At 60.7% G+C, this 113,021-nt stretch carries 114 protein-coding genes (2 of these 114 running past the window's edge); 84 read left to right on the forward strand and 30 right to left on the reverse strand.

Annotation, left to right across the window (positions count from 1 at the left end):
• From ACM6I6_RS11215 to ACM6I6_RS11240, 6 genes are all read right to left on the reverse strand, one after another.
• On the reverse strand, positions 1-1,082 hold the 5' portion of the coding sequence (locus ACM6I6_RS11215) for a HAMP domain-containing sensor histidine kinase (protein ID WP_323608660.1). 256 nt of this gene lie to the left of the window's left edge; 1,082 of the gene's 1,338 nt are visible here — the first part of the coding sequence; it begins with the start codon at positions 1,080-1,082; the stop codon falls past the left edge of the window.
• Between the two features lie 178 nt (positions 1,083-1,260).
• Positions 1,261-1,710 carry an LTXXQ domain protein gene (locus ACM6I6_RS11220; RefSeq protein ID WP_274074821.1) on the reverse strand — a complete coding sequence of 150 codons (450 nt, stop codon included), beginning with the start codon at positions 1,708-1,710 and terminating at the stop codon, positions 1,261-1,263.
• Between the two features lie 229 nt (positions 1,711-1,939).
• A complete protein-coding gene (locus ACM6I6_RS11225; RefSeq protein ID WP_274074822.1) occupies positions 1,940-2,617 on the reverse strand; it encodes a response regulator transcription factor in 678 nt (225 codons plus the stop codon).
• A gap of 7 nt (positions 2,618-2,624) precedes the next feature.
• Entirely contained in the window at positions 2,625-3,038 is a 414-nt protein-coding gene (locus ACM6I6_RS11230; protein ID WP_274074823.1) for a translation initiation factor 2, read from the reverse strand.
• Positions 3,039-3,148: 110 nt separating this feature from the next.
• A complete protein-coding gene (locus ACM6I6_RS11235; RefSeq protein ID WP_007984134.1) occupies positions 3,149-3,448 on the reverse strand; it encodes a YciI family protein in 300 nt (99 codons plus the stop codon).
• A gap of 1 nt (position 3,449) precedes the next feature.
• Positions 3,450-4,046, reverse strand: coding sequence for a septation protein A (locus tag ACM6I6_RS11240; protein ID WP_008055521.1), 597 nt, complete (start codon positions 4,044-4,046; stop codon positions 3,450-3,452).
• Positions 4,047-4,133: 87 nt separating this feature from the next.
• Here ACM6I6_RS11240 and ACM6I6_RS11245 point away from each other — a divergent pair, with 87 nt between their 5' ends.
• The 7 genes from ACM6I6_RS11245 to arfB all read left to right on the forward strand — a co-directional run bounded on the left by ACM6I6_RS11245 (position 4,134) and on the right by arfB (position 11,712).
• Complete coding sequence (locus tag ACM6I6_RS11245) at positions 4,134-4,997, forward strand: PHP domain-containing protein (RefSeq protein WP_274074824.1); 864 nt, start codon at positions 4,134-4,136, stop codon at positions 4,995-4,997.
• A gap of 13 nt (positions 4,998-5,010) precedes the next feature.
• Positions 5,011-5,640: an L-threonylcarbamoyladenylate synthase gene (locus ACM6I6_RS11250; protein ID WP_046816873.1), complete on the forward strand. Its 630-nt coding sequence runs from the start codon at positions 5,011-5,013 to the stop codon at positions 5,638-5,640.
• A gap of 120 nt (positions 5,641-5,760) precedes the next feature.
• Positions 5,761-6,459 carry a segregation and condensation protein A gene (locus tag ACM6I6_RS11255; RefSeq protein WP_178134427.1) on the forward strand — a complete coding sequence of 233 codons (699 nt, stop codon included), beginning with the start codon at positions 5,761-5,763 and terminating at the stop codon, positions 6,457-6,459.
• An 11-nt stretch (positions 6,460-6,470) separates the two neighbouring features.
• Positions 6,471-7,424 (forward strand): SMC-Scp complex subunit ScpB, encoded by a 954-nt coding sequence (scpB, locus tag ACM6I6_RS11260; RefSeq protein ID WP_274074825.1) that lies wholly within the window; start codon positions 6,471-6,473, stop codon positions 7,422-7,424.
• A 182-nt stretch (positions 7,425-7,606) separates the two neighbouring features.
• Positions 7,607-8,818, forward strand: a complete 1,212-nt coding sequence (gene rluB, locus ACM6I6_RS11265; RefSeq protein WP_274074826.1) for a 23S rRNA pseudouridine(2605) synthase RluB — start codon at positions 7,607-7,609, stop codon at positions 8,816-8,818.
• A gap of 853 nt (positions 8,819-9,671) precedes the next feature.
• Positions 9,672-11,084: an amino acid permease gene (locus ACM6I6_RS11270; protein ID WP_274074827.1), complete on the forward strand. Its 1,413-nt coding sequence runs from the start codon at positions 9,672-9,674 to the stop codon at positions 11,082-11,084.
• 214 nt (positions 11,085-11,298) lie between these two features.
• Positions 11,299-11,712: an alternative ribosome rescue aminoacyl-tRNA hydrolase ArfB gene (gene arfB / locus ACM6I6_RS11275; RefSeq protein ID WP_008055510.1), complete on the forward strand. Its 414-nt coding sequence runs from the start codon at positions 11,299-11,301 to the stop codon at positions 11,710-11,712.
• Here the strand turns inward: arfB and ACM6I6_RS11280 are convergent.
• The 6 genes from ACM6I6_RS11280 to phhA form a co-directional block, all read right to left on the reverse strand.
• Entirely contained in the window at positions 11,709-12,908 is a 1,200-nt protein-coding gene (locus tag ACM6I6_RS11280) for an MFS transporter (RefSeq protein ID WP_274074828.1), read from the reverse strand. The two genes, arfB and ACM6I6_RS11280, sit on opposite strands and share 4 nt — an antisense overlap.
• A 100-nt stretch (positions 12,909-13,008) precedes the next feature.
• A complete protein-coding gene (locus ACM6I6_RS11285) occupies positions 13,009-13,194 on the reverse strand; it encodes a hypothetical protein (RefSeq protein WP_274074829.1) in 186 nt (61 codons plus the stop codon).
• Between the two features lie 73 nt (positions 13,195-13,267).
• Positions 13,268-13,399: a hypothetical protein gene (locus ACM6I6_RS11290; RefSeq protein WP_015096286.1), complete on the reverse strand. Its 132-nt coding sequence runs from the start codon at positions 13,397-13,399 to the stop codon at positions 13,268-13,270.
• A gap of 260 nt (positions 13,400-13,659) precedes the next feature.
• Positions 13,660-14,853 (reverse strand): amino acid aminotransferase, encoded by a 1,194-nt coding sequence (locus ACM6I6_RS11295; protein ID WP_414919894.1) that lies wholly within the window; start codon positions 14,851-14,853, stop codon positions 13,660-13,662.
• On the reverse strand, positions 14,853-15,209 hold the full coding sequence (locus tag ACM6I6_RS11300) for a 4a-hydroxytetrahydrobiopterin dehydratase (RefSeq protein WP_414919895.1): 357 nt from the start codon (positions 15,207-15,209) through the stop codon (positions 14,853-14,855). The genes ACM6I6_RS11295 and ACM6I6_RS11300 overlap by 1 nt, the downstream gene beginning before the upstream one ends.
• A gap of 105 nt (positions 15,210-15,314) precedes the next feature.
• Positions 15,315-16,106 carry a phenylalanine 4-monooxygenase gene (gene phhA / locus ACM6I6_RS11305; protein ID WP_274074831.1) on the reverse strand — a complete coding sequence of 264 codons (792 nt, stop codon included), beginning with the start codon at positions 16,104-16,106 and terminating at the stop codon, positions 15,315-15,317.
• A 370-nt stretch (positions 16,107-16,476) separates the two neighbouring features.
• Between phhA and ACM6I6_RS11310 the strand changes: the two genes are divergently transcribed.
• From ACM6I6_RS11310 to flhB, 35 genes are all read left to right on the forward strand, one after another.
• A complete protein-coding gene (locus tag ACM6I6_RS11310) occupies positions 16,477-18,036 on the forward strand; it encodes a sigma-54-dependent phenylalanine hydroxylase transcriptional regulator PhhR (RefSeq protein WP_020796934.1) in 1,560 nt (519 codons plus the stop codon).
• 318 nt (positions 18,037-18,354) lie between these two features.
• Complete coding sequence (locus ACM6I6_RS11315) at positions 18,355-19,095, forward strand: flagellar basal body rod protein FlgF (protein ID WP_274074833.1); 741 nt, start codon at positions 18,355-18,357, stop codon at positions 19,093-19,095.
• A 45-nt stretch (positions 19,096-19,140) separates the two neighbouring features.
• Positions 19,141-19,926, forward strand: coding sequence for a flagellar basal-body rod protein FlgG (gene flgG / locus ACM6I6_RS11320; protein WP_008055493.1), 786 nt, complete (start codon positions 19,141-19,143; stop codon positions 19,924-19,926).
• A gap of 52 nt (positions 19,927-19,978) precedes the next feature.
• Positions 19,979-20,674 carry a flagellar basal body L-ring protein FlgH gene (gene flgH, locus ACM6I6_RS11325; protein WP_274074834.1) on the forward strand — a complete coding sequence of 232 codons (696 nt, stop codon included), beginning with the start codon at positions 19,979-19,981 and terminating at the stop codon, positions 20,672-20,674.
• Between the two features lie 27 nt (positions 20,675-20,701).
• Positions 20,702-21,790: a flagellar basal body P-ring protein FlgI gene (locus ACM6I6_RS11330; RefSeq protein WP_274074987.1), complete on the forward strand. Its 1,089-nt coding sequence runs from the start codon at positions 20,702-20,704 to the stop codon at positions 21,788-21,790.
• 11 nt (positions 21,791-21,801) lie between these two features.
• On the forward strand, positions 21,802-23,085 hold the full coding sequence (flgJ, locus tag ACM6I6_RS11335; RefSeq protein ID WP_323608652.1) for a flagellar assembly peptidoglycan hydrolase FlgJ: 1,284 nt from the start codon (positions 21,802-21,804) through the stop codon (positions 23,083-23,085).
• 17 nt (positions 23,086-23,102) lie between these two features.
• The gene (flgK, locus tag ACM6I6_RS11340; protein ID WP_274074836.1) at positions 23,103-25,112 is read left to right on the forward strand and encodes a flagellar hook-associated protein FlgK; all 2,010 of its coding nucleotides are present in this window, start codon (positions 23,103-23,105) and stop codon (positions 25,110-25,112) included.
• A 13-nt stretch (positions 25,113-25,125) separates the two neighbouring features.
• Complete coding sequence (locus tag ACM6I6_RS11345) at positions 25,126-26,718, forward strand: flagellar hook-associated protein 3 (RefSeq protein ID WP_414919896.1); 1,593 nt, start codon at positions 25,126-25,128, stop codon at positions 26,716-26,718.
• Between the two features lie 313 nt (positions 26,719-27,031).
• Positions 27,032-27,961, forward strand: a complete 930-nt coding sequence (locus tag ACM6I6_RS11350; protein WP_323608650.1) for a ketoacyl-ACP synthase III — start codon at positions 27,032-27,034, stop codon at positions 27,959-27,961.
• 251 nt (positions 27,962-28,212) lie between these two features.
• Positions 28,213-29,652 (forward strand): flagellin, encoded by a 1,440-nt coding sequence (locus ACM6I6_RS11355; RefSeq protein ID WP_274074839.1) that lies wholly within the window; start codon positions 28,213-28,215, stop codon positions 29,650-29,652.
• A 74-nt stretch (positions 29,653-29,726) separates the two neighbouring features.
• Positions 29,727-30,077, forward strand: coding sequence for a flagellar protein FlaG (locus ACM6I6_RS11360; protein WP_274074840.1), 351 nt, complete (start codon positions 29,727-29,729; stop codon positions 30,075-30,077).
• 84 nt (positions 30,078-30,161) lie between these two features.
• The gene (fliD, locus tag ACM6I6_RS11365) at positions 30,162-31,547 is read left to right on the forward strand and encodes a flagellar filament capping protein FliD (RefSeq protein WP_274074841.1); all 1,386 of its coding nucleotides are present in this window, start codon (positions 30,162-30,164) and stop codon (positions 31,545-31,547) included.
• A gap of 155 nt (positions 31,548-31,702) precedes the next feature.
• Complete coding sequence (gene fliS, locus ACM6I6_RS11370; protein WP_274074842.1) at positions 31,703-32,098, forward strand: flagellar export chaperone FliS; 396 nt, start codon at positions 31,703-31,705, stop codon at positions 32,096-32,098.
• 17 nt (positions 32,099-32,115) lie between these two features.
• Entirely contained in the window at positions 32,116-32,412 is a 297-nt protein-coding gene (gene fliT, locus ACM6I6_RS11375; protein ID WP_274074843.1) for a flagellar protein FliT, read from the forward strand.
• A gap of 173 nt (positions 32,413-32,585) precedes the next feature.
• The gene (locus ACM6I6_RS11380; protein WP_077184077.1) at positions 32,586-34,061 is read left to right on the forward strand and encodes a sigma-54 dependent transcriptional regulator; all 1,476 of its coding nucleotides are present in this window, start codon (positions 32,586-32,588) and stop codon (positions 34,059-34,061) included.
• A gap of 110 nt (positions 34,062-34,171) precedes the next feature.
• On the forward strand, positions 34,172-35,395 hold the full coding sequence (locus ACM6I6_RS11385) for a sensor histidine kinase (protein WP_414919897.1): 1,224 nt from the start codon (positions 34,172-34,174) through the stop codon (positions 35,393-35,395).
• Positions 35,396-35,400: 5 nt separating this feature from the next.
• The gene (locus ACM6I6_RS11390; RefSeq protein ID WP_414919898.1) at positions 35,401-36,780 is read left to right on the forward strand and encodes a sigma-54-dependent transcriptional regulator; all 1,380 of its coding nucleotides are present in this window, start codon (positions 35,401-35,403) and stop codon (positions 36,778-36,780) included.
• 230 nt (positions 36,781-37,010) lie between these two features.
• Complete coding sequence (fliE, locus tag ACM6I6_RS11395) at positions 37,011-37,340, forward strand: flagellar hook-basal body complex protein FliE (RefSeq protein ID WP_077184074.1); 330 nt, start codon at positions 37,011-37,013, stop codon at positions 37,338-37,340.
• 15 nt (positions 37,341-37,355) lie between these two features.
• A complete protein-coding gene (gene fliF / locus ACM6I6_RS11400; protein ID WP_323608641.1) occupies positions 37,356-39,143 on the forward strand; it encodes a flagellar basal-body MS-ring/collar protein FliF in 1,788 nt (595 codons plus the stop codon).
• Positions 39,136-40,155 (forward strand): flagellar motor switch protein FliG, encoded by a 1,020-nt coding sequence (gene fliG / locus ACM6I6_RS11405; RefSeq protein ID WP_274074847.1) that lies wholly within the window; start codon positions 39,136-39,138, stop codon positions 40,153-40,155. Before fliF ends, fliG begins: the two co-directional genes overlap by 8 nt.
• A 4-nt stretch (positions 40,156-40,159) precedes the next feature.
• Positions 40,160-40,942: a flagellar assembly protein FliH gene (gene fliH / locus ACM6I6_RS11410; protein ID WP_274074848.1), complete on the forward strand. Its 783-nt coding sequence runs from the start codon at positions 40,160-40,162 to the stop codon at positions 40,940-40,942.
• Entirely contained in the window at positions 40,932-42,290 is a 1,359-nt protein-coding gene (gene fliI / locus ACM6I6_RS11415; RefSeq protein ID WP_046816899.1) for a flagellar protein export ATPase FliI, read from the forward strand. The genes fliH and fliI overlap by 11 nt, the downstream gene beginning before the upstream one ends.
• 6 nt (positions 42,291-42,296) lie before the next feature.
• Complete coding sequence (fliJ, locus tag ACM6I6_RS11420; protein ID WP_274074849.1) at positions 42,297-42,746, forward strand: flagellar export protein FliJ; 450 nt, start codon at positions 42,297-42,299, stop codon at positions 42,744-42,746.
• Positions 42,747-44,293: 1,547 nt separating this feature from the next.
• Complete coding sequence (locus tag ACM6I6_RS11425) at positions 44,294-44,593, forward strand: STAS domain-containing protein (RefSeq protein ID WP_323609420.1); 300 nt, start codon at positions 44,294-44,296, stop codon at positions 44,591-44,593.
• Between the two features lie 5 nt (positions 44,594-44,598).
• Positions 44,599-46,305, forward strand: a complete 1,707-nt coding sequence (locus ACM6I6_RS11430) for an ATP-binding SpoIIE family protein phosphatase (RefSeq protein ID WP_414919928.1) — start codon at positions 44,599-44,601, stop codon at positions 46,303-46,305.
• 30 nt (positions 46,306-46,335) lie between these two features.
• A complete protein-coding gene (locus ACM6I6_RS11435) occupies positions 46,336-46,686 on the forward strand; it encodes an Hpt domain-containing protein (RefSeq protein WP_323629369.1) in 351 nt (116 codons plus the stop codon).
• 100 nt (positions 46,687-46,786) lie between these two features.
• Positions 46,787-48,061, forward strand: coding sequence for a flagellar hook-length control protein FliK (locus ACM6I6_RS11440; RefSeq protein WP_414919899.1), 1,275 nt, complete (start codon positions 46,787-46,789; stop codon positions 48,059-48,061).
• A gap of 164 nt (positions 48,062-48,225) precedes the next feature.
• Entirely contained in the window at positions 48,226-48,726 is a 501-nt protein-coding gene (gene fliL, locus ACM6I6_RS11445) for a flagellar basal body-associated protein FliL (protein ID WP_414919900.1), read from the forward strand.
• Between the two features lie 9 nt (positions 48,727-48,735).
• On the forward strand, positions 48,736-49,704 hold the full coding sequence (gene fliM / locus ACM6I6_RS11450) for a flagellar motor switch protein FliM (protein ID WP_020796965.1): 969 nt from the start codon (positions 48,736-48,738) through the stop codon (positions 49,702-49,704).
• Between the two features lie 64 nt (positions 49,705-49,768).
• A complete protein-coding gene (fliN, locus tag ACM6I6_RS11455; protein WP_274074854.1) occupies positions 49,769-50,227 on the forward strand; it encodes a flagellar motor switch protein FliN in 459 nt (152 codons plus the stop codon).
• Positions 50,228-50,680, forward strand: coding sequence for a flagellar biosynthetic protein FliO (gene fliO, locus ACM6I6_RS11460; protein ID WP_414919901.1), 453 nt, complete (start codon positions 50,228-50,230; stop codon positions 50,678-50,680). It begins immediately after the preceding gene.
• Positions 50,680-51,438, forward strand: a complete 759-nt coding sequence (gene fliP / locus ACM6I6_RS11465; protein WP_274074856.1) for a flagellar type III secretion system pore protein FliP — start codon at positions 50,680-50,682, stop codon at positions 51,436-51,438. The genes fliO and fliP overlap by 1 nt, the downstream gene beginning before the upstream one ends.
• Positions 51,435-51,704 carry a flagellar biosynthesis protein FliQ gene (fliQ, locus tag ACM6I6_RS11470; protein ID WP_414919902.1) on the forward strand — a complete coding sequence of 90 codons (270 nt, stop codon included), beginning with the start codon at positions 51,435-51,437 and terminating at the stop codon, positions 51,702-51,704. Before fliP ends, fliQ begins: the two co-directional genes overlap by 4 nt.
• A gap of 3 nt (positions 51,705-51,707) precedes the next feature.
• Positions 51,708-52,493: a flagellar biosynthetic protein FliR gene (fliR, locus tag ACM6I6_RS11475; protein WP_046816912.1), complete on the forward strand. Its 786-nt coding sequence runs from the start codon at positions 51,708-51,710 to the stop codon at positions 52,491-52,493.
• Between the two features lie 3 nt (positions 52,494-52,496).
• Positions 52,497-53,636 carry a flagellar biosynthesis protein FlhB gene (gene flhB, locus ACM6I6_RS11480; protein WP_274074857.1) on the forward strand — a complete coding sequence of 380 codons (1,140 nt, stop codon included), beginning with the start codon at positions 52,497-52,499 and terminating at the stop codon, positions 53,634-53,636.
• Positions 53,637-53,778: 142 nt separating this feature from the next.
• Here flhB and ACM6I6_RS11485 read toward each other — a convergent pair whose 3' ends face one another.
• Together ACM6I6_RS11485 and ACM6I6_RS11490 are read right to left on the reverse strand one after the other, a co-directional pair.
• Positions 53,779-53,934: a hypothetical protein gene (locus ACM6I6_RS11485; RefSeq protein ID WP_274074994.1), complete on the reverse strand. Its 156-nt coding sequence runs from the start codon at positions 53,932-53,934 to the stop codon at positions 53,779-53,781.
• A gap of 13 nt (positions 53,935-53,947) precedes the next feature.
• Entirely contained in the window at positions 53,948-54,973 is a 1,026-nt protein-coding gene (locus tag ACM6I6_RS11490; protein ID WP_414919903.1) for an RHS repeat-associated core domain-containing protein, read from the reverse strand.
• A gap of 315 nt (positions 54,974-55,288) precedes the next feature.
• Between ACM6I6_RS11490 and flhA the strand changes: the two genes are divergently transcribed.
• From flhA to ACM6I6_RS11565, 15 genes are all read left to right on the forward strand, one after another.
• Complete coding sequence (flhA, locus tag ACM6I6_RS11495; RefSeq protein ID WP_046819334.1) at positions 55,289-57,418, forward strand: flagellar biosynthesis protein FlhA; 2,130 nt, start codon at positions 55,289-55,291, stop codon at positions 57,416-57,418.
• 11 nt (positions 57,419-57,429) lie between these two features.
• A complete protein-coding gene (flhF, locus tag ACM6I6_RS11500) occupies positions 57,430-58,755 on the forward strand; it encodes a flagellar biosynthesis protein FlhF (protein WP_274074860.1) in 1,326 nt (441 codons plus the stop codon).
• Positions 58,756-58,870: 115 nt separating this feature from the next.
• Positions 58,871-59,701 carry a flagellar synthesis regulator FleN gene (gene fleN, locus ACM6I6_RS11505; RefSeq protein WP_007975361.1) on the forward strand — a complete coding sequence of 277 codons (831 nt, stop codon included), beginning with the start codon at positions 58,871-58,873 and terminating at the stop codon, positions 59,699-59,701.
• Positions 59,698-60,438 carry an RNA polymerase sigma factor FliA gene (gene fliA / locus ACM6I6_RS11510; RefSeq protein ID WP_008055347.1) on the forward strand — a complete coding sequence of 247 codons (741 nt, stop codon included), beginning with the start codon at positions 59,698-59,700 and terminating at the stop codon, positions 60,436-60,438. The genes fleN and fliA overlap by 4 nt, the downstream gene beginning before the upstream one ends.
• A gap of 166 nt (positions 60,439-60,604) precedes the next feature.
• On the forward strand, positions 60,605-60,976 hold the full coding sequence (locus ACM6I6_RS11515) for a chemotaxis response regulator CheY (RefSeq protein ID WP_162488921.1): 372 nt from the start codon (positions 60,605-60,607) through the stop codon (positions 60,974-60,976).
• A gap of 19 nt (positions 60,977-60,995) precedes the next feature.
• Entirely contained in the window at positions 60,996-61,784 is a 789-nt protein-coding gene (locus ACM6I6_RS11520) for a protein phosphatase CheZ (RefSeq protein ID WP_414919904.1), read from the forward strand.
• 52 nt (positions 61,785-61,836) lie between these two features.
• The gene (locus ACM6I6_RS11525; protein WP_414919905.1) at positions 61,837-64,095 is read left to right on the forward strand and encodes a chemotaxis protein CheA; all 2,259 of its coding nucleotides are present in this window, start codon (positions 61,837-61,839) and stop codon (positions 64,093-64,095) included.
• A gap of 50 nt (positions 64,096-64,145) precedes the next feature.
• Entirely contained in the window at positions 64,146-65,276 is a 1,131-nt protein-coding gene (locus ACM6I6_RS11530) for a protein-glutamate methylesterase/protein-glutamine glutaminase (protein WP_274074863.1), read from the forward strand.
• Positions 65,276-66,016, forward strand: a complete 741-nt coding sequence (locus ACM6I6_RS11535; protein ID WP_248677034.1) for a flagellar motor protein — start codon at positions 65,276-65,278, stop codon at positions 66,014-66,016. Before ACM6I6_RS11530 ends, ACM6I6_RS11535 begins: the two co-directional genes overlap by 1 nt.
• Positions 66,017-66,031: 15 nt before the next feature.
• Entirely contained in the window at positions 66,032-66,922 is an 891-nt protein-coding gene (gene motD, locus ACM6I6_RS11540) for a flagellar motor protein MotD (protein WP_323609078.1), read from the forward strand.
• A 42-nt stretch (positions 66,923-66,964) separates the two neighbouring features.
• Positions 66,965-67,753 (forward strand): ParA family protein, encoded by a 789-nt coding sequence (locus tag ACM6I6_RS11545; RefSeq protein ID WP_274074865.1) that lies wholly within the window; start codon positions 66,965-66,967, stop codon positions 67,751-67,753.
• Between the two features lie 205 nt (positions 67,754-67,958).
• A complete protein-coding gene (locus tag ACM6I6_RS11550; RefSeq protein WP_414919906.1) occupies positions 67,959-68,858 on the forward strand; it encodes a CheW domain-containing protein in 900 nt (299 codons plus the stop codon).
• Positions 68,859-68,900: 42 nt separating this feature from the next.
• Entirely contained in the window at positions 68,901-69,386 is a 486-nt protein-coding gene (locus tag ACM6I6_RS11555) for a chemotaxis protein CheW (protein WP_007946765.1), read from the forward strand.
• Positions 69,387-69,782, forward strand: a complete 396-nt coding sequence (locus ACM6I6_RS11560; RefSeq protein WP_274074867.1) for a DUF2802 domain-containing protein — start codon at positions 69,387-69,389, stop codon at positions 69,780-69,782. It begins immediately after the preceding gene.
• Between the two features lie 381 nt (positions 69,783-70,163).
• Complete coding sequence (locus ACM6I6_RS11565) at positions 70,164-70,433, forward strand: hypothetical protein (protein ID WP_414919907.1); 270 nt, start codon at positions 70,164-70,166, stop codon at positions 70,431-70,433.
• 60 nt (positions 70,434-70,493) lie between these two features.
• Here ACM6I6_RS11565 and ACM6I6_RS11570 read toward each other — a convergent pair whose 3' ends face one another.
• Together ACM6I6_RS11570 and ACM6I6_RS11575 are read right to left on the reverse strand one after the other, a co-directional pair.
• A complete protein-coding gene (locus tag ACM6I6_RS11570) occupies positions 70,494-70,823 on the reverse strand; it encodes an EscU/YscU/HrcU family type III secretion system export apparatus switch protein (RefSeq protein ID WP_414919908.1) in 330 nt (109 codons plus the stop codon).
• Positions 70,820-72,388: a flagellar hook-length control protein FliK gene (locus ACM6I6_RS11575; RefSeq protein WP_414919909.1), complete on the reverse strand. Its 1,569-nt coding sequence runs from the start codon at positions 72,386-72,388 to the stop codon at positions 70,820-70,822. The genes ACM6I6_RS11570 and ACM6I6_RS11575 overlap by 4 nt, the downstream gene beginning before the upstream one ends.
• A 198-nt stretch (positions 72,389-72,586) precedes the next feature.
• Between ACM6I6_RS11575 and ccmA the strand changes: the two genes are divergently transcribed.
• From ccmA to ACM6I6_RS11640, 13 genes are all read left to right on the forward strand, one after another.
• Positions 72,587-73,222, forward strand: coding sequence for a cytochrome c biogenesis heme-transporting ATPase CcmA (gene ccmA / locus ACM6I6_RS11580; RefSeq protein WP_414919910.1), 636 nt, complete (start codon positions 72,587-72,589; stop codon positions 73,220-73,222).
• Positions 73,219-73,887 (forward strand): heme exporter protein CcmB, encoded by a 669-nt coding sequence (gene ccmB / locus ACM6I6_RS11585; RefSeq protein WP_007980754.1) that lies wholly within the window; start codon positions 73,219-73,221, stop codon positions 73,885-73,887. The genes ccmA and ccmB overlap by 4 nt, the downstream gene beginning before the upstream one ends.
• A gap of 92 nt (positions 73,888-73,979) precedes the next feature.
• Positions 73,980-74,735 carry a heme ABC transporter permease gene (locus tag ACM6I6_RS11590; RefSeq protein WP_274074872.1) on the forward strand — a complete coding sequence of 252 codons (756 nt, stop codon included), beginning with the start codon at positions 73,980-73,982 and terminating at the stop codon, positions 74,733-74,735.
• Positions 74,732-74,908 (forward strand): heme exporter protein CcmD, encoded by a 177-nt coding sequence (gene ccmD / locus ACM6I6_RS11595; RefSeq protein WP_008055370.1) that lies wholly within the window; start codon positions 74,732-74,734, stop codon positions 74,906-74,908. The genes ACM6I6_RS11590 and ccmD overlap by 4 nt, the downstream gene beginning before the upstream one ends.
• A complete protein-coding gene (ccmE, locus tag ACM6I6_RS11600) occupies positions 74,905-75,360 on the forward strand; it encodes a cytochrome c maturation protein CcmE (protein ID WP_056852992.1) in 456 nt (151 codons plus the stop codon). Before ccmD ends, ccmE begins: the two co-directional genes overlap by 4 nt.
• Before the next feature lie 3 nt (positions 75,361-75,363).
• The gene (locus ACM6I6_RS11605; RefSeq protein WP_274074874.1) at positions 75,364-77,352 is read left to right on the forward strand and encodes a heme lyase CcmF/NrfE family subunit; all 1,989 of its coding nucleotides are present in this window, start codon (positions 75,364-75,366) and stop codon (positions 77,350-77,352) included.
• Positions 77,349-77,885: a DsbE family thiol:disulfide interchange protein gene (locus ACM6I6_RS11610; protein WP_274074875.1), complete on the forward strand. Its 537-nt coding sequence runs from the start codon at positions 77,349-77,351 to the stop codon at positions 77,883-77,885. Before ACM6I6_RS11605 ends, ACM6I6_RS11610 begins: the two co-directional genes overlap by 4 nt.
• Positions 77,882-78,352 carry a cytochrome c-type biogenesis protein gene (locus ACM6I6_RS11615; RefSeq protein ID WP_274074876.1) on the forward strand — a complete coding sequence of 157 codons (471 nt, stop codon included), beginning with the start codon at positions 77,882-77,884 and terminating at the stop codon, positions 78,350-78,352. The genes ACM6I6_RS11610 and ACM6I6_RS11615 overlap by 4 nt, the downstream gene beginning before the upstream one ends.
• Positions 78,349-79,551 carry a c-type cytochrome biogenesis protein CcmI gene (ccmI, locus tag ACM6I6_RS11620; RefSeq protein ID WP_414919911.1) on the forward strand — a complete coding sequence of 401 codons (1,203 nt, stop codon included), beginning with the start codon at positions 78,349-78,351 and terminating at the stop codon, positions 79,549-79,551. The genes ACM6I6_RS11615 and ccmI overlap by 4 nt, the downstream gene beginning before the upstream one ends.
• A 28-nt stretch (positions 79,552-79,579) precedes the next feature.
• The gene (locus tag ACM6I6_RS11625; RefSeq protein ID WP_323609085.1) at positions 79,580-79,987 is read left to right on the forward strand and encodes a hypothetical protein; all 408 of its coding nucleotides are present in this window, start codon (positions 79,580-79,582) and stop codon (positions 79,985-79,987) included.
• Between the two features lie 279 nt (positions 79,988-80,266).
• Complete coding sequence (gene phnN / locus ACM6I6_RS11630) at positions 80,267-80,833, forward strand: phosphonate metabolism protein/1,5-bisphosphokinase (PRPP-forming) PhnN (protein ID WP_414919912.1); 567 nt, start codon at positions 80,267-80,269, stop codon at positions 80,831-80,833.
• A 253-nt stretch (positions 80,834-81,086) separates the two neighbouring features.
• Positions 81,087-81,299, forward strand: coding sequence for a type II toxin-antitoxin system HicA family toxin (locus tag ACM6I6_RS11635; RefSeq protein WP_414919913.1), 213 nt, complete (start codon positions 81,087-81,089; stop codon positions 81,297-81,299).
• A complete protein-coding gene (locus ACM6I6_RS11640) occupies positions 81,299-81,703 on the forward strand; it encodes a type II toxin-antitoxin system HicB family antitoxin (RefSeq protein WP_414919914.1) in 405 nt (134 codons plus the stop codon). Before ACM6I6_RS11635 ends, ACM6I6_RS11640 begins: the two co-directional genes overlap by 1 nt.
• A gap of 53 nt (positions 81,704-81,756) precedes the next feature.
• Here the strand turns inward: ACM6I6_RS11640 and ACM6I6_RS11645 are convergent, their stop codons facing one another.
• Positions 81,757-82,962: an MFS transporter gene (locus tag ACM6I6_RS11645; RefSeq protein ID WP_274074880.1), complete on the reverse strand. Its 1,206-nt coding sequence runs from the start codon at positions 82,960-82,962 to the stop codon at positions 81,757-81,759.
• A gap of 208 nt (positions 82,963-83,170) precedes the next feature.
• On the opposite strand from ACM6I6_RS11645, the gene ACM6I6_RS11650 reads away from it, so the two are divergent.
• Positions 83,171-83,614: a hypothetical protein gene (locus ACM6I6_RS11650; RefSeq protein ID WP_274074881.1), complete on the forward strand. Its 444-nt coding sequence runs from the start codon at positions 83,171-83,173 to the stop codon at positions 83,612-83,614.
• A 102-nt stretch (positions 83,615-83,716) separates the two neighbouring features.
• Here ACM6I6_RS11650 and ACM6I6_RS11655 read toward each other — a convergent pair whose 3' ends face one another.
• The 8 genes from ACM6I6_RS11655 to gcl all read right to left on the reverse strand — a co-directional run bounded on the left by ACM6I6_RS11655 (position 83,717) and on the right by gcl (position 93,254).
• The gene (locus tag ACM6I6_RS11655) at positions 83,717-84,712 is read right to left on the reverse strand and encodes a sulfate ABC transporter substrate-binding protein (protein WP_323627678.1); all 996 of its coding nucleotides are present in this window, start codon (positions 84,710-84,712) and stop codon (positions 83,717-83,719) included.
• Positions 84,713-84,815: 103 nt separating this feature from the next.
• Entirely contained in the window at positions 84,816-85,640 is an 825-nt protein-coding gene (locus ACM6I6_RS11660; protein WP_323609091.1) for an ion transporter, read from the reverse strand.
• A gap of 21 nt (positions 85,641-85,661) precedes the next feature.
• Entirely contained in the window at positions 85,662-86,576 is a 915-nt protein-coding gene (locus tag ACM6I6_RS11665; protein WP_414919915.1) for an urea transporter, read from the reverse strand.
• Positions 86,577-86,683: 107 nt separating this feature from the next.
• Positions 86,684-88,099, reverse strand: a complete 1,416-nt coding sequence (gene pyk / locus ACM6I6_RS11670) for a pyruvate kinase (protein ID WP_274074885.1) — start codon at positions 88,097-88,099, stop codon at positions 86,684-86,686.
• The gene (locus tag ACM6I6_RS11675; protein ID WP_406592967.1) at positions 88,089-89,369 is read right to left on the reverse strand and encodes a glycerate kinase; all 1,281 of its coding nucleotides are present in this window, start codon (positions 89,367-89,369) and stop codon (positions 88,089-88,091) included. Before ACM6I6_RS11675 ends, pyk begins: the two co-directional genes overlap by 11 nt.
• Before the next feature lie 145 nt (positions 89,370-89,514).
• On the reverse strand, positions 89,515-90,408 hold the full coding sequence (locus ACM6I6_RS11680; RefSeq protein ID WP_274074887.1) for a 2-hydroxy-3-oxopropionate reductase: 894 nt from the start codon (positions 90,406-90,408) through the stop codon (positions 89,515-89,517).
• Between the two features lie 152 nt (positions 90,409-90,560).
• Entirely contained in the window at positions 90,561-91,343 is a 783-nt protein-coding gene (gene hyi / locus ACM6I6_RS11685; RefSeq protein ID WP_323609095.1) for a hydroxypyruvate isomerase, read from the reverse strand.
• A 135-nt stretch (positions 91,344-91,478) separates the two neighbouring features.
• The gene (gcl, locus tag ACM6I6_RS11690) at positions 91,479-93,254 is read right to left on the reverse strand and encodes a glyoxylate carboligase (protein ID WP_046819365.1); all 1,776 of its coding nucleotides are present in this window, start codon (positions 93,252-93,254) and stop codon (positions 91,479-91,481) included.
• 267 nt (positions 93,255-93,521) lie between these two features.
• Between gcl and ACM6I6_RS11695 the strand changes: the two genes are divergently transcribed.
• Together ACM6I6_RS11695 and ACM6I6_RS11700 are read left to right on the forward strand one after the other, a co-directional pair.
• Positions 93,522-93,962, forward strand: coding sequence for a GlcG/HbpS family heme-binding protein (locus ACM6I6_RS11695; protein WP_077184045.1), 441 nt, complete (start codon positions 93,522-93,524; stop codon positions 93,960-93,962).
• Between the two features lie 198 nt (positions 93,963-94,160).
• Positions 94,161-94,619, forward strand: a complete 459-nt coding sequence (locus ACM6I6_RS11700; RefSeq protein WP_414919916.1) for an REP-associated tyrosine transposase — start codon at positions 94,161-94,163, stop codon at positions 94,617-94,619.
• A 197-nt stretch (positions 94,620-94,816) separates the two neighbouring features.
• Here the strand turns inward: ACM6I6_RS11700 and ACM6I6_RS11705 are convergent, their stop codons facing one another.
• Positions 94,817-95,422: a TetR/AcrR family transcriptional regulator gene (locus ACM6I6_RS11705; RefSeq protein WP_274074890.1), complete on the reverse strand. Its 606-nt coding sequence runs from the start codon at positions 95,420-95,422 to the stop codon at positions 94,817-94,819.
• Between the two features lie 134 nt (positions 95,423-95,556).
• On the opposite strand from ACM6I6_RS11705, the gene ACM6I6_RS11710 reads away from it, so the two are divergent.
• Positions 95,557-96,471: a DUF808 domain-containing protein gene (locus tag ACM6I6_RS11710; protein ID WP_414919917.1), complete on the forward strand. Its 915-nt coding sequence runs from the start codon at positions 95,557-95,559 to the stop codon at positions 96,469-96,471.
• 127 nt (positions 96,472-96,598) lie between these two features.
• Here the strand turns inward: ACM6I6_RS11710 and ACM6I6_RS11715 are convergent, their stop codons facing one another.
• Entirely contained in the window at positions 96,599-97,387 is a 789-nt protein-coding gene (locus tag ACM6I6_RS11715) for a VacJ family lipoprotein (protein WP_414919918.1), read from the reverse strand.
• Positions 97,380-98,678: a serine/threonine protein kinase gene (locus tag ACM6I6_RS11720; protein WP_408600096.1), complete on the reverse strand. Its 1,299-nt coding sequence runs from the start codon at positions 98,676-98,678 to the stop codon at positions 97,380-97,382. Before ACM6I6_RS11720 ends, ACM6I6_RS11715 begins: the two co-directional genes overlap by 8 nt.
• A gap of 224 nt (positions 98,679-98,902) precedes the next feature.
• On the opposite strand from ACM6I6_RS11720, the gene ACM6I6_RS11725 reads away from it, so the two are divergent.
• Positions 98,903-99,271, forward strand: a complete 369-nt coding sequence (locus ACM6I6_RS11725; RefSeq protein WP_323627671.1) for a hypothetical protein — start codon at positions 98,903-98,905, stop codon at positions 99,269-99,271.
• Between the two features lie 107 nt (positions 99,272-99,378).
• Here ACM6I6_RS11725 and ACM6I6_RS11730 read toward each other — a convergent pair whose 3' ends face one another.
• Complete coding sequence (locus ACM6I6_RS11730) at positions 99,379-100,974, reverse strand: beta (1-6) glucans synthase (protein WP_414919929.1); 1,596 nt, start codon at positions 100,972-100,974, stop codon at positions 99,379-99,381.
• Positions 100,975-101,262: 288 nt separating this feature from the next.
• Here ACM6I6_RS11730 and ACM6I6_RS11735 point away from each other — a divergent pair, with 288 nt between their 5' ends.
• The 3 genes from ACM6I6_RS11735 to ACM6I6_RS11745 all read left to right on the forward strand — a co-directional run bounded on the left by ACM6I6_RS11735 (position 101,263) and on the right by ACM6I6_RS11745 (position 104,320).
• Positions 101,263-102,114, forward strand: coding sequence for a glycine betaine ABC transporter substrate-binding protein (locus ACM6I6_RS11735; protein ID WP_323608815.1), 852 nt, complete (start codon positions 101,263-101,265; stop codon positions 102,112-102,114).
• Between the two features lie 239 nt (positions 102,115-102,353).
• Positions 102,354-102,665 carry a DUF485 domain-containing protein gene (locus ACM6I6_RS11740; protein WP_008061165.1) on the forward strand — a complete coding sequence of 104 codons (312 nt, stop codon included), beginning with the start codon at positions 102,354-102,356 and terminating at the stop codon, positions 102,663-102,665.
• A complete protein-coding gene (locus ACM6I6_RS11745; protein ID WP_274074896.1) occupies positions 102,662-104,320 on the forward strand; it encodes a cation acetate symporter in 1,659 nt (552 codons plus the stop codon). Before ACM6I6_RS11740 ends, ACM6I6_RS11745 begins: the two co-directional genes overlap by 4 nt.
• A gap of 305 nt (positions 104,321-104,625) precedes the next feature.
• Here the strand turns inward: ACM6I6_RS11745 and gltA are convergent, their stop codons facing one another.
• Positions 104,626-105,915, reverse strand: a complete 1,290-nt coding sequence (gene gltA / locus ACM6I6_RS11750; RefSeq protein WP_007977501.1) for a citrate synthase — start codon at positions 105,913-105,915, stop codon at positions 104,626-104,628.
• A gap of 363 nt (positions 105,916-106,278) precedes the next feature.
• Here gltA and sdhC point away from each other — a divergent pair, with 363 nt between their 5' ends.
• The 6 genes from sdhC to odhB form a co-directional block, all read left to right on the forward strand.
• Entirely contained in the window at positions 106,279-106,653 is a 375-nt protein-coding gene (gene sdhC / locus ACM6I6_RS11755; protein ID WP_274074897.1) for a succinate dehydrogenase, cytochrome b556 subunit, read from the forward strand.
• Positions 106,647-107,015, forward strand: a complete 369-nt coding sequence (sdhD, locus tag ACM6I6_RS11760) for a succinate dehydrogenase, hydrophobic membrane anchor protein (protein WP_008063295.1) — start codon at positions 106,647-106,649, stop codon at positions 107,013-107,015. The genes sdhC and sdhD overlap by 7 nt, the downstream gene beginning before the upstream one ends.
• Before the next feature lie 3 nt (positions 107,016-107,018).
• Positions 107,019-108,791: a succinate dehydrogenase flavoprotein subunit gene (sdhA, locus tag ACM6I6_RS11765; protein ID WP_274074898.1), complete on the forward strand. Its 1,773-nt coding sequence runs from the start codon at positions 107,019-107,021 to the stop codon at positions 108,789-108,791.
• Positions 108,792-108,802: 11 nt separating this feature from the next.
• Positions 108,803-109,507 (forward strand): succinate dehydrogenase iron-sulfur subunit, encoded by a 705-nt coding sequence (locus ACM6I6_RS11770; RefSeq protein ID WP_008063297.1) that lies wholly within the window; start codon positions 108,803-108,805, stop codon positions 109,505-109,507.
• A gap of 261 nt (positions 109,508-109,768) precedes the next feature.
• On the forward strand, positions 109,769-112,600 hold the full coding sequence (locus ACM6I6_RS11775) for a 2-oxoglutarate dehydrogenase E1 component (protein ID WP_274074899.1): 2,832 nt from the start codon (positions 109,769-109,771) through the stop codon (positions 112,598-112,600).
• Positions 112,601-112,642: 42 nt separating this feature from the next.
• Positions 112,643-113,021 carry the 5' end (the start) of a 2-oxoglutarate dehydrogenase complex dihydrolipoyllysine-residue succinyltransferase gene (gene odhB / locus ACM6I6_RS11780; RefSeq protein ID WP_046819378.1) on the forward strand. It continues 842 nt past the right edge of the window, so 379 of the gene's 1,221 nt are visible here — the first part of the coding sequence; it begins with the start codon at positions 112,643-112,645; its stop codon lies beyond the right edge, outside the window.

Below are 113,021 nucleotides of genomic sequence, written 5' to 3' on the forward strand. Positions count from 1 at the left end.
TGCATTTCAATCGGCAGGCCGCCCGCCGGGTTGAAGCGCTGGGCGTTGCGCAGCAGGTTGTCCACGGCGCGCTCGATCATGGTCGGCCAACCCTTGAGGGTCAGCTGCGACTCGGCTTCCAGGTGCACGAGCTGATCGGGTGAACCCAGCTGTGCATCTTTTTGCAGGGTCGTGAGCAGGGCGTTGAGATCCACTTCTTCGGCACTGGCGTTATCGGCATCGACCCGCGCCAGCACGAGGATTTCGCTGATCAAGGCTTCGAGGCGGTCGCATTCGCGGGTGAGCCGCGGCCAGAGTTTTTCCCGCTCTTCAGGGCTGGCCCGTTCGGCCAATGCCAGGGCAATGCGCAGCCGGGCGAGCGGGGACCGCAGTTCGTGAGACACATCGCGCAGCAGTTGCCGTTGACTGCCGATCAGGCTTTGCAGGCGCGCGCCCATGCGGTTGAAGTCGTTGGCCAGCACGCCGAATTCGTCGCGGCGGTTGGCCAGCTTGACCAGGCTGTTCTGTTGGTAGGTGGTTTGTCCCAGGTCATGCACCGCGCCGCGTAAACGGCTGAGCGGGCGGGTGATGGAGAAGGTCACCAGCAGGCTGAACAGGGTCAGTACCACCAGGGCGATCCCCAGCGCACTCAACGGCCAGAGCAGGCTTTCGCGGTGCCAGGCGTCGAGTTCCGGGTGAGGGATGCGGTAGATGAACAGGTAGGTGTCACCACTTTTGTCGCTGGTGAACTCATCGGTCAGGCGCCGCCATGGCAGGCGGCGGTCGTCGTTGTTCTGCCGCGCCTCAAAGGCAGCCGCACGCCGTGGGAAGGTGCCGCGCACCACCGGGTCACCGCTCTCGTTGAGTACCTGGACGTCGATGTGATATTGGCGCTTGCGCTGTTGCAGAATGTCCTGGGCTGCGTCTTCGCCCTGGGTTTCGTAGGTTTGCGTCCATTGTTCGGCCAGGGTATTGAGGCCCGGATGGCGACTGAGAATCCACGCGTCCTGATTGAGCATGTGCCCGAGCAGAATGGAGAGCCCTGCAACCAGGGCGATGGCCAGCCAGAAGCTGGCCAGGACCCGCCAGAACAATGAGCGCACAGAAAATCCTCGAACAGACCTGTAGGAGCGAGCTTGTTCGCGATGGACGACTAGACAACACGGGCTACCTGATGCCGCGCGTTATCGTTGACGTCCATCGCGAGCAAGCTCGCTCCTACAGTAGATCAAAAGCAATGAGGCCCAACGGTGGTTAACCGTTGGGCCGGGGGTTAGCGCATTATTGCGCTTTTTGCGCCTGCTGCGCTTTCCAGGCCTTGAACTCTGCCCATTCCGCGCGACGTTCAGCCTGTTTTTTCTGGATCTCGTCGAATTTCTTCTGTTGATCCGGCTTCAACAAGGCACGCACATCGGCTTCGGCTTTCTTGTGGTTGGCGGCCATTTCATCTTTCATGGCTTTCTGGTCGGCTGGCGAGAGTTTTTCCAGGTACTTGTCGACCACTTGCTTACGCTCGTGCATCTGCTCGCCCATGATCTTGCGGATCTGCTCGCGCTGCTCGCGGCTCAGGTCCAGTTGGCTGTACGGGCCTTTACCGTGCATGCCGTGCATCTGACCGCCGTGGCGCGAACCGTCCATCGGGCCATCCATCGGGCCTGCGCCTTCAGGCATGGCCATGGCAACGGTCGGCAGGGCGGTGGCGAACATCAGAGCGATAAGAGTCTTGCGCATGGTGAATCTCCTTGTCTCATTCCCGGTACGTTCCGGATGAGTTCAGATTACGCAGATCAAGGTCAGCGGCGGTCAGCGGTACGTAAAGCTTGGGTAAAGATGGTTTTGCGCCGACCTGACAAAAACAACCCTTGTAGGAGCCGGCTTGCCAGCGAAGGCGTCCGAAAGAACGACGCATTATTCAAGGACGCCTTCGCCGGCAAGCCGGCTCCTGCAAGGGAGCGTAGGTTTAGAGGCTGTAGTAGTAGCCGCGGCTGCGCAGGGCCACGATGCGCGGGCGGCCATCGGGATGCGGGCCGATTTTTTTGCGCAGGTTGCTCACGTGCATGTCGAGGCTGCGGTCGTACAGGGTCAGCTTGCGGCCGAGGGCGATTTGCGCCAGTTCCTGTTTATCCAGCGGCTCGCCGGGCTGCTTGAGCAGGGCTTCGAGCAGGCGGCTTTCGGAAACTGTAAGCGTGAACTCCTGTTCATCGATGCTGACCACGCCGCGCACCGGGCTGAAACACAGGTCGCCCAGCTCCATCTGGCTGGACGCCGGCGCCGGATGGCTGCGGCGCAACACGGCGCGCAGGCGGGCTGTCAGTTCCCGTGGGTCGCAAGGTTTGGCCAGGTAGTCGTCGGCACCGAGCTCCAGGCCGAGGATACGGTCCAGGGGTTCGCCGCGGGCGGACAGCATCAGCACCGGCAAGTCCGGGTGATCGCTGCGCAGTTGCTTGAGCAGTTCCAGGCCACTGCCGTCCGGCAACATCACGTCCAGCACCACGGCCGCCGGGGAGGTTTCGGCCAGTGCGCGACGGGCGCTCTGGCCATCGTGACAGGCGCGCACCTGAAACCCTTCCTGGCTCAGCCAGCTGCTCAGGAGCTCGCACAGCTCCTGGTCATCATCAATTAGTAACAGCTCGCTCATGAATCACTCAATTTAGCCATTGTCGACGTTTTCGACTCGCTCCACTGGCGAAGATACCGCAGAGCAGGGCCAATAGCGCCACCCCGGCGCCAACGACGAACCACTGTTGCTGATCGGTCAGCAAGCGCGGGATCGTACTGCCGGCCTGGACTTCCCGAAGTTGCAGCTTGAGTCGCTGATTCTCCTGGCGCAACCGGACCAGCTGGACGCTTTCGCGTTCGCCATCGGCATTGTTCAATTGTTTGCCCAGTTCTTCTCGTTGCCGCTCGCTTTCCTTCAAGCGTTGCTGCAGTTCGTTGATCTGGCTGCCGGCGCTCAAGGACAGCGGCGTGGAGTTCGCGCCCTCGGCGGCTTCTTCACCGTGGGCGGGCGCCACGATCGACAACGTGACCAACATCAGACACAACGGACCTTTGCGCATCGCGACTCCTGATTCCAATACGGATATTGGGGAGTTTGTCGGCAGGCAAACGAGAATAATGAGCGATTGAGAACGCGATGAACCGATAAGGTTCACCGCGCCAAGAGACGTTACGGCAGGACTTGCTTGAAAGGCTTGACCAGGACGTTGGCGTAGACGCCGGCGGCGATGTACGGATCGGCGTCGGCCCAGGCCTGTGCGGCGCTCAGGGAGTCGAATTCGGCGACGATCAGGCTGCCGGTGAAACCCGCTGCCCCTGGATCATTGCTGTCGACCGCCGGATGTGGGCCGGCCAATACGATGCGACCTTCGCCTTTGAGCACCTGCAGGCGCTCAAGGTGTGCAGGCCGGGCGGCCAGGCGGGCTTCCAGGGAGTTGGCGACGTCTGTGGCAATGATTGCGTAAAGCATGTCAGTCCTCGGTTTTCGGCGTTGTGGTATCGGCGTCGTGCAGGTGGCGGGACAGGTAGATGCCCTGGCCGACCAGGAACAGCAAAGTCATGCCCAGGCTGCCGAAGACCTTGAAGTCGACCCAGTAGCTCTGGAACGTGAACGCGACGAACAGGTTGGCGGCACCGCAAAACAGGAAAAACGCGATCCAGGCGATGTTCAGGCGCGTCCAGACCGGCTCCGGCAGGCTCAGCGCGTGGCCCATGATGCGCTTGATCAGCAGTTGGTCACCGATGAAGTGGCTGCCGATGAACGCCAGGGCGAACAGCCAGTTGACCACCGGAGCTTTCCATTTCAGGAAGGTCTCGCTGTGGAAGGCCAGGGTCAGGCTGCCGAAGACCAGGCAGGCGATCAGGGTCAGCCACTGGCTCTTCTCCAGCTTGCGCTGCTTGATGAACAGCGTGCCGTAGACCACCAGGGAGCTGATGATCAGCATCGCGGTGGCGCTGTAGATGCCGCCTACAGTGACCTCGTGGCCGGCTATGTCGACGACCCGTGGATCGATCTTGAAGACGATGAAAAACAGCAGGAGCGGGATGAAATCGATGAATTGTTTCACAGTGGCAGCCAGAAGCAGGATGTGGCGGCATAATAACAAACATATGGGCGCGCGATAGCGCCAGCTGATTTGAGGTTACAAAGCCCTGTGAATGTTGATTTGCACTGCCATAGCACGGCCTCCGATGGCGCCCTGGCGCCTGCGATCCTGGTTGCGCGAGCGTTCGAGAAAGGCGTGCGAGTCCTGGCCTTGACCGATCACGACACCCTCGAAGGCCTCGACGAGGCCCGCTGTGCAGCGAATGCGCTGGGGATGCAACTGGTCAATGGCGTCGAATTGTCCTGCACCTGGGGCGGCGCGACCATTCACGTGCTGGGCTACGGTTTCGATGTCAATGCCGCGCCGTTGGTCGAGGCGATTGCCAAGTTGCGCGACGGCCGCTGGCTACGTTCCGAGGAAATCAGCCGCAAACTGGCGTTGAAAGGCATGCCGGGAGCGCTCGAAGGCGCCCGGGAAGTCCAGCAGGCCCTGGGCGACAGCGGTAACGCGCCGGCCCGCCCGCACTTCGCCGACTGGATGGTGCGCGAAGGTTTCGTCAAGGATCGCGCCGAAGCGTTCCGCAAATGGCTGGGTGCCGGCAAGCTGGGCGACGTCAAGCAACACTGGCCAACCCTGGAAGAAACCGTCGAAACCCTGCGCGCGGCCAAGGCGTGGGTCAGTCTGGCTCACCCCTGGCACTACGAATTCACTCGCAGCAAGCGTCGCCGCCTGATTGCCGACTATATTCAAGCAGGGGGCCACGCGATCGAAGTGGTCAATGGCCATCAGCCTGCCGAGCAAGTAGGCAGCCTGGCTATTCTGGCCCGCGAGTTCGGTCTGCTGGTCAGCGCCGGCAGTGATTTTCATGGCCCTGGAGGCTGGTCCGAGATCGGTGAATATCGCCCGCTTCCGGAGGATCTGCCACCACTGTGGTGTCGATTCAAACATGACCCAAATATTGCCGTCGTCTGAACAGGTAGAGAATGTGAGTCAATTTTTCCAGATTCATCCGGAAAACCCGCAAGCGCGCCTGATCAAGCAGGCTGTCGAGATCATTCGCAAGGGCGGGGTGGTGATCTATCCCACGGACTCCTCCTACGCCATCGGTTGCCAGATCGGCGACAAGGTCGCCGTGGAGCGCGTACGCCGACTGCGCCAGCTCGACGAAAAGCACAACTTTGCGCTGATCTGCAGCGATCTGTCACAACTGGGGCTGTTCGCCAAGATCGACACGGGCACCTTCCGCATTCTCAAGGCTCATCTTCCAGGGCCCTACACCTTCATCCTCAACGCCACCCGTGAAGTCCCGCGCCTGCTGTTGCATCCGAAAAAGCGCACCATCGGCCTGCGGGTGCCGAGCCACCCGATTGCCCTGGCGTTGCTCGAAGAGCTTGGCGAACCGTTGATGAGCGTGACGCTGATCATGCCGGGCGACGAGGATCCTTTGACCGATCCTTACGAAATGCGCCAGTTGCTCGAGCATCAGGTCGACCTGATCATCGATGGCGGTTTCGGCGGGATCAAGGCTTCTACGGTGATCAACCTCGCCGATGGCGAGCCGGAAGTGATCCGCGTCGGTTGTGGCGACCCTGCGCCGTTCATGGTCGAGGCCTAGATGTCCGCAGTTGAACCCGTCGACAGTCAGGCTGGGGCCCAACAAGAGCTGCCTTTCGCCATGGTCTATGGCCAGGCGGTCATGGAAATGCCGCTGGACCTGTACATCCCGCCGGATGCGCTGGAGGTCTTTCTCGAAGCCTTCGAAGGCCCCCTCGACCTGCTCCTGTACCTGATCCGCAAACAGAACATCAACATCCTCGACATCCCGGTGGCGGAAATCACCCGTCAGTACATGGGGTATGTCGAGTTGATGCAGTCGGTGCGCCTGGAACTGGCCGCCGAATACCTGGTGATGGCCGCGATGCTGGCCGAGATCAAGTCGCGGATGCTGCTGCCGCGGGCTGAAACCGTCGAGGACGAGGAAGAAGACCCGCGAGCCGAACTGATCCGTCGCTTGCAGGAGTACGAGCGTTTCAAGGCCGCCGCCGAAGGCATCGATGGCCTGAGCCGGGTCGGTCGCGACGTGGTGGTGCCCAAGCTCGATGCCCCGGAAGCCAGGGCGCGCAAACTGTTGCCGGATGTGCGCTTGTCCGAGATTTTGCTGTCCATGGCCGAGGTGCTTCGCCGTGGCGACATGTTCGAAAGCCACCAGGTCAGCCGCGAAGCACTGTCCACCCGCGAACGCATGAGCGATGTGCTGGAACGGCTCAAGGGCGGCGGTTTCGTACCGTTCGTCGAGCTGTTCACCGCCGAGGAAGGGCGCCTGGGGGTTGTCGTGACCTTCATGGCAATTCTCGAGCTGGTCAAGGAATCCTTGGTCGAGCTGGTGCAGAATGAGCCGTTCGCCGCGATCCACGTCCGAGCACGAGCCGAATAACGAGTCCAATCATGAACCTGAGTGAACCCCGCGAGCTGGCGCCACTGCTCGAAGCCTTTCTGTTGGCCTCTGGAAAACCGCAATCGCTGGAGCGCCTGTTCGAGCTCTTCGAAGAGGGCGAGCGCCCGGAACCCGCGGTCTTCAAGAAAGCCCTGACCATTCTGGGCAAGTCCTGTGATGGCCGCGCCTACGAGTTGAAGGAGGTTGCTTCCGGCTATCGCCTGCAAATCCGTGAAAAGTTTTCGCCGTGGGTCGGGCGCTTATGGGAAGAGCGGCCGCAGCGCTACTCGCGGGCCATGCTCGAAACCATTGCCTTGATCGCCTATCGCCAGCCGATCACCCGAGGCGAGATCGAGGATGTGCGGGGCGTGGCGGTCAACAGCCAGATCGTCAAGACGCTGATGGAGCGCGAGTGGATCCGCATCGTCGGCTACCGCGATGTGCCGGGCAAGCCGGCGATGTTCGCCACCACCAAGGCGTTTCTCGATCATTTCAACCTGAAGAACCTCGATGACCTGCCGCCGCTGGCCGAGGTGCGCGAACTGGAGCCGGACCCGGTGCTCGATTTCGACGACGCGCCAGTACCTGCAGGGCTGCAAGAACTGGCCGACGCCAGCGCCGAGCCGGAAGAGCCTAAGGAAGAGACCAGTTTCCATACGCTGTTGCTGGAGCTGGACAGCATGGAGGAGGGGATCAAGACCGACTTCGACGATTTGTTGCGTGATGGTGAGTTGCCGGGGATTGATCCGGAGCAGCCTGACATCGAACCGGAACAGGTTGAACCCGAAGCTGAGCCCGAGCAGGAAGACGACATCCTCGGCGTTGCCGAGGCTCGCGAAAAGCTCCTGGCCGCCGTCGCTGCCCTGGAGCAGCCAAAGCCCGAGCCGGAGCTATCCGACGAAGAAGCCGAAGCCTTGGCCCTCGCCGAAGCCATCGAAGCCGAACGCCGCGAGTTCGAAGACTGACACAGTTCCAATGAGGGGGAATGTGTTCAAAGTGGATCACCGGCCGGCGGAAAAGCCAATAACCTTGCATTCATCAGCTAGTCTCTGATGCGCAAACGCCCGCATGCGCGTATGATTCGCGACCCTTCGGCGATCCCTTCGCCCAAGTACCCAGTTTTCAGAACACACCGGGAGGTGCCCAGATGAGTATCAAAGACCAGAAAGACGACCAGGAAATCGGCCCAGCAGGCGAAAAGCTGCAGAAGGTCCTCGCCCGTATCGGCGTCGGCTCGCGCCGTGACGTGGAAGCCTGGATCAGCCACGGCCGGATCAAGGTCAACGGCAAAGACGCCACCCTTGGCCAGCGCGTCGACATGCACGACGCCATCACCATCGACGGCAAGGTCATCAAGCGTGAAGAGGCCGCCGAGTCGGTCCGCCGCGTGATCATGTACAACAAGCCCGATGGCGAAATCTGCACCCGTGTCGACCCGGAAGGCCGTCCGACCGTGTTCGACAAGATGCCAAAGCCGAAAGAAGGTCGCTGGATCAATATCGGGCGCCTCGACATCAACACCACCGGCCTGCTGATGTTCACCACCGACGGTGAGCTGGCCAACCGCCTGATGCACCCTTCCTACGAAATGGACCGTGAATACGCGGTGCGTGTGCGTGGCGAAGTCGATGACGAGATGATCGAGCGCCTGAAAGCCGGCGTGGTCCTCGAAGACGGCCCGGCCAAATTCACCGACATCAAGCAGGCGCCGGGCGGCGAAGGTTTCAACCACTGGTACCACTGCGTGGTGATGGAAGGTCGTAACCGCGAAGTACGTCGCCTGTGGGAATCCCAGGGCCTGGTGGTCAGCCGTCTGAAGCGCGTGCGTTTCGGTCCGGTGTTCCTCAACTCGGACCTGCCGATGGGTCGCTGGCGCGAAATGAGCCAGTACGAAGTCGACATCCTCAGTGCCGAGGTCGGCCTGACGCCGGTCGCGATGCCGCAGATGAACGCCAAGAGCAAAGACAAGCTTGACCGGATGCAGCGTAAATCGTCGCGTCCAATGGCCAAGACCGAGCGCGTACGGACCCTGCGTCCAGCCACCGCCGCACCTGCAGCGCCACGTGCCAGCCGCGAGCCGCAGATCGAAGGCGAGCGCCCGGCGCGCAAGCCGGCTGCTCGTCAGGACGGTGAACGCGGTCCACGCACGCCGCGTCCGGCCAATGGCCGCACCGAGCGTGGCGAAGGCCGTGGTACGCCGGTAGCTGATCGTCCGGCCGACACCAAGCGTCCGGCCAAGCCGGCGCCGAAGCGTCCGGGGATCAAGCTGGTCGACGGTGATGCGCCGTCGGGCAAGCGCCGTGGCGCACCGGCCGGTTCCGGTCAGCGTCCGGGGTTTGGTCGTCGCAAGCCTGAGTAATCGAAAAGCGCTTCATGAAAAACGCCAGCCTTCGGGTTGGCGTTTTTTTTGTGCCTGGTTTTAGCCCTGTAGCGTTTTTGAGGACGCTTTCGCGAGCAAGCCCGCTCCCACAGGTGACCGAGTCGGCACAGATAAATGCGATCCGCTGTGGGAGCGGGCTTGCTCGCGAAAGCGCCAGTCGCTGCACCAGTGATTCCGAAGTGGAAAGTCAAAATGACAGGCTGTAAAGATTTCATGACGAAATCCCCGTATTAACCCCATGAAATCGCCTCTCACGTAATGCCGTAAAAAAATTCTTACGCTCAATTCGCTCAAGTCCTTCCCCCAGCGCTCTAGCCCGCTTGTTTCCCGCCCCCATGCAAGGTGTTATGCGCGCCATGCCTGTCGTGCAGGTGCATAACAAAAAGGAGGCGCAATGAACGCCGCAATCCATTTCCAGCTCCCATCGCGGGTCGGTTTTTCCACCGTCCCGGTCCATGACCCGCAAAGGTCTGACCTCCTTTTTGCAGTCGCCCGATCCCATCGAGGCGGACACATGCAATCCCGGCTACCGACACGCTGATCCAGCGGGGTCTGGCAACAGGGGGTTACCGGTGTACAATGCGCCGCGTTTTACCTGTGACCTCCTGCGCAAATGCGCAAACCTCAAGGCTATCCGCCTTGTTCACTCCGCCGCGCCACAAGCGCGTCGGGTTCGATTTCGTCACAGATAAAAACAAACAGGTGACGCATGACCGTTGTAAATACGCTGAACTCCTGGTGCCTGCGCTGGGGTTTGATCGGCGCTGCTTAACGTCTGTCTTGAGCAGCAACGCCTTCTGAACATCATCAAACCTTGCGTGAGACCCTTTTCATGAGTGGACAAAACTCGCATTCAGGCGAGCTGAAACGCGGCCTGAAAAATCGCCACATTCAATTGATTGCCCTCGGTGGCGCGATTGGTACCGGTCTGTTCCTCGGCTCGGCCGGGGTACTGAAATCCGCCGGCCCGTCGATGATCCTCGGCTACGCCATCTGCGGTTTCATCGCCTTCATGATCATGCGCCAGCTGGGTGAAATGATCGTCGAAGACCCGGTGGCCGGCTCCTTCAGCCACTTCGCGCACAAGTACTGGGGCGGCTTTGCCGGTTTCCTGTCGGGCTGGAACTGCTGGATCCTGTACATTCTGGTCGGCATGTCGGAGCTGACGGCGGTCGGCAAATACATCCACTACTGGGCGCCGGACATCCCGACCTGGGCCTCCGCAGCGGCGTTCTTCGTGCTGATCAACGCGGTCAACCTGGCCAACGTCAAAGTCTTTGGCGAGGCCGAGTTCTGGTTCGCGATCATCAAGGTCGTGGCGATCGTCGGCATGATTGCCCTGGGCAGCTACCTGCTGGTCAGCGGCAACGGCGGCCCGCAAGCGGCGGTCAGCAACCTGTGGTCCCACGGCGGCTTCTTCCCGAATGGGATCAGCGGCCTGGTGATGGCCATGGCGTTCATCATGTTTTCCTTCGGTGGCCTGGAAATGCTCGGTTTCACCGCAGCTGAAGCCGACAAGCCGAAGACCGTGATCCCGAAAGCGATCAACCAGGTGATCTACCGGATCCTGATTTTCTACATCGGTGCGCTGGTGATCCTGCTGTCGCTGACCCCGTGGGACAGCTTGCTGGCCACCCTGAACGCCTCCGGTGATTCCTACAGCGGCAGCCCGTTCGTGCAAGTGTTCTCGATGCTGGGCAGCAACACCGCTGCGCACATCCTCAACTTCGTGGTCCTGACCGCGGCCTTGTCGGTGTACAACAGCGGCACCTACTGCAACAGCCGCATGCTGCTGGGCATGGCCGAGCAGGGCGATGCGCCGAAAGCATTGGCGAAGATCGACAAGCGCGGCGTGCCAGTGCGTTCGATCCTGGCCTCGGCCGCCGTGACCCTGATCGCGGTGCTGCTGAACTACCTGATCCCGCACAGCGCGCTGGAACTGCTGATGTCGCTGGTGGTGGCCACCCTGGTGATCAACTGGGCGATGATCAGCTACTCGCACTTCAAGTTCCGCCAGCACATGAACAAGACCAAACAGACGCCGCTGTTCAAGGCCTTCTGGTACCCATACGGCAACTACATCTGCCTGGCGTTCGTGTTGTTTATTCTCGGCGTGATGCTGTTGATTCCGGGGATCCAGACATCGGTGTACGCGATTCCGGTGTGGCTGGTGTTCATGTGGGTCTGCTACGGCATCAAGAACAAGCGCAGCGCACAGCGCGCCTTGCAGCCAGCGGTGGAATAACTGCACACAGTAAAAACAAACCCGGCCAAGTGCCGGGTTTTTTATGAGCGCTGCAAAAACCTGTGGGAGCGTGGCTTGCCCGCGATGAACGATAACGCGGTGCCCCTGATAAACCGTGGCGCCTGAATCGCGGGCAAGCCACGCTCCCACAAGGTCCGCATTCCTTCAATCTATTCGCGGTATCCTGAACACTCTCGAATACGGACGCTTTTCCATGCTGGTGATTTCCAACAACGTGCATCTGCCGGATGCCGAGATCGAATTGACGGCGATTCGCGCCCAGGGTGCGGGAGGGCAGAACGTCAACAAGGTCTCCAGCGCGGTGCACCTGCGCTTTGACATTCCGGCTTCGTCCTTGCCCGAGTTCTACAAGGAGCGGCTGTTGGCGCTGCGCGACAGTCGCATCACCAGCGAAGGCGTGTTGATCATCAAGGCCCAGCAATACCGGACCCAGGAGCAGAACCGCGCCGATGCGCTGGAGCGTCTGGTCGAGTTGATCCAGAGCGCCACCAAGGTCGAAAAGAAACGCCGGCCGACCAAGCCGACCCTCGGTTCCAAGACCCGTCGGCTCGAGTCCAAGAGCAAGCGCGGCAACATCAAGGCCGGGCGCGGCAAGGTCGACTTCTAGCGTGAATCCCGCGCCTGGCGTTGCTTCGGTGCCTGCCGGTAAAGGTAAACGCTCAGCGCCAGGCCGCTCAAGGCGGCGAGGGCGGCGAACAGGAAGATCGAGGCAAAGCCGAAGCCCGCCGCAACCGCACCAGCCAACGGCCCGGTGATCCCCAGCGACAAGTCGATGAACAGCGAATAGGCGCCGACCGCCGCCCCGCGGCTGGAGGCCGGCACCAGGTTGACCGCTTCGACACCCAGCGCCGGAAACACCAGCGAGAAACCGAAACCGCTCAAGGCCGCGCCCGCCAACGCCCAATGCGCATCGGGTGCCAGCCACAGCAGCAACAGGCCCAGGGTTTCCACCGACAGGCAGGCAATCGCCACGCGAAAACCGCCGAGGCGATTGATCAGGTTGCCGAACAGCAGGCGTGCACCGATGAAACTCGCGCCGAACAGACTCAGGCACAGCACGGCGTTGTCCCAGTGTTGGGTGGCGTAGTACAGGGTGATGAAGGTGGCAATGGTGCCAAAGCCGATCGAGCCCAGTGCGAGGCCGCAACCGTGGGGCAGGACCCGGCCAAGCACGTGCATGAATGGCAGTCGTTCACCGACCACAATGGGCGCGGCGGTTTTCGGCCAGGCCAGCAGCAGGCCAAGCAGCGCCAGCAGGACAATGCTCACGCCCATGCTCCACAAGCCCAGCTGCTTGACCAGCAACACGCCCAAGGGCGCACCCACGGCCAATGCGCCGTAACTGGCGATGCCGTTCCAGGAGATGACCTTGGCGGTGTTCGCTGCGCCGACCCGGCCGATGCCCCAACCAATGGAGCCTGAGCCCACCAGGCTTTCGGCGCTGCCGAGCACCAGGCGGCCGATCAGCAGGCTGATCAGGCTGAGCATCGGCAGGCTTTGGGTCCAGGCCGAGATCAGCATGAACACGCCGCTCAGGCCACAACCGGCCAGGCCATACATCACCGCCAGCTTGCTGCCCTTGTTGTCGATGATTTTCCCGGCGTAGGGGCGGCTGAGCAGGGTGGCGAGGTACTGCACGCTGATCACCAGCCCGGCGATCACCGCACCAAAACCCAGGTCGCTATGGACATAGCCCGGCAGTACCGCCAAGGGAATGCCGATATTGAGGTAGCCGATGAAGGTAAACAGGACGATGGAAACGACTTGCAGCGTGACCGCCAGGGGGCGCTGGTTTTCAGACATGGGTAAAGGTCCACGGGAAAGCAGGATAGATAGGCTGCTTATGATAGCGGCGCGAGCGGCCGCGGGTCGTGGAAAAAGTAAAACTATTTGCCGGGCGGGATCAATCAGGCTTGGCAGGTGCGACCAGTTGCGTGGTGACCAGGGCGGCCAGTGCGTTTTCTTCGCTGCCGAAGCGGGCGAGCAAAGCGGCCTGTTTCTCGGGGGAGAGGCGATTCCAGATTTCGATCATTTTCTCGGCGGTGCCGATCAGGAGGCTGGCCTGGGTTTCGTCGAATTCGTCGGTCATGGGCGGGGTCACTGTTCAGGCGGTGTGGAAAGCGCATGTTAGCGCTTTCCACACAGTCTGTACGGCGGGTGTTTCAGTCTTCGCTGTCTGCCTGGCGGCGGTCAGTGGCTTCTTTCGGCTCGGGCTGTTGGGCACCGGCTTGTTGCGTGGTCGTCTGCTCAGGTACGTGCAGGCTTGGGAAGGGGAGATTAGGAATCTCGTGCATGGTCGCGCTCCTCGCTAAGTCTGTTGATAGATCTGGTAGATCCGCGCTTTCAAAAAAGCCTGGGCAGGATACAGGAGTAGAAATGACAAACAGACTTTTATATCCATTTGTTTCGACGAATGGGGTTGTCTAGACAGGTCTGGAAGATCAACACAAAACAAATGTGGGAGCTAGCCTGCTGGCGATAGCGGAGTGTCATTCAGCGGTGATGTTGAATGATAGACCGCTATCGCCAGCAGGCTGGCTCCCACAGTAGGGGTTTACTTGCAGACGGTGGCGATCGCCTCGGCCAGCAAATCCAGGCGCGTAGCATCAATGCCGGCAACGTTCGCCCGACCCGAACTGACCATGTACACGCTATGGTTATCCCGCAGCGCTTTCACTTGCTCAGGTGTCATCCCGGTGAAGGAAAACATTCCGCGCTGCACACCAATGTGCGCAAAGCGCTCACGCAAACCGTAAGCCTCCAGCGCTTCGAGCAAACCGCTGCGCAGTTGCGCAATACGCAAGCGCATGGTTTCCACTTCGTCGGCCCAGAGGTTTTTCAGTTCCGGGTCGCCGAGGATGGTCGCCACCACGGCAGCGCCGTGATCCGGCGGCGTCGACCACAGGTTGCGGGCGATGTGGGCCAGTTGGCTGCGGATGTCGGTCAGCTTGTCGGCGGATTTCGCACAGACAATCAGCGCGCCGGTGCGGTCGCGGTAGAGGCCGAAGTTCTTCGAGCAGGAGCTGGTGATCAAGACTTCCGGCAACTCGGCGGCGAACAGTCGGGTGGACCAGGCGTCCTGCTCCAGGCCGTCACCGAAGCCCTGGTAGGCGAAATCGATCAGCGGCAGCAACTCGCGCCGGCGCACCACGTCGAGCACCCGGCGCCAGTCGTCATGGGACAGATCGAAGCCGGTCGGGTTGTGGCAGCAGGCGTGCAGCAGCACCACGTCGCCCTTGGGGGCTTGCTCGAGCGCGGCGAGCATGGCGTCGACGTCGAGACGGTTGTCACTGCCCACGTAAGGGTAATGGCTGACCTTGACCTTGGCCGCGGCGAAAATGGTTTCGTGGATCGGCCAGGTCGGATTGCTCAGCCAGACGCCACGGCCCGGCAGGCACTGGGCGATGAAGTCAGCGCTCAAGCGCAACGCACCAGTGCCGCCCGGGGTCTGGGTGGCGCCGGCGCGTTGTTCGCTGAGCAGCGTCGAGTCGGCGCCGAGCACCAACTCACTGATGACCTTGCCGAAAGCCGCGTCGCCGTGACCGCCGATGTAGGTCTTGGTGGTCTGGCGATCCACCAGGCGCGCTTCGGCCAGCTTCACCGCCTGGGGAATGGTGGTCAGGCCCTGGGCGTCTTTGTAGACACCCACGCCGAGGTCGAATTTGCGCGGGTTGGGGTCCTGCGCATACGCCTCCATCAGACCGAGGATCGGGTCGCCGGGCACCCGGCCGATGGCGTCGAAATGCATTATTTGCGGCCCTCGGCGTCCTTGGCAACGATGTCCGTGCGCGCGGCCATGATGAAGTCGTTGCGGTGCAGGCCCTTGATCGAGTGGCTCCACCAGGTCACGGTGACTTTGCCCCACTCGGTCAGCAGGCCAGGGTGATGACCTTCGGCCTCGGAGATTTCACCGACGGCGTTGGTGAACGCCAGGGCGTGCTTGAAGTTCTTGAACAGGAAAACCTTTTCCAGCTGCATGATGCTGTCGCGAACTTCGATGTTCCAGTCCGGGATCTGCTTGATCAGGACTGGCAGTTCATCATCGCTGACCTGTGGGGCGTCGGCGCGGCAGGCTTCGCAGTGGGCTTGGTTCAATGTGGACATGATGGATTCCTGAAATCGGGATAAAGGGAAATCGACCGTCAATAACACCACGCTAAAGCAAAGCGTCGGTTCCTGACAGACTCACTTGATCGAAAAAGCGGCGGTTCAGGCCGCTTTGGGTTTCGGTGGAAATTTCGGAGCATGCAGACCCATCTGCATCGCTTGCTGGACCATGCCCATGATGTCTTCGTGGGCCAGGTCGAACAGGCGCTTGAGGTTCGGCAGAACGAAATACAGCGGTTGCAGGATGTCGATGCGGTAAGGCGTGCGCATGCATTCCAGCGGATCGAATGCCTGATGCTCAGGCTCGTCCGACAGGCAATACACGGTTTCTTTCGGTGAAGACAGGATGCCGCCGCCGTAAATGCGCTGGCCTTGCGGGGTGTCGACCAGGCCGAACTCGATGGTCATCCAGTACAGGCGCGCCAGGTACACGCGCTCTTCCTTTGATGCCTTGAGGCCGAGTTTGCCGTAGGTGTGGGTGAATTCAGCGAACCAGGGGTTGGTCAGCAGCGGGCAGTGGCCGAAAATCTCGTGGAAAATGTCCGGCTCTTGCAGGTAATCCAGCTCTTCGCGGGTACGAATGAAGGTGGCCACCGGAAACTGCTTGCTGGCGAGCAATTCAAAAAAGGTCTGGAAGGGGATCAGCGCCGGCACGCGGGCAACTTGCCAGCCGGTGGTTTCACCGAGGACCTTGTTGATCTCGCCCAGTTGCGGAATGCGGTCGTGGGGCAGACCGAGTTTTTCGATGCCGTCCAGGTATTCCTGGCACGCACGCCCTTCGATCACTTTCAGTTGGCGAGTGATCAGCGTGTTCCACACCGCGTGTTCTTCGGCGGTGTAGTCGATAAAACCATGCGCATCGGGCTCGCGAGCCACGTATTGCGTCTGCTTCATGCTGCTCTCCTGCTAGGGGATTCGTTCTTGTTATGTGCTGCTATGGACCTAGGAATACCCCATCGATTGCAGCGCTGCAGCAGGTGAGCGGCGTCCTGCGCGGGAAAATCCCTGGATTATCGTAAAGTTTTCGTTACGTATTGGCCGTCATCGCGTAAATGTTGAGATTGGCGGGTGGGAAAAGCCCTACATCTGTCACATAATCTTGACGACTATCTGAGCGCCTGATCAGAAAAGTCGGGCGCTAACCCTGTGGGAGCCAGCCTGCTGGCGATAGCGGCGTGTCATTCGACAACAATATCGCCTGATGCGACGCCATCGCCAGCAGGCTGGCTCCCACAGGTCAATCATCGTTTATCAGGTCTTTTACATGCGTATCAAAGTCCACTGCCAGAACCGCATCGGCATCCTGCGCGACATCCTCAACCTGTTGGTCGAGTACGGTATCAACGTCGCCCGCGGTGAAGTGGGTGGCGAGCATGGCAATGCCATCTACCTGCACTGTCCGAACCTGATCAACATTCAGTTCCAGGCACTGCGTCCGAAATTCGAGGCGATTGCCGGGGTTTTTGGCGTCAAGCGTGTAGGGCTAATGCCCAGTGAGCGTCGGCACATGGAGCTCAATGCGTTGCTCGGCGCCCTGGAGTTTCCGGTGCTGTCGATCGACATGGGCGGTTCCATCGTCGCGGCCAATCGCGCGGCGGCGCAGTTGCTGGGTGTGCGGGTAGATGAGGTGCCGGGGATTCCCCTGTCGCGTTATGCCGAGGATTTCGATTTGCCGGAGCTGGTGCGCGCCAACAAATCGCGGATCAACGGACTGCGGGTCAAGGTCAAGGGCGATGTGTTCCTGGCCGACATCGCGCCCCTGCAATCGGAGCATGACGACAGCGAAGCCATGGCCGGGGCGGTGCTGACCCTGCATCGCGCCGACCGGGTGGGCGAGCGCATCTATAACGTACGCAAGCAGGAGTTGCGCGGCTTCGACAGCATCTTTCAAAGCTCGAAGGTGATGGCGGCGGTGGTGCGCGAAGCCCGGCGCATGGCCCCGCTCGATGCGCCACTATTGATAGAAGGCGAGACCGGCACCGGTAAAGAGTTGTTGGCGCGGGCCTGTCATCTGGCCAGCCCGCGCGGGCAATCGCCGCTGATGGCGCTCAATTGCGCCGGTCTGCCGGAATCCATGGCCGAGACCGAGCTGTTCGGCTATGGCCCTGGCGCCTTCGAGGGCGCCCGGGCCGAGGGTAAGCTCGGGCTGTTGGAGCTGACGGCGGGCGGTACGCTGTTTCTCGATGGTGTCGGGGAAATGAGCCCGCGCCTGCAGGTGAAATTGCTGCGCTTCCTGCAGGATGGCTGCTTCCGTCGCGTAGGCAGCGATGAAGAGGTGTACCTCGACGTGCGGGTGATCTGCGCGACCCAGGTCGACCTGTCCGAACTCTGTGCCCGTGGGGAGTTTCGCCAGGACCTGTATCACCGATTGAACGTGCTGTCGTTGCACATCCCGCCGCTGCGCGAATGCCTGGACGGCTTGACGCCGCTGGTGGAGCACTTCCTCGATCAGGCCAGCCGGCAGATCGGTTGCCCGCTGCCCAAGCTCGCGCCAGCAGCCATGGACCGGCTCAGTCATTACCATTGGCCGGGCAACGTTCGGCAGTTGGAAAACGTGCTGTTCCAGGCGGTTTCCCTGTGCGACGGCGGGACGGTCAAGGCCGAGCATATTCGTCTGCCGGACTACGGTGTGCGTCAGCCACTTGGCGATTTTTCGTTGGAAGGCGGGCTGGACGAGATTGTCGGGCGCTTTGAGAAGGCGGTGTTGGAGCGATTGTATTCCGAGCACCCGAGCAGTCGGCAGCTGGGCAAGCGGTTGGGGGTTTCGCATACCACCATTGCCAACAAGTTGCGTGATTATGAGGTGGGCAAGACTGAGTCTTAGCTGACTTTTGTTGTGATTGTGCCGGCCTCTTCGCGAGCAAGCCCGCTCCCACAGGTTTTGTGAACGCCACAGATCACTGTGGGAGCGGGCTTGCTCGCGAAGGGGCCAGCATTGCTGGTAACCAGGTCATGCGTTGCCACTTACCGGCATATCACCGCCGGTTTTTCGTCTCTGATGCAAACCCTCCAGACCTGCGAAATCTCTCAAGTCCTTTGTTTGCCGGGCCTCGCGCCGCCAAAACCAACTTGGTCTGCAAATTGCTTATGCCACCTCAGAACAGCATCGGGCGGCAAACGTCCGGCAGGCAGAGGAAAGCGTGTGGACAAGTACCTTTATGTGGCAATGACCGGCGCCAGCCAGAATGCGCTGGCGCAAAAGGCCCATGCCAACAACCTGGCGAACATCTCTACCAGCGGCTTCCAGAAAGACCTGGAGCAGGCCCGCTCGATGCCGGTGTTCGGTGACAGCTTTCCGGCGCGAGCGTTTGCCCTGTCCGAACGCCCGGCCACCGACTTTTCCCCAGGCTCGCTGGTACAGACCGGCCGCGACCTCGATGTTGCCGTGCAAGGCAACGGCTGGCTGGCGGTGCAGAACCCTGATGGCGGCGAAAGCTACGTGCGTACCGGCAGCCTGGTGGTGGATGCGCTGGGTGTGCTGCGCGCGGGCAACGGCATGCCGGTGATCGGCAATGGCGGACCGATCGCCGTGCCGCCCGAGCAGCAGATCGAAGTGGGCGAGGACGGCACCATCAGCATTCGCGCAATGGGCGAAGGCCCGCGGGTCATGGCCGAAGTCGACCGCATCAAGCTGGTCAACCCGGACATCAAGAACATGACCAAGGGCTTGGACGGTTCGATCCACACCAAGGACGGCCAGCCTGCGCAAGCCGATGCCAACGTCAAGCTGGTCTCCGGTTTCCTCGAGTCGAGCAACGTCAATGCTGTGGACGAGATGACTCAGGTACTGGCCCTGTCGAAGCAGTTCGAGCTGCACATCAAGATGATGAACACCGCCAAAGAAGACGACCAGGCCATGGCTCGGGTCTTGCAGATCAGCTAATTACCAGAACGTCGCGCCGTAAAACAGGCGCACGAGGAGAATCGAATGCTTCCGGCTCTATGGGTTGCCAAAACCGGTCTGTCCGCCCAGGACACCAACCTGACCACCATTTCCAACAACCTGGCGAACGTCTCGACCACGGGTTTCAAACGTGACCGCGCCGAGTTCCAGGACCTGCTGTACCAGATCAAGCGTCAGCCAGGCGCTCAGTCGACCCAGGACAGCGAACTGCCGTCGGGCCTGCAACTGGGTACCGGTGTGCGCATCGTCGGCACCCAGAAAAATTTCAACGCCGGCAGCCTGCAAACCACCGAGCAACCTTTGGACATGGCCATCGACGGTCGCGGCTTCTTCCAGATCCTGCAGCCGGACGGCACCACGTCCTACACCCGTGACGGTACTTTCCACCTGGACTCCAACGGCCAGATCGTCAACGCCAGCGGCTTTGCCCTGGAGCCGGCGATCGTCATTCCGAACGACGCCCAGACCTTCACCGTGGGCAAGGACGGCACCGTGTCCATCACCGTCGCCGGCAACCCGGCCTCCCAGGTGATCGGCAACCTGCAGACCGCCGACTTCATCAACCCGGCCGGCCTGCAGGCCGTGGGCAACAACCTGTTCCTGGAAACTGCCGCCAGTGGCGCGCCGCAAGTCGGCACCCCGGGCCTTGCCGGTTTCGGTACCACGCTGCAGAACACCCTGGAAACCTCCAACGTCAGCACCGTTGAAGAGATGGTCAACATGATCACCACTCAGCGCGCCTACGAGATGAACTCCAAGGTGATCTCCACCGCCGACCAGATGCTCTCGTTCGTAACGCAGAATCTGTAATCAAGTCTTTGGGGCGGCCAAGAGGTCGCCGGCAACACCGTGAGGTAGGGTCATGAAACGCTTTGTATCTGTTCTGGCACTGAGTGGGGTCACTGTGCTCGCGGGCTGTGTGCCCATGTCGCCCAAGCCCAATGATCCCTACTATGCACCGGTGTTGCCGCGCACGCCGTTGCCGGCTGCCGCCAACAACGGCTCGATCTACCAGGCCGGCTTCGAACAGAACCTGTACAGCGACCGCAAGGCGTTCCGGGTCGGTGACATCATCACCATCACCCTGAACGAGAAGACCCAGGCCAGCAAAAACGCCAACTCGCAGATTGGCAAGAACAGCAAGGCCAGCATCGGCCTGAGCTCTCTGTTCGGTTCCACGCCCAGCACCAACAATCCGTTTGGCAGTGGTGACCTGAGCCTGGACGCCAGCTACGAAGGCGACCGCGCAACCAAAGGTGACAGCAAGGCTGCCCAGGGCAACACCCTGACCGGTTCGATCACCGTGACCGTCGCCGACGTATTGCCCAACGGCATCATCGCCGTGCGCGGCGAGAAGTGGATGACCCTCAACACCGGCGACGAGCTGGTACGGATTGCCGGCCTGGTCCGGGCTGACGATATCTCCACCGATAACACCGTGTCATCGACCCGCGTCGCGGATGCGCGCATCACCTACTCGGGCACCGGTTCATTTGCCGATGCGAGTCAGCCAGGCTGGTTCGACCGTTTCTTCCTCAGCCCGCTGTTCCCTTTCTAGGTGGCGACATTGAATTTCAAACACCTGATGGTGGCTGCGTTCCTGATGTCCGCAGCGTTCGGTGCTCAAGCCGAGCGCCTGAAGGACATCGCCAGCATTTCCGGCGTGCGCTCCAACCAATTGATCGGCTACGGCCTGGTGGTCGGGCTCAATGGCACCGGCGACCAGACGACGCAGACCCCGTTCACCCTGCAGACCTTCAACAACATGCTCTCGCAGTTCGGCATCAAGGTGCCGCCGGGCTCGGGCAACGTGCAATTGAAGAACGTCGCGGCGGTGTCGATCAGTGCCGACTTGCCGGCGTTCGCCAAGCCGGGGCAGCAGGTCGACATCACCGTGTCGTCCATCGGTAACTCCAAAAGCTTGCGCGGCGGCACCTTGCTGCTGACGCCGCTCAAGGGTATCGACGGCAACGTTTATGCGGTGGCCCAGGGCAATCTGGTGGTCGGCGGTTTTGATGCCGAGGGTCGCGATGGCTCGAAGATCACGGTCAACGTTCCATCGGCCGGGCGCATCCCCGGCGGTGCTTCGGTCGAGCGAGCGGTGCCGAGCGGATTCAACCAGGGCAACAGCCTGACCCTGAACCTCAACCGCTCCGACTTCACCACGGCCAAGCGCGTCGTCGACAAGATCAACGACATGCTCGGCCCAGGCGTGGCCCAGGCCATCGACGGCGGCTCGGTGCGCGTCACGGCGCCGCTCGACCCGAGCCAGCGTGTCGACTATCTGTCGATCCTGGAAAACCTTGAAATCGATCCAGGCCAGGCGGTGGCCAAAGTCATCATCAACTCGCGCACCGGCACCATCGTGATCGGCCAGAACGTCAAGGTTTCCCCGGCCGCCGTCACCCACGGCAGCCTGACCGTGACCATTACCGAAGACCCGATCGTCAGCCAGCCCGGCCCTCTGTCCAATGGCCAGACCGCGGTCGTGCCGCGCTCGCGGGTCAATGCCGAGCAGGAAGCCAAGCCGATGTTCAAGTTCGGCCCAGGCACCACCCTCGACGAAATCGTCCGTGCGGTGAACCAGGTCGGCGCGGCACCGGGTGACCTGATGGCGATCCTTGAAGCACTGAAACAGGCTGGCGCCTTGCAAGCCGACCTGATCGTGATCTGAGGACGGCGACCATGGACATGAACAAGAGCGGTCGGGTCAGCAGCAGCGATTCCGGTGCGTTTTCCGACCTGAACCGGCTGAACCAGCTCAAGGTCGGCGACAAGAACAGCGACGCCAACATGCGCAAGGTGGCGCAGGAATTCGAGTCGCTGTTCCTCGGCGAGATGCTCAAGTCCATGCGCTCGGCCACCGAGTCGCTGGGCAAGGACAACCCGATGAACACCGCCGAGGCCAAGCAGTACCAGGAAATGTACGACCAGCAACTGGCGGTTTCCATGTCCCGCGAAGGCGGCGGTATCGGCCTGGCGGACGTGCTGATGCGGCAGATGTCGAAGAACAAGCCGCTGGCGCCGGGTGAAGCGGCGACACTGTCGGCGGCCAAGCAGGAAGCGGCGAAAGCGGCTGCGCAGACACCAGTGGCCGCTGGCACGGTGGCGATCAACGGGCCACTGTCCCGGGTCAATGGCGAGCGCCCATTGTGGGCCTCGCGTTCGCTCAGTGCGCCGACAGGCGAGGGCGCCCATCGCAATGACATGGCGCTGATCAATCAGCGCCGCCTGGCCCTGCCGCCAAAACTGGCCGACCGCTTGCTCGCCGGGCTGGTGCCTTCCGCCACGCCGACCAGTGCCACCGCAGTCAACAAAGCGGCATTGCCCGAGCGCGTCGCGAGCAGCGGTTCCGGCCCCTTGTACAACGGCGACTGGCTGGCGAACGCGCAAATGGCGTCGAGCGGGTCCCTGCAGATCCACGGGCGCGCCATCGCGCAAATCCCCCTGGCACCGGCGAAAAAAGCCTTCAGCTCCGCCGACGAATTCGTCAACACCATGCTGCCGATGGCCAAGGAAGCGGCCGATCGCATTGGTGTCGACCCACGTTACCTGGTGGCCCAGGCCGCCCTGGAAACCGGTTGGGGCAAATCGGTCATGCGGGCCCAGGACGGCAGCAGCAGCCACAACCTGTTCGGCATCAAGGCCGGCAGCAGTTGGCAGGGTGATTCGGCGCGGGCGATCACCAGCGAATTCAGGAATGGCGAGATGGTCAAGGAGACGGCCGAGTTCCGTTCCTACGACTCCTACAAGGACAGCTTCCATGACCTTGTAACGCTGCTGCAAACCAATAATCGCTATCAAGATGTCGTGAAGTCGGCCGATAACCCCGAACAGTTTGTGCGCGAGCTACAAAAGGCCGGTTACGCAACCGACCCGGCTTACGCCAGCAAGATTTCGCAGATAGCCAGGCAGATGACGAGTTATCAGAACTACGCTGCGGCGGGCGTTTCAACCACGCCTTTATAGACATAAGGGTCTGAACCATGAGTTTGCTCAACATCGGAATGTCGGGTCTATCCGCTAGCCACGCCTCATTGGTGACTACCGGTAACAACATTTCCAACGTCGATACCGTCGGGTACTCGCGCCAACAAACTGTGCAGGGCACCAAAGGCTCGATTCAGTACGGCAATGTGTTCATCGGCACCGGTACCACGCTGGCCGACGTGCGTCGGGTGTACAACAGCTACCTCGACGCGCAGTTGCAGACCTCGACGTCGCTCAACAGTGATGCGCAGGCTTACCTGGGACAGGCCACCCAGGTCGACAAGCTGCTGTCCGACAGCGGCACCGGTGTGACCAAATCCTTGCAGGCTTTTTTCTCGTCCTTGCAAACGCTGGCCGGCAACTCCAACGACAATGCCGCGCGCCAAGCGTTGCTGACCAACGCCCAAGGCTTGAGCAGCCGCTTCAATGCCATCTCCGGGCAATTGAAGCAGCAAGGCAGCTACATCAACGATCAGCTGGGTTCGATGGCCGACCAGGTCAACAAGCTGGCGTCGACCGTTGCCGCGTACAACAAGAAAATCAGTGAAGTCAGTGGCTCGGGTGGCACGCCCAACGAATTGCTGGACCAGCGTAACGAAACCATCCGCCAGCTCAATGAGCTGGTGGGCACCCAGGTCACTGAGACCGAAGGGCGCATGGATATTTACCTGGGCAGCGGCCAGCCTTTGGTGGTGGGCGACACCGTCAACAAACTGCGCGTGGCCGCCGACCCGGCCGACCCGACCCGTTCCTCGATCATCATGGATCGCAACGGATCGTCGATCGACATCACCAACGTGATGAGCGGCGGCGAGATGGGCGGGCTGTTGCGTTATCGCAATGAGGTATTGACCCCGGCGGTCAATGGCCTGGGGCGTATCGCCATGGTCGTCGCCGATCAGGTCAACAAGCAGTTGGGGCAGGGGCTGGACCAGAGCGGTAACTTCGGCGCAGCGTTGTTCAATGACATCAACAGTGCCGCGGCCATCAGTCAGCGCAGCATTGCCAATGCCAAGAACAATCCGGCGTCGGGTAACCTGAACGTCACCATCAAGGACACCGGCAAGCTGGCGGCCAGCGATTACCAGGTGACCTTCACCAGCGCCACCGGCTACAGCGTGCGGCGCCTGTCGGACAATACCGACATGGGCAGTTTCGACCTGGGCACGACACCGCCACCGGTCATCGATGGCTTCAGCCTGAGCCTCAACGCCGGTGCGGTAAACAGCGGCGACAGCTTCAAGATTACCCCGACCCGCAGTTCCGCCGCGGACATGGCCACCGTCATGACCGACGCCAAGCGCCTGGCCACGTCTGCACCGCTGACGTCCACCAAGGCCCAGGGCAATAACGGTACGGGGGATGCCAGCCAGCCGACCCTGAAGACCAACCTGGACATCTACGATTCGGCCCAGCGCCTGGAAGTGCAGAGCGCGGTCAAGGCGTCGATGCCGGTTCGAATGCTGATGACCAGCGCCAGTGCCTATGAGGTGTTCGATGCCAAGGGGGTCAGTATCGGCACCGGCAACATCGTGCCCGGCCAGAACAACGACCTGAACATTTCGGTGCCGTACACCGATGCCAGCGGCGCGGCCAAGACCTTCAGTGTCGGCATGACCGTCAGCGGCAGTCCCAAGGCGGGCGACAGCTTCAATATTGCGATGACCGCCGCAGACAGCACCGACAACCGCAACGCACAGGCGTTGCTGGCCCTGCAGACCAAGGCCACGGTCGGCGCGACTGCGACCAGTCCCGGTGTGAGTTTTACCGAGGCCTATGGTGGCCTGGTGTCCACCGTTGGCTCCTTGACCAAGCAGGGTCAACTCGATGCCACGGCGACCGACACCATCGTCACCGGGGCGCGCAATGCGCGTGACTCGCTGTCGGGCGTCGACCTCGATGAAGAGGCCGGCAACCTGACCAAGTACCAGCAGTACTACACGGCCTCTTCGCAGATCATCAAGACTGCGCAGGAAATTTTCAGCACCCTGATCAATGCTCTTTAAGGAACCGTAGAACATGCGAATTTCTACTGCACAGTACTACGCGACCACTGCTGCCAACTATCAGCGCAACCTCAACAACGTGATGAAGACGGCCGAGCAGGCCAGTAGTGGCGTGAAACTCGAGACCGCGGCAGATGATCCGGTCGGCGCGGCGCGCTTGCTGCAACTCGAGCAGCAGAAAGCCATGTTGGGTCAGTACACCACCAACATCAACGCGTTGAACACGGCCCAGGCGCAGGAAGAGGGCGTGCTGGACAGCATCAACAACGTGCTGCAGAAAGTCAGCGAGTTGGCGATTCGGGCGGGTGGCGGATCGTTGAACGACGATGACCGCAAATCCATTGCCGCCGAGCTCAAGCAGTCCGAAGAGCAATTGCTGAGCCTGATGAACAGCAAGGACGCCAACGGCAAGTACATCTTCTCCGGCGCCAGCAACAACACCCCGCCTTTTTTACGCAATAGTGACGGCACCTACAGCTACAAGGGCGACCAGACCCAGCTGGAACTGAAAATCGGCGACTCGATGTCCCTGGGGCTGAACGATACCGGCTGGGACGTTTTCCAGCAGGCGATCAACGCTGCGCGTAGTTCGACCACCATGACAGCACCCGCCGTCGATGACGGTCGTGTGGCCCTGTCGCCTGGTCTGGTGAGCTCCGGTCCGACCTTCGATGCGAACTTCCGCAGCGGCCAGCCTTATACCCTGTCGTTCGTCAGCAGCACCCAGTACAAGATCACCGATGCATCGGGTAATGACGTGACCGCCGAAGCCGGTGGCGGTGGCAAGTTCGATCCGAATGCCAAGGGCGGTTCCGACGTCGATTTCCGCGGCGTGACCTTCAAGCTGGACATTACGTTCCAGGCCGGCGACACCCCCGCCGACTCCGCCAGCGCCGATGCGGTCATTGCCGGTCACAGCTTCCAGCTGACGGCCAAACCGGACAGTTTCGTCGCTAACCGCGCCCCGAGCAACACGTCGACTGCGATCATTTCCCAGGCCGCAGTGACCAACGCTGCGGATTACAAGAGCTTCTTCCCGGAAGGCGGAGCGGTGCTGAAGTTCACCGGTCCCGGGACGTTCGAGATGTACACCCGTCCGTTGACGGCTGGCAGCACTCCAGTGACCACCGGGACCGTGACCGCTGGCGTAGCGACGGCAGCCGGTGTCAGCTTCACCCTCGGCGGCACGCCGGCGGTTCCAGCGGCAGGTGATCAGTTCGATATTGCGGTCAACACCCACCAGACCCAGAACGTGCTCGACACCATCAGCCAGCTGCGTTCGGCGCTTGACTCACCGACCCAGGGTAATCCGGTCGCACAACGTTTCCTCGAAGACACGCTGGCTTCGTCCATTGCCAACCTGAACAACGCCAAGAACCAGGTGGACCTGGCACGTGGCGCTATCGGTGCACGGGGCAATGTGATGGATATGCAGAATGAGCAGAACACCAGCACCAGCCTGATCAACGAATCGACCGGAAATTCGATCAAGAACACCGATCCGGCGGAGGTGCTGACGCGTCTGACCTTGCAGCAGACCATGCTGCAGGCCGCGCAACTGGCATTCGCCAAGGTCTCCCAGCTGAGCCTGTTCAACAAGCTTTGAACCGGTCCTGACTCCTCGCGGCCAGCCCTCTGCATGGGGGGCTGGCCTTTTTTTTTGATTTTTTTTTAATTCTACGTAGCGGGGTGGGGCGGGGCTGCGGACCACAAAATCAAATAAAGCGTGGATCTCTGAGTGACCCGCCGGTCAAAACGCGCATCTTCACTGTATCCTGTCTGCGGGCGGTTAGGTGGCGGGCTGTTCAAGGTAACTGCTTGAATCCCGACGTCGCTTCTTCTGGGGGCCTGGCCCCGACTGTAGACGCCCTCGATTCAGCGAGCGGCGATGTTCAGCTGTTTATTATTGGGAAGCCATAATGATTGGCATAAAAAATATAGCGAGTTACGTGCCGGTAGCCGGGATTGATAATTACGCCCAGGGTGCCAAGTTCGACAAGGACGAAACCTTTATCCTTGGCAAGATCGGCTCGGCATTTTTGCCACGCATGGCTGCCGATCAGGAAACTTCCGATCTGTGTGTCGAAGCCGCCAATGCGCTGTTTGCCGCCAGTCCCGAACTCAAGCGTGAGTCCATCGACTGTCTGATCGTCGTCACCCAGAACGGGGATGAGGAGGGGTTGCCGCACACCGCCGCGATCGTTCAGGACAAGCTGGGCCTGCCGACCCACGTCGCCGCTTTCGATATTTCCCTGGGCTGTTCCGGCTACGTGTACGGCCTGTATGCGATCAAAGGCTTCATGGAAGCCGCGGGGCTGAAAAACGGCCTGCTGATCACCGCCGATCCGTATTCGAAGATCGTCGACCCGGAAGACCGCAACACCACCATGCTGTTCGGCGATGCCGCAACCGCCACCTGGATGGGTGAAAATGCGGTCTGGCAATTGGGCAAGTCGAAGTTCGGCACCGACGGTTCCGGTGCTCCGCACCTGAAAGTCAGCGACGGTGTGTTCTTCATGAATGGCCGCCAGGTCTTCAACTTTGCCTTGCTCAAAGTCCCGGCGCATTTGCATGAGTTGCTGAGCGAGTCGAATTTGCAGGCCAGCGATATCAACGCTTTCTGCATTCACCAAGGCAGTGCGGCAATTGTCGATGCCGTGGCACGCCGCTTTGAAGAAGGCGAGCCGGAGAAGTTCGTCAAGGACATGCTCGAAACCGGTAACACGGTGTCGTCGAGCATTCCGCTGTTGTTGCAGAACCACGTGTTCGATTCCAAGTGGACTCGCGTGGCCATCAGCGGCTTTGGCGTGGGCCTCTCGTGGGGTTCGGCGATTCTCTATCGCGGTTGACTCATTCGATTGCAATGGCAATAAAAAGCGCCCGGAAATTTAGATTTCCGGGCGTTTTGCGTTTTTATGGCGCCGAATTTATGGCGTTAAAGCCTTGAAAATAAAGGGCTGGCACCCTGCCACTAAAAATTTGCAAAAAACCGCTCAAGCAAAGCCTCTTCACGACGATAACTATTACGTAGGTTCTCTAGGCCAAACCCGACGGATGTCAGGGCCGGAAGCCGAAGTATCCATCCAACGAGGATTTCGTCATGGCTTTAACCGTAAACACCAACCTTGCTTCCTTGACCGTTCAGAACAACCTGAACAAAGCTTCCGGCAACCTGCAGACTTCGATGCAGCGCCTGTCCTCCGGCCTGCGTATCAACAGCGCTAAAGACGACGCTGCTGGCCTGCAAATTTCCAACCGTCTGACCAGCCAGATCAACGGCCTGGGCACCGCCATCAAGAACGCCGGCGACGGTATCTCCATCGCGCAAACGGCTGAAGGCGCGATGCAGGAATCCACCAACATTCTGCAGAAAATGCGTACCCTGGCCCTGGCTTCCGCGAACGGCTCGCCAAGCGCTGAAGACCGTAAGTCGAACAACGCTGAATACTCGGCTCTGACTGCTGAACTGACCCGTATCGCTACCACCACTACCTTCGGTGGTCGTAACCTGCTGGACGGTTCATTCGGTACTACTGCTTTCCAGGTGGGCGCAAACGCCAACCAGACGATCAACATGACTCTGGGCGACGTTTCTGCTAACAAAGTTGGCTCTCAGCAACTGAAAAGCGTAACAAACGCACCTAGCACTGCTGGTGGTCTGACTGGCGGTCCTATCGTTGTTACAGGCGGTGGCCAGACCAGTGGCACTATCACCGTTGCTGCCGGTGATTCGGCCAAAGCTATTGCCGCTCAGTTGAACGGTGCGGTAGGTGGCTTGAGCGCAACTGCCAGCACTGAAGTTTCTTTCAAAGTAACTGCTACACCTGCGGTACCTGCTAACTTTTCCTTGACGGTAGCTGGTGCCAAGGTCAGCTTCGTTGGTGTAACCAGCACTTCCGATCTGGCTGATCAGTTGAAGTCCAACGCTGCAAAACTGGGCGTCAGCGTAAACTACGATGCCACCACTCAAGCCCTTTCCGTGAAGTCCGATACCGGCGAGAACCTTGTATTCGACGGCGGTGATGCCGGTGCAGTAGGCGTACAGGTCGCAACAAAAAACGGTTCTGGTGCTCTTAGTGGTTACACTGCCTTGGCCGCAGCTGGCGCTACAATCATCGCTACCGGCGCAATCTCGCTGAACTCCACCAACAGCTATTCGATGTCGGGTGCTGGCGTTGGCGGCTTGTTCGGTGGTGCGGCAGCTACTTCCGCAAATTCGGCCAAGACAGTTGTCAGCAATACTGACGTGACTACTGCTGCCAATGCACAAAACGCTGTTGATGTGATTACACAAGCGATCACCGCGATCGACTCCCAGCGTGCTGACCTCGGTGCTGTGCAAAACCGTTTCGATAGCACCGTGGCCAACCTGCGCAGCATCTCGGACAACTCCACTGCTGCTCGTGGCGTGATCCAGGACGTTGACTTCGCGGCCGAAACTGCTCAGCTGACCAAGCAGCAAACCCTGCAACAGGCTTCCACCGCGATCCTGTCCCAGGCTAACCAGCTGCCGTCGGCTGTGCTGAAGCTGCTGGGTTGATTCCGGCGCTTGGTAACTGACGGAAGGGCGCGTTTACGCGCCCTTTTGTTATTTTCATGATCAGGAGATCAGGCATGGACATGAGCGTCAAGTTGACCCAGTCCTATCCCGCCGTTGCCCCGCAAGGCGTAACGCCGAATGTCACTGGAAAGTTGGAACAGCCCAAGGCTGAAGCTGTGAAGGCTTCGAACTCCGAGCCCAAGCGTGACGAGCTGGAAAAAGCTGTCACCGACATTCAGGAGTTTGTCCAGGCTGCCCGGCGCAATCTGGATTTTTCCATAGATGATTCCACTGGCCGCGTCGTGGTCAAGGTCATCGCCACCGAAACGGGTCTGGTTATTCGTCAGATACCCTCGGAAGCTGCACTAAAGCTGGCTCAGAGCCTGTCGGACGCCAGTAGTTTGCTGTTTGACGACAAAGTCTGAACTGGCATGAATTTTGTTGCTGTCGCTGTTTAAGACGTTCCTGGTCAAGGAAACGGCGGCAGCTACTGGATAAGGAGAGAGAGGATGGCGGGTACATCGGTTAGCGGTATTGGTTCGAACATCGATACTCAGGCGATTGTGAAGTCTTTGGTGGATTCCGAAAGGGCGCCAAAACAGACGCAGATCAACAATCAGACGCTGAAAGCAACCACCTCGCTGTCGTCGATCGGCAAAATCCAGGCGGCGCTGGATGCCTTCCGTGGTGCGTTGGACAACATGAAAACCGCTTCCAGCTTCAGCGGCCTGAGCGGCACGTCTTCCGACGAAAAAGTCGCCACCGTGACAATAGGTAACGGTGCCGCTGCTGGCAATTTCTCGCTGCTGGTCACTCAGTTGGCAACTGCATCGAAAATTTCCACCAAGGTTTTCACAGACGGCGCGTCTTCGGTCGTCAATTCGGGTTCGGCGCCGTCTACTCTGAGCATCAAGCAAGGCAGCGATACGTTCGACGTCAGCATTCCTGCCGGCGCGACGCTGCAGCAAGTCCGCGATTCGATCAATTCCCAGTACGCGAACCAGGGCTTGAGCGCCAACATCCTTACTGACGCCAATGGTTCTCGGATGGTGCTGACTTCCAATAAAACGGGTGTCGGTTCGGACCTGAGTCTAACGGGCAATTCCGGTCTGGAAACCGGCACCTCGGTTCTCGCGACACCACAGAACGCCAAGTACAAGCTTGATGGCGTGGTGATGGAATCCAAGTCCAATACCATTGCCGACGCAGTGAGTGGCATTACCGTCAAGTTGACGGGCGTTTCTCCGATTCCGTCCGGTGGCGGTGCGGCGACACCAGCCACCATCACGGTGTCTGCCGATACCACGGCGTTGAAGTCGGCAGTCAAGGGTTTTGTTGATACCTACAACGCGCTGATTTCGGCTGCTAATACCGAGACCAAAGTCACGACCAATGCCGACGGTTCGTTGACCACTGGCGCTCTGACAGGCGACGCCTCTCTGCGTTCACTGTTGTCGTCGGTGCGTACCGAGTTGAATGTCATGGGCGGCACCGGCCAAATGAAATCTCTCGCTCAGTTCGGCGTCGAGACCGATCAAAAGACCGGCCTGCTCTCCATTGATGACAAAGTGTTTAATGCGGCGGCGCTCACTAATGCCGCTGATATCAATGGGATCTTTTCGGGCGATACCGGTTTGCTAGCGCGCATGAAGTCTGCGACGGACAGCTTCGCGATGAAAAATACCGGGGTTTTTGCTGCGCGTTCGACAAGCTTGAGCGATAGCTTAAATGACCTGAAAAAGCAGCAAGACACTCTTGATGCGCGAATGGCCAGCCTGCAAACGAGCCTGACTGCCAAGTACACCGCCATGGATTCCCTGGTAGCCCGACTGCGCGCCCAGAGCGACAGCATCATGACCACCCTCAATGCGCTGAACAATCCGAAAGACAGCTGATCCGGATTAGGCATAAAAAACCCAGGCAAGCTGTAATGACAGCGCCTGGGTTTTTTCTTGGGTGAAGTGTCTGCGCTAAAGTTCTGTGCCGATCAGTCGACATAAAGATCAGAGCCTTCCCAATTCCAAGCTGCTGTCTGTCACGAGGTAGAAATATGAACCCCATGAGAGCCCTTCGCCAATACCAGAAGGTCAATTCCCATGCCCAGATCTCTGAAGCCAATCCACATCGCCTGGTACAACTTCTGATGGAAGGCGGGCTGGACCGCATGGCCCAGGCCAAGGGTGCGTTGGAGCGTGGCGACATCGCACTCAAGGGTTTGATGATGGGCAAGGCTGTGGACATCATCATCGGTCTGCGCGATGGCCTGAATCCGGAAAAAACCGATGATCCGGCTTCGCTGCAGCAGCTCGACAATCTGTACGCCTACATGATGACGCGTCTGATGGAAGCCAATCGAGAAAACGACGCGGCCATCATCGACGAAGTAGCAGGTCTGCTTGAAACCCTGAAAAGCGGTTGGGATGCGATTGGAAGCCCACAGGCCTGAGGGCCGAGGATGACGTCATGAGTCAAGCACTGCAACGGATCGAAGAAACACGCGAAGCGCTCATCGATGCGCTGGCCGAACGTAACTGGGATGCGATCGGCGAGCTGGATTCGGCCTGCCGTGAATGCGTGGATGAGGTGCTCGCTGAAGCACCGATCGACGAGGACGCGCTGCGCGCCCACCTGGAGAGTCTGCTGGCGGTGTACAAAGATTTATTGACGGTGACGATGGGCGAGCGTCAGGCAATTGTTGATCAGATGTCGCAGATCAACCAAGCGAAGAGTGCCGCAAAGGTTTACCATCTGTTTGGTTAATTAATATCTGCTTGATCCAGTCAGATTGCGCCATAAATTTGACTGTGAACGGTTTTTTGACTTTACTAGTGGCTGTTTCCAGATTTCAGGCGTCTACAGGCATTAACAGTCTGCAAGCGTCTAGCTTGCCCACTCATTTCGGGCACCGGGTTGACTAGGGAAGTTACGATTGCATGTGGCGTGAAACCAAAATTCTGCTGATCGATGACGATAGCGTCCGCCGCCGCGACCTGGCGGTGATTTTAAATTTTCTCGGCGAAGAAAATTTACCCTGCGGTAGCCATGACTGGCAGCAGGCTGTCGTCTCTTTGTCGTCCAGTCGTGAAGTAATCTGTGTCCTCATCGGGACGGTCAATGCTCCGGGTTCGCTTCAGGGCTTGTTAAAGACACTCGCGACATGGGATGAGTTCCTTCCGATTTTGCTGATGGGCGATAATTCTTCCATCGACCTGCCGGAAGACCAGCGTCGCCGCGTGCTGTCGACCCTCGAAATGCCTCCCAGCTACAGCAAGCTGCTCGATTCGCTGCACCGTGCCCAGGTCTATCGCGAGATGTACGACCAGGCCCGTGAGCGCGGTCGGCATCGCGAACCCAATCTGTTCCGCAGCCTGGTCGGCACCAGCCGGGCGATCCAGCACGTGCGCCAGATGATGCAGCAAGTGGCCGACACCGACGCCAGCGTGCTGATCCTCGGCGAGTCCGGGACCGGCAAGGAAGTGGTCGCGCGCAACCTGCATTACCATTCCAAGCGCCGCGAAGCGCCGTTCGTGCCGGTCAATTGCGGGGCGATTCCGGCCGAGCTGCTGGAAAGCGAATTGTTCGGCCATGAGAAGGGTGCGTTCACCGGGGCGATCACCAGCCGTGCCGGGCGTTTCGAACTGGCCAATGGCGGTACGCTGTTCCTCGACGAAATCGGCGATATGCCGCTGCCGATGCAGGTCAAGCTGCTGCGCGTGTTGCAGGAGCGCACGTTCGAGCGCGTGGGCAGCAACAAGACCCAAAGCGTCGACGTGCGCATCATCGCCGCGACCCACAAGAATCTCGAAAGCATGATCGAGATCGGCACCTTCCGCGAAGATTTGTACTACCGCCTGAACGTGTTCCCGATCGAGATGGCGCCGCTGCGTGAACGTGTCGAAGATATCCCGTTGCTGATGAACGAGTTGATCTCGCGCATGGAGCACGAGAAGCGCGGTTCGATCCGCTTCAACTCCGCGGCGATCATGTCGCTGTGCCGTCACGGCTGGCCGGGCAACGTCCGCGAGCTGGCCAACCTGGTGGAGCGCATGGCGATCATGCATCCGTACGGGGTGATCGGCGTGGTCGAGCTGCCGAAGAAATTCCGCTACGTCGATGATGAAGACGAGCAACTGGTCGACACCCTGCGCAGTGATCTCGAAGAGCGGGTGGCAATCAACGGCCATACCCCGGACTTCACCACCCATGCCATGTTGCCGCCTGAAGGCCTGGACCTGAAGGATTACCTCGGTGGCCTGGAGCAGGGTCTGATCCAGCAAGCACTGGACGATGCCAACGGCATTGTCGCGCGCGCGGCCGAACGCCTGCGCATCCGCCGCACCACGCTGGTGGAAAAAATGCGCAAGTACGGCATGAGCCGCCGTGATGGAGATGAACAGGCGGATGATTGACGCCTGTTTTTCAACTCTTTCATTTTCAAGCAGTTTTTTTTAGGCACGGGTATTGCTATAGCCCTCGCAACGTTCCGTTTAACTGACGGTCAGCCAAGCGAGAGAGCACGATGCCCCAAGCCGCCCCCCTGTCTCCTGTCCCTAGTGCCCTGGGACAATCGTCGTCCGTAGAGCAGGCGAGCCGGCTTGGCCTCCCGCAGGCGTTTGCCCTGTTCAACCAGATGTCCAGCCAACTGACCAACTCCTACAGCATGCTCGAAGCCCGGGTGACCGAGCTCAAGGGCGAGTTGGCGGTGGTCAGCGCCCAACGCATGCAGGAGCTGGCAGAGAAAGAACGCCTGGCCAATCGCCTGCAACACCTGCTCGACCTCCTGCCCGGCGGCGTCATCGTTATCGACGCCCAGGGCATCGTGCGCGAAGCCAACCCGGCGGCTTGCGAACTGCTCGGTCTGCCCCTCGAAGGCGAGCTGTGGCGGCAGGTGATTGCGCGTTGCTTTGCCCCCCGTGAAGACGACGGTCATGAAGTCTCCCTCAAGGATGGTCGGCGCCTGTCGATTGCCACGCGTTCGCTGGGTGCGGAGCCTGGGCAACTGGTGTTGCTCAACGACCTGACCGAAACCCGTCATCTGCAGGATCAACTGGCGCGCCACGAACGCTTGTCTTCACTGGGGCGCATGGTCGCGTCGCTGGCGCATCAGATTCGCACGCCGTTATCCGCGGCCTTGCTCTACGCCAGTCACTTGACCGATCAAACGCTGCCGGTCGACACCCAGCAACGTTTCGCCGGACGACTCAAGGAGCGCCTGCACGAGCTGGAGCATCAGGTGCGCGACATGCTGGTGTTTGCCCGTGGCGAGTTGCCCTTGACCGACCGGGTGACCCCGGCGCAGCTGATGCAATCACTGCAGGCGGCGGCGCTGACCCATGTACAGGACCTGCCGATTCGCTGGCAATGCGACAGTCATGCCGGTGAATTGCTGTGTAACCGCGACACCCTGGTCGGTGCGATCCTCAACCTGATCGAGAACGCGATTCAGGCCAGTGCCGGTGAGGTGCGCCTGAAGGTGCATCTCTACACCCGTGGCAACAACCTGCGCCTGTGCGTCAGCGATAGCGGCAGCGGTATCGACGGTGCTGTGCTGGCACGCCTGGGAGAACCGTTCTTTACCACCAAGACCACCGGCACCGGCCTCGGCCTGACCGTGGTCAAGGCGGTCGCCAGGGCTCATCAGGGCGAGTTGCGCTTGCGCTCGCGAGTCGGTCGCGGCACTTGTGCGCAGGTGTTCTTGCCGCTTTTTATCAATGATAAAAACAGCGCCCAGGGAGTGGAGTGAAGGTCATGGCAATCAAGGTTCTGCTGGTCGAGGATGACCGCGCTTTGCGCGAAGCGCTGGCGGACACGCTGTTGCTGGCCGGGCACGATTACAAGGCCGTGGGTTCGGCGCAGGAAGCCCTGGAAGCGGCGGGGGCCGAGGCGTTCAACCTGGTGGTCAGCGACGTCAACATGCCGGGCATGGACGGTCATCAATTGCTCGCGTTGCTGCGGGCGCGACAGCCGCAACTGCCGGTGTTGCTGATGACGGCGCACGGTGCCGTCGAGCGGGCGGTCGATGCGATGCGCCAGGGTGCCGCGGATTACCTGGTCAAACCGTTCGAGCCCAAGGCGCTGCTCGACCTGGTCGCACGCCATGCGCTGGGCAATGTCGGCAGCACCGATCACGAAGGACCTGTGGCGTTCGAACCGGCCAGTGCGCAGTTGCTGGAACTGGCCGCGCGGGTGGCGCGCAGTGATTCCACGGTGCTGATCTCCGGGGAATCCGGCACCGGCAAGGAAGTGCTGGCGCGCTACATTCACCAGCACTCCCGGCGCGCCAACCAGCCATTTATTGCGATCAACTGCGCGGCGATTCCCGACAACATGCTGGAGGCCACGCTCTTCGGTCACGAGAAGGGCTCGTTCACCGGCGCCATCGCGGCGCAGGCCGGCAAGTTCGAGCAGGCCGATGGCGGGACTATCCTGCTCGATGAAATTTCCGAAATGCCCCTGGGATTGCAGGCCAAGTTGCTGCGGGTGCTGCAGGAGCGCGAGGTCGAGCGAGTCGGTGCGCGCAAGCCGATCATCCTGGATATCCGCGTGGTCGCGACCACCAACCGGGATCTGGCCGCTGAAGTGGCGGCGGGGCGGTTCCGTGAAGACCTGTACTATCGCCTGTCCGTATTCCCGCTGGCCTGGCGGCCCTTGCGCGAGCGCACGGCCGATATCCTGCCGCTGGCCGAGCGCCTGCTGGCCAAACACGTCAATAAAATGAAGCATGCGGCGGCGCGATTGTCGCCCGAGGCGCAGGCGTGCCTGATTGGTTATCCGTGGCCGGGCAATGTGCGCGAACTGGATAACGCGATTCAGCGCGCCTTGATCCTGCAGCAGGGTGGAATGATTGAGCCTGAGGATTTCTGTCTCGCCGGGCCGGTCGCTTGCGCGCCGTTACCGGCACTGGCGCCAGCGCGGGCAGTGGAAGTAGAGGCCGAATCTGCCGGGGCGCTGGGCGACGATCTGCGGCGCCGTGAGTTCCAGATGATCATCGATACCCTGCGCACCGAGCGCGGCCGCCGCAAAGAGGCCGCCGAGCGCCTGGGCATCAGCCCGCGCACCTTGCGCTACAAGCTGGCGCAGATGCGCGATGCCGGCATGGACGTGGAAGCGTATTTGTTTGCCACCTGAGCGCTGGCCTGCACGGGGCCCTGTAGGAGCAAGCTTGCTCGCGATGGTCGTTAACGATAACGCGGGGTTTCAGGATAAACACGTCGCTCTTGGGTCCATCGCGAGCAATCGAGCGTCGACCGGCTGCTCCTACAGATGCGACACCGGGAAAGCTGGCACCCTTGTTGCTAACACCTCGTTACCCGCTGAGTGAGCGTCAAAAAATTGCGGGCCGCCAGAGAGAGTAGAGCATGAGCCAAGGTATTGAATTCAATCGATTGATGCTGGATATGCGCGCCATGCAAATGGACGCCATGTCTGCGCCGAAATCGACTGCCGCCGTCCCTGAACTGAATGGCAGCAGCTTTTCCGACATGCTCGGTCAGGCCGTCAACAAGGTCAACGACACCCAGCAGGCGTCCACAGCCCTGGCCAATGCCTTCGAGATCGGCAAGAGCGGTGTCGATCTCACGGACGTGATGATTTCCTCGCAGAAGGCCAGCGTGTCTTTCCAGGCTTTGACCCAAGTGCGCAACAAGCTGGTTCAGGCTTACCAAGACATCATGCAGATGCCGGTTTAAGGACGAGATTGAGTCATGGCTGATGCAATCGCTGACAATGTTCCGGCCAAGGCCAATTCCGTAGGCGGCAAGCCGCCGCTGTTCGGGTTGTCCTTCCTGGAAAACCTCTCCGAGATGACCATGCTGCGTCAGGTGGGCCTGATGGTCGGCCTGGCCGCGAGCGTGGCGATTGGCTTTGCCGTGGTGTTGTGGTCCCAGCAACCGGACTACCGTCCGCTGTACGGCAGCCTTGCCGGCATGGACGCCAAGCAGGTCATGGATACCCTGGCGGCCGCCGATATTGCCTATAACGTCGAACCCAATTCCGGTGCCTTGCTGGTCAAGGCCGAAGACCTGTCCCGCGCGCGTCTCAAGCTCGCGGGCGCGGGTGTCACTCCCAGCGATGGCAACATCGGTTTTGAAATCCTCGACAAGGAACAGGGCCTGGGTACCAGCCAGTTCATGGAAGCGACCCGTTATCGTCGCGGCCTGGAAGGCGAACTGGCGCGCACCATTTCCAGCCTGAACAATGTCAAGGGTGCCCGGGTGCACCTGGCCATCCCGAAAAGCTCGGTGTTCGTGCGTGACGAGCGCAAGCCGAGCGCCTCGGTGCTGGTCGAGCTGTATTCCGGGCGTTCGCTGGAGCCGGGCCAGGTCGTGGCCATCGTCAATCTGGTGGCGACCAGCGTCCCCGAACTCAGCAAGTCGCAGATCACCGTGGTCGACCAGAAAGGCAACCTGCTCTCCGATCAGGCGGAAAACTCCGAGCTGACCATGGCCGGCAAGCAATTCGATTACAGTCGCCGCATGGAGAGCATGCTCACCCAGCGCGTGCACAACATTCTGCAACCGGTGCTGGGCAACGACCGCTACAAGGCCGAAGTCTCGGCCGATGTCGACTTCAGCGCCGTCGAGTCCACCTCCGAGCAGTTCAACCCGGACCAGCCGGCGTTGCGCAGTGAGCAGTCGGTCAACGAACAACGTACCGCCAGCAACGGCCCGCAAGGTGTACCGGGTGCCCTGAGCAACCAGCCACCGTCGCCAGCCTCGGCACCGCAAACCACCGGTGGCGCCACCGCGTCGGCCGGCATGGTGCAGCCCGGCCAGCCACTGCTCGATGCCAACGGCCAGCAGGTCATGGACCCGGCCACCGGCCAGCCCATGCTCGCACCGTATCCGGCGGACAAGCGTCAGCAGTCGACCAAGAACTTCGAACTGGACCGCTCCATCAGCCACACCAAGCAACAGCAGGGCCGATTGAATCGCCTGTCGGTCTCGGTGGTGGTCGATGACCAGGTCAAGATCAACCCGGCCAACGGTGAAATGACCCGTGCACCGTGGAGTGCCGATGAGTTGGCCCGCTTCACCCGCCTGGTCCAGGATGCGGTCGGTTTCGACGCCAGTCGTGGCGACAGCGTCAGCGTGATCAACATGCCGTTCTCCGCCGAGCGCGGCGAAGTGATTGCCGATATTCCGTTCTACTCCCAGCCGTGGTTCTGGGATGTGGTCAAGCAGCTGTTGGGCGTCCTGTTCATCCTGGTACTGGTCTTCGGGGTGTTACGCCCGGTGCTCAACAACATCACCGGTGGTGGCAAGGACAAGCAACTGGCGGGCATCGGCAGCGACGTCGAGCTCGGTGGCATGGGCGGCCTGGACGGCGAACTGGCCAACGACCGTATCAGCCTCGGTGGCCCGACCAGCATCCTGCTGCCAAGCCCGAGCGAAGGCTATGACGCACAGTTGAACGCAATCAAGAGCCTGGTGGCAGAAGACCCGGGTCGTGTCGCCCAGGTCGTGAAAGAGTGGATTAACGCAGATGAGTGATAACCGAGCCATTGCCGCGAAACTGAGCAAGGTCGACAAAGCCGCGATCCTGCTGCTGTCACTGGGCTCGACCGATGCCGCCCAGGTATTGCGCCACATGGGGCCCAAAGAGGTCCAGCGTGTTGGCGTGGCCATGGCGCAGATGGGTAACGTGCACCGCGAGCAGGTCGAGCAGGTGATGAGCGAGTTCGTCGACATCGTCGGCGACCAGACCAGCCTGGGCGTCGGTTCCGATGACTACGTGCGCAAGATGCTCACCCAGGCCCTGGGCGAAGACAAGGCCAACGGCCTGATCGATCGCATCCTGCTGGGTGGCAACACCAGCGGCCTGGACAGCCTGAAGTGGATGGAGCCGCGGGCGGTCGCCGACGTGATCCGTTACGAGCACCCGCAGATCCAGGCGATCGTGGTGGCGTATCTCGACCCGGACCAGGCCGGTGAAGTGCTGGGCAACTTCGACCACAAGGTGCGCCTGGACATCATCCTGCGGGTGTCCTCGCTGAACACCGTGCAGCCGGCCGCCCTCAAGGAACTCAACCAGATTCTCGAGAAGCAGTTCTCCGGCAACTCCAATGCTTCGCGCACCAGCCTGGGCGGGATCAAGCGCGCGGCCGACATCATGAACTTCCTCGACAGCTCGATCGAAGGCCAGCTCATGGACTCGATCCGCGAAGTCGACGAAGACCTGTCCGGTCAGATCGAAGACCTCATGTTCGTGTTCAACAACCTGGCCGATGTCGACGACCGCGGCATCCAGGCGTTGCTGCGTGAAGTGTCCTCCGACGTGCTGGTACTGGCCCTCAAGGGCTCGGACGAAAACGTCAAGGAGAAGATCTTCAAGAACATGTCCAAGCGTGCGGCCGAATTGTTGCGCGACGATCTCGAGGCCAAGGGCCCGGTGCGCGTCAGCGATGTGGAAACCGCGCAGAAAGAAATCCTCACCATCGCCCGTCGCATGGCCGAAGCGGGCGAAATCGTGCTCGGCGGCAAAGGCGCCGAGGAAATGATCTGACCCCATGGCCAAGAACGATGAGCAGCCCTCTGACCTGATCAGGGCCCGTGATGTCGGTGGTTTCGAGTCCTGGGCACTGCCCAGCTTCGATCCGCCGGCACCCGAGCCTGAGCCCGAGCCCGAACCCGAGCCACCGGAAATGGAGGAAGTGCCGCTGGAGGAAGTCCAGCCACTGACCCTTGAGGAGCTCGAGAGCATTCGCCAGGAAGCCTACAACGAAGGTTTTGCGGTGGGCGAAAAAGAAGGGTTCCACAGCACCACGCTCCGAGTGCGTCAGGAAGCCGAAGTGGCGTTGGCGGCCAAGATCGCCAGCCTTGAAAAAATAATGGCGCACCTGTTCGAGCCCATCGCCGAACAGGACACCCAGATTGAAAAGTCCCTGGTCGAGCTGGTGCGGCACATGACCAGACAGGTGATCCAGCGCGAACTGGCCATGGACTCGACGCAGATCGAACACGTCATGCGCGAAGCCCTCAAGCTGTTGCCATTGGGCGTTGAAAACGTGCGGTTGTATATCAATCCGCAGGATTTCGTCCAGGTCAAAGCCTTGCGCGAGCGCCATGAGGAAACCTGGCGCATCGTCGAGGACGAGGCGCTGTTGCCTGGCGGTTGCCGGGTCGAAACCGAGCACAGTCGTATCGATGCTACGGTCGAAACCCGCGTTGCGCAGGTGATGGACAAGCTGTTCGACCAGATGCACGAACAAGCCTTGCACCCGGCCGCTCCGGACCTGAGCCTTGAGTTGCCCGTCGAAAGTAAACCTGTGGCTGCCCCTGATGCGCCTTGAACGCACCAGTTTCGCCAAGCGCCTGGGCAGTTACGCCGAGGCCACGACACTGGCTGGCGCACCGATCCTCGAAGGCCGCCTGCTGCGCATGGTCGGCCTGACCCTCGAAGCCGAAGGCTTGCGCGCCGCCATGGGCAGTCGCTGCATGGTCATCAACGATGACAGCTACCATCCGGTGCAGGTCGAAGCCGAAGTCATGGGTTTTTCCGGCAGCAAGGTCTTCCTGATGCCGGTCGGCAGCGTGGCCGGCATCGCCCCCGGTGCCCGGGTGGTGCCCCTGTCCGACAGCGGTCGCTTGCCGATGGGCATGAGCATGCTCGGGCGCGTGCTCGATGGTGCCGGCCGCGCCCTGGACGGCAAGGGCGGGATGAAGGCCGAGGACTGGGTGCCGATGGACGGCCCGACCATCAACCCGCTCAAGCGCGAGCCGATCAGCGAGCCGCTGGACGTGGGCATTCGTTGCATCAACGGCATGTTGACGGTTGGACGCGGTCAGCGGCTTGGCTTGTTCGCCGGTACCGGCGTCGGTAAATCCGTGCTGCTGGGCATGATGACGCGCTTTACCGAGGCCGACATCATCGTCGTCGGGCTGATCGGCGAGCGGGGTCGTGAGGTCAAGGAGTTCATCGAGCACATCCTCGGTGAAGAAGGGCTCAAGCGCTCGGTGGTGGTGGCGTCGCCCGCGGACGATGCGCCGCTGATGCGTCTGCGCGCCGCCATGTACTGCACGCGAATCGCCGAGTATTTCCGCGATAAGGGCAAGAATGTTCTGCTGCTGATGGATTCGCTGACGCGTTTCGCCCAGGCCCAGCGGGAAATCGCCCTGGCCATCGGCGAGCCGCCGGCGACCAAGGGTTATCCGCCCTCGGTGTTCGCCAAGTTGCCGAAACTGGTGGAGCGCGCCGGCAATGCCGAGAAGGGCGGTGGCTCGATCACGGCGTTCTATACCGTGCTGTCCGAAGGCGACGACCAGCAGGACCCGATTGCCGACTCGGCGCGGGGCGTGCTCGACGGGCACATCGTGCTGTCGCGGCGACTGGCCGAGGAGGGCCATTACCCGGCCATCGATATCGAGGCCTCCATTAGCCGGGTCATGCCGGCCGTGGTGTCGCCGGAACACATGGCCCGGGCGCAGTACTTCAAGCAGTTGTGGTCGCGCTATCAACAGAGCCGCGACCTGATCAGCGTCGGCGCCTACGTCGCCGGCGGTGACCGCGAGACCGACCTGGCGATTTCCCTGCAGCCGCAGCTGGTCAAATACCTGCGCCAGGGCCTCAACGACAGCATCAGCCTGGGCGAAAGCGAAGCGTATCTCGCCTCGATCTTCGCGCCTGCGGCGGGCGGTTAACCGGCCATGGCCCAGAGTCGGGCGGGCCGCCTGGCCCCCGTGGTGGAAATGGCCGAGAAGGCCGAGAAAACCGCGGTCCAGCGTCTGGGGCACTTCCAGGGGCAGGTGCGGCTGGCCGAGAGCAAGCTGGCCGACCTCGAAGCCTTTCGGCTCGACTATCAGGAACAGTGGATCGTGCGCGGCAGTGCCGGCGTGTCCGGGCAATGGCTACTGGGCTACCAGGGCTTTCTCGCGCAATTGGGCACGGCCATCGATCAACAGCGGCAGAGCCTGGCCTGGCACCAGAACAACCTGAACAAGGCGCGGGACACCTGGCAACAGGCGTTCGCCCGGGTCGAAGGCTTGCGCAAGCTGGTTCAGCGCTACCAGGACGAAGCGCGGGCGCTGGAAGACAAGCGCGAGCAGAAGTTGCTGGATGAATTGTCCCAGCGCCTGCCGCGACAGGATGCGTATTGATAGATTGCCCGGGAATGATCGCAGCCCGCGGCAGCTCAGCGCGAACGCGAAACCCCTGTAGGAACTGGCTTGCCAGCGAAGAGGCCCGAGAGACCAGCGCAATACTCAAGACCCCCTTCGCCGGCAAGCCGGGCTCCTACAATGTTGCGTGTAGGCCATGAATCCATGGTTTTCCACGGACCTGTAGGAGCTGGCTTGCCAGCGAAGAGGCCCGAAAAACCAGCGCAATACCCAAGACCGCCTTCGCCGGCAAGCCGGGCTCCTACAATGTTGTGTGTTGGCCATGAATCCATGGTTTTCCACGGACCTGTAGGAGCTGGCTTGCCAGCGAAGAGGCCCGAGAGAGCAGCGCACTACCCAAGGCCGCCTTCGCCGGCAAGCCGGGCTCCTACAATGTTGCGTGTTGGCCATGAATCCATGGTTTTCCACGGACCTGTAGGAGCTGGCTTGCCAGCGAAGAGGCCCAAAAGACCAGCGCAATACCCAAGACCGCCTTCGCCGGCAAGCCGGGCTCACAATGTTTTGTGTTAGACATGAATCCATGGTTTTCCACCGACCTGTAGGAGCTGGCTTGCCAGCGAAGAGGCCCAAAAGACCAGCGCAATACCCAAGACCGCCTTCGCCGGCAAGCCGGGCTCACAATGTTTTGTGTTAGACATGAGTCCGTGGTTTTCCACGGACCTGTAGGAGCTGGCTTGCCAGCGAAGAGGCCCGAAAAACCAGCGCAATACCCAAGACCGCCTTCGCCGGCAAGCCGGGCTCCTACAATGTTTTGTGTTAGACATGAATCCGTGGATGTCTTCGGACCTGTAGGAGCTGGCTTGCCAGCGAAGAGGCCCAAAAGAGCAGCGCACTACCCAAGGCCGCCTTCGCCGGCAAGCCGGGCTCACAATGTTTTGTGTTAGACATGAATCCGTGGTTTTCCACGGACCTGTAGGAGCTGGCTTGCCAGCGAAGAGGCCCAAAAGACCAGCGCAATACTCAAGACCGCCTTCGCCGGCAAGCCGGGCTCCTACAATGTTTTGTGTTAGACATGAACCCGTGGATTTCCACCGACCTGTAGGAGCTGGCTTGCCAGCGAAGAAGCCCGAAAGACCAGCGCAAAACTCAAGACCGCCTTCGCCGGCAAGCCGGACTCCTACAATGTTGTGTGTTGGCCATGAATCTATGGTTTTCCACGGACCTGTAGGAGCTGGCTTGCCAGCGAAGAAGCCCGAAAGACCAGCGCAAAACTCAAGGCCGCCTTCGCCGGCAAGCCGGGCTCCTACAATGTTTTGTGTTAGACATGAATCCGTGGATGTCTTCGGACCTGTAGGAGCTGGCTTGCCAGCGAAGAGGCCCAAGAGACCAGCGCAATACCCAAGACCGCCTTCGCCGGCAAGCCGGGCTCCTACAATGTTTTGTGTTGGGCATGAATCCGTGGCTGTCTTCGGACCTGACCTGCCGAAGGCTGCGATCTGTTGATCTTGATCCCCAACCTTGCCCCAACCTCTACCCAATGCTAAACCTTGTACAAGAAGGTTTACCAATGACAAGGAAGCCATGACATGTCAGTCGTTACAGAAATCTCCCCGGACGGGAAAAAGCTGACGATATCGATCAAGGGACGATTCGATTTCGCCAAGCATCAGGAATTTCGAAAATCCTACGAAGAGCAGAACCTCTCAAAGGTCGTGGTCGATCTGAAAGAAGCCACCTACCTCGACAGCTCCGCCCTGGGCATGCTGCTGCTCTTGCGTGACCATGCCGGTGGCGACGATTCCGACATTCGCGTGGTCAACAGCAGTTCCGATGTGAGGAAAATCCTCGCCATTTCCAACTTCGACAAGCTGTTCGACATCAGTTGACCACCGTGCAGGTGGTACTCGAACCGCTGACGATCCTGATCGCCGAGGACAGCGCGGCCGACCGCATGCTGTTGTCGAGCATCGTCCGCCGCCAGGGGCATCAAGTGCTGACGGCCGCCAACGGCGCCGAAGCGGTTGACGTGTTTCGCCAGCAGCGCCCGCAACTGGTGTTGATGGACGCGATGATGCCGGTGATGGATGGCTTCGAGGCGGCGGCGCACATCAAGGAACTGGCCGGGGAAACCCTGGTGCCCATCATCTTCCTCACCTCGCTGTCGGAAAGTCAGGCGTTGGCCCGCTGCCTGGAGGTCGGCGGTGACGATTTTCTGGCAAAACCCTACAACCAGGTGATCCTCGCCGCCAAGATCAAGGCGATGGACCGCTTGCGGCGTCTGCAGGCCACTGTCTTGCAGCAGCGCGACCAGATCGCCAGGCACCACGAATATCTGCTTAACGAGCAGCGGGTGGCCAAGGCGGTGTTCGACAAGGTGGCCCATTCCGGCTGCCTGAATGCCGCCAATATCCGCTACCTGCAATCGCCCTATGCATTGTTCAACGGCGACCTGCTGTTGGCCGCGTTCACCCCGGCAGGGGACATGCATGTCTTGCTCGGCGATTTCACCGGCCATGGCCTGCCTGCTGCCGTTGGCGCCATGCCCCTGGCCGAAGTCTTCTACGGCATGACCGCCAAGGGTTACGGCCTCGCCGAAACCCTGCGCGAGATGAATGCCAAGCTCAAGCGCATCCTGCCGGTGGACATGTTCTGTTGCGCGACGATGCTGTGCCTGGGTTTCCAGAGCCGCTCGCTGGAGGTCTGGAACGGCGGCATGCCGGACGGCTACCTGCACAGCATTGCCAGCGGGGCGCGTACGCCACTGACGGCGCGGCATTTACCGCTGGGTGTACTGAGCCCGCAAACCTTCGATGATCGGACCGAAGTGTTCCCGATGGCCATGGGTGACCGGGTGTTCCTGATGTCCGACGGGGTGATCGACACCTGCGATGCCGATGATCAGCTGTTTGGTGAGCAGCGTTTGCTGCAGGTATTTGCCGCCAATCGTCAGCCCGACACCTTGTTCGAGGACATCGAGCAGGCGCTTCGGGACTTTCAAGGCATAACGCGCGACGATGTCAGCATGGTCGAGGTCATCCTGGCGCCACCCGTGCATGCGAGTCCGCCGGTGCCGGTCTATTCCGACAGCGGCCAGTCCTGTCCCCTGGACTGGTCGGCCAGTTTCGAATTTCGCGCCGCGACCCTCAAGCGCTTCAACCCGTTGCCCTATCTGTTGCAATTGCTCCAGGAAGTGCACGGCCTGCGGGCGCAGAGCGGGGCACTGTACAGTGTGCTGGCGGAGCTGTACTCCAATGCCCTGGAACATGGGGTGCTGGGCCTGGACTCCAGCCTCAAGCGCGATGTGTCGGGTTTTACCCGCTATTATCAACAACGCAATGCACGCCTGGACGAGCTGCAGGAAGGTTATGTACGGGTGCATTTGCAAGTTACGCCAGAGGGCGAGGGTGGTTGCCTGGCGATTCGCGTCGAGGACAGCGGCAAGGGCTTCGATGTCGGGCGGGTGCTGGAGCGCCCGGTCGATCCTGTCCGTCTGTCCGGACGCGGCATCAGTCTGATCCGTCAGTTGGGTCAAAATGCAAGCTGGTCCGACGACGGTCGCAGTGCCCGCGTGGAGTTTTACTGGAAGGCTCTGGCATAATCCGAAGATTCTTGATCAAGGAGCGAACAAGTGACTGACGAACATCTGGACCTGGACGCGCTGAGCGCGTTGCGCGAGGTCATGGAGGACGAGTATCCGAAATTGCTGGATACCTTTCTCAGCGATTCCGAAGAGCGCCTTGGATTGTTGCGCAAGGCGCAGCAGGGCGCGCAACTGATAGAAGAGGCTCACAGCTTCAAAGGCAGCAGCCTCAATATGGGGGCCGTCAGGCTCGCCGAGCTGTGTGGCCAGCTTGAAAAGAGCGCCAACAGCCTGTCTTCCCTGGATATCAGTGAACTGATCGCCAAAATCGATGGTGAGTTCGCCTTTGTGCGACCTCTTTACCAGGCTGAGCGGCAACGGTCCCTGGCGGAAAACTGAGGCCCAGGACGCTTTTCGTCGGCATCGAGCGAAACTGGCTCGCCCCTTGCAATCAATTCTTCAACTGTACCTACGATCCCAGTGCAGCGGAGACCGTTAAATGCCCCTTACGCCCCAATCACTGCTCCTGGCCGCTACTCAGGCCAAGAGCAAGACCGTCTCCGCCCCTGCCGCCACAGTGGCCGCCGAGCCCATGGACAAGGCCTCCAGCTTCTCTCAGGTGTATGCCAGGCAGGCTCGGAACACGTCCGCAGCCGCTGAAGCACCTGCGAAACCAGCGCGTGACAAGGTCGAAGATAGCGTCGGTCAAAAGTATGATAACGCTGCCGCCGAGAAGCCCGCCGTTGCCGATAGCGGCAAAGGCTTGCCCGCCGATAAACCGACGCAAGACGACAAGCAGGCCGACGCCGATTCGACGGATGCCGGTCAGGCAGCGATCGCCGATGCGGTGCCTGTCGACCCTGCCTCGGTGCCTGTGGTCGCGGCGCCTGTTGTGGCTGAGCAGCCACCCGTTGAAGCGATTGTTGCAGCGGTCGTCCCGCCAGCAGTCCCCGCCACCGACACCGGTTTCGATCCCGAAGCCGACCCGCTCGACGCCTTGCCAGCCCTGCGCATGGCCATGGAGCAGAGCGGGCATGTCTCGGCCTCGAGCCAGGCAGCCAAGTCGGCACCGACCCAGGCCGACGGCGAGCCGACTTCGGCGCAGACCTTTGCCGCCGGCATGGCGAACATGCTCGATGTGCAGGCCGACCAGGACAGCACCAGCCAGGGTGGCGAAAAAGCCTTCAGTGGCCTGATCGATGCGGGCCTCAAGGACCTCACGTCGGCCAGCAGCGATACCCGGGTCGACGATTTCGCCAACCGACTGGCGGCACTGACCCAGGCGGCCACGCCGAAAACCGCCAACGCCGTGCCGGTCAACCAGCCCATCGCGATGCATCAGAGCGGCTGGACCGAAGAAGTGGTGAACCGGGTCATGTACCTGTCCAGCGCCAACCTCAAGGCGGCCGACATCCAGTTGCAGCCGGCCGAACTCGGCCGCCTCGACATTCGGGTGAACATGGTGCCCGACCAGCAGACCCAGGTGACCTTCATGAGCGCCCATCCGGGCGTGCGGGAAGCGCTGGACGGCCAGATGCATCGCTTGCGCGACATGTTCGCCCAGCAGGGCATGGGCCAGGTGGACGTCAATGTGTCCGACCAGTCCCGCGGTTCGCAGGATCAGGGGCAGCAACAGCAGGCGCAGAGCGGGCGCGCCAGTGCCGGCGGTGGACGTCTGGATGCCATGGATGACGAGATCGCGCCGAGCGTGACCGAAGTGGCCGCAACGGCTACCCGGGTGATCGGCTCCAGTGCCGTCGACTACTACGCCTGATTCGCGATGCTCCTAAAAGATCGCAGCCTGCGGCAGCTCCTACAGGGGAATGTGTACACCCTGTAGGAGCTGCCGCAGGCTGCGATCTTTTTTGTTTCTGGCATAACACTTGCTCTTGCCTTGCCGTGCGACTGTGAAAACCCGAATAGTGACGGATTATTGGCATGGCGAAGAGCGACGCAGCAGTAAAAGACCCCACAACCAAAGGCAAACTCAAGCTGATCATCTTGATCGTGGTGGCGCTGCTGCTGGCCATCGGCCTGTCCGTTGGGGCGACCTGGTACTTCATGCACAGCGCCCAGAACAAGCCTGCCGTCGAAGCTGAAACCGCCGCTTTGGGCAAGCAGCCAGCGGTGTTCGAGCCGATGGCCCCGGCGTTCGTCGCCAACTACACCCAGAACGGTCGCCAACGCTACATGCAAGTGAGCATCACCATGCTCGCGCGCAACCAGGCGGATCTGGACGCGCTCAAGGTGCACATGCCCGTGATCCGCAACAACCTGGTGATGCTGTTCTCCGGTCAGGATTTCGCGACCCTCGCCTCGCCGGTCGGCCAGGAAATGTTGCGCCAGAAGGCCACGGCCAGCGTCCAGGAAGTGGCGCAGAAAGAGCTCGGCAAAGTGGTGATCGAACAGTTGCTTTTCACTAATTTCGTACTGCAGTAGGAACACGACATGGCCGTGCAGGACCTGCTGTCCCAGGATGAGATCGACGCGCTGCTGCATGGCGTCGACGATGGTCTGGTACAGACCGATATCGCTGCCGAACCCGGCACCGTCAAGAGCTACGACCTGACCAGCCAGGATCGCATCGTCCGTGGACGCATGCCGACCCTGGAAATGATCAACGAGCGTTTTGCCCGCTACACGCGCATCAGCATGTTCAACATGCTGCGCCGCTCGGCAGACGTGGCGGTCGGTGGCGTGCAGGTGATGAAGTTCGGCGAATACGTGCACTCGCTGTACGTGCCGACCAGCCTCAACCTGGTCAAGATCAAGCCATTGCGCGGCACTGCGCTGTTCATCCTCGATGCCAAGCTGGTGTTCAAGCTGGTGGACAACTTCTTCGGCGGCGATGGCCGCCACGCCAAGATCGAAGGGCGTGAATTCACCCCGACCGAGCTGCGCGTGGTGCGCATGGTCCTGGAGCAGGCCTTCGTCGACTTGAAAGAAGCCTGGCAGGCGATCATGGAAGTGAACTTCGAGTACATCAACTCGGAAGTGAACCCGGCCATGGCCAACATCGTCGGCCCGAGCGAGGCCATCGTGGTGTCGACCTTCCACATCGAACTCGATGGCGGTGGCGGTGACCTGCACGTGACCATGCCTTACTCGATGATCGAGCCGGTGCGCGAAATGCTCGATGCCGGCTTCCAGTCCGATCTCGACGACCAGGACGAGCGTTGGGTCAACGCCTTGCGCCAGGACGTGATGGACGTCGACGTACCGATCAACGCCACGGTCGCCCGTCGCCAGTTGAAGCTGCGCGACATCCTGCACATGCAGCCGGGGGATGTGATCCCGGTGGACATGCAGGAAGAACTGGTCATGCGCGCCAACGGCGTGCCGGCCTTCAAGGTCAAGATGGGCTCGCACAAGGGCAACCTTGCGCTGCAGGTTATCGAGCCGATCGAGCGTCGTTGAGGCGGCGCCACTCCCCCTATTAATTGACTCTTCTGACTGAAGAGTTGTTCGCCGAGGACAAATGATGGCTGACCACATGAATACCCAGGACGACCAGGCGCTGGCCGATGAGTGGGCTGCGGCCCTGGAAGAAGCCGGTGACGCCGGCCAGGCCGATATCGACGCCTTGCTGGCCGCCGATGCGGGTCGTTCCTCGTCCAATCGCCTGCCTATGGAAGAATTCGGCAGCGTGCCGAGGAGCAACGAGCCGGTGAGCCTGGAAGGCCCGAACCTGGACGTGATCCTCGACATCCCGGTGTCGATCTCCATGGAAGTCGGCAGCACCGACATCAACATCCGTAACCTGTTGCAGCTCAACCAGGGCTCGGTCATCGAGCTCGATCGCCTGGCCGGTGAACCGCTGGACGTGCTGGTCAACGGCACCCTCATCGCCCATGGCGAAGTGGTGGTGGTCAACGAGAAGTTCGGCATCCGCCTGACCGACGTGATCAGCCCAAGCGAACGCATCAAGAAGCTGCGCTGAGTGAAAAGGCTTTTGGGATTGTTCTTGGGGCTGGCGCTGGTCTTGCCCTGCAGTGTGCTGGCCGCCGAGCCCGTCGCCAATGCCGCCGCCGCGCCTGTGGCCAGCAGCGGCGTGGCCGGGCAGTTGACACAACTGGTGTTTGGTTTGTTGCTGGTGCTGGGGCTGATTTTCTTCCTCGCCTGGCTCTTGCGCCGGGTACAACAGGCCGGGCCGGCGGGCAAGGGGCAGGTGATCGAGCTGATCGGTTCCCGCGCGCTGGGGCCCCGTGATCGCCTGATGCTGGTGCAGGTCGGCAACGAGCAGATCCTGCTCGGCCTGAGCCCGGGCACCATCACGGCGCTGCATGTGCTCAAGGAGCCGGTGCAGGTGCCGACCGCGACCGAAAAAGCCACCCCGGAGTTCGCCCAGCGCCTGATGGAGCTGATGGGCAAGGACCAGAAGGATAAGAAGTAATGGCTGCGCTGCGCATCATCCTGACGCTGGCCCTGATGCTGGCCGCGCCGCTGGCGATCGCCGCCGATCCATTGTCGATCCCGGCCATCACGCTCGGCACCAATGCCGAGGGCGCCCAGGAATATTCGGTCAGCCTGCAGATCCTGCTGATCATGACCGCGCTGAGTTTCATCCCGGCGTTCGTCATGCTGATGACCAGTTTCACCCGCATCATCATTGTCTTCTCGATCCTGCGCCAGGCCCTGGGCTTGCAGCAGACGCCGTCGAACCAGATCCTCACCGGCATGGCGCTGTTCCTCACCCTGTTCATCATGGCGCCGGTGTTCGACCGGGTGAACCAGGATGCCTTGCAGCCTTACCTCGCGGAAAAAATGACCGCCCAGGATGCCGTGGCCAAGGCCCAGGTGCCGATCAAGGACTTCATGCTGGCCCAGACGCGCACCAGTGACCTGGAGCTGTTCATGCGCCTGTCCAAGCGCACCGACATCGCCACGCCGGATCAGGCGCCGCTGACCATTCTGGTGCCGGCGTTCGTCACCTCGGAACTCAAGACCGCGTTCCAGATCGGCTTCATGATCTTCATCCCGTTCCTGATCATCGACCTGGTCGTGGCCAGTGTGCTGATGGCGATGGGCATGATGATGCTCTCGCCGCTGATCATTTCCCTGCCGTTCAAGATCATGCTGTTCGTGCTGGTCGATGGCTGGGCCCTGATCATCGGCACCCTGGCCAGCAGCTTCGGCGGTGTGTCGCCATGACGCCTGAAGTCGCCGTCGACATCTTTCGCGAAGCATTGTGGCTGACCACCCTGATGGTCGCGGTGCTGGTGATTCCGAGCCTGCTCGTGGGGCTGCTGGTGGCGATGTTCCAGGCCGCCACCCAGATCAACGAACAGACCTTGAATTTCCTGCCGCGCCTGCTGGTGATGCTGGTGACGCTGATCGTCGCCGGCCCCTGGCTGGTGCAGACCTTCATGGAATACATCCTGCAGTTGTACGGCAGCATTCCGCAGGTCATCGGCTAAGCCATGTCGTCGCTGCTGCAGCTGACCGATACCCAGATCAGCACCTGGGTGGCGACCTTCATGTTGCCGCTGTTTCGCGTCGGCGCCTTGCTGATGGTCATGCCGGTGTTCGGCACCGCCCTGGTGCCCAAGCGCATCCGCCTGTACTTCGCCCTGGCTATCACCGTGGTCATCGCCCCGGGCCTGCCGCCGATGCCGCCGGTGAATGCGCTGGACCTGAGCGGGCTGCTGCTGATTGCCGAGCAGATCCTCGTCGGCGCGATCCTGGGGTTCTCCCTGCAACTGTTCTTCCAGGCCTTCGTGGTGGCGGGGCAGATCGTCGCGATCCAGATGGGCATGGGTTTCGCCTCGATGGTCGACCCCACCAACGGCGTGTCGGTGGCAGTGATCGGACAGTTCTTCACCATGCTGGTGACGCTGCTGTTCCTCTCCATGAACGGCCACCTGGTGGTGTTCGAGGTGCTGACCGAGAGCTTCACCACGTTGCCGGTCGGTAGCGGCCTGATGGTCAACCACTACTGGGAGCTGGCCGGCAAGCTCGGTTGGGTGCTCGGCGCGGCGCTGCTGCTGGTGCTGCCGGCGATCACCGCGCTGCTGGTGGTCAACATCGCATTTGGCGTGATGACCCGGGCGGCGCCGCAACTGAACATTTTCTCCATCGGCTTCCCGCTGACCCTGGTGCTCGGCATGTTCATCCTCTGGGTCGGGCTGGCGGACATTCTCAACCAGTATCAACCGCTGGCTTCCGAGGCCCTGCAGTTTTTACGCGAACTGGCACAGGCGCGCTAAGGCATGGCTGAGAGCGAAAGCGGTCAGGACAAGACAGAAGACCCCACGGAGAAAAAGAAAAAGGACGCCCGTGAGAAAGGCGAGATCGCCCGTTCCAAGGAGCTCAATACCCTGGCGATCATGCTCGCCGGCGCCGGTGCGCTGCTGATCTTCGGGGGTGCCCTGGCCCAGGACATGATGGACCTGATGCGCCTGAATTTTTCCCTGTCCCGCGAGGTGGTGCTGGACCAGCGCGCAATGGGCACTTACCTGCTGCACTCGGGGCAGATCGCCTTGCTGGCGGTTCAACCGGTGATGATCACCTTGCTGCTGGCGGCGATCATCGGCCCGATTTCCCTTGGTGGCTGGCTGTTCTCCGCCGGCACCATGGCGCCCAAGTTCAGCCGCATGAACCCCGGTGCGGGGCTCAAGCGCATGTTCTCGGCCAAGGCCCTGACCGAACTGCTCAAGGCCTTGGCCAAGTTCTTCATCGTCCTGTTCGTGGCCCTGGCGGTGTTGACGGCGGACATCGACGACCTGCTGCGCATCGCCCACGAACCCCTGGACCGCGCCATCACCCACAGTCTGCAAGTGGTCGGCTGGAGCACCCTGTGGATGGCCTGCGGGCTGATCATCATCGCCGCCGTCGACGTGCCGATCCAGATCTGGGAAAGCATCAAGAAGCTGAAGATGACCAAGCAGGAAATCCGCGACGAGCACAAGGACCAGGAAGGGCGGCCGGAAGTCAAGCAACGGATCCGCCAGCTGCAGCGCGAAATGTCCCAGCGCCGGATGATGGCGGCGGTGCCCGATGCCGACGTGGTCATCACCAACCCGACCCACTACGCCGTGGCCCTCAAGTACGACCCGGACAAGAGCGGGGCGCCCATGCTGATCGCCAAGGGCAGCGACTTCCTGGCCCTGAAAATCCGTGAAATCGCGGCGGCCAACGAAATCCTTCTGCTGGAATCGCCGGCGCTGGCGCGGTCGATCTATTACTCCACCGAACTTGAGCAGGAAATCCCTGGCGGCCTGTACCTCGCCGTCGCCCAGGTACTGGCCTACGTGTACCAGATTCGCCAATACCGCGCGGGCAAGGGCAAGCGCCCGGATCCGCTAAAAGATGACCTGCCGATCCCGCCGGATTTGCGTCGCGATTCCTGATAACCCCATTCAGCCAACACACAAAACCCTGTGGGAACGGACTTGCCCGCGAAGGCGGAGTGTCAGGCACCATCAATGCCTCTGACACACCCTCTTCGCGAGCAAGCCCGCTCCCACTGGTCTTGCGCCATGACTGAATCCGTCACTGCCCCAGCGGATCGGTATTATCCAGCGCACGACTCACTGCCAGTTCCGCCAGCATGATGATCTGCTGAAACCCCAGCATCGTATTGCGTTGCGACGTATGTTTAAAGTCGAAAAGATCGCGAAACCTCTGTCTCAATTCTCCACCAAACATCTGTCCCTTTCGTTTACCTTTGTCCCCTTCTTAGCCAATCGGGTAAAGAAATCTCTCCGCGTTCTTGCGCTTGCCTTACTGAGGTCATCACGCTTGCATGTTCTGTTCTTGTTATTCTTGAGAACTCTTCTTCTGTCTGTAGTCGATTCGGTCTAGCTGGATGTGTTGTTGTCTCCAAAGAATTCTGACGATTATGTATATCGTCAAAAGACCGATTGGACGTTCGTCTATTGGAGGTTTGTGTGTTGAGAGGGGTTGAAGTTCTTGCTTCGGTAACAATTTGTGCATCGCCAACAAATGGTGCGTTGGTTGGGTGTTGTATTGGGACGATTTTTGCTTCTGGTATAATTTTTTTTGTGGAAGTGTTTTCAGTTAGCGAAAGAAGTCCGTTCGTTTTTGAGTGTGGTATTGGTAAGTTAGCAGTGAGAGGGGGCATGAGTGCGTTGGTTTTTCTGGTTGCCTTTAACCAGCGTAAAGCCAATGACCTGACCCGTAACACTATCGCAAAGTGACCTGTAGGATCTGACTCGTTAATCGGCTCTCCTGCACAATACGCATACGAATTCAATCCACCCTTGTCAAACGGACTCAAACTGTCCGGACTATTAAAGCGCATCAAAAACGGATTAAACGCTCGATACCCATTCCCTAACAAATACCAACCGGTCACTCGATCCGGCCGCTCTCCGTTGAATCCAAGGAGGGTAAATAACCCGTTCCCGGCAGGGCGGTGGCCATAGGGTGAATAGGCGATGGGTCGTTGGGGTTGATTGGTCTTGAGCGTCTGCAACACCGAGCGCTGCTGATCAGTGGTCAGGAGTGTGGTATCGAGTGAACCGCCTTCCTTTTGCTGTTGCGCCAGCAGTTGGTCGCTGTGCTGAAATACCGAATACCGGTTCGCACCCTGAATCTCGGTGGCCAGTCGGCTTTTGCAATAAAAGCGCTGGTGCTCGGGCTCGTTTGGCAGTTCGTTGCTCGTCAGGCGGTCAAGCGCATCGTAGCTATATCGACAGAGCAGGGTTTCGCGTGGGGTTGCCATGTATGGACGCCTCGAAAGGTCGAAGGACTTGCGCCGAGTATCAGCGATTATGCAACGGGCGGGTACTAGCAGAACTGATAGGTTCGCCGTTGTAAGGTCGTGCGATACACGGACTGAAGATCAAAAGATCGCAGCCTTCGGCAGCTCCTACAGGGGTACTCCGAGCCTCTGTAGGAGCTGCAGAAGGCTGCGATCTTTTTGCTTGCGCAAACCTCTATTTCAAACCTGCGCAAAAGTTGGAAAGCTTCTTGCAGTGCCCACCCCGCGCCCGCTTCTGGCGTCAAAAGTTTTGCTTCAAAGGAACGGGGAATACCGGTGGATCGCTCTCAGTTAATCAACAGTGCCCGCACGAACATGGCAGACCTCAGTCGAGGCAATCTGGGCGTGCCGCTGTTGCTGCTGGTCATGTTGGCGATGATGATGTTGCCGATGCCGCCGTTCCTGCTCGACGTGTTTTTCACCTTCAACATTGCCCTGTCGATCGTCGTGCTGTTGGTCTGCGTCTACGCCTTGCGGCCGCTGGATTTTGCGGTGTTCCCGACCATCCTGCTGGTGGCGACGTTGTTGCGCCTGGCTTTGAACGTTGCGTCAACCCGGGTGGTGATGCTCCACGGCCAGGACGGCCATGCTGCCGCGGGCAAGGTGATCCAGGCCTTTGGCGAGGTGGTGATCGGCGGTAACTACGTGGTCGGTATCGTGGTGTTCGCAATTTTGATGATCATCAACTTCGTCGTGGTGACCAAGGGTGCCGGGCGGATTTCCGAGGTGAGCGCGCGGTTCACCCTCGATGCGATGCCCGGCAAGCAGATGGCCATCGACGCCGACCTCAACGCCGGCCTGATCGACCAGAACCAGGCCAAGGCGCGGCGTTCGGAAGTGGCCCAGGAGGCCGAGTTCTACGGCTCCATGGACGGTGCCAGCAAGTTCGTGCGCGGTGACGCCATCGCCGGCCTGCTGATTCTGTTCATCAACCTGATCGGCGGCATGGCGGTCGGTATCTTCCAGCACAACATGTCCTTCGCCGATGCCGGCAAGGTGTACGCGCTGCTGACCATCGGTGACGGTTTGGTGGCGCAATTGCCATCACTGTTGTTATCCACAGCGGCGGCGATCATGGTGACCCGTGCTTCGGGCTCCGAAGACATGGGCAAGCAGATCAACCGGCAGATGTTCGCATCGCCCAAGGCGCTGGCGGTGTCGGCCGGCCTGATGGCGGTGATGGGGCTGGTGCCGGGCATGCCGCACTTCTCCTTCCTGTCCATGGCCGCCCTGGCCGCCGGTGGCGCGTACCTGTTCTGGAAAAAACAGAACACCGCCAAGGTGCAGGCCCTGCAAGAGGTCAAGCGTCAGCAGGAACTGCTGCCATCGCCGGCCCGCGCCCAGGAAACCAAGGAGCTGGGCTGGGATGACGTGACGCCGATCGACATGATCGGCCTGGAAGTGGGCTATCGCTTGATTCCGCTGGTGGACCGCAACCAGGGCGGGCAATTGCTGGCGCGGATCAAGGGCGTGCGCAAAAAGTTGTCCCAGGACCTGGGTTTCCTGATGCCCACGGTGCACATCCGCGACAACCTCGACCTGGCGCCGAGCGCCTATCGCCTGACCTTGATGGGGGTGATCCTGGCCGAGGCGGAGATTTACCCGGATCGCGAGCTGGCGATCAATCCGGGGCAGGTCTACGGCACGCTAAATGGCATAACCGCCAAAGATCCGGCTTTCGGCCTGGAGGCGGTGTGGATCGAAATCAGCCAGCGCGCCCAGGCGCAATCGCTTGGTTATACCGTGGTCGATGCCAGTACCGTGGTGGCCACGCACCTGAACCAGATCTTGTACAAGCACTCCAGCGAGCTGATCGGCCACGAAGAAGTCCAGCAACTCATGCAATTGCTGGCGAAAAACTCGCCGAAACTGGCCGAAGAGCTGGTGCCGGGCGTGCTGTCGCTGTCGCAATTGCTCAAGGTCCTGCAAGCGCTGTTGGCCGAACAGGTGCCGGTACGCGACATTCGCAGCATTGCCGAAGCCATCGCGAACAACGCCAACAAGAGTCAAGATACCGCCGCGCTGGTGGCTGCGGTGCGCGTCGGCGTATCCCGCGCCATCGTGCAAAGCATTGTAGGCACTGACTCCGAGCTACCAGTGATCACGCTGGAGCCAAGGTTGGAACAGATATTGCTCAATAGTCTGCAGAAGGCAGGGCAAGGCTCGGAAGAGGGCGTCCTGCTGGAGCCAAGCATGGCTGAGAAGCTGCAACGCTCGTTGATCGATGCGGCGCAGCGGCAGGAGATGCAAGGTCAACCGGTGATTCTGCTGGTGGCCGGTCCGGTTCGCGCGATGCTCTCGCGATTTGGCCGGCTCGCAGTCCCGGGTTTGCACGTGTTGGCGTATCAGGAAATCCCTGACAACAAGCAAGTGACCATCGTTGCGACAGTAGGGCCCAACGGCTGAGGTAGTGGTTTATGCAAGTTAAGCGTTTTTTCGCCGCCGATATGCGTCAGGCCATGAAGCTGGTTCGTGATGAGCTGGGCGCCGATGCCGCCATCATTGGCAACCGGCGCATCGCCGGTGGTGTCGAGCTGATGGCTGCCCTGGATTACAAGCTGTCGGCGCTGGCACCGCGTGTGCCGAACGTGGAGCTCGAGGACGAGCTGCGCAAGACCCAGTCGCGGATCGTCACCGCCCAGGCCGAATTGAGCCTGCGGGGCGAGGGCGAGAGCGACAAGGGCACCAATCGCCAGTTGTTTGCCGGCCTGCCGTTGACCGCTGCCGAACCGCTGATCGAACCGACCCTGGCCGAGCCACCGCGACCTGCCCCGGCCCCTGCGCCGGCGGCCGGTCTCGATACGCGGGCCTTCGATTCGATGCGATCGGAACTCAACAGCCTGCGTGAACTGATGGAAGTGCAGCTCGGTTCCCTCGCCTGGAACCAGCTGCAGGGCAGCCGCCCGGCCCAGGCGAACCTGTGGCGTCGCCTGCAGCGCATCGGCCTGTCCGGTCCGTTGTCGCGGGACCTGCTGGCACTGGTCAGCGAAATTGAAGAACCCCGTCAGGCCTGGCGCATGTTGCTGGCGCACCTGGCGCGGATGATCGCCACCCCGGAAGTGGAACCGCTGGAAGAGGGCGGCGTGATTGCCATGGTCGGCCCGGCCGGCATGGGCAAGACCACCACCCTGGCCAAGCTGGCTGCGCGTTACGTGCTCAAGTACGGCGCTCAGAACATTGCCCTGGTAAGCATGGACAGCTTCCGCATCGGAGCCCAGGAACAGCTCAAGACCCTCGGGCGGATCCTCAATGTGCCGGTGACCCACGTCGATCCGGGCCAGTCGCTGGTCCAGGCGCTGGACCCGTTGCTGCGCAAGCGCGTGGTGCTGATCGATACCGCCGGCCTGCAAGCCAGCGACCCGGCCCTGCGCATGCAGCTCGAAAGCCTGGCCAGTCGCGGCATCCGCTCAAAAAATTATCTGGTCCTGGCAACCACCAGCCAGAAACAGGTTCTAACCGCCGCTTATCACAGTTACAAGCGTTGTGGGCTCGCTGGCTGCATCCTGACTAAACTGGATGAAACGGCAAGTCTGGGCGAGGTGTTGAGCCTGGCCATCAGCCATGAATTGCCGGTGGCCTACCTGACCGACGGTCCGCGGATTCCAGATGATCTGCATCTGCCGCGCCGTCATCAACTGGTCAGTCGGGCCGTCAGCGTGCAAATGCAGGAAGAACCCAGCGAAGAAGCCATGGCTGACATGTTCGCTGATATCTATCACAGCCCGACCAAGCAGGTTGGCTGAGGTAACAATGAATAGTTTTTGTACCTACATCGATGGCCTGCCATGCATTGTTCCGGTTGTGAACGCGCAGCCAGTTATGTGGCCCCGTCTATGCAGAACAAGGTAAAGAAATAACATGGGCAGCATGCATCCTGTACAGGTGATCGCGGTGACCGGCGGCAAAGGTGGCGTCGGCAAAACTAACGTGTCAGTGAACTTGTCCCTGGCTTTGGCTGAGCTCGGCCGGCGCGTCATGCTGCTGGACGCTGACCTGGGCCTGGCGAACGTCGACGTTCTGTTGGGGCTGACACCCAAACGTACCCTGGCCGACGTGATCGAAGGCCGCTGTGAGCTGCGCGACGTGCTGTTGCAGGGCCCCGGCGGCATCCGCATCGTGCCGGCCGCGTCCGGCACCCAGAGCATGGTTCATTTGAGCCCGGCCCAGCACGCCGGCCTGATCCAGGCCTTCAGTGACATTGGCGACAACCTCGACGTGCTGGTGATCGACACCGCCGCGGGCATTGGCGAGTCGGTGGTCAGTTTCGTGCGCGCGGCCCAGGAGGTGTTGCTGGTGGTCTGCGACGAGCCGACCTCGATCACTGACGCCTACGCCTTGATCAAGTTGCTCAACCGCGATTACGGCATGAACCGTTTCCGCGTGCTGGCGAACATGGCGCAGAGCCCGCAGGAAGGGCGCAACCTGTTCGCCAAGTTGACCAAGGTCACCGATCGCTTCCTCGACGTCGCCCTGCAATATGTCGGCGCGGTGCCTTACGACGAAAGCGTGCGCAAGGCTGTGCAGAAGCAGCGCGCCGTCTACGAAGCCTTCCCGCGCTCCAAGTGCTCGCTGGCGTTCAAGGCGATCGCGCAGAAGGTCGACACCTGGCCGCTGCCCGCCAACCCGCGTGGGCACCTGGAATTTTTCGTCGAGCGCCTCGTGCAACAAACGGCAGGACCCGTGCTATGACCGCAAGCGGTTACAACCTCTACAAGGCATCGGCGCGTAACGCGCAGTACGAGCTGATCGAGCGTTACGCGCCGCTGGTTAAACGCATTGCCTATCACTTGCTGGCGCGTCTGCCGGCCAGTGTCCAGGTGGAAGACCTGATCCAGGCCGGGATGATTGGCCTGTTGGAAGTATCGACCAAATACGACGCCAGCAAAGGCGCGAGTTTCGAGACCTACGCGGGCATCCGTATCCGCGGCGCCATGCTCGATGAAGTGCGCAAGGGCGATTGGGCGCCGCGTTCGGTGCATCGCAATACGCGGATGGTCAGCGACGCGATCCGCACAATTGAAGCTAAAACCGGGCGTGACGCTAAAGATCACGAGGTTGCGGCCGAACTCCAATTGAGCCTTGACGATTATTACGGAATTTTGAACGACACCCTGGGCAGCCGCCTGTTCAGTTTCGACGACCTGTTGCAGGACGGCGAACACGAAGGGCTGCACGAGGACGGCGCGAGTGCGCATCTGGAACCGTCGCGCGATCTGGAAGATGAACGCTTCCAGGCGGCGCTGGCCGATGCGATCGCCAATTTGCCGGAGCGCGAGCGCCTGGTGTTGGCGCTGTACTACGACGAAGAGTTGAATCTCAAGGAAATCGGCGAGGTCCTGGGGGTCAGCGAATCCCGGGTCAGCCAGTTACACAGCCAGTGCGCGGCCCGCTTGCGGGGGCGTCTGGGAGAGTGGCGAGCGCGCTGAAGGCAGTGTGGGGGCACTGCGACTTGGCTGGTGGGGTGATGAACCGCGCCGGTCTCGATCCGTTGTACTCCAGACAGTCATCGAGTGTTTCGCCAGTTTGATTGAAATGGCGCGTCCAGGTGCTGGGCGCGTTTTAGTCTGCTTGGAGGTCGAATTGGACAAGAACATGAAAATCCTCATCGTTGATGACTTCTCAACGATGCGGCGGATCATTAAAAACCTGTTGCGTGACCTTGGGTTCACCAACACGGTCGAGGCCGACGATGGCACTAGCGCCATTCCGGTACTCAACAGCGGGAGCATCGACTTTCTGGTGACGGACTGGAACATGCCTGGCATGACCGGTATCGATCTGCTGCGCCACGTGCGCGCCGATGAAAGGCTCAAGCACCTGCCAGTGCTGATGGTGACCGCCGAAGCCAAGCGCGAGCAGATCATCGAAGCAGCCCAGGCCGGTGTAAACGGCTATGTGGTCAAACCCTTCACGGCCCAGGCGTTGAAAGAAAAAATCGAGAAGATTTTCGAACGCATCGGTTGAACTGCGCCACGGGGGAGCTATGGGGCATAACGAATCATCCCAGGGCGATTTTGAATCGACCCTGAAAAAACACGCCGTCGAATTGGTCGAGAGCCTTGAAAAGGGCAGGTTCGGCGATGCTGTGCAATTGATCCATGAGCTCAACCAGACCCGTGACCGTGGCCTGTATCAGGAAGTGGGCAAGCTCACCCGCGAGCTGCATAGCGCGATCGTCAATTTCCAGATTGACCCGCACATGCCGCAAGCCGAGGAAGTCTCACAGATCACCGACGCCACCGAGCGCCTGGGGTATGTGGTCAAGCTGACCGAAGCCGCCGCCAACCGCACCATGGACCTGGTGGAAAACGCCACGCCGCTGGTCAACAGCTTGGCTGAAGAAGCCCAGGGCCTGAGTGCCGACTGGGGACGGTTCATGCGGCGCGAAGTCGGCGCTGAAGAGTTTCGTGAACTGGCCCGGCGCGTCGACGGCTTCCTGACGCGCAGCAACACGGACAACCGCGCGGTGTCGAGCAACCTCAACGACATTCTGCTCGCCCAGGATTACCAGGACCTTACCGGCCAGGTGATCAAGCGCGTGACCCAGCTGGTCACCGAAGTGGAAAGCAACCTGCTCAAGCTCGTGCTGATGGCCAGTCAGGTGGACCGCTTTGCGGGCATCGAACATGACCGTGCGGCAATGCTTGCAGAAAAAGATCCACAAAAACATCTCTCGAAGGGTGAAGGTCCGCAGATTCATGCCGATAAAAGAGAAGACGTTATGTCCGGTCAGGACGATGTGGACGATTTGTTATCCAGTCTAGGATTCTAAAATTTTTAGCATTCTAGGTTTTGGGTTTTTAGACCTTTAGGAGCACCCCCTGATGAGCTTCGGCGCCGATGAAGAGATCCTTCAGGATTTCCTGGTTGAGGCCGGCGAGATTCTAGAGCAACTGTCCGAGCAACTGGTCGAGCTGGAAAGCCGTCCGGATGATGCGGACTTGCTCAATGCAATTTTTCGCGGTTTTCACACTGTAAAAGGGGGCGCCGGCTTCCTCCAGCTCAACGAGCTGGTGGAGTGCTGCCACATCGCCGAGAACGTGTTCGACATCCTGCGCAAGGGCGAACGCCGCGTCGACTCGGAATTGATGGACGTGGTCCTCGAAGCGCTGGACGCCGTGAACAGCATGTTCGGCGAAGTGCGCGAGCGGTGTCCGGTCACGGCTGCAACACCTGAACTGCTGGCGGCCCTGGCGCGCCTGGCCGAGCCGCAATCGGCTGAGGAGGTGGCTGCTGTACCTGCAGCGGCAGTGGTCGAAGCACCTGAAGCCGATTCCGGCGATATTACCGATAACGAATTCGAGCAGTTGCTGGACTCGCTGAACGCCGTCAAGGCCCAGGCCGAGGCGCCAGCGATTGCGCCAGCACCGGCCAGCGAAGTGCCTGCCAGCGACGAAATCACCGACGCCGAGTTCGAGTCGTTGCTCGATCAGCTGCACGGCAAGGGCAAGTTCGCCGTCGATGCAGTGGCCCCGGCGCCCGTCGCGCCGTCAGAGCCGAAACCCGCTGGCGATAGCTCGGACATCACCGACGAAGAATTCGAAGCCTTGCTCGACCAACTGCACGGCAAGGGCAACTTTGCGGTAGAGGCCCTGGAGTCGGCCATCGCATCGGTGCCTGCACCGGCAGCGCCCACCGCAGCGGCGGCCGGCAGCGACCTGATCAGCGATCATGAATTCGAAGCCCTGCTCGATGAATTGCACGGCAAAGGCAAGTTCAGCGAAGTGGGCACCGCGACAGCGGCGAACAGCTCGAGCGCCTCGGTAGCTGCTCCGGCCGCCAAGGTGGTTGCACCCAAGCCCGTGGCCAAGGCGCCCGAAGCGAAAGCCGAAGCGCCGGCACCCGTTGCCGTCGCTGCACCGGCTGCGGCCCGTGCCCACGCCGCGCCACCCGCGGAAAAACCGGCCAGCGAAGCCGAGACCACCGTGCGGGTCGATACCGCGCGGCTGGACGAGATCATGAACATGGTCGGCGAGCTGGTGCTGGTGCGTAACCGCCTGGTGCGCCTGGGTGCCAACAGCGCCGACGAAGCCATGTCCAAGGCCGTGTCGAACCTCGACGTGGTCACGGCCGACCTGCAGACCGCGGTCATGAAGACGCGCATGCAACCGATCAAGAAAGTCTTCGGACGTTTCCCGCGCCTGGTTCGCGACCTGGCACGCCAGCTCAAGAAAGAGATCAACCTGGAGCTGGTCGGCGAAGACACCGACCTCGACAAGAACCTGGTCGAAGCCCTGGCCGACCCGCTGGTCCACCTGGTGCGCAACGCGGTCGATCACGGCATCGAATCGCCGGAAGAACGCGAAGCCTCGGGCAAGGCCCGTGGCGGCAAGGTGATCCTGGCGGCCGAGCAGGAAGGCGATCACATCCTGTTGTCGATCTCCGACGACGGCAAGGGCATGGACCCGAACGTCCTGCGTGCCATCGCCGTTAAACGCGGTGTGATGGACAAGGACGCGGCCGACCGCCTGAGCGATACCGAGTGCTACAACCTGATTTTCGCCCCGGGCTTCTCGACCAAGACCGAGATCTCCGACGTGTCGGGTCGCGGGGTGGGCATGGACGTGGTGAAAACCAAGATCTCCCAGCTCAACGGCTCGATCAACATCTACTCGGCCAAGGGCCAGGGCTCGAAGATCGTCATCAAGGTGCCGCTGACCCTGGCGATCATGCCGACCCTGATGGTCATGCTCGGCAACCAGGCGTTCGCCTTCCCGCTGGTGAACGTCAACGAGATATTCCACCTCGACCTGTCGCGCACCAACGTGGTGGACGGCCAGGAAGTGGTGATCGTGCGCGACAAGGCACTGCCGTTGTTCTACCTCAAGCGCTGGCTGGTCAGCTCCGCCGCTCACGAAGAGCAGCGCGAAGGCCACGTGGTGATCCTTTCGGTGGGCACCCAGCGGATCGGCTTTGTCGTCGACCAGCTGGTGGGCCAGGAAGAAGTGGTCATCAAGCCATTGGGCAAAATGCTCCAGGGAACCCCGGGGATGTCGGGCGCCACCATTACCGGTGACGGCCGCATCGCGCTGATTCTCGATGTTCCGAGCATGCTCAAGCGTTACGCCACACGGCGTATTTGATTCTGGCGCGGCGGTGCGACTGATGCCCTGCTGCGTCTAATGGAGTGTTTATGGCAGTCAAGGTCCTGGTGGTGGACGATTCGGGGTTTTTCCGCCGCCGCGTCTCGGAAATTCTTTCAGCGGATGTGAATATCCAGGTCGTCGGCACGGCGACCAACGGCAAAGAGGCGATCGATCAGGCGCTGGCCCTCAAGCCGGACGTGATCACCATGGACTACGAGATGCCAATGATGGATGGCATCACCGCGGTACGGCACATCATGCAGCGCTGCCCGACCCCGGTGCTGATGTTTTCCTCGCTGACCCATGAAGGCGCCCGGGTCACCCTGGACGCGCTGGATGCCGGCGCGGTGGACTTCCTGCCGAAGAACTTCGAAGACATCTCGCGCAACCCCGAGAAGGTCAAGCAACTGCTGTGCGAGAAGATTCTCAGCATCTCGCGCAGCAATCGTCGAGTCAGCAGTTACAGTGCGCCGGCACCGGTGGCCGCGCCGGCGCAGGCGCCAACGCCTGCGAGCACCATTGGTTATGGCAGCAGCGCGCCTGTGCGTCAGGCACCTGCTCCGATCCCGACTCGTGCACCTGCGCACCCCCCGTCCTCGCCAGCGCCAAAACGCAAAGCCTACAAACTGGTCGCCATCGGTACGTCCACCGGCGGCCCGGTTGCCCTGCAGCGGGTATTGACCCAGTTGCCAGCCAACTTTCCGGCCCCCATCGTCTTGGTCCAGCACATGCCGGCGGCCTTCACCAAGGCGTTCGCCGAACGCCTGGACAAGCTCTGCCGGATCCACGTCAAGGAAGCCGAGGACGGCGACATCCTGCGTCCGGGCCTGGCGTTGTTGGCGCCCGGTGGCAAGCAGATGATGGTCGACGGCCGGGGCGCGGTGAAAATCCTCCCGGGCGACGAGCGCTTGAACTACAAGCCGTGCGTGGACATCACCTTCGGTTCGGCTGCCAAGTCCTACGGCGACAAAGTTCTGGCGGTGGTACTGACCGGCATGGGCGCCGACGGCCGCGAAGGCGCGCGCCTGCTCAAGCAGAGCGGCAGTTCGATCTGGGCCCAGGATGAAGCCAGCTGCGTGATCTACGGCATGCCCATGGCGATCGTCAAAGCCGAACTGGCCGACGCGGTGTATGCACTGGATGACATCGGCCGGCACATCGTCGAGGCCTGTGTCTGATGGATGTTCTGAGTCTCATCGGCATCATCATGGCGTTCGTCGCCATCATTGGTGGCAACTACCTTGAAGGCGGCCATATCGGCGCGCTGGCCAACGGTCCGGCCGCGTTGATCGTGCTGGGCGGGACCATTGGCGCGGCGTTGCTGCAGTCGCCCATGAGCGCCTTCAAACGGGCCATGCAGATCCTCGCGTGGATCCTGTTTCCGCCACGGGTCGACCTGGCCGGCGGCATCGATCGCGTCGTCAACTGGAGCCTGACCGCCCGCAAGGAAGGCCTGCTCGGGCTGGAAGGGGTGGCCGACGCCGAACCCGACAGTTACTCGCGCAAAGGCTTGCAATTGCTGGTCGATGGCGCCGAGCCGGAAGCGATCCGCAGCATTCTCGAGGTGGATTTCTACACCCAGGAAAGCCGCGACATCGAAGCCGCCAAGGTTTTCGAAAGCATGGGCGGTTATGCGCCGACCATCGGCATCATCGGTGCGGTGATGGGCCTGATTCATGTGATGGGCAACCTGGGGGATCCGTCCCAGTTGGGCAATGGCATCGCCGTGGCATTCGTCGCCACCATCTATGGCGTGGCCAGTGCCAACCTGGTGTTGCTGCCGATTGCCGCCAAGCTCAAGTCCATCGCGTTGCGCCAGTCGCGTTATCGCGAAATGTTGCTGGAAGGAATCCTGTCGATCGCCGAAGGTGAAAACCCACGCTCGATCGAGTTGAAGCTCCAGGGCTTCATGGATTGATGGGGGTAATGGACTATGGCTCGTCGTCGTCAACATGATGAACATGTAAACCATGAGCGTTGGCTCGTGTCCTACGCCGACTTCATCACCTTGCTGTTCGCCTTCTTCGTGGTGATGTACTCGATCTCCTCGATCAACGAAGGCAAGTACAAAGTCATTTCCGAGGCATTGATCGGCGTCTTCACCGACACCGATCGCGCGCTCAAGCCAATCCCCATTGGCGACGAGCGGCCAAAAACCGTGACCCCGGCCAAGCCGCTGGTCAAGGACAGTGACCAGGTCGATGCCGGTGTCTCGGGTGCCAGCGATCCGCTCAAAAGCATCGCCGACGACATCAGCGCGGCCTTCGGCGACCTGATCAGTTCCAATCAGATGACCGTGCGCGGCAACGAGTTGTGGGTGGAGATCGAACTCAATTCCAGCCTGTTGTTCGGCAGCGGCGATGCCATGCCCAGCGACATTGCCTTCAACATCATCGACAAGGTCGCGGCGATCCTGAAACCGTTCGACAACCCGATCCACGTCGAGGGTTTCACCGACGACCAACCGATCCGCACCTCGCAGTACCCCACCAACTGGGAACTGTCTTCGGCGCGCTCGGCCAGCATCGTTCGGATGCTGGCGATGCAGGGGGTCAATCCCGGTCGCCTGGCGTCGGTGGGGTATGGCGAGTTTCAGCCGGTGGCCAACAACGCCACGGCCGAGGGCCGGGCGCGCAACCGTCGCGTGGTGCTGGTGGTGTCGCGCAACCTCGACGTGCGCCGCAGCCTCACCGCGACCGGCGCGGCCAATGCACAACCGGATGCCGCCTTGAAGCGTGCTGGCACACAAACTGCACCGACCAAGGTCAAGTCGCCGGTAGGGGAGAACGCCGTCAATTCTCCGTCACCCGCATTAACACGTTGAGCTAATTCTCGGCCGAGCCGTTGGGCCGGGAGGAACAATCGAATGAGAGTCTGGGCAGTCGCCAATCAAAAGGGTGGTGTCGGTAAAACCACTTCCTCCATCGCTTTAGCCGGGTTGCTGGCCGAGGCGGGCAAGCGCGTGGTCGTGGTCGATCTCGACCCCCATGGCTCCATGACCAGCTATTTCGGTTACGACCCCGACAGCCTGGAACACAGCAACTACGACCTGTTCCTGCATAAAGGCAGCGTGCCCCAGGGCCTGCCGGGCCAGTTGTTGCTGCCCACCAGTCACGAATCCATTTCCCTGTTGCCCTCGAGCACCGCGTTGGCCACCCTCGAACGCCAGTCGCCGGGCCAGAGTGGCCTGGGCCTGGTGATCGCCAAGAGCCTGGCGCAGTTGTGGCAGGACTTCGATTACGCCGTGATCGACAGCCCGCCGTTGCTCGGGGTGCTGATGGTCAATGCGTTGGCAGCGAGCCAGCAACTGGTGATCCCGGTGCAGACCGAACACCTGGCGGTCAAAGGCCTGGAGCGCATGGTCAACACCCTGGCGATGATCAATCGTTCGCGCAAGCAGGCCTTGCCGTTCACCATCGTGCCCACCCTGTTCGACCGCCGCACCCAGGCGTCCCTCAGTACACTGCGGGTGGTGCGCGACAAGTTTCCGCAAGAGATCTGGCAAGGCTACATCCCGGTCGACACGCGCCTGCGCGATGCCAGCCGGGCGGGTCTGACGCCTTCCCAATTCGACGGCAAAAGCCGTGGCGTCGTCGCCTACCGCGCATTGCTCAAGCACCTGCTGGCGGCGCAACTCGTTGCGCAGGTGGCATAAGAATGAGCCCGATCCCTGTAGGAGCAAGCTTGCTCGCGACGGTCGTCAACGATAACGCTGGAAACCGGTCACCACGCGTCGCTCTTGCTCCTGTAGGAGCAAGCTTGCTCGCGATGGTCGTCAACGATAACGCTCGAAACCTGGCACCCCGCGTCGCTCTCGGGTTCTTCGCGAGCAAGCTCGCTCCTACAATGAGGGTGTGTCAGTGAATCGGCCGGTAAAGATCACCTCACGTCCACAACTGGCACTGCAGTCGTATCTGGACAGCCTGCTGCAAGAAGTCACCGAGGAACTCTCGGCGGAAATCGAAGCAGCGCCGGAAGTCGTCGAAGCCGAGTCTGCGCTCGACGAATTCCAGGCCGCAGTGCTCGAAGAGCAGGCCCGGGATGCACCGAAGGGCGCCGCCCCGGACGTTGCGCCTGTGGTAGCTGTGGCGAAGCCCGCTGTGGCCGTGATCGAAGCGTCGCCACCGGTCCTGACGCCGGTATCGACCATCGCGCCCTTGCTGCAAGCCCTGGTACCGCCGCCCGTCGAAGTGCATCAAGCCCTGGTGCCTCCAGTCGTCGAAGTGCATCTGCCACCTGCCAGCACGCCGCCACCGGCAGAAACCGACGGTCGTCCGGCCTGGGCGGCCGAACCCTTCGAATGCCTGTTGTTCGATGTCGCCGGGCTGACCCTGGCGGTGCCGCTGGTGTGCCTGGGTTCGATCTATCCACTGGCCGGTCATGAGCTGACGTCGTTGTTCGGACAGCCGGACTGGTTCCTCGGCATCCTGCCGAGCCAGGCAGGCAACCTCAAGGTCCTGGACACGGCCCGTTGGGTCATGCCCGATCGCTACCGCGAGGACTTCAAGCAGGGCTTGCAATACGTGATCTCCGTCCAGGGCTACGAGTGGGGGCTGGCGGTGCATCAGGTCAGTCGCTCGTTGCGCCTGGACCCGAACGAAATCAAATGGCGCAGCCACCGTGGCCAACGGCCATGGCTGGCGGGCACGGTGATAGAGCACATGTGTGCCTTGCTCGATGTATCCGAACTGGCCGAGTTGATCGCCAGCGGTGGGGCCAGGCACATGGGCGGCAGCAAGCCGACCCACAAAACTACATAACAGAACAACACCGCCAGGGCGGTTTCTTGAGGGGATCAGGGTATGAATGACAAGGCAACGGCGGCAAAGGGTTCCGAAGATCCGATCCTGCAATGGGTAACCTTCAAGCTGGACAATGAAACCTACGGCATCAACGTGATGCGCGTCCAGGAAGTCCTGCGCTACACCGAAATAGCCCCCGTACCGGGTGCCCCGAGCTACGTGCTGGGCATCATCAACCTGCGCGGCAACGTGGTCACCGTGATCGACACCCGCCAGCGCTTCGGCCTGATGAACGCCGAAATCAGCGACAACACCCGCATCGTTATCATCGAAGCCGACAAGCAAGTGGTCGGGATCATGGTCGACAGCGTGGCCGAAGTGGTTTACCTGCGTCAGTCGGAAATCGAGACGGCACCGAACGTCGGTAACGAAGAGTCCGCCAAGTTCATTCAAGGCGTGTGCAACAAGAACAACGAACTGCTGATCCTGGTCGAACTGGACAAGATGATGAGCGAAGAAGAATGGTCGGATCTGGAGAATATCTGATTGATCCTCGAGGTAGCGGTCATTGTCCTGTTCCTGTTATGGGCAGGCACGCTGGCAATGTTTCTGTCTTACGTGCGCGGTCAGAAGCTGATCGCGGCACAACAGGCCCAGGGCGATGCGCAGCGTGACCAGCGCATCAAGGACCTGGGCCGGCGCGTCGATAATTACCAGAACGGCAACGTGAGCATGGGCGAAGACCTGCATGAACTTCGCGCGCTCGTCGCGCCCTTGCCGGACAGACTGGCCCGTCTGGAACAGCGCGATCCGGCGAGCCTGTCGTTTGAACAGGCGGCGAAACTGGTCGGGATGGGCGCCAGCGTCGACGAACTGACCCAGTCCTGCGGCCTGACCAAGGCCGAGGCGGAGTTGATGAGCAAGTTGCACAAGAGCAGCTAGCAGCTTCTAGCGGCAAGCCTCAAGCAAAAGATCGCAGCCTTCGGCAGCTCCTACAGGGGCTTACATTCACCTGTAGGAGCTGCCGAAGGCTGCGATCTTTTCGTTTTTATCGGGAGTTTAGGTAAACGCATCCCCCTGTAGGAGCTGGCTTGCCAGCGAAGACAATCTAAAGATCACCGTAATATATGATTTTTTGAAAGGCCAAAATACTTCAATAGCTATGTCAGCTTGTTAGTTCGGGCTTAAAACAGCGCTCTTGAAACGTGAATCCTGGTACTTTTAACAGTTGTGTCGTTGTGTCGAAAACTCTAATTTGAATTCGATCCTGCTTGGCAAGCGTGATCACTAATGTGTGAAATTTCGATTTCAAGGAGTTGTCGCATGGAACAGCAGCAAAATCGTCATACCGGAATAATTGCGTCTTTTGAATTGGAGCATCCAGGTTGGCCAGTCATAACGCCAGCGGCGAAAGGAACGGTCCGATCCGCACTTGATAATAATCTATACGACCTTCGCGGAAGTGACTTCAAGGGCATGGAACATTTGTTACCCCTTGTAGGTATGCGTATTTCTTTTGTTCTAGTCAGGTGGAATGACGGTAAAGAAACCGCGGGTGATATTCGACTGGAAGACCGTGGGAACAATGCCTGATTCAGGTATTACCATAAATCGTTGTGCCGGCTGCCTCTCCAAGTGAGGGCAGTCAGCATTTCAATAATCATCTCCCCGCTCAGATATATCGCGTTCCACTCTCACTGCATCCAGATCCTGCCCCTCCGGAAACTTCCCCTTCAAATTCCACGAAAACGCAATAATCTCGGCAATCGTCAGATAAAGCTCCTGCGGAATACTGTCCCCCAACTCCATCCGCGCCAGCAGGCTCACCAGTTCGGAGTTCTCATAGATCGGCACTTCACAGTCGCGGGCGATGCGCAGGATTTCTTCGGCCAGTTCTTCGTCGCCCTTGGCGGTGAGGGTCGGGGCGTGGGTGCCGTCGTATTTGAGGGCGATGGCCTGGCGTGGGGCGTTGGGGTTTTTCATGCGTTTTCGTCGACCCAGCGTTGTTCGAGGCGGGTTTGTGGACCTTGGGGCGGTTTGCCGAGGTGGCAGTCGAGATCGCCGACGTTCAGGCCTGCCGCCAGCATGCGTTGGCGCAGGGCCGCCAGGTTGCTTTCGATCAGGCTGGCGGTGTAGGCGCGTTCGGCCCACAACTGGCTGCTGAGGCTGCCCTGGATCAGCTGTGCCTGTACCTGCAACGGGCCGAGCGGCTCCATGTCGAACGCCAGTTCGATGCGCCAGAGTTGTTGTTTGGGCGCGCGTTCTTCGGGGCGTTCCTTGGGTTGTTCTCTTTCGTGGGCCTCCTCGCGTTGGAACTTGACCTGCAACGGCACGATGTCCTGCAGGTTGCGCATCGGGATCTCCAATTGCCAGGTAACCATCAAGCGCCCGTCCGAGGTGACGCCGGTTTGCTCCAGGCTGGACAGCTGGTGACTTTGCAGGCGGGAAACCGCTGCGGCGGCCAGGCGCAGCAGGTGTTCCAGATCGTCTTCGCCTTCGGCGCCTTGCAATAGCCGTTCAGGCAGCGGAAACCCGCTCGGCGACGGCTTTGCGTTGACTTGGCCGAGCATGCCCAAGGCATTGCGTACAAAACTCGGCATGGCCTGGGCCAGGGTGTTGCCAGCGATGATCGCGCTGAGGTGGGTGCCGGCTGGAAGCGCGGAGGACAATTGGCCGATCAGTTTGAGCAGGTCGCCTTTCATGTCCGGCGCCAGGTTCTGCCCGCCCAGCAGTTTTGCTTCGAGGAATGCGCCGCTGCTGGCCAGCGCCTGGGCCAGGCCTTTGGCGCTGCTCAATTGCTGCAGGTCGGGCAGGCCCGCAAGCAATCGGTCCACGGCCGCGCGCAGGTCGCCGGAGGTCTGGTCCGAAGCCGGCAGGTTTTGCAGCAGTTTGAGCAAGCCGTCCAGCGAGCCCTGGCGGCTTTGCTGGCTGAGCAGTTGCTGGGTCACGGCCAATTGTTCCTGGCGGCTGCTCAAGGGCACGAACTTCAAGGTCTGGGCGTCTTGCACCTGGGCGCTGAGCAAGGTACCGATGCGCAACGGCTGCGCGCTGTCGATGCTCAGCGTGCTGCCGCTCAGCGCGGTGTTGAGCAGACTGACCATCGAGCGAAACACCGCGGGTTGCCCCGGCACTTGTGGCAGCACCTGAGAAGTCAGCACCTTACCCTGCACCAAGGTGCCGACCGGCATTTGCGCCGTGTCGAGGCGGGTGAGGGTGGCGACGCTGGCGGCGAGAGCTTGCTGTACGGTGACCGCCAGGTTGCCCGCCGAAGGTTGGGTGACTGCGACGCTGGTGCCTTGGGCCAAGGGTTGGTTGCTGAGGGCCTGAAGCGTGGTCTGCCGGCCGCTTTCGAGGGTGAGCTTGAGCAGCAATTGAAACGCCTGGTCCGCCTGCTTGAGCGACAGCACTTCGGCCTTGGCGGTCTGGCCGGCGCTGATCAGGCCCTCCATCGGCGTCAACAGCTTGAGCAGTTCGCCGTTGACCGCCTGCGGGCGTGCGGTCGCCGGGGCGGCCTGCGGTAGCGGGAGGATGTTCATTTCGCCTGTCATACGCGGTCACAACCTTGGGAAATTGCACGCTTGAGAGTAGGAAATGGCATGTATAATGCCGCTCCGTTGTATACAGATTGCGCTAAATTTCGCAGTTAATTGACGCAGCTCTCTCGTTCGGGGCGCCAATACCTTTATTCTGCATCTCTTTAACGGCTGCGCCAGCGCCGACTTGAACCGTATAAGGCCCGTGAACCCTTGACCAGTCCAGTCCTGCAAACCGTTGCCCTTGCCTGTGAGCGAGACCTTCGGCTGCTCTTCGAAAATCTCGATTTGAGAATGGCCAGTGGCGAAATGGTACAGATCAGTGGCCCCAACGGCAGTGGCAAGACCAGCCTGTTGCGCCTGTTGTCCGGCCTGATGCACCCGACTGCCGGTCAAGTGCTGCTCAACGGTCAACCGCTGAGCGAGCAACGCACCGAGCTTGCACGCAATCTGTTGTGGATCGGTCATGCCGCCGGCATCAAGGACTTGCTGACCCCGCAAGAGAACCTGAGCTGGCTTTGCGCCCTGCATCAACCGGCGTCCCATGAGGCGATCTGGCAGGCCCTGGCGGCTGTCGGACTGCGGGGTTTCGAGGACGTGCCTTGCCACACCCTGTCCGCCGGTCAACAGCGCCGAGTGGCCCTGGCGCGGCTCTATCTGGACAGCCCGCCGCTGTGGATCCTCGATGAGCCGTTCACCGCCCTCGACAAGCAAGGCGTGGCGCAACTCGAAGAACACCTGGCTGCGCACTGCGAGCGCGGCGGCACGGTGGTGCTGACCACTCACCACACGCTGAGCCGGATGCCGGCGAGCTATCGCGATATTGATCTGGGGAACTGGGCCGTATGAGTGTTTTCGGCCTGTTGGTCGCCCGTGAGGCCCGTCTGCTGTTCCGCCGTCCCGCCGAGCTGGCCAATCCGCTGGTGTTCTTTGCCATCGTCGTTTCGCTGTTCCCGCTGGCGGTCGGTCCCGAGTCTCAATTGTTGCAAACCTTGTCTCCGGGACTGGTCTGGGTGGCGGCCCTTTTATCGGTCCTGCTCTCGCTGGACGGGCTCTTCCGCAGTGATTTCGAAGACGGATCGCTGGAACAGTGGGTCCTTTCGCCGCACCCCCTGGCTCTTCTGGTTTTGGCCAAGGTACTGGCACACTGGGCGTTTTCCGGCCTGGCACTGGTTTTGCTCGCGCCCTTGCTGGCGTTGATGCTCGGTTTGCCTGCCGCCTGTCTGCCGGTGTTGCTGCTTTCCTTATTGCTGGGTACACCGGTGCTGAGCCTGCTCGGTGCGGTGGGCGCGGCCTTGACGGTCGGTTTGAAGCGCGGTGGCCTGTTGTTGGCGTTGCTGATCCTGCCGTTGTACATCCCGGTGTTGATCCTTGGCAGTGGCGCCTTGCAGGCGGCCTTGCAGGGCATGCCGGCGACCGGTTATCTCTTGTGGCTTGGTAGCCTGACCGCCCTGGCGATAACCCTGACACCTTTTGCAATAGCTGCTGGCCTGAAGATCAGCGTCGGCGAATAATAATGAGGCCTGATCATTTTTTGATCACTTCTTTTGAAGAAAGGCAGGCCCTGGCTCTTCACAGTAAAGAGCAACCGTGACGGAAACAAAGTATGAACTGGACGTGGTTTCACAAGCTCGGCTCGCCCAAATGGTTTTACGGCATCAGCGGCAAAATGCTGCCATGGCTGAGCGTCGCGGCGTTGCTGCTGATCGGCATTGGCGTGGTCTGGGGCCTGGCCTTCGCGCCGCCGGACTACCAGCAGGGCAACAGCTTTCGCATCATCTATATCCACGTCCCGGCCGCCATGTTGGCCCAGTCCATCTACGTGATGCTGGCGGTGTGCGGCATCGTCGGGCTGGTGTGGAAAATGAAACTGGCCGACGTCGCCCTGCAAAGCGCAGCGCCCATCGGAGCCTGGATGACCGCCGTGGCGCTGGTCACCGGGGCGATCTGGGGCAAGCCGACCTGGGGCTCGTGGTGGGTCTGGGATGCACGCCTTACGTCCATGCTGATCCTGCTTTTCCTGTACTTCGGTCTTATTGCGCTGGGCAACGCCATCAGCAATCGTGACAGCGCGGCCAAGGCTTGCGCGGTGCTGGCGATTGTCGGCGTGATCAATATCCCGATCATCAAGTACTCGGTGGAGTGGTGGAACACCCTGCACCAGGGCGCAACCTTTACCCTCACGGAAAAACCGGCGATGCCCGCCGAGATGTGGCTGCCCTTGCTGCTGACGGCGCTGGGTTTCTACTGTTTCTTCGGTGCGGTGTTACTGCTGCGCATGCGCCTTGAAGTGCTCAAGCGCGAAGCCCGGGCCAGCTGGGTCAAGGCCGAAGTGGAAAACAGCCTGGAGGTCGCTCGATGAGTTTTGCTTCATTCGGCGATTTCCTCGCCATGGGCCATCACGGCCTGTATGTATGGTCGGCCTACGGCATCTGCCTGGCGGTGCTGGCCCTCAACGTGGCGGCGCCGATCCTGGCCCGCAAGCGGTATCTGCAACAAGAGGCGCGTCGTCTGCGCCGGGAGAACGGCAAGTGAATCCGCTGCGTAAAAAGCGTCTCATCATTATTCTGGCGATCCTGGTCGGGGTCGGCGCCGCGGTGGGCCTGGCCCTGAGCGCCCTGCAGCAGAACATCAACCTGTTTTATACACCGACCCAGATCGCCAATGGCGAAGCCCCGCAGGATACGCGCATCCGCGCCGGCGGCATGGTCGAGGCGGGTTCCCTGCAGCGCTCCGGCGACTCGCTGGACGTGAAGTTCGTCGTCACCGACTTCAACAAATCCGTGACCATCGCTTATCGCGGCATCCTCCCCGACCTGTTCCGTGAAGGGCAGGGCATCGTCGCCTTGGGCAAGCTCAATGCCGACGGCGTGGTGGTGGCCGATGAAGTGCTGGCCAAGCACGATGAAAAGTACATGCCGCCGGAAGTGACCAAGGCCCTGAAAGACAGCGGCCAGTCGGCACCCACTCCCGCGAAAGAGGGCTAACTGATGACATCTGGAATCTTTATCCCGGAGTTGGGCCACCTGGCCATGATTCTGGCGCTGTGTTTCGCCCTGGTCCAGGCCGTGGTGCCATTGGTCGGTGCCTGGCGCGGTGATCGCCTGTGGATGAGCCTGGCCCAACCGGCCGCATGGGGCCAGTTCGCGTTCCTGCTGTTCGCCTTCGGTTGCCTGACCTACGCGTTCATGGCCGACGATTTCTCCGTCGCCTATGTCGCCAGCAACTCCAACAGCGCCTTGCCCTGGTACTACAAGTTCAGCGCCGTGTGGGGCGCGCACGAAGGTTCGTTACTGCTCTGGGCGTTGATCCTTGGCGCCTGGACGTTTGCCGTGTCGGTGTTCTCCCGGCAGTTGCCGCAGGTGATGCTGGCGCGGGTGCTGGCGGTGATGGGCATGATCAGCACGGGTTTCCTGTTGTTCCTGATCCTCACTTCGAACCCGTTCAAGCGCATCCTGCCGCAAATCCCCAGCGATGGCGCCGACCTCAATCCGTTGCTGCAGGATATCGGCCTGATCGTCCACCCACCGATGCTGTACATGGGTTACGTCGGTTTCTCGGTGGCGTTCGCCTTCGCCATCGCCGCGTTGATGGGCGGTCGTCTGGATGCCGCGTGGGCGCGTTGGTCGCGTCCATGGACCATCGTCGCCTGGGCCTTCCTCGGCATCGGCATCACCCTGGGCTCGTGGTGGGCCTACTACGAACTCGGCTGGGGCGGCTGGTGGTTCTGGGACCCGGTGGAAAACGCCTCGTTCATGCCATGGCTGGTGGGCACCGCGCTGATTCACTCGTTGGCGGTCACGGAAAAACGTGGCGTGTTCAAGAGCTGGACCGTGTTGCTGGCCATTGCCGCCTTTTCCTTGAGCCTGCTGGGCACCTTCCTCGTGCGTTCCGGCGTGCTGACCTCGGTGCATGCCTTTGCCTCGGACCCCGAGCGCGGCGTGTTCATCCTGATCTTCCTGCTGTTCGTGGTCGGCGGTTCGCTGACGCTGTTCGCCTTGCGTGCACCGGTGGTCAAGAGCCAGGTCGGCTTCAACCTCTGGTCCCGGGAAACCCTGTTGCTGGGCAACAACCTGGTGCTGGTGGTGGCGGCTTCGATGATACTGCTGGGCACCTTGTATCCGTTGATCCTGGATGCCATGACCGGTGCCAAGCTGTCGGTCGGCCCGCCGTACTTCAACGCGCTGTTCATTCCGTTGATGGCCTTGTTGATGCTGGTGATGGCGGTCGGCGTGATCGTGCGCTGGAAAGACACCCCGGTGAAATGGCTGCTGGGCATGCTCACCCCGGTACTGCTCGGCAGCGCCGCGCTGGCGGTGGTGGCGGGCGTCGCCTACGGCGATTTTAACTGGGCGGTGCTGGCCACCTTCATGCTCGCGGCCTGGGTGTTGCTGGCCGGTGCGCGTGACATTGTCGACAAGACTCGCCACAAAGGCCTGATCAAAGGCCTGCCGACCCTGACCCGCAGCTACTGGGGCATGCAGGTTGCCCACCTGGGCATCGCCGTCTGCGCCCTCGGCGTGGTGTTGTCGAGCCAGAACAGTGCCGAGCGCGACCTGCGCCTGGCACCGGGGGAATCCATGGCCCTGGGCGGTTACCAGTTCGTGTTCGAAGGCGCCAAACATTTCGAAGGCCCGAACTTCACCTCCGACAAGGGCACCGTACGGGTGATCAGGGACGGCAAGGAAGTCAGCGTGCTTCACCCGGAAAAACGCCTCTACACGGTACAGAACTCGGTGATGACTGAAGCCGGGATCGACGCCGGTTTCACCCGTGACCTCTACGTCGCCCTGGGCGAGCCCCTGGGGGATGGCGCCTGGGCGGTGCGCGTACACGTCAAGCCGTTCGTGCGCTGGATCTGGTTCGGTGGCTTGCTCACCGGGCTGGGCGGGTTGCTGGCAGCGATGGACCGGCGTTATCGGGTCAAGGTGAAAGCCCGTGTGCGTGAAGCGCTGGGCATGACGGGAGCTACTGCATGAGACGTTGGTTGATGCTGTTACCACTGGCGATTTTTCTGGTGGTGGCGGTTTTCCTGTATCGCGGTCTGTACCTCGACCCGGCCGAGTTGCCCTCGGCGATGATCGGCAAACCGTTCCCGGAGTTTTCCCTGCCAGCGGTGCAGGGCGACAAGACCCTGACCCGCGCCGACATCCTCGGCAAGCCGGCACTGGTCAACGTCTGGGGCACCTGGTGCATTTCCTGCCGGGTCGAGCACCCGGTGTTGAACAAACTGGCCGAGAAGGGCGTGGTGATCTACGGCATCAACTACAAGGACGTCAACGCCGATGCCTTGAAGTGGCTGACGGAGTTCCACAACCCGTATCAACTGGACATCCGCGACGATGCCGGCACCCTGGGCCTGAACCTCGGTGTGTACGGCGCCCCGGAAACCTTCTTCATCGACGCCAAGGGCATCATCCGCGACAAGTTCGTCGGCGTGATCGACGAGCAGGTCTGGCGCGAAAAACTGGCGGCCAAGTATCAGGCGCTTGTTGATGAGGCCAAGCCATGAAACGCTTTTTAGCCGCCGTGGTATTGGGTTTGAGCCTGGCCGGCGTAGCCCACGCCGCCATCGACACCTACGAGTTCGCCAAGGAAGGTGATCGCGAGCGTTTTCGCGAATTGACCAAGGAGCTGCGTTGCCCCAAGTGCCAGAACCAGGACATCGCCGACTCCAATGCGCCGATCGCCGCCGACCTGCGCAAAGAGATTTTCCGCATGTTGGGCGAGGGCAAGGACAACCAGCAGATCATCGACTTCATGGTCGATCGCTACGGTGATTTCGTCCGCTACAAACCGGCCCTGAACGCCAAGACCGCGCTGCTCTGGTTCGGTCCCGCCGGCCTGTTGCTGGGTGGTTTCGTGGTCATCGCGGTGATCGTCCGCCGTCGTCGCGCGCAACGCGCCGAGACGCCGGGCTCGCTTTCTGCCGAGGAGCGCGAGCGCCTCGACCAACTGTTGGATAAAAACCAAGAATGATTGATTTCTGGCTCGCTGCAGGTCTGCTCCTTCTGGTGGCCCTGAGTTTTCTGCTGATCCCCGTTCTGCGTAGTCGTCGCGCCCAGCTCGAAGAGGATCGTACTGCCCTGAACGTGGCGCTGTATCAGGAGCGCGTGGCTGAGCTGCAGGTTCAGCAGGCGGAGGGCGTTCTCGATGCCGTGCAAATGGACGCAGGCCGCGCCGAAGCCGCCCGTGAATTGCTCGCCGACACCGAGGGCGTTGCCGCGCCGCGGGTGTCGCGCCTGGGCAAACCGGCGCCGTTGCTGGCAGCGATTCTGGTCCCGGTGCTGGGCCTGGGCCTGTACCTGCATTTCGGTGCCAGCGACAAGGTCGAGCTGACCCGGGAATTCTCCCAGGCGCCGCAGTCGATGGAAGAGATGACCCAACGTCTGGAGCGCGCAGTCGCGGCGCAGCCGGATTCCGCCGAAGCCCTGTACTTCCTCGGTCGCACCTACATGACCCAGGATCGTCCGGGTGACGCGGCGAAGGTCTTCGAGCGCACCGTCAATCTCGCCGGGCGTCAGCCTGAACTGCTTGGGCAATGGGCGCAGGCCCAGTACTTCGCCGATGGCAAAAAGTGGTCGGACAAGGTCCAGGCCCTGACCGACGAAGCGCTGAAAGCCGATCCGAAGGAAGTCACCAGCCTTGGCCTGCTGGGCATCGCCGCCTTCGAAGGCCAGCGTTACCAGGAAGCGATCGATTACTGGAATCGCCTGCTGGAACAACTGCCGCCGGAGGATCAATCCCGTGTCGCGCTGCAGGGCGGTATTGCCCGCGCCAGCGAGAAACTGGTGGCCAGCGGTGGCAAAGTGGCCGAGGCGCCAGCGGCCAAGCCGGCAGCGCTGCTCAAGGTCCGGGTGGACCTGGCGCCCGACTTGAAAACCAAGGTGCAGCCGGGCGACAGCGTGTTCATCTTCGCCCGCGCCACCTCGGGCCCACCGGCGCCGTTGGCGGCCAAGCGCCTGACCGTGGCTGACCTGCCGGCCACCGTGGAACTGGGCGATGGCGATGCAATGATGCCGCAGTTGAAACTGTCGAACTTCCCTGAAGTCCAACTGGTTGCGCGCATCTCCCGTGCCGGCCAACCGACGGCAGGCGAGTGGATCGGTCGCAGCCAGCCCCTGGCCAGCAGCACCACCGCGCCGCAACAACTGACCATCGACAGCCCGGATAAATAAGCCCGGATAAATAACAGGAAACGCCACCATGACCGCCATTGCTCGTATCACCCTGCTCAGCGTTGTTTTGGGGCTGAGCGCTTGTGCGGTCCAGCGGCCACCCGAGCAGACGACCCCGCCACCGATCCCGCCGTCGCAGCCGAGTACCAAGCCGGCGCCGACGACGGTGCCGAGCAAGCCGACCACGCCGGCCAAACCGGCCAAGCCGTTGCCGCGCACCTCCGCGAGCTTTGCGCCGCCACCGGGGGGTAACAGTCATTGGGATCCGAAACTGGGTGTGTACGTGCTCGACGGTCAACCGAACACGTTCTACCGCCAGCGCACCTATTACCGTTGGGATAACGGCTGGAGCCGCTCGATCAGCCCCAACGGGCCGTGGGAAGAGACGGACATCCAGGGCGTGCCGGGTGGTTTGGGACGGCAGTTCGGGCAGTAACGCAAAAGGCGACCTTCGGGGTCGCCTTATTTGTGGGGCTGAGTCTGTTCTTGCAAGCAAAGTCAAAAGATCGCAGCCTGCGGCAGCTCAAGGATTAAGCCCGGCCACACTATTGGCGGCACACCCGGTCAATGGTGATGGACCACTCGCCGGGCCAGCGCCAGATCGTGCAGGGATCCAGGTACCGTGAGTGCTTCATGGCCACCGGGCTCTCTGATCGCGACAAGAAAACTAACCGGTGGTCCAGCAAGTAGGGCGACAAGCGAAGAGGGTGATTGGATGTCAGGTAGATTGATCTATCTCATCGGGCCTTCGGGCTCGGGCAAGGACAGCCTGCTCGATGCCGCGCGAACACGTTTGGCCGAGCGAGGCTGCCGTATCGTGCGGCGGGTCATTACGCGATCGGCGGAAGCCGTTGGCGAAGCGGCGTTGGGCGTCAGTCCGGAGCAGTTCATAGAGATGGAGGCCCAGGGCGCGTTTGCCCTGAGCTGGCACGCCAATGGCCTGACCTATGGCATTCCACGTGAAATCGACGACTGGCTGGCTGCCGGGCAGGACGTGCTGGTGAACGGCTCGCGGGGGCACCTGCACGATACTCGCGAGCATTATCCGAACGTGGTGGCGGTGTTGCTGACTGTGGACGAGGCTGTGTTGCGCCAGCGCTTGCTGGCGCGGGGTCGTGAGTCCATGGCCGAGATCGACCAGCGCCTGGCGCGCAATGCCCGTTTCAGTGAGCGCCTGCTGGCCGATGATCCATCAGTGCACGTGCTCGACAACTCCGGGTCACTGGAGCGCACCGTCGAGCGACTATTGGCTTGCCTCGACGAGCCCGGCGCATGCGCCTGACCGGGATGCGTGACAACCACGCTCCGGTCAAAGCAGGCGCTGGCAAAACCTGTGATCCTTTGAGCTGGTCCTGGATCTCCTCAGCTCTCCCTGCGTAACAACCCCTGCACATATTCCCCCAAGTTTCCGGTGGGAACCCATCCGTCTGTCATCACACTCCGCAACACAACCAAACGTCGTGCCTTGGTTTTTTGTGCTTGAGTAAATATAACTCTAGGGTTATTTTTATCGAGCCGAAGCAAGGAGGCTGGTGGTGCAGAGCAGGCTATTGATCAAGGAGTTGATGGAGGCGGGTTGGACCCTGGACCGGGTCACTGGCAGTCATCACATCTTCACCCACCGTTACAACCCGTACACCATTCCCGTCCCCCATCCGAAAAAGGATTTACCGGTTGGGACGGTCAAGAGCATCAGGAGGCGCGCCGGGCTGTTGTGCCCGCCAGCCAGTTACGCAGGAGATCCATAATGCAATATCCAATCTGTATCGAATGGGGCGATGAGAACTCCGCCATCGGTATCCAGATCCCCGATATTCCAGGTGCGGTAACCGCCGGGGATAGCTTTGAAGAGGCCTACAACGCCGCTGTCGAAATTGCCCACATCATGCTGCAAGAGCTGGCGGCGGATGGCGAATCGATTCCGATGCCGACTTCGGCGACGCTGCATCGCAGCAATCCCGAGTTCGCCGACATGGGCTGGGGCATGCTGGAGCTGGACATCTCGCCATACCTGGGCAAGACCGAGAAGGTCAACGTGACGTTGCCCGGCTATGTGATCCAGCGCATTGACCGTTATGTGCGCGAGCACAATGTCAAAAGCCGCTCGTCGTTCCTCGCGGATGCGGCGATGGAGAAGCTGGTTCGTAATTGACAGTTACATCGCCTTGGCGGGCAAACCGACTTGCCCGCCTGGCGCATGAGTCGTTATGCCGTCGCCAGCGAAGCCTTCTGTGAAACACTGAGGAACCGCAACAACGCCACCAGGGGAAACGCACTGCCCACGATCACGATCCACAACCAGCCACCGTGCTCATACACCGCACTGGCCACAGATGAGCCAAACGCGCCGCCGATGAAGATGCTGGTCATGTACAAGGCATTCAGGCGGCTGCGGCTCTTGGCGTCCAGGGCATAGACCGCGCGTTGACCGAGGACCATGTTCATTTGCACGCAGAAGTCCAGGACCACGCCGGTCACTGCCAGGCCGATCACGCTGTAGGCCGGGTGGATGAAGGCGGGCAGAAAGCTCAGGCTGGCAAACAGCAGGGCCAGCAATGACGCACTGCGGGTATGCCCGGCGTCGGCCAGGCGTCCGGCGATAGGCGCGGCAATGGCGCCGATAGCGCCGACCAGGGCGAAAATCGCGATCTGGCTTTGCGACAGGCCATGATTGCGCGCCAGTTCCAGCGGCACGGCGGTCCAGAACAGGCTGAACGTGGCGAACATGCAGCCTTGGTAAAACGCCCGTTGGCGCAACACCGGTTGTTGGCGCAGCAGCGTCCAGAGCGAACCCAGCAACTGGCCATAGGACGCGCTGTGGTCAGGCTGGCGCTTGGGGATGGTCAGCGCCAGCACGATGCTGATCGCGGCCATCAATAGCGCGGCAATGACAAACATTGCCCGCCAACCGAAATGATCGGCCACCACGCTGGACACCGGTCGCGCCAGCAAAATCCCCAGCAACAAGCCACCCATGATCCCGCCGACCACGCGGCCGCGAGATTCTTCCGGCGCGAGGTGCGCGGCCAGTGGAATCAGGATCTGCACCGACACCGAGCTGAAACCCACCAGCAGCGAAATCAGCAAAAACACGTTCGGCTGATCGGTGAACGCCGCGCCCAGCAGGCTGGCAATCGCCACCAGGGTGGTGATGATCATCAGCCGGCGGTTTTCCAGCAGGTCACCCAGGGGTACGAGGAAGAACAGGCCCAGGGCATAGCCGATCTGGGTCAGCGACACGATCAGGCTGGCCATGGTGCTGGTCAGGCCGATGTCCGGTGCGATCAGCCCAATGATTGGCTGCGCATAGTAGATGTTGGCGACGATCGCACCGCAGCAGAAGGCGAACAGCAGCACCATGCCTCGGGTCATTGTCGCGGTGCCGTGGGGCACCTGAGTCGCTGGGGTCATAACGTGTCTCGTTGAACAGAAGGGAATGCGCGCAGGCTAAAGGCTTGACCGCAACGGTGGAAGAGAGTTTGGACTGATAGTAATCATGCCATGGCGTAATGATTGCCAGCGGTTGACCGACCATCCGAAGAAACACCCGCTTTGCCCTGACAGCTAGAATCTACAGGGGGATCACTTCAACGTGTCCTTACAAAGCGGGAGTATCACGATGAAAATCGTATCTTCGCTAGCGTTGGTGGTAGCGGTTGGGTCGATCTTCGGGTGCTCGACAGTACCTGACAGTCAGGTCACCAACGTTCCCCTGAACGCTACTTCCATCAATGCCGGGAACATTGCCCGGCCCATCATGATGTCCGACGGTAAAGCAACGGTGTTCTGGTTCGCGGTCAGTGGCGAAAGCATGGGAAGTGCTTTGCCGGGCCGTCTGGAGGCCTATATCTATTCGGGAAGCTGCGCGAGCCTGGGTGCGAAACCGGCCTATGCCATGAACGACGGTCCGAATGCGCGGTTCTATTCGCAGGCGTCGCACCAGTATTTCTGGAAGAGTGCACCGGTCGCCGTGGAAACGCTGCGAGCGGGCGGTTATGCCCTGGTCGTGCGTGAAAGCCCGGCCGATGGTCACCAGGCTATTTTCTGCGGCAACCTGAGCTAGCGCCACACCCCTGTAGGAGCTGCCGCAGGCTGCGATCTTTTGAATTTTATTTTTCAAGATCAAAAGATCGCAGCCTGCGGCAGCTCCTACAGGCGATTGTGGTTACTGGGCGTAAATCTGGTCGAAAACCCCACCATCATTGAAGTGGGTTTTCTGCACGGTGCGCCAGTCACCGAAGGTTTTCTCCACCGACAGGAAGTCCACTTTCGGGAAGCGGTCGGTGTACTTGGCCAGTACGGCCGGGTCACGCGGACGCAGGTAGTTGGCGGCAGCGATTTCCTGGCCTTCAGGCGACCACAGGTACTTCAGGTATTCCTCGGCGGCGGCGCGGGTGCCTTTCTTGTCGACGGTCTTGTCGACCACCGACACCGGTGGCTCGGCTTCGGCGGAGACGCTTGGGTAAATCACTTCGAACTGATCGCGGCCAAACTCACGGGCGATCATTTCCGCTTCGTTTTCGAAGGTCACCAGCACGTCGCCGATCTGGTTGGTCATGAAGGTCGTCGTGGCGGCGCGGCCACCGGTATCGAGCACCGGCGCTTGCTTGAACAGCTTGCCGACGAAGTCCTTGGCCTTGTTCTCGTCGCCGCCGTTTTTCAGTACATAGCCCCAGGCCGACAGGTAGGTGTAGCGGCCGTTACCCGAGGTTTTCGGGTTTGGCACGATGACCTGCACGCCGTCCTTGAGCAGGTCGGGCCAGTCCTTCAGGGCTTTCGGGTTGCCTTTGCGGACGATGAATACGGTGGCCGAGGTGAACGGCGCGCTGTTGTTCGGCAGGCGGGTTACCCAGTTGTCCGGGACCAGTTTGCCGTTATCGGCCAGGGCGTTGATGTCGGTGGCCATATTCATGGTGATCACGTCAGCGGGCAGGCCATCGATGACCGAACGCGCCTGTTTGCTGGAGCCACCGAAGGACATCTGCAGGGTGATGTTTTCGTTGTGTTCGGCTTGCCAGTGTTTCTGGAACGCAGTGTTGTAGTCCTTGTAGAAATCGCGCATCACGTCGTAGGAAACGTTGAGCAGGGTCGGTGCGGCGTGTGCCATGCTGGACAGTGCCAGGCCAGCGGCCAGAAGGGAGGCGCCAAAGAGTTTTTTCACTGCGAATTCCTTGTTCGAGAAGATGTTTTTATAAAAAACAGGCAATTTGCCAGCGACTATAGCCGGGCTCGCATAGTCGTTTAAAGATTAAAAAGCTCTTTGCTTATTCTGTTTTCTTGAACAAGGCATTGCCGCAGCGAGAGCAGAACGCGGCGCCGTGTTCATGGCTGTTTTTCTTGCACACCGGGCAGTCAGTTTGCAACTGTTCGCCACGCATGGCATTGGCCAGTTCGGCGGTGAAAATACCGGTCGGCACGGCGATGATCGAGTAACCGGTGATCATCACCAGCGAGGAAATCACCTGGCCCAAAGGCGTCTTCGGCACGATGTCGCCAAAGCCCACGGTGGTCAGCGTCACGATCGCCCAATAGATGCCCTTGGGAATGCTGGTGAAGCCGTGTTCCGGGCCTTCGATCACGTACATCAAGGTGCCGAACACCGTCACCAGGGTGCAGACACTCACCAGGAACACGACGATTTTCTGCTTGCTGCCGCGCAGGGCGGACATCAGGTAGTTGGCTTGCTTCAGGTAAGGGCTCAACTTGAGCACGCGGAAAATCCGCAGCATCCGGATGATCCGGATAATCAACAGGTACTGCGCATCGGCGTAATACAGCGCGAGGATGCCGGGTACGATCGCCAGCAGATCCACCAGGCCGTAAAAGCTGAAGGCGTAGCGCAGGGGCTTGGGCGAACAGTACAGGCGCAGGCCATATTCGATGGCGAAAATGACGGTGAAACCCCACTCGATATACGCCAGCACGTCGGCGTAGTTACGGTGAACGGTGTCGATGCTGTCGAGCATCACGATCACCAGGCTGGCGAGGATGATCAACAGCAGAATGCCGTCGAAGCGCCGACCCGCCTTGGTGTCGCTCTGGAAAATCATGACGTAAAGGTCTTCACGCCAGTTTTTGCTGCTGTCCATGGATAACGCCTGACTCAATGATCAGCGCAGCCTAGGTTGATTCTCCCCAGGAGCGCAAGACGCACTGGCGCCCCGCGCTTTGCCAAGCACTTGAGCCGCCGTACGGATCAGCCAGCCGGCGAGGATAAATGGCGCAGTCAGGGTGGGCAGGCCGATAGCGGCAAACATCGGCGTCAGCAGCAGCGCTGCGGCGATACCGAGCAGTGGCAGCCACGGCTGCTGGCGCTGCGTGCTGAAGGCGAGGGCGGCGAGCACGGCGTTATAGCCACCCAGGCCCAGCAGTGCGGTGTAGAAGTCGTGGTTCAGCAGGCTCCAGCCCATGCCCGCAACAGACGCCAGCAACGCCCAGCAGAAGGCGCGACGATCGGCGATCAGCAAACCGGCGGCAATCATTGCCCCGGCCAGCGGATGACCGAGGAACATCACCTGACCGAGGCCCTTGAGCGGGGCGGCGAGCATGTTCAGTGTGCTGACCTCGATCAAATGCGCCTCGGTCGAGGGCGTGGCGAAGCACAACAGTACCCAGCTCAACACGACGAATGGCGTGGTGTAAGCGGGGAGGTATTGGCTGAACCGCACGCGTTTTAGCCATTGTTGAGTGATCATCGCACTCAGGCCGCCGGCGGCCAGAATCAGCGGTGGCATCATCGCCGACCAGGGGAAGTACAGGCTCAGCAGCAGGCCGAGCAACACGCCGTTGTAGCTGAACAGCCCGGCCTGACGATCAGCCTTGGCATAGTTGCGACGTTGCGCGGTGAGCAACCCGGCGACACCGCCCAGCAATGCTCCGCCGAGCAGGGCCGGGGCGGTGAACAGGATGGCCGAAAGAATCAGCAAGCCGCACAGCGGATTGCGTTGGAGGAATATCTGGCTGAAGCCGTTGAGCAAGGCTTCGGCCCAGTCGGGGCAGTGGGTGTTGAAGTGGTTGGCAGGCATTTTAATTCTGTGAGTCAAAGGGACCGAGTCGCCTACATCGCCAGCAGGCTGGCTCCCACACCCAATGTGGGAGCCAGCCTGCTGGCGATGAGGCCGGTATGGGCGCTCTAGATCAACGTCTCGATACGCAAGGAGTTAGTCGACCCCGGCTGCCCAAACGGCACACCCGCCGTGATCAATAACGTATCGCCACGCTGCGCCATGCCCTGGGCCTGGGCAATTTCCAGGGCCGTCGAGCACACTTCGTCCACCTGGCGCAGGCGATCGTTGACCACCGAGTGCACGCCCCACGCCACGGTCAGGCGACGAGCGGTTTGCAAGTTCGGCGTCAGGTTGAGGATTGGCACCGTCGGCCGTTCACGGGCAGCGCGCAGGCTTGAGGTGCCTGATTCGCTGTAGTTGACCAGCACCGCCACCGGCAACACATTGCTGATACGGCGAATCGCGCAGCTGATCGCATCGTTGACCGTCGCTTCGGCTTTCGGTCGGCTGACGTCCAGTTGGTTCTGATAGTCCGGGCCGTTTTCCACCTGGCGGATGATCTTGCTCATCATCTGCACGGCTTCCAGCGGGTACTCGCCGGACGCGGTTTCCGCCGACAGCATCACCGCGTCGGCCCCTTCGGCCACCGCATTGGCGACATCGGTGACTTCCGCGCGGGTTGGCGCAGGGGAGAAGCGCATCGATTCGAGCATCTGCGTCGCCACCACCACCGGCTTGCCAAGCTCGCGGCAGGTGCTGATGATGTTCTTCTGGATCTGCGGCACGCTTTCGGCCGGCACTTCCACGCCCAGGTCACCGCGGGCGACCATGATCGCGTCGCTCAATTCGGCGATTTCGCGCAATTGCGTGACTGCCGACGGCTTCTCGATCTTGGCCATCAGGAACGCCTTGTCGCCGATCAGCGCACGGGCTTCGATGATGTCCTCCGGACGCTGGACGAACGACAGCGCCACCCAGTCCACCCCCAGTTCCAGGCCGAAGCTCAGGTCGCGGCGATCCTTGGCGGTCAGCGGGCTCAGGTCGAGCACCGCTTGCGGCACGTTCACGCCCTTGCGGTCCGACAGTTCGCCGCCGTTGAGCACGGTGGTGTCGATGGCGTCGGCGTACTTGGTGACCACCCGCAGGCGCAACTTGCCGTCGTCCAGCAGCAGGTCCATGCCTGGCTCCAGCGCCGCGATGATCTCCGGGTGGGGCAGGTTGACCCGGCGCTCGTCACCCGGCGTGGTATCGAGGTCCAGGCGCAAGGCCTGGCCGCGAAACAGTTGTACCTTGCCCTCGGCAAATTTGCCGACCCGCAGTTTCGGGCCTTGCAGGTCCATCAGGATGCCCAACGGATAATTCAGCTGGCGCTCCACTTCACGGATCCACTGATAGCGCTTGGCGTGGTCGGAGTGATCGCCGTGGCTGAAGTTCAGGCGAAAGATGTTCACACCGGCCTGCACCAGTTCACGAATGTCATCGATCCCGTCGGTGGCAGGGCCGAGGGTGGCGAGGATCTTGACCTTTTTATCAGGCGTCATGTTTTGGGCTCTCAAGGATCAGAATGGCGCGGAAGTCGTTGACGTTGGTGCGGGTCGGCTCGGTGACGATCAGCGCGTCCAGCGCCGCGAAATAGCCGTAGCCATTGTTGTTGTCCAACTCGTCGCTGGCGCTCAGGCCGAGGGCGGCGGCACGGCTGTAACTGTCCGGGGTCATGATGGCGCCGGCGTTGTCTTCGGAACCGTCGATGCCGTCGGTGTCGCCGGCCAGGGCATAGACACCGGGCAAGCCCTTGAGGCTGTCGGTCAGGCTCAGCAGGAACTCGGCGTTGCGCCCGCCACGGCCGTTGCCGCGAACGGTGACCGTGGTTTCGCCACCCGAGAGAATCACGCAGGGCGCGGCCAGTGGCTGACCGTGCTGGACAATCTGCCGGGCGATACCGGCGTGGACTTTCGCCACTTCCCGGGACTCACCCTCCAGGTCACCCAGGATCAACGGGCTGTAACCGGCTTGACGGCATTTGACCGCCGCGGCTTCCAGGGATTGCTGGGGACGGGCGATCAGCTGGAAGTGGCTGCGGGCCAGGCTTGGATCGCCGGGTTTGACCGTTTCCGATTCAGCGCTTTGCAGCCAGTTGCGCACGGAGGCCGGCACGTCGATGTTGTAACGCTTGAGGATCGCCAGCGCTTCGGCCGAGGTGCTCGGGTCGGCCACGGTGGGGCCGGAGGCGATGACCGTGGCGAGGTCGCCCGGCACATCGGAAATCGCATAGGTGTAGACAGTGGCTGGCCAGCAGGCCTTGCCGAGGCGGCCGCCCTTGATCGCCGAGAGGTGCTTGCGCACGCAGTTCATCTCGCCAATGGTGGCGCCGGATTTGAGCAGGGCTTTGTTGATCGCTTGCTTGTCGGCCAGGGTGATGCCGGCAGCCGGCAGGGCGAGCAACGCCGAACCACCGCCCGACAGCAGGAAGATGACGCGGTCGGTTTCAGTCAGGTTGCTGACCAGTTCGAATACACGCTTGGCCACCGCTTGGCCGGCTGCGTCCGGAACCGGGTGAGCGGCTTCGACCACTTCGATTTTTTCGCACGGAGCGCCGTGACCGTAACGTGTCACCACCAGACCGGACACTTCACCCTGCCAGCAGCGCTCGACCACCTGGGCCATGGCGGCCGCGGCTTTGCCGGCGCCAATGACGATCACCCGACCGCTACGGTCGGCAGGCAGATGGGCTTCGAGGACTTGCTGCGGATGGGCCGCGTCGATAGCTGTGGCGAACAGCTCGCGCAGGAATTGTTGCGGATCGACCGACATGGCGGGCTCCCGGAATTCTTGTTATTGGGATTGGAGCGGATCCTTGTGGGAGCCAGCCTGCTGGCGATTCAGGCGTCGGGGTCTATCAGACACACCGTGTTGATTTCATCGCCAGCAGGCTGGCTCCCACAAGTTCATGCAGGGCTTAGTTCTTGTCGCGAATCGAGAAATTCGCCATGTGTTCCAGGCCCTTGATCAGCGCCGAGTGGTCCCAGTTGCTGCCACCGATGGCCGCGCAGGTGCTGAACACTTGCTGGGCGTTGGCGGTGTTCGGCAGGTTGATGTTCAGTTCCTTGGCGCCTTGCAGGGCCAGGTTCAGGTCCTTCTGGTGCAGGCTGATGCGGAAGCCTGGGTCGAAGGTGCCCTTGATCATGCGCTCGCCGTGCACTTCGAGGATCTTCGACGAAGCGAAACCGCCCATCAGCGCTTCACGCACCTTGGCTGGATCGGCACCGTTCTTGGCCGCGAACAGCAGGGCTTCGGCCACCGCCTGGATGTTCAGCGCAACGATGATCTGGTTCGCCACTTTGGCGGTCTGACCGTCGCCGTTGCCACCGACCAGGGTGATGTTCTTGCCCATGGCCTGGAACAGCGGCAGTGCGCGTTCGAAGGCATCGGCATCGCCACCGACCATGATGCTCAGGGTCGCGGCCTTGGCGCCGACTTCACCGCCGGACACTGGCGCGTCGAGGTACTGGGCGCCTTTTTCATTGATCTTGGCGGCGAAGGCCTTGGTGGCGGTCGGCGAGATCGAGCTCATGTCGATTACCACCTTGCCTTTGCCGATCCCTGCAGCCACGCCGTCGGCACGGAACAGCACGTCATCGACCTGCGGGGTATCCGGGACCATGACGATGATGAATTCGGCTTCCTGGGCGACTTCTTTCGGGTTCGCCAGGGCGACGGCGCCGGCGGCGACCAGGTCGGCGGGGGCGGCGTCGTGATGCGCGGACAGGAACAGGCTGTGACCGGCTTTTTGCAGGTTCGCCGCCATTGGGTGGCCCATGATGCCGGTGCCGATAAATCCGATTTTAGCCATGAGAAAATCCTCTTGTTTTTGTCTTGCTCAAGCGAATAGGGGAGCTGCTTTTGTGGGAGCGGGCTTGCTCGCGAATGCGGTGTGCCATCCGGCATACATGTCGACTGACCCACCGCCTTCGCTGGCAAGCCAGCTCCTACAAGGGATCTGTGTCAGATTGCGTTGTGGGTTTTCAACCAGCCCAGGCCCGCTTCCGTGGTGGTCAGCGGCTTGTATTCGCAACCGACCCAACCCTGGTACCCGATGCGGTCCAGGTGTTCGAACAGGAAGCGGTAGTTGATTTCACCCGTGCCCGGTTCGTTACGCCCCGGGTTGTCCGCCAGCTGCACATGGTTGATCTCGCCCAGGTGCGATTGCAGGGTGCGAGCCAGGTCGCCTTCCATGATTTGCATGTGGTAGATGTCGTATTGCAGGAACAGGTTGGCGCTGCCGACCTGCTCGCGAATCGACAGGGCTTGCGCCGTGTTGTTCAGGTAGAAACCCGGGATGTCGCGGGTGTTGATCGCTTCCATCACCAGTTTGATGCCTGCCGCTTGCAGCTTGTCGGCCGCGTACTTGAGGTTGGCGACAAAGGTTTTTTCCACGGTGGCATCGTCGACGCCTTGTGGGCGGATACCGGCCAGGCAGTTGATCTGGGTGTTGCCCAGTACTTGTGCGTAGGCAATCGCCAGGTCGACCCCGGCGCGGAACTCTTCAACGCGGTCCGGCAGGCAGGCGATACCGCGCTCACCCTTGGCCCAGTCGCCGGCCGGCAGGTTGAACAGCACTTGGGTCAGGCCATTGGCGTCGAGCTTGGCCTTGATTTCGGCAGAGCTGAAGTCGTAGGGGAACAGGTACTCGACACCACTGAAGCCGGCCTTGGCGGCCGCTTCGAAACGGGCGAGAAAGTCCTGTTCGGTGAACAGCATGGACAGGTTGGCTGCGAAACGCGGCATGGTGGTCTCCCGTAAATGTGTGCAGAACCCCTGTGGGAGCCAGCCTGCTGGCGATGGAGGGACAGTCAACATCAATGTTGAATGTGCCGGCCTCATCGCGAGCAGGCTCGCTCCCACAGGGAGAGCGGTCAGCTATTAATCGAGCAACGAAATCGCCGTCGGCGCATCGTTGCCGACCAGCGCCAGGTCTTCGAATTCGTTGACGGCGTTGATCTCGGTGCCCATGGAAATGTTGGTCACGCGCTCCAGGATAATCTCGACGATCACCGGCACCTTGAACTCTTCGATCAGCTCCTGGGCCTTGCGCAGGGCAGGCTGGATCTGAGCCGGTTCGAACACACGCAGCGCCTTGCAACCCAGGCCTTCGGCAACCGCGACGTGGTCGACACCGTAACCGTTGAGCTCCGGCGCGTTCAGGTTGTCGAACGACAGCTGTACGCAGTAATCCATGTCGAAACCGCGCTGCGCCTGACGGATCAGGCCCAGGTACGAGTTGTTCACCACCACATGGATGTACGGCAGCTTGAACTGCGCGCCCACCGCCAATTCCTCGATCATGAACTGGAAGTCATAGTCCCCCGACAGGGCCACGACTTTACGGTTCGGATCAGCCTTGACCACGCCCAGCGCCGCCGGAATGGTCCAGCCCAGAGGGCCTGCCTGGCCGCAGTTGATCCAGTGACGCGGCTTGTAGACGTGCAGGAACTGCGCGCCGGCAATCTGCGACAGACCGATGGTGCTGACGTAGCAGGTGTCCTTGCCGAACACCTGGTTCATTTCTTCGTAGACGCGCTGCGGCTTGACCGGCACGTTGTCGAAGTGGGTCTTGCGCTGCAGGCTGGCTTTGCGCTGTTGGCAGTCTTGCAGCCAGGCGCTGCGGTTTTTCAGCTTGCCGGCGGCTTGCCATTCGCGAGCGACTTCGATGAAAACGGTCAGCGCGGCGGCGGCGTCGGAGACGATGCCCAGGTCCGGGGTGAACACGCGGCCGATCTGAGTGCCTTCGATGTCGACGTGAATGAACTTGCGGCCTTCTGTGTACACATCCACTGAACCGGTGTGACGGTTGGCCCAACGGTTACCAATGCCCAGCACCACGTCGGATTTCAACATGGTGGCGTTGCCGTAGCGGTGCGACGTCTGCAAGCCGACCATGCCGACCATCAGCGGGTGATCGTCCGGGATGGTGCCCCAGCCCATCAGGGTCGGGATGACCGGGATACCGGTCAGCTCGGCGAATTCAACCAGCAGATCGCTGGCGTCGGCATTGATGATGCCGCCACCGGCTACCAGCAGTGGACGCTCAGCCTGATCGAGCAGGGCCAGAGCCTTCTCGACTTGAACGCGGGTAGCGGTCGGCTTGGCCAGAGGCAGCGGCTGGTAAGCATCGATGTCGAACTCGATTTCGGCCATCTGCACGTCGAACGGCAGGTCGATCAGCACCGGGCCTGGGCGGCCGGAGCGCATCTCGAAGAAAGCTTTCTGGAACGCGTAAGGCACCTGGCCCGGTTCGAGAACAGTGGTCGCCCACTTGGTCACTGGCTTGACGATGCTGGTGATATCGACAGCCTGGAAGTCTTCCTTGTGCATACGGGCGCGGGGTGCCTGGCCGGTAATGCAGAGGATTGGAATCGAGTCGGCCGAGGCGCTGTAGAGCCCGGTGACCATGTCGGTACCGGCAGGGCCGGAAGTGCCGATGCACACGCCGATGTTGCCGGCCTTGGTGCGGGTGTAGCCCTCGGCCATGTGCGAGGCGCCTTCAACGTGGCGAGCGAGTACGTGATCGATGCCGCCGACCTTTTGCAGGGCGGAGTACAGCGGGTTGATGGCGGCACCGGGGATGCCAAAAGCGGTATCAACCCCTTCACGGCGCATCACCAGAACGGCGGCTTCGATTGCTCTCATTTTGCTCATGGTTTTGTGCCTCTTTACGTTTTGTAATTGTATACAAGTGGCTTTGCGCAGAGTGTATTCACGGCGGACGGCGCAGGTCAATCCATTTTCTCAAGCGGTTGTTTCATTCGTCGGAAGCCCGCTCTACTGTGGCTTTTCGTCGCATGTGGCGCTTTTCGAGAATTATTGTATACAAAAAAATAATTCATTGTGTTCTATTTGTTGCATCGGACTGCGGCACATCGAAGCAGTCCACCGCCTTTCCAAAAACAAAATGAGGACGGCACCATGAGCGCTTTAACCTTGAAAGTCGCAGTCAACCTGGTCAACGAAGCCATCAGCGCAGGGCGGGCCATCTCCGCGGCGCCACTGACCATCGCGGTACTGGATGCCGGCGGGCACCTGATCACCCTGCAACGCGAAGACGGCGCCAGCCTGCTGCGCCCGCACGTCGCCATCGGCAAAGCCTGGGGCGCCATCGCGCTGGGCAAAGGCTCACGCCTGCTGGCACTGGACGCCCAGCAACGCCCGGCGTTCATCGCGGCATTGAATAGCCTGGGGCAGGGCAGCGTCGTGCCCGCACCGGGTGGTGTGTTGGTGCGGGATCAGGACGGGAACGTGCTGGGGGCGGTGGGGATCAGCGGGGATCTGTCGGATGTTGATGAGCAGTGTGCAATCAATGCGATCGAGGCGCTGGGGTTGAGGGCGGATGCTGGGGTGGTGGCTTGATCTTTTGCATTTGAGATGACGCCATCGCCAGCAGGCTGGCTCCCACAGGGGATTATCTGAGTGTCAGAGATCAAACTGTGGGAGCCAGCCTGCTGGCGATGACTGACTTACAGACACATCCAGCTAACTGTCTGCCCCGCGCATTGGGAATATCAGGACTAGCCTTGCTCATGAATTCATCATGCAAGGGGCAAAGGAATGCCTGATCTACCCGCTTCAAATCGCTTGCGTATCGGCCGATATGCCGAATCCAGCCGCATTTACCTGTTGACTATCAACACTCGCGACCGAGAACCGATATTCAAAGACTTCTTCTTGGGGAGAGGGGTGGTTAATCAATTTCGCTGCGCTCAGGATCAAGGCTTTGCCAATTCACTGGCCTGGGTTGTCATGCCCGATCACTTTCATTGGTTGATCGAATTGCGGCAGGGGTCGTTGGGTGGACTGGTGCAAAGGACTAAATCCTTGACCACCAAGGCAGTGAAGCAGTCTACCGGTCGAACCACCAGTCTCTGGCAGAGAGGGTTTCATGATCGGGCGCTGCGGCGGGAGGAGGATTTAGTGAAAATGGCTCGATATGTAGTAGCTAACCCGCTGCGGGCTGGACTGGTAGAGAAGCTTGGCGACTATCCGTTGTGGGATGCTATCTGGGTTTGATCCAAAACGGAGTTGTCCCCATCGCCAGCAGGCTGGCTCCCACAGGGGTTTACCTGAGTGTCAGAGATCAACTGTGGGAGCCAGCAGGGGTTTAGCTGAGTGTCAGAGATCAACTGTGGGAGCCAGCAGGGGTTTAGCTGAGTGTCAGAGATCAACTGTGGGAGCCAGCCTGCTGGCGATGGCCGCGCTGCGGTCTATCAGTCCGGCTCACACCCCTTCAACACCAACCGAATGATCGTCTGCGCCGCCGCTTCGTAATCTTCTTCATCCAGCCTGGCCTTGCCGGTGATGGCGGTGATTTGCCAGTCGAAGTCGGCGTAGGTCTGGGTGGCGGCCCAGATGCTGAACATCAGGTGATTGGGGTCGATGGGCGCGATCTGGCCGCGGTCGATCCAGGTCTGGATGCAGTCGATGTTGTGCTTGGCCTGGCCGTTGAGCTGTTCGACCAGGTCGGGGCTCAGGTGCGGGGCGCCGTGCATGATTTCGCTGGCGAATACCTTGGAGGCGAAGGGCAGGTCGCGGGAGATGCGGATTTTCGAGCGAATGTAGCCGCTCAGCACTTCACTGGGCACACCGTCCGGGTTGAATGGCGTCGAGGCCTGCAGAATTGGCTCGATGATGCTTTCCAGGACCTCGCGATAGAGGTTTTCCTTGGATTTGAAGTAGTAGTAGACGTTGGGCTTGGGCAATCCCGCCTTGGCTGCGATGTCACTGGTTTTGGTCGCAGCGAAGCCCTTGTCGGCAAATTCTTCACTGGCGGCACGCAGGATCAATTGTTTGTTGCGCTCGCGGATGGTGCTCATAAACCAGGGGGTTCCTTGCCTGTACTGGCGGTGGCGCATGGTAGCACCGGCCTTCGGCGACGCTCAAGAATGCTCCGTGCGGCGCTCGGCCGCGCTATGCTGCACGGCATTCATTCAAGAAGGAAAGCCGATTCATGGCAGGAAGCAGTTTGCTCGTGCTGATCGACGACATCGCCGCCGTACTGGACGATGTGGCGTTGATGACAAAAATGGCCGCCAAGAAAACCGCCGGCGTGCTCGGCGACGATCTGGCGCTCAACGCCCAGCAGGTCAGCGGTGTGCGCGCTGAGCGGGAAATCCCGGTGGTCTGGGCGGTCGCCAAGGGCTCGTTCGTCAACAAGCTGATCCTGGTGCCGTCGGCATTGGCCATCAGCGCGTTCGTCCCGTGGCTGGTCACGCCGTTACTGATGCTCGGTGGCGCCTACCTGTGTTTCGAAGGGTTTGAAAAGCTCGCCCATAAATTCCTCCACAGCAAGGCCGAAGACCAGGCCGAACATGCCGAACTGGTCGAGGCGGTGGCGGATCCGGCGGTCGATCTGGTGGCGTTCGAAAAGGACAAGATCAAGGGCGCGATCCGCACCGACTTCATTCTTTCGGCGGAAATCATCGCCATCACCCTTGGCGTCGTGGCCGATTCGGCGCTGACCCAGCAAGTCGTCGTGCTCTCGGGTATCGCCATCGTCATGACTGTCGGCGTGTACGGCCTGGTAGCGGGCATCGTCAAGCTCGATGACCTGGGGCTGTGGCTGACCCAGAAGCCGGGACAGATGGCCAAAAGCATCGGCGGTGGCATTCTGCGAGCGGCACCGTACATGATGAAAAGCCTGTCGGTGATCGGTACGGCGGCGATGTTCCTGGTCGGTGGCGGCATCCTCACCCACGGCGTTCCGGTGGTGCATCACTGGATCGAAAGTGTCAGCGCAGCCGCCGGCGGTGCCGGATTTATCGTGCCGACGTTACTCAATGCGGTGGCGGGGATTGTGGCGGGTGCGGTGGTGTTGGTGGGGGTGATGGCGGTGAGCAAGCTCTGGAAAGCCCTGAAAGGCTAAGGCCAACACATGACAAATGTGGGAGCGAGCCTGCTCGCGATTGCGGTGTAACAGTCAACATAGGTGTTGAATGTTATGGCCTCATCGCGAGCAGGCTCGCTCCCACAGTTTCTTGTGCCCGCCGTTATTACTCGGCGATCTGCAACTTGCGCGACTCGGTGTACACGTAGCGCACCTTCTCGTACTCGAACGGCGAGTTCAGCTGGCCATAGCGGAAGCTGTTCTGATGGCGCTTGTCGATGGCGCGCAGGATCCAGACTTCGGGATGGTTGGAGCTGACTTCGGCAACGTTGAGGAAGTTGATGGCGTTCTCGGCGCTGAAATCGACCACCAAGCCGCCAGTATCACGCAGGTTCGACGGGCCGAGGATCGGCAGTACGAAGTAGGCGCCGCCCGGCACACCATAGAATCCCAGGGTCTGACCGAAGTCTTCATTCTGGCGCGGCAGGCCCATGGCGGTGGCCGGGTCCCACAGGCCGGCGATGCCGATGGTGGTATTGAGCAACAGCCGTCCGGTGATTTCCATCGAGCGCTGGCCCTTGAACTGCAACAAGCTGTTCATCAGGTTCGGCACGTCGCCAAGGTTGTTGAAGAAGTTGCTGACGCCGGTGCGCAGGAAGCTCGGCGTGATGTAGCGATAGCCGTCGACCACCGGCAGGAACACCCATTGGTCGAACCGGTAGTTGAAGTGGTAAACCCGGCGGTTCCACTCTTCCAGCGGGTCATAGACGTTCAATGCGCTGAGCGTTGAACGTTCGAATTCGCGCTGGTCCAGGCCCGGGTTGAACTTGAGTTTGCTCAGTGGCTCCTTGAAGCCGTCACTGTCGACGACCACCGGTGCGTTGGCCTTGCTGTTGTCGGCATTGGCAGCGCTTGTACAGAGTAACGCGGCGATAAGCAGGAGGTATTTAGCCACGGAAGAACTCCAGCATGGCGTCGCTGTTGACGCGGTAGTTAATGTTGCCGCAGTGGCCGCCCAGCGGGTAAACGGTCAGGCGATCGCCAAACGTCTTGCGCAGGAAACCCAGGTCTCCAGGGCCGAGGATCACATCGTCGGCGTTGTGCATCACGGCGATTTTCGGGCTGTCGTGCAGGTAGTCCTTCAGTGCATACAGGCTCACCTGGTCGATCAGTTGCAGCAGGCTGCCGCCGTCGGTGCGGGCACGCCACATCGGGATCACCTGTTCGGTGATGTAGCAGTCGAAGTCGCACTGCAGCGCACGCTTGAGGTACGGCGTGAGGCTGGTGCCTTCGGTAATGGGGGTTTTCGGCGGAGTGATCAGGCCGCGACGGTTGATCAGGTCCGAGGTGAAGGCGATGTCGGCCGCGGAAAAACGGAAGGAGGTGCCGATCAGCATGGCCATCTGTTCATTGCTCAGGTGCTGCTTGGACTGCTGGAAGTCATAAAGCAGTGCGTCGTTGATATCGACGTAGCCCTTCTGCTGGAAGTAACGGGTCAGTTTGTTCAGCACCAGCTCATAGAACGTGGTGGTGTTGTTGATGCCCTTGACCTCGGTCTGGACCAGTTTGTCCAGGTTGGTGATCGAGGTGTAGAGATTGACCGGTGGGTTGAGCAGCAGCACTTTCTTGAAGTTGAAGCTGCGGCGGGTTTCGTCCAGGTGCGCGACGAATGCCGCATCCAGTGCACCCAGGCTGTAGCCGGTGAGGTAGTACTCGGTGACCGGCAGTTTCGGGTTTTGCGCCCGCACGGCCTGCATCACCCGGTACATGTCTTCGGCGTCGTCCTTGGTGATGCCGGGCGTGGCAAAACGTGAGGCGGCGCTCATGAAGTCGAAGCTGGTGGGCGACGACAGTTGCACCACGTGGTAGCCGGCCTTGTAGTAGAGCTTTTTCAGGTATTCGTTGAGGCTGCTGTCGTAGCGCGCGCCCGTGCCGGCGATCAGGAAGATCAACGGCGCAGCTTTGTCCTGGGTGGCAATGCGATAGGTGAGTTTTTTCACTGGCCAGAAGTTGTCCGGCAGTTCGAATGCGCGTTCCGGGCGCAGGGTGACGCTGCGATCGGACTGATCGATGTCCTCATCCAACGGCAGCTCGGGGCGCAGGTCCGGTGGCGTCGTGGCAATGGTCGCCTCGAACGGGTTGGTCAAGGGATAGCCATAACTGGCGGCGTCGATATCGACCGCCAGTGCGGACGCACTCAAGATAAGGCCGCCAAACAGGGCGGCGAAGCGCAAGGAACGGAGCATGACTAGATCCCTTAGAAAAAGGTGCCGAATGAAGTTCGCAGGCTATGACCACTGGATCTGCGCCAAAGTGCCACGCATCGGCACCAAACTGGCCTGAATTCCGAGTAATAGTAGCGTGACGATACACTTTGCAGTGATTGAATGACCAGTTAACAGTTGTTATCCCTTGCTTAAGGCTGTCGGGCGATTAAGCTGGCCGCCGTTTTCGCGTATTGGAGTGCTCCATGTCCCGCCGTTTGCCCGTGATTCTGCTGCTTGTTTTGTTGCCGTTATGGCTGGCCGCCAGCTATGGCGCGCGTTATGGCTTCATGGAAGATGCGCAGTGGGTCGGCATCTGCGTGGACGAGGCCAGCCGCTGGGAATGCCAGGTACGTTCGAACCTGGGCCTGATGATTCACTTCCAGGTATTGGGCTGGGCGGCACTGATCGCCGCCGTGGTCGGTTTTGTGCTGCCCGGGCGGGCAGGGTGGTGGTTGGCAGTGGCGGCGCTGGTGTTCGGGTTTCCGGCGCTGGCGTTGTACAACACGACAATGGCGGTGTTTGCGGTGGTGATTGCGGGGTTGCGGTTGGTCAGGGCGTCCCGTAGCGCCTGATAGATAGCCTTCGCGAGCAAGCCCGCTCCCACATTCGATTTGTGAACGACGCAGATCAAATGTGGGAGCGGGCTTGCTCGCGAAGAGGCCGGAGGCGGCGCTGAAGATCAGTCCTTGCGAACCCGCAAACAACGCCACAACGCCGCCACCATCAACCCGCTCACCAGCGCCCAACCCCAGGCCTGCTGGTTCTGCAAGCCTTCCCGGAACAGCTGCGGCGCAATGCCGGCGCCGATGATGAAGGTCAGCAGGGCGATTTCCCGGCGCGGGACGCTCACCGGGCGGCACAGGTAAACCAGCGCTGGCAGGATGAAGGCGACGCTTGGGAAGCTGCGGTAGCGCGGGTCGAATACCAGCTCCAGCATCGTCACCGCAGCGGCAAATCCTGCCACTGCCATTATCCAGCCTGCCCGACGCTCAAGCGTATTGAACGCCCAGCCACGCCAACCGGTGCGGGGGCTCAGCGTCAGTGCGGCATGGGCCAGCACCAACACATTCAAGGCAGTCAGCACGGCGACCCACAACCACTCGCTGGCAAAACGCGTGGTGACCCGTGCCAGATCGCCCCAGGCACCCATCGAGCAAGCGGCCAAGGCGCCCAGCAGTGGCAGCACCAGCGCGGCGCGAGTGCTGCGAACGCGTCCACCGAGAATCAGTGTGCCAAGGAAGATAAACCCGCCAACCACCAGCCACTGCGACCAGTACGGCACGTTCGACACCGGCCCGGCCAGCACACCCTTGTCCTGGCGATCTGCATCGAACAGCCCCCAGTAACCACCAACCGCACCTTCACTGGCACGTTTCCACGGCTGGTCGAAGGCTTCGATCAGGTTGTAGTGCCAACCTTGCTGCTCGGCCATGGCGACAAAACCACGAATGAACTTGGCTTCGTTGACCCGACTCGGCAGGGCGGTTTCACGCTGGCGGCCTTCGCTCGGCCAGCCGGTTTCGCCGATCATCACGTCCTTGGGTGCGAATTTGTTGCCGAATACCTGGCGTACCTCGGCCACATGCTGCAGCGCGGCGTCGATGTTCGACGGATCATCTTCCCAGTACGGCAGCAAGTGGATGGTCAGGAAATCCACGGCCGGAGCGATCTCCGGGTGCTTGAGCCAGAACTCCCAGACATCGGCATAGGTAACGGGTTGCTTGACCTGGCTTTTTACCTTGTTGATCAGCTTGACCAACTGGGTGCCGGTGACTTCCTTGCGCAGCAGGGTTTCGTTGCCGACGATCACCGCGCTGACCACGTCCGCGTTGGCGTTGGCCGAGGCGATCAGCAGGTCGACTTCTTTTTCGGTGTCCACCGGGTTGCTGTTGATCCAGGCGCCGATCATCAGCTTCAACCCATGCTTGCGCGCCAGGTCGGGGAGGGCATCGAGGCCGGTCATGGAGTAGGTGCGGATGCACTGGAAATTTTTGGCCAGCAGCGCGAGATCCGCGTCCATGCGCTCGGGACGAAGGTTGAACGGTACGTCGAACGGCGACTGGTCCTTGTCGAACGGGGTATAGGAGGCGCATTGCAGCTTGTGCGTCGCGCTGACCACGTCCGGCAGGAGCACCGGTTTGCCGAGGCCATACCAGAAGCCGCCCAAGGCAAACAGCCCCAGCAGGCAAGCGAACAGATAAGCAAAAAAAGGAAAACGGGATGTCGCGGGCATGGTCAGGCCGTCTGGGAGCAAAGCGGCGCATGTTACCTGTATTTGTCCCGCGCTTGGTGCCCTGCATGATTTTGACATGCAAAGTTCGGGCGGATCGGGCGGAACCTGTGCGCTGTCCTAGACTCATGGCGTTCTGATGTCGTTTCTCGATGCCTTGAGGTCGCTGGCAGAGCAGGTCGCCAACAGCGTCAGGTTGATGATCGCATCATCAGTACTCCGCTGATGATCGAACGAGTTTGCGGGTGGGGCGTGATGGGGGCGCTGTGCACCATAACTATACGTTGACGCGACTCGGCATCCGTCGAGCGCAGCACTTTCGGGGAAGTAACGATGAAGATGCGACGACTTTTAGGCGCAGGTGCCGCTCTGGTGCTTGCGATTGGCTCCACATTCGCCAATGCCGAGAACAAGACCCTGACCATCGGTTACGTTGACGGCTGGTCCGACAGCGTCGCGACCACTCACGTGGCCGCTGAAGTGATCAAGCAGAAGCTCAATTATGACGTGAAGCTGCAAGCCGTCGCCACGGGGATCATGTGGCAGGGCGTGGCCACCGGCAAACTCGACGCCATGCTGTCGGCCTGGCTGCCGGTGACCCACGGCGATTACTGGGCCAAGAACAAGGACCAGGTCGTCGACTACGGTCCGAACTTCAAGGACGCCAGGATCGGCTTGATCGTGCCGGAGTACGTCAAGGCCAAGTCGCTTGAAGACCTGAAAACCGACGACAGCTTCAAGAAACGCATCGTCGGCATCGACGCCGGTTCAGGCGTGATGCTCAAGACCGAGCAGGCGATCAAGGACTATGACCTGACCGGCTATCAACTCAAGGCGAGTTCCGGCGCCGGCATGATTGCCGAGCTGACACGTGCCGAGAAAAAGAACGAATCCATTGCCGTGACCGGTTGGGTGCCGCACTGGATGTTCGCCAAGTGGAAACTGCGTTTCCTGGAAGACCCGAAAGGCGTTTACGGCGCGGCTGAAACCGTGAACAGCATCGGCAGCAAAGAGCTGGCGACCAAGGCACCGGAAGTGGCCAAGTTCCTGAAGAACTTCCAGTGGGCGTCGAAAGACGAAATCGGCGAAGTCATGCTGGCAATCCAGGAAGGCGCCAAGCCTGAAGCGGCGGCAAAGGATTGGGTAGCCAAGCACCCGGAGCGCGTGGCTGACTGGACCAAGTAACAGATACCCCGCTGTACCCTGTGGGAGCTAGCCTGCTGGCGATTGCGATCTGTCAGTTAACTGAAGTGTTGACTGACAGATCGCAATCGCCAGCAGGCTAGCTCCCACTTTTATTCAGTAGTGCTTGAGATTGGCGAATACGTCACGTGGTTCTAAGACTAAGGTCGTCTGGAACCTGCCCCGCAGCCGCATAGAGTGGATACCGTTCCAACTAAATCTGTGCTGCGAGGATAAAAACAATGAACGACAGCATTTACCTCTCGATTCAAAACAGCCCGCGCTTCAAGGAGCTGGTTAGCAAGAGGGAACGATTCGCCTGGATTCTATCGGCGATCATGCTAGGGCTTTACTCCGGATTCATCCTTTTGATTGCTTACGGGCCGCATGTACTGGGGGCGAAAATCAGTCCTGAGTCATCGATTACCTGGGGCATCCCGATTGGTGTCGGGCTGATTGTCTCGGCCTTCATCCTGACCGGTATCTATGTGCGACGCGCCAACGGCGAATTCGACGACCTGAACAATGCGATTCTCAAGGAGGCTCAGCAATGATCCGGCGTCTAATGGCTCTTTTGAGCATCGCAGCCTTCGCACCTGGCGCCTGGGCCGCTGACGCCCTGACCGGCGCCGTGCAGAAGCAACCCCTCAACGTGTCCGCGATCCTGATGTTCGTCGCCTTCGTCGGCGCAACCCTGTGCATCACCTACTGGGCGTCGAAGAAAAACAAGTCGGCCTCCGACTACTACGCGGCGGGCGGCAAGATCACCGGTTTCCAGAACGGCCTGGCAATTGCCGGTGACTACATGTCCGCGGCGTCCTTCCTGGGTATTTCCGCGCTGGTGTTCACCTCCGGCTACGACGGCCTGATCTACTCGATCGGCTTCCTGGTGGGCTGGCCGATCATCCTGTTCCTGATCGCCGAGCGCCTGCGTAACCTGGGTAAATATACCTTTGCCGACGTGGCGTCCTATCGCCTTGGGCAAACCCAGATCCGCTCGCTGTCCGCTTGCGGTTCGCTGGTGGTGGTGGCGTTCTACCTGATCGCGCAAATGGTCGGTGCCGGCAAGCTGATCCAGCTGCTGTTCGGTCTCGACTATCACGTTGCCGTGATCCTGGTCGGTATCCTGATGTGCATGTACGTGCTGTTTGGCGGCATGCTGGCGACCACCTGGGTGCAGATCATCAAGGCGGTGTTGCTGCTGTCCGGCGCTTCCTTCATGGCGCTGATGGTGATGAAGCACGTCAACTTCGACTTCAACGCTCTGTTCTCCGAGGCGATCAAGGTTCACCCTAAAGGTGAAGCGATCATGAGCCCGGGCGGCCTGGTGAAAGATCCGATCTCGGCGTTCTCCCTTGGCCTGGCACTGATGTTCGGTACCGCTGGCCTGCCACACATCCTGATGCGCTTCTTCACCGTGAGTGATGCGAAAGAAGCGCGCAAGAGCGTGCTGTACGCAACCGGTTTCATTGGCTACTTCTACATCCTGACCTTCATCATCGGCTTCGGCGCGATCCTGCTGGTCAGCACCAACCCTGCGTTCAAGGATGCGGCTGGCGCGCTGTTGGGCGGTAACAACATGGCGGCGGTGCACCTGGCCAATGCGGTCGGTGGCAGCATCTTCCTGGGCTTCATCTCGGCGGTAGCGTTCGCGACCATCCTGGCAGTGGTTGCCGGCCTGACCCTGGCCGGTGCCTCGGCGGTGTCCCACGACCTGTACGCCAGCGTGATCAAGAAGGGCAAGGCCAACGAGAAGGATGAGATCCGCGTCTCGAAAATCACCACCATCGCCCTGGCGGTGCTGGCGATCGGCCTGGGCATCCTGTTCGAAAGCCAGAACATCGCGTTCATGGTCGGCCTGGCGTTCTCCATCGCGGCGAGCTGCAACTTCCCGGTCCTGCTGCTTTCCATGTACTGGAAGAAGCTGACCACTCGCGGTGCGATGATCGGTGGCTGGCTGGGCCTGGTGAGTGCTGTGGGCTTGATGATCCTTGGCCCGACCATCTGGGTGCAGATCCTCCATCACGAGAAGGCGATCTTCCCGTACGAGTACCCGGCGTTGTTCTCGATGATCATTGCTTTTGTCGGGATCTGGTTCTTCTCGATTACCGACAAGTCGACCGCGGCTGATAACGAGCGGGCGCTGTTCTTCCCGCAGTTTGTTCGTTCGCAGACGGGTTTGGGTGCTAGTGGAGCGGTTTCGCACTAAGAGCGGTTAGAAGCTGCAAGCTAATGCCTCGATCGAGAGATCGGGGCATTTTTGCTTCTGTCTGAAGGGGGTGTGTCGCCGGATTTGGCCTTATCGCCAGCAGGCTGGCTCCCACATTGGAATGCATGCTCCCTGTGGGAACCAGCCTGCTGGCTCCACATTGGAACAAGTGCTCCTTGTGGGAGCCAGCCTGCTGGCGATAGCGGTGCTTCAGTCACTGCGTGAACCCCAGGTAAACAAAAACGGCCTCTATGCAAATAGAGGCCGTTCCCGGTACAACTCAACACGCTACAGCAAGAACGATCTTACTTGCGGTCTTCCAGCTTGGTGATGTCACGCGACTCGTAGCCGGTGTACAGCTGGCGCGGACGGCCAATCTTGTACGGGCTGGAGAGCATTTCCTTCCAGTGGGAGATCCAGCCGACGGTCCGCGCCAGGGCGAAGATCACGGTGAACATGCTGGTTGGAATGCCGATCGCCTTGAGGATGATCCCCGAGTAGAAGTCGACGTTCGGGTACAGCGAGCGTTCGATGAAGTACGGGTCGGTCAGGGCGATCTCTTCCAGGCGCATGGCCAGTTCGAGTTGCGGATCGTTCTGGATGCCCAGTTCCTTCAACACTTCGTCGCAGGTCTGCTTCATCACGGTGGCGCGTGGGTCGCGGTTTTTGTAAACGCGGTGACCGAAGCCCATCAGCTTGAACGGATCGTTCTTGTCCTTGGCCTTGGCGATGAACTTGTCGATGTTCGAGACATCGCCGATTTCATCGAGCATGGTCAGAACGGCTTCGTTGGCGCCGCCGTGGGCAGGGCCCCACAGTGCCGCGATACCGGCGGCGATACAGGCGAACGGGTTGGCACCCGACGAGCCGGCCAGACGTACGGTAGAGGTCGATGCATTCTGCTCGTGGTCGGCGTGGAGGATGAAGATCCGGTCCATGGCCTTGGCGAGTACCGGGCTGATCGGTTTGATCTCGCACGGGGTGTTGAACATCATGTGCAGGAAGTTTTCCGCGTACGACAGGTCGTTGCGCGGGTACATCATGGGTTGGCCCATGGAGTACTTGTAAACCATCGCGGCCAGGGTCGGCATCTTGGCAACCAGGCGGATCGCGGAGATTTCGCGATGCTGCGGGTTATTGATGTCGAGGGAGTCGTGGTAGAAGGCCGAGAGGGCGCCGACTACGCCGCACATGACGGCCATCGGGTGAGCGTCGCGACGGAAGCCGTTGAAGAAGGTCTTCAATTGCTCGTGAACCATGGTGTGGTTCTTCACGGTGCTGACGAACTGGGCCTTCTGCTCTGCGGTCGGCAGTTCGCCGTTGAGCAGCAGGTAGCAGGTTTCCAGGTAGTCCGATTTTTCAGCCAGTTGCTCGATCGGGTAGCCGCGATGCAACAAAATGCCGTTGTCACCGTCAATATAGGTGATCTTCGACTCGCAGGAAGCGGTCGACATGAAACCAGGGTCAAAGGTGAAGCGGCCCGTGGCCGTCAGACCCCGAACATCGATAACATCGGGACCAACGGTGCCGGTTAAAATGGGCAGCTCGACGGGGGCTGCGCCCTCGATGATCAACTGCGCTTTTTTGTCAGCCATGTGGCCTCCTATTTATGCTTGAAATCATCAGACAGACCCCCCACGCAGGGCCCGCACCACTATAGTGAGATAAATTCGAATGTCAATTTGCCTAAAGTCTTGCTCCAGAAGGCTTTAACCCTACTTTTTTCTCGAAATTGCCTGCCATTTACGCCTTTTATGTCCGTTGTGCAATCAGCTGTTTGGGTGAGGTCTTTGCGTTGTCATTAGTAGCCTAACTGTCTATACTCGGCAGCCGACCGCCAAGGGCTTTTGGGCTTGCGTTATTGGGGGTCGCCTCCCTGGGTGGTGGTTACCTGACCAGTGCACTCCCCAACAACTTTGCCCTGATTGTTAGGGGCTCTTCAGTGTGAAAAAAAAGCCGTGAAAAGCCAACGACCTGTAAACCTAGACCTAAGGACCATCAAACTCCCAGTCACTGCTTACACGTCCATTCTTCACCGTATCTCCGGTGTCATCCTCTTCGTGTGCCTTGCCATCATGCTTTATGCATTGGACAAGTCGCTGAGCTCCGAGGAAGGCTTCGGTCAGGTGAAAGCGTGTCTGACCAGTCCGCTAGCCAAGCTAGTGATTTGGGGCATCCTGTCCGCCTTGCTGTATCACCTGGTTGCCGGTGTGCGCCATTTGATCATGGACATGGGCATCGGTGAGACGCTGGAAGGCGGCAAACTGGGCTCGAAAATCATTATCGCCGTTTCCGTGGTGGTAATCGTTCTGGCAGGAGTTTGGATATGGTAACTAACGTCACGAACCTCTCGCGTTCGGGCCTCTATGACTGGATGGCGCAACGTGTGTCTGCGGTCGTTCTCGCGGCTTACTTCATTTTCCTGATCGGATACCTCGTGGCGAACCCGGGCCTTGGCTATGACCAATGGCACGCGCTCTTCGCCAACAACTGGATGCGTATTTTCAGCCTGCTGGCCCTTGTTGCTCTGGGCGCTCACGCCTGGGTCGGCATGTGGACCATCGCGACCGACTACCTGACGCCTATGGCGTTCGGCAAGTCCGCGACGGCTATACGTTTCCTCTTCCAGGCAGTATGCGGCGTCGCGATGTTCGCTTACTTCGTCTGGGGTGTGCAGATTCTCTGGGGTATCTGATTCATGGCTAACATTCCAACGATTTCTTTCGACGCCATCATCATTGGTGGTGGCGGTGCCGGCATGCGCGCAGCGCTGCAACTGGCGCAAGGCGGTCACAAGACTGCGGTAATCACCAAGGTTTTCCCGACCCGTTCGCATACTGTATCCGCCCAGGGCGGCATCACCTGTGCCATCGCGTCCGCTGACCCGAACGATGACTGGCGCTGGCACATGTACGATACCGTCAAGGGTTCCGACTACATCGGTGACCAGGACGCTATCGAATACATGTGTCAGGAAGGCCCGGCCGCCGTTTTCGAGCTGGACCACATGGGTCTGCCGTTCTCGCGTACCGAAACCGGCCGTATCTACCAGCGTCCGTTCGGTGGGCAGTCCAAGGACTACGGTAAAGGCGGCCAGGCTGCGCGTACTTGCGCGGCGTCCGACCGTACCGGTCACGCCCTGCTGCACACCCTTTATCAGGGCAACCTGAAAGCCGGTACCACGTTCCTGAACGAGTACTACGCCGTTGACCTGGTGAAGAACGGTCAAGGCGACTTCGTCGGCGTGATCGCCATCTGCATCGAAACCGGCGAAACCACCTACATCCGTGCCAAGGCTACCGTTCTGGCCACCGGCGGTGCAGGTCGTATCTACGCTTCGACCACCAACGCCCTGATCAACACCGGTGACGGCGTTGGCATGGCCCTGCGTGCTGGCGTACCGGTACAAGACATCGAAATGTGGCAGTTCCACCCGACCGGCATCGCCGGCGCCGGTGTACTGGTAACCGAAGGTTGCCGTGGTGAAGGTGGATACCTGATCAACAAGCACGGCGAGCGTTTCATGGAGCGTTATGCTCCGAACGCCAAAGACCTTGCTGGTCGTGACGTTGTTGCCCGTTCGATGGTTAAAGAGATCATCGCCGGTAACGGCTGTGGCCCGAACGGTGACCACGTAATGCTGAAACTCGACCACTTGGGCGAGGAGGTGTTGCACAGCCGTCTGCCAGGCATCTGCGAACTGTCCAAGACTTTCGCTCACGTTGACCCGGTGGTTGCTCCAGTTCCGGTTGTTCCGACCTGCCACTATATGATGGGCGGCGTTGCCACCAACATTCACGGTCAGGCGATCACCCAGGACGCCGACGGCGTAGACACCATCATCCCGGGCCTGTTCGCTGTAGGCGAAGTGGCTTGCGTATCGGTTCACGGTGCCAACCGCCTGGGCGGCAACTCGCTGCTCGACCTGGTGGTCTTCGGCCGTGCTGCCGGCCTGCACCTGGAAAAGGCGCTGACCGACGGTATCGAATACGACGACGCCACCGACGCCGACATCAATGCGGCCCTGGCTCGTCTGTCCGCCCTGAACGAGCGTACCGATGGCGAAGACGTGGCAACCCTGCGTCGCGAGCTGCAGAACTGCATGCAGAACTACTTCGGTGTATTCCGTACCGGCGAATACATGCAGAAGGGTATTGCCCAGCTGGCTGATCTGCGCAAGCGCATCGCCAACGTCAAGATCAACGACAAGTCGCAGGCGTTCAACACTGCGCGTATCGAAGCTCTGGAACTGCAGAACCTGCTGGAAGTGGCCGAAGCTACCGCCATCGCTGCCGAAGTGCGTAAAGAGTCCCGCGGCGCTCACGCCCGTGAAGACTTCGAAGACCGTGACGACGAAAACTGGCTGTGCCACACCCTGTACTTCCCGGGTGAGAAGCGCGTTGCCAAGCGTGCCGTGAACTTCTCGCCGAAGACGGTTCCGACTTTTGAACCTAAGATTCGGACTTATTAAGGGTGGCCGCCATGTTGCAAGTCAGTGTTTATCGTTACAACCCTGATCAGGACGCTGCGCCGTTCATGCAGGAATTCCAGGTTGATACCGGTGGTAAAGACCTGATGGTGCTGGACGTGCTGGCCCTGATCAAAGAGCAGGACGAAGGTTTCTCCTATCGTCGCTCTTGCCGTGAAGGCGTTTGCGGTTCCGACGGCATGAACATCAACGGCAAGAACGGCCTGGCGTGCGTCACGCCGCTGTCTGCCGTTGTAAAAGGTAACAAGTTGATCGTTCGTCCTCTGCCAGGTTTGCCGGTAATCCGTGACCTGGTCGTCGATATGAGCATCTTCTACAAGCAATACGAGAAGGTTAAGCCTTACCTGCAGAACGACACGCCGGCTCCGGCCATCGAGCGTCTGCAGTCCCCTGAAGAGCGTGAAAAGCTCGACGGTCTGTACGAGTGCATCCTGTGCGCCTGCTGCTCGACCTCGTGCCCGTCCTTCTGGTGGAACCCGGACAAGTTCCTGGGTCCAGCTGCCCTGCTGCAAGCGTACCGCTTCCTGGCAGACAGCCGTGACACCAAGACGTCCGAGCGTCTGGCTTCGCTGGATGACCCGTTCAGCGTATTCCGCTGCCGCGGGATCATGAACTGCGTCAACGTATGTCCGAAAGGCCTGAACCCGACTAAGGCCATCGGTCACATCCGTAACATGTTGCTCTCGAGCGGCGTGTGATTCAGCTGTAGTACCCGCTAGACCGTTGTACCCGTGGATGCTGCGGCGCAGGCTTCAACCGGCGCCGTAGTTTTAACCTGAGCAGCAGCCTATAAGGCTGCGGCTCTTATTTTGAAGAAATGAGACAAGCAGGGGCATCCGGGCTGGTACCCGGACTATCAGTGTGATCCTAGTGGCTTGTTTTGGTCGCTGCATTCGGACTTCTGCAAGTTTGCTCGGTGTCGACACCGGTGGTGTTCCCCTAACCGAGGGTGACCAAGCATGCAAGAAAGCGTGATGCAGCGCATGTGGAACAGCGCCTACCTATCCGGTAGTAACGCTGCCTATGTGGAAGAGCTCTACGAGCTCTACCTGCACGACCCTAACGCTGTGCCAGAAGAGTGGCGCACCTACTTCCAGAAGTTGCCTGCTGACGGCAACTCTGCCACCGATGTTTCGCACTCCACAATTCGCGATCATTTCGTCTTGCTGGCAAAGAACCAGCGCCGCGCCCAACCGGTTTCCGCCGGCAGCGTGAGCAGTGAGCACGAGAAGAAGCAAGTTGAAGTGCTGCGATTGATCCAGGCCTACCGTATGCGTGGCCACCAGGCAGCCCAGCTTGACCCGCTGGGGCTGTGGCAGCGTCCTGCACCTGCAGACCTGTCGATCAATCATTACGGCTTGACCAATGCCGATCTTGATACGACCTTCCGTGCCGGCGACCTGTTCATCGGCAAAGAGGAAGCGAGCCTACGCGAAATTCACGAAGCGTTGCAGCAGACATATTGCCGCACCATCGGCGCTGAGTTCACGCACATCACCGATTCCGAGCAGCGCCAGTGGTTCCAGCAGCGTCTGGAAAGCGTGCGTGGCCGTCCGACGTACTCCGCCGACATCAAGAGCCACCTGCTCGAGCGCGTGACCGCCGGTGAAGGCCTGGAAAAATACCTGGGCACCAAATACCCGGGTACCAAGCGTTTCGGCCTGGAAGGCGGCGAGAGCCTGATTCCGATGCTCGACGAGCTGATCCAGCGTTCCGGTTCCTACGGCACCAAGGAAATCGTCATCGGCATGGCCCACCGTGGCCGTCTGAACGTGCTGGTCAACACCTTCGGCAAGAACCCGCGCGAGCTGTTCGACGAGTTCGAAGGCAAGAAGAAGGTCGAGCTGGGTTCCGGTGACGTTAAATACCACCAGGGCTTCTCGTCCAACGTAATGACCACCGGCGGTGAAGTTCACCTGGCCATGGCGTTCAACCCGTCCCACCTGGAAATCGTTTCCCCGGTGGTCGAGGGTTCGGTTCGCGCCCGTCAGGATCGTCGTAACGACGTGACCGGTGAGAAGGTCCTGCCGATCTCCATCCACGGTGACGCGGCATTCGCCGGTCAAGGCGTGGTGATGGAAACCTTCCAGATGTCGCAGACCCGCGGTTTCAAGACCGGCGGTACCGTGCACATCGTGATCAACAACCAGGTTGGTTTCACCATCAGCAACCCGCTGGACTCGCGTTCCACCGAGTACGCCACCGACGTTGCGAAAATGATCCAGGCGCCGATCCTCCATGTGAATGGCGATGATCCGGAAGCCGTGTTGTTCGTGACCCAGCTGGCCATCGACTACCGCATGCAGTTCAAGCGTGACGTGGTGATCGACCTGGTCTGCTACCGTCGTCGCGGCCACAACGAGGCCGACGAGCCAAGCGGCACCCAGCCGATCATGTACCAGCAGATCACCAAGCAGCGCACCACCCGTGAGCTGTATGCCGATCGCCTGACCCAGGCCGGTGTACTCGACGCGGAGCGTGTTCAGGCCAAGGTCGACGAATACCGCAACGCGCTGGACAACGGTCTGCACGTAGTGAAAAGCCTGGTCAAGGAGCCGAACAAAGAGCTGTTCGTGGACTGGCGTCCGTATCTGGGCCACGCCTGGACCGCGCGTCACGACACTCGCTTCGACCTCAAGACCTTGCAGGAACTGTCCGCCAAGCTGCTGGAAATCCCGGAAGGCTTCGTGGTTCAGCGCCAGGTTGCGAAGATCTACGAAGACCGTCAGAAGATGCAAGCCGGCGGCCTGCCGATCAACTGGGGTTACGCCGAAACCATGGCGTACGCGACCCTGGCGTTCGAAGGTCACCCGATCCGCATGACTGGCCAGGACATCGGCCGCGGTACGTTCTCGCACCGTCATGCCGTGTTGCACAACCAGAAGGACGCGGGCACCTACGTCCCGCTGCAGAACCTGTACGACGGTCAGCCACGTTTCGACCTGTACGACTCGTTCCTGTCCGAAGAAGCGGTGCTGGCGTTCGAGTACGGTTACTCGACCACCACGCCAAATGCCCTGGTCATCTGGGAAGCCCAGTTCGGCGACTTCGCCAACGGCGCCCAGGTCGTTATCGACCAGTTCATCACCAGTGGCGAGCACAAGTGGGGCCGTCTGTGCGGTCTGACCATGCTGCTGCCGCACGGTTATGAAGGTCAGGGGCCGGAGCACTCCTCGGCTCGTCTGGAGCGTTACCTGCAGCTGTGCGCCGAGCACAACATCCAGGTGTGCATGCCGACGACGCCGGCACAGATCTACCACTTGCTGCGCCGTCAGGTGATTCGCCCGCTGCGCAAGCCATTGGTAGTCCTGACTCCGAAGTCGCTGTTGCGCCACAAGCTGGCCATCTCGACTTTGGAAGATCTGGCCGAAGGTTCCTTCCAGACCGTTATCCCGGAAATCGATGCCCAGGACCCGAAAAAGGTCGAGCGCGTTGTCCTGTGTAGCGGCAAGGTCTACTACGACCTGCTGGAAAAACGTCGTGCCGAAGGCCGTGACGATATCGCCATCGTGCGTATCGAGCAGCTGTACCCATTCCCTGAGGACGACTTGAAAGAAGTCCTGGCTCCCTACACCAACGTCAAAGCTGCCGTCTGGTGCCAGGAAGAGCCGATGAACCAGGGTGCGTGGTACTGCAGCCAACACCACATGCGTCGCAGCATCAGCAACCTCAACAAGTCTCTCGTACTCGAGTACGCGGGCCGTGAGGCTTCTGCTGCACCGGCATGCGGTTACGCATCGATGCACGCTGAGCAGCAGGAAAAACTGCTGCAAGACGCCTTTACTGTTTAACGCCTTCGCGCACCTGAAACCGAATTTAAGGACCCACAGATAATGGCTATCGAAATCAAAGCCCCCACTTTCCCGGAATCGGTTGCCGATGGCACCGTTGCCACCTGGCACAAACAACCGGGCGACGCGGTCAAGCGCGACGAACTGATCGTCGACATCGAAACCGATAAAGTCGTACTGGAAGTGTTGGCGACTGCTGACGGCGTGCTGGGCGCTATCGTCAAGAACGAAGGCGACACCGTTCTGTCCGACGAAGTCCTGGGCTCCATCGAAGCGGGCGGCGCTGCTGCCGCTCCAGCCGCTGCTGCTCCGGCTGCCGCTGCTCAGGCCGCTGCTCCGGCTGCCGAAGGCGAAGACGATCCTGTTGCTGCACCGGCTGCGCGCAAGCTGGCTGAAGAAAACGGCATCAACATCGCTTCCG

Source organism: Pseudomonas sp. IT-P218, assembly GCF_949767605.1.
In the GTDB taxonomy this organism is placed as follows: Bacteria; Pseudomonadota; Gammaproteobacteria; order Pseudomonadales; family Pseudomonadaceae; genus Aquipseudomonas; species Aquipseudomonas putida_AE.

Coding starts and splice junctions, on each gene's coding strand:
- ACM6I6_RS11220 (WP_274074821.1), bottom strand. CDS start 1,710: ATGCGCAAGACTCTTATCGCTCTGATGTTCGCCACCGCCCTGCCGACC.
- ACM6I6_RS11225 (WP_274074822.1), bottom strand. CDS start 2,617: ATGAGCGAGCTGTTACTAATTGATGATGACCAGGAGCTGTGCGAGCTC.
- ACM6I6_RS11230 (WP_274074823.1), bottom strand. CDS start 3,038: ATGCGCAAAGGTCCGTTGTGTCTGATGTTGGTCACGTTGTCGATCGTG.
- ACM6I6_RS11235 (WP_007984134.1), bottom strand. CDS start 3,448: ATGCTTTACGCAATCATTGCCACAGACGTCGCCAACTCCCTGGAAGCC.
- scpB (WP_274074825.1), top strand. CDS start 6,471: ATGAACCTGAGTGAACCCCGCGAGCTGGCGCCACTGCTCGAAGCCTTT.
- rluB (WP_274074826.1), top strand. CDS start 7,607: ATGAGTATCAAAGACCAGAAAGACGACCAGGAAATCGGCCCAGCAGGC.
- ACM6I6_RS11270 (WP_274074827.1), top strand. CDS start 9,672: ATGAGTGGACAAAACTCGCATTCAGGCGAGCTGAAACGCGGCCTGAAA.
- arfB (WP_008055510.1), top strand. CDS start 11,299: ATGCTGGTGATTTCCAACAACGTGCATCTGCCGGATGCCGAGATCGAA.
- ACM6I6_RS11280 (WP_274074828.1), bottom strand. CDS start 12,908: ATGTCTGAAAACCAGCGCCCCCTGGCGGTCACGCTGCAAGTCGTTTCC.
- ACM6I6_RS11285 (WP_274074829.1), bottom strand. CDS start 13,194: ATGACCGACGAATTCGACGAAACCCAGGCCAGCCTCCTGATCGGCACC.
- ACM6I6_RS11290 (WP_015096286.1), bottom strand. CDS start 13,399: ATGCACGAGATTCCTAATCTCCCCTTCCCAAGCCTGCACGTACCTGAG.
- ACM6I6_RS11295 (WP_414919894.1), bottom strand. CDS start 14,853: ATGCATTTCGACGCCATCGGCCGGGTGCCCGGCGACCCGATCCTCGGT.
- ACM6I6_RS11300 (WP_414919895.1), bottom strand. CDS start 15,209: ATGTCCACATTGAACCAAGCCCACTGCGAAGCCTGCCGCGCCGACGCC.
- phhA (WP_274074831.1), bottom strand. CDS start 16,106: ATGAAGCAGACGCAATACGTGGCTCGCGAGCCCGATGCGCATGGTTTT.
- ACM6I6_RS11310 (WP_020796934.1), top strand. CDS start 16,477: ATGCGTATCAAAGTCCACTGCCAGAACCGCATCGGCATCCTGCGCGAC.
- flgG (WP_008055493.1), top strand. CDS start 19,141: ATGCTTCCGGCTCTATGGGTTGCCAAAACCGGTCTGTCCGCCCAGGAC.
- flgH (WP_274074834.1), top strand. CDS start 19,979: ATGAAACGCTTTGTATCTGTTCTGGCACTGAGTGGGGTCACTGTGCTC.
- ACM6I6_RS11330 (WP_274074987.1), top strand. CDS start 20,702: ATGGTGGCTGCGTTCCTGATGTCCGCAGCGTTCGGTGCTCAAGCCGAG.
- flgJ (WP_323608652.1), top strand. CDS start 21,802: ATGGACATGAACAAGAGCGGTCGGGTCAGCAGCAGCGATTCCGGTGCG.
- flgK (WP_274074836.1), top strand. CDS start 23,103: ATGAGTTTGCTCAACATCGGAATGTCGGGTCTATCCGCTAGCCACGCC.
- ACM6I6_RS11345 (WP_414919896.1), top strand. CDS start 25,126: ATGCGAATTTCTACTGCACAGTACTACGCGACCACTGCTGCCAACTAT.
- ACM6I6_RS11350 (WP_323608650.1), top strand. CDS start 27,032: ATGATTGGCATAAAAAATATAGCGAGTTACGTGCCGGTAGCCGGGATT.
- ACM6I6_RS11355 (WP_274074839.1), top strand. CDS start 28,213: ATGGCTTTAACCGTAAACACCAACCTTGCTTCCTTGACCGTTCAGAAC.
- ACM6I6_RS11360 (WP_274074840.1), top strand. CDS start 29,727: ATGGACATGAGCGTCAAGTTGACCCAGTCCTATCCCGCCGTTGCCCCG.
- fliD (WP_274074841.1), top strand. CDS start 30,162: ATGGCGGGTACATCGGTTAGCGGTATTGGTTCGAACATCGATACTCAG.
- fliS (WP_274074842.1), top strand. CDS start 31,703: ATGAACCCCATGAGAGCCCTTCGCCAATACCAGAAGGTCAATTCCCAT.
- fliT (WP_274074843.1), top strand. CDS start 32,116: ATGAGTCAAGCACTGCAACGGATCGAAGAAACACGCGAAGCGCTCATC.
- ACM6I6_RS11380 (WP_077184077.1), top strand. CDS start 32,586: ATGTGGCGTGAAACCAAAATTCTGCTGATCGATGACGATAGCGTCCGC.
- ACM6I6_RS11385 (WP_414919897.1), top strand. CDS start 34,172: ATGCCCCAAGCCGCCCCCCTGTCTCCTGTCCCTAGTGCCCTGGGACAA.
- ACM6I6_RS11390 (WP_414919898.1), top strand. CDS start 35,401: ATGGCAATCAAGGTTCTGCTGGTCGAGGATGACCGCGCTTTGCGCGAA.
- fliE (WP_077184074.1), top strand. CDS start 37,011: ATGAGCCAAGGTATTGAATTCAATCGATTGATGCTGGATATGCGCGCC.
- fliF (WP_323608641.1), top strand. CDS start 37,356: ATGGCTGATGCAATCGCTGACAATGTTCCGGCCAAGGCCAATTCCGTA.
- fliG (WP_274074847.1), top strand. CDS start 39,136: ATGAGTGATAACCGAGCCATTGCCGCGAAACTGAGCAAGGTCGACAAA.
- fliH (WP_274074848.1), top strand. CDS start 40,160: ATGGCCAAGAACGATGAGCAGCCCTCTGACCTGATCAGGGCCCGTGAT.
- fliI (WP_046816899.1), top strand. CDS start 40,932: ATGCGCCTTGAACGCACCAGTTTCGCCAAGCGCCTGGGCAGTTACGCC.
- fliJ (WP_274074849.1), top strand. CDS start 42,297: ATGGCCCAGAGTCGGGCGGGCCGCCTGGCCCCCGTGGTGGAAATGGCC.
- ACM6I6_RS11425 (WP_323609420.1), top strand. CDS start 44,294: ATGTCAGTCGTTACAGAAATCTCCCCGGACGGGAAAAAGCTGACGATA.
- ACM6I6_RS11440 (WP_414919899.1), top strand. CDS start 46,787: ATGCCCCTTACGCCCCAATCACTGCTCCTGGCCGCTACTCAGGCCAAG.
- fliL (WP_414919900.1), top strand. CDS start 48,226: ATGGCGAAGAGCGACGCAGCAGTAAAAGACCCCACAACCAAAGGCAAA.
- fliM (WP_020796965.1), top strand. CDS start 48,736: ATGGCCGTGCAGGACCTGCTGTCCCAGGATGAGATCGACGCGCTGCTG.
- fliN (WP_274074854.1), top strand. CDS start 49,769: ATGGCTGACCACATGAATACCCAGGACGACCAGGCGCTGGCCGATGAG.
- fliP (WP_274074856.1), top strand. CDS start 50,680: ATGGCTGCGCTGCGCATCATCCTGACGCTGGCCCTGATGCTGGCCGCG.
- fliQ (WP_414919902.1), top strand. CDS start 51,435: ATGACGCCTGAAGTCGCCGTCGACATCTTTCGCGAAGCATTGTGGCTG.
- fliR (WP_046816912.1), top strand. CDS start 51,708: ATGTCGTCGCTGCTGCAGCTGACCGATACCCAGATCAGCACCTGGGTG.
- flhB (WP_274074857.1), top strand. CDS start 52,497: ATGGCTGAGAGCGAAAGCGGTCAGGACAAGACAGAAGACCCCACGGAG.
- ACM6I6_RS11485 (WP_274074994.1), bottom strand. CDS start 53,934: ATGTTTGGTGGAGAATTGAGACAGAGGTTTCGCGATCTTTTCGACTTT.
- ACM6I6_RS11490 (WP_414919903.1), bottom strand. CDS start 54,973: ATGGCAACCCCACGCGAAACCCTGCTCTGTCGATATAGCTACGATGCG.
- flhF (WP_274074860.1), top strand. CDS start 57,430: ATGCAAGTTAAGCGTTTTTTCGCCGCCGATATGCGTCAGGCCATGAAG.
- fleN (WP_007975361.1), top strand. CDS start 58,871: ATGGGCAGCATGCATCCTGTACAGGTGATCGCGGTGACCGGCGGCAAA.
- fliA (WP_008055347.1), top strand. CDS start 59,698: ATGACCGCAAGCGGTTACAACCTCTACAAGGCATCGGCGCGTAACGCG.
- ACM6I6_RS11515 (WP_162488921.1), top strand. CDS start 60,605: ATGAAAATCCTCATCGTTGATGACTTCTCAACGATGCGGCGGATCATT.
- ACM6I6_RS11520 (WP_414919904.1), top strand. CDS start 60,996: ATGGGGCATAACGAATCATCCCAGGGCGATTTTGAATCGACCCTGAAA.
- ACM6I6_RS11525 (WP_414919905.1), top strand. CDS start 61,837: ATGAGCTTCGGCGCCGATGAAGAGATCCTTCAGGATTTCCTGGTTGAG.
- ACM6I6_RS11530 (WP_274074863.1), top strand. CDS start 64,146: ATGGCAGTCAAGGTCCTGGTGGTGGACGATTCGGGGTTTTTCCGCCGC.
- ACM6I6_RS11535 (WP_248677034.1), top strand. CDS start 65,276: ATGGATGTTCTGAGTCTCATCGGCATCATCATGGCGTTCGTCGCCATC.
- motD (WP_323609078.1), top strand. CDS start 66,032: ATGGCTCGTCGTCGTCAACATGATGAACATGTAAACCATGAGCGTTGG.
- ACM6I6_RS11545 (WP_274074865.1), top strand. CDS start 66,965: ATGAGAGTCTGGGCAGTCGCCAATCAAAAGGGTGGTGTCGGTAAAACC.
- ACM6I6_RS11555 (WP_007946765.1), top strand. CDS start 68,901: ATGAATGACAAGGCAACGGCGGCAAAGGGTTCCGAAGATCCGATCCTG.
- ACM6I6_RS11565 (WP_414919907.1), top strand. CDS start 70,164: ATGGAACAGCAGCAAAATCGTCATACCGGAATAATTGCGTCTTTTGAA.
- ACM6I6_RS11570 (WP_414919908.1), bottom strand. CDS start 70,823: ATGAAAAACCCCAACGCCCCACGCCAGGCCATCGCCCTCAAATACGAC.
- ACM6I6_RS11575 (WP_414919909.1), bottom strand. CDS start 72,388: ATGACAGGCGAAATGAACATCCTCCCGCTACCGCAGGCCGCCCCGGCG.
- ccmB (WP_007980754.1), top strand. CDS start 73,219: ATGAGTGTTTTCGGCCTGTTGGTCGCCCGTGAGGCCCGTCTGCTGTTC.
- ACM6I6_RS11590 (WP_274074872.1), top strand. CDS start 73,980: ATGAACTGGACGTGGTTTCACAAGCTCGGCTCGCCCAAATGGTTTTAC.
- ccmD (WP_008055370.1), top strand. CDS start 74,732: ATGAGTTTTGCTTCATTCGGCGATTTCCTCGCCATGGGCCATCACGGC.
- ACM6I6_RS11605 (WP_274074874.1), top strand. CDS start 75,364: ATGACATCTGGAATCTTTATCCCGGAGTTGGGCCACCTGGCCATGATT.
- ACM6I6_RS11610 (WP_274074875.1), top strand. CDS start 77,349: ATGAGACGTTGGTTGATGCTGTTACCACTGGCGATTTTTCTGGTGGTG.
- ACM6I6_RS11615 (WP_274074876.1), top strand. CDS start 77,882: ATGAAACGCTTTTTAGCCGCCGTGGTATTGGGTTTGAGCCTGGCCGGC.
- ccmI (WP_414919911.1), top strand. CDS start 78,349: ATGATTGATTTCTGGCTCGCTGCAGGTCTGCTCCTTCTGGTGGCCCTG.
- ACM6I6_RS11625 (WP_323609085.1), top strand. CDS start 79,580: ATGACCGCCATTGCTCGTATCACCCTGCTCAGCGTTGTTTTGGGGCTG.
- phnN (WP_414919912.1), top strand. CDS start 80,267: ATGTCAGGTAGATTGATCTATCTCATCGGGCCTTCGGGCTCGGGCAAG.
- ACM6I6_RS11640 (WP_414919914.1), top strand. CDS start 81,299: ATGCAATATCCAATCTGTATCGAATGGGGCGATGAGAACTCCGCCATC.
- ACM6I6_RS11645 (WP_274074880.1), bottom strand. CDS start 82,962: ATGACCCCAGCGACTCAGGTGCCCCACGGCACCGCGACAATGACCCGA.
- ACM6I6_RS11650 (WP_274074881.1), top strand. CDS start 83,171: ATGAAAATCGTATCTTCGCTAGCGTTGGTGGTAGCGGTTGGGTCGATC.
- ACM6I6_RS11660 (WP_323609091.1), bottom strand. CDS start 85,640: ATGGACAGCAGCAAAAACTGGCGTGAAGACCTTTACGTCATGATTTTC.
- ACM6I6_RS11665 (WP_414919915.1), bottom strand. CDS start 86,576: ATGCCTGCCAACCACTTCAACACCCACTGCCCCGACTGGGCCGAAGCC.
- pyk (WP_274074885.1), bottom strand. CDS start 88,099: ATGACGCCTGATAAAAAGGTCAAGATCCTCGCCACCCTCGGCCCTGCC.
- ACM6I6_RS11675 (WP_406592967.1), bottom strand. CDS start 89,369: ATGTCGGTCGATCCGCAACAATTCCTGCGCGAGCTGTTCGCCACAGCT.
- ACM6I6_RS11680 (WP_274074887.1), bottom strand. CDS start 90,408: ATGGCTAAAATCGGATTTATCGGCACCGGCATCATGGGCCACCCAATG.
- hyi (WP_323609095.1), bottom strand. CDS start 91,343: ATGCCGCGTTTCGCAGCCAACCTGTCCATGCTGTTCACCGAACAGGAC.
- gcl (WP_046819365.1), bottom strand. CDS start 93,254: ATGAGCAAAATGAGAGCAATCGAAGCCGCCGTTCTGGTGATGCGCCGT.
- ACM6I6_RS11695 (WP_077184045.1), top strand. CDS start 93,522: ATGAGCGCTTTAACCTTGAAAGTCGCAGTCAACCTGGTCAACGAAGCC.
- ACM6I6_RS11700 (WP_414919916.1), top strand. CDS start 94,161: ATGCCTGATCTACCCGCTTCAAATCGCTTGCGTATCGGCCGATATGCC.
- ACM6I6_RS11705 (WP_274074890.1), bottom strand. CDS start 95,422: ATGAGCACCATCCGCGAGCGCAACAAACAATTGATCCTGCGTGCCGCC.
- ACM6I6_RS11710 (WP_414919917.1), top strand. CDS start 95,557: ATGGCAGGAAGCAGTTTGCTCGTGCTGATCGACGACATCGCCGCCGTA.
- ACM6I6_RS11720 (WP_408600096.1), bottom strand. CDS start 98,678: ATGCTCCGTTCCTTGCGCTTCGCCGCCCTGTTTGGCGGCCTTATCTTG.
- ACM6I6_RS11725 (WP_323627671.1), top strand. CDS start 98,903: ATGTCCCGCCGTTTGCCCGTGATTCTGCTGCTTGTTTTGTTGCCGTTA.
- ACM6I6_RS11735 (WP_323608815.1), top strand. CDS start 101,263: ATGAAGATGCGACGACTTTTAGGCGCAGGTGCCGCTCTGGTGCTTGCG.
- ACM6I6_RS11740 (WP_008061165.1), top strand. CDS start 102,354: ATGAACGACAGCATTTACCTCTCGATTCAAAACAGCCCGCGCTTCAAG.
- ACM6I6_RS11745 (WP_274074896.1), top strand. CDS start 102,662: ATGATCCGGCGTCTAATGGCTCTTTTGAGCATCGCAGCCTTCGCACCT.
- gltA (WP_007977501.1), bottom strand. CDS start 105,915: ATGGCTGACAAAAAAGCGCAGTTGATCATCGAGGGCGCAGCCCCCGTC.
- sdhD (WP_008063295.1), top strand. CDS start 106,647: ATGGTAACTAACGTCACGAACCTCTCGCGTTCGGGCCTCTATGACTGG.
- sdhA (WP_274074898.1), top strand. CDS start 107,019: ATGGCTAACATTCCAACGATTTCTTTCGACGCCATCATCATTGGTGGT.
- ACM6I6_RS11770 (WP_008063297.1), top strand. CDS start 108,803: ATGTTGCAAGTCAGTGTTTATCGTTACAACCCTGATCAGGACGCTGCG.
- ACM6I6_RS11775 (WP_274074899.1), top strand. CDS start 109,769: ATGCAAGAAAGCGTGATGCAGCGCATGTGGAACAGCGCCTACCTATCC.